Here is a 112,746-nt window from a genome sequence, read left to right as displayed (position 1 = left end):
CAACTGCTCGTGCTCCACGCACACCCGTCCGCGCCGCCGGGCCACCGACAGCGCCTGCTCGGCCTGCTTGTAGGCGGCGGCCGCGGCGATCGGCCCGGCGGGCGCGGAGAGCCCGACGACCAGTTCACCGGCGTCGCCGCCCGGCTGGTCCGGTACGGAGCGCGCCGCCTCCAGTCCGGCCGCGTACTCGGCGCACGCGGTGACGGCGGCTCCCCCGTCGGTGGCGAGGACCACGAGCCGCCCGGTCTCCGTCTCGGGCACCACCAGCACGGCCTCCCCCGCACGGGCCGCCGCCGACTCGACGACCTCGGTGAGCGCGCCGAGCGGGTCGCCGGCGTCGGCGGCGACGACGAGGGCGGCGGCGGACGCCTTGGTCAGCGCCACGCGGCTGCCGGAGTCCACGACCCGGGCCGCCGAGACGGACGCCGCCTCCGCGACGATCACCCGGAACGGCGCGTCCAGCAGGTCGCCGTACAGGCCCCCGGCGACCGCGCGGGCGTGGTCGGGCTGCCCGGCCAGCAGCATGCGCAGGACGGCGGCGCCGACCCGCTGTTCGGCGGCCTGAAGCGAGCGGGACCGCTCGGTGGTGAGGGTCAGCAGGGCGATCGCCGAGTGGACGGCGTACCGCTCGGCCGTGCCCGGCGCGGCGGCGGTTCCCACGGCGAGCGCGGCGCGCGGGCGGCGCCCGGTGCCGAGGGTGTGCAGCTCGACCCGGTCCTCGTTCTCGGGCCCGCCGACCACGGAGGACGCCGGTGCCGGGCGCTCGCGCAGCCGCTCGACGTCCGGGGTGAGCCGGGCCGCCCGGCGCCCGGCCCACTCGGGGGCGGTGGCGACGACGGCGCCGGACGCGTCGTACAGCGCGGCCCAGCCGTCGACCTGGGAGGCGAGCGCGGCCAGCAGTCCCTCGGGGCCGGCGGTCAGTGCCTGTCGGGTCAGTTCCCGCTGGGCGGCGAAGCCGGCGGTCACCGCCCGGTACTGCTCGGCCGCGATGGCCGCCGAGACGGCCTTGCTGATGGCGAGGAAGGGGGTGCGGCGGGGTACCTCCAGCAGCGGCAGGTCCGCCTCCTCGGCGGCGTCGACCAGCGCCTCGGGGATCTCCTCGTAGTTGACGCCGACCGCGAAGCCGAGCCCGACCACTCCGGCCCCGGCCAGCCGCCGGACGTAGCGCCGCATCGCCTCCGGGTCCTCGGCGTCCAGCTGGAGGGCGGTGACCAGCAGCAGCTCGCCGCCCTCCATGTAGGGGACGGGGTCGGCGAGCTCGCTGACGTGCGCCCAGCGCACGGGCACATCCAGGCGGTCCGCGCCCGCCCGCACGGTCAGCTTGAGCGCGGAGTGGTGGACGAGCGAGGCAAGCGTCGGGGGCATGGGGCCTTCACATCGGTGTGATCGGGTGCGATCACCGGATCTTCGGTGATCCGTGTGATCAATTGGCCGTCATGTATGAACGGCCTGTGCCGATTCTGCCTCACCGTACGGTCGTCGCGCGGCCCCGTGCCCGGATCGCGCGCTCAGCCCCGCAGATCCACCAGCAGCGGCGGGGCGTGCTCGCCCCGGACGCTGGTCACCGACAGCACCGCGTGGCCCGGCGGCACCCCGTGCGCCAGCTCGGAGGCCGACCAGCGCTCCCGCTCGACCTGCCGCACGGTCACCGCCTCGGTGGTGACCGCCTTGCCGGTGACGAGCTTGCGCAGCCGGTGCAGGGCGCGGGTCATGGGCTGGTCGGCGAAGACGGTGTGCTGGGCGACGTCCCGGGTCTCCACCCACTCGGTGCCCCAGGCCTCGGCGAAGCGGCCGCCGTCCCAGGTGGTCACACCGGACAGCGCCATCCGGCAGCCCACGGCCCCGTACAGCGGCCCGTGCAGGGCCTCCGGCACGTCGGAGACCGTGCGCAGCGCCAGCACGACCCCGGCGTTGCGCGGGCGCAGCCGCTGGACGCGCCGGACGGACTCGGGGGTGACGGTGCCGGTGGCGTCGTCGAGCACCAGCGCGGCGAAGTGCTCGCCGGACCCCTCCTGGACGACCTCGGTGAACTGGGCGAGGACCAGCCGGGCGATCAGCCGGGAGACCTCCCCATGGGTGCGTTCGGGCAGGTCGATCCGGACCCGCAGCGGGTGGTGGGCGACGGCCCGCAGTGAGAAGGGGCGGTGTTCCTCGCCGCCGGCGCCGAGGAAGTCGGCGAAGGCGGGCCGGTCGAGCAGCGCGAGCCGGCCGGCGAGGGCCGGGCCGGGGTCGCCGGTGGTGCCGGTCAGCCGGACGCGGGCCTCCAGTTCGCGGCGCATCGGCGTATGGGCCTCGCCGGCCAGCCGCTCGCGCAGATCGGTGAGGGCCCGCTCGTCGCCCTCCAGCAGGTCCCGCAGGACGGGCAAAGCGGGGAAGCGCCCGTGGGCGGCCCGGTAGGGGCCGAGCAGTTGGGCGAGCGTGGTGGTGGCCCGCTCGGTGCCGACGGCGTCGAGGTCACCGGCGAGCGCCTCGGCGAGGAAGCCGGCGGCCTCGTCGGGGTCGTCGCTGCCCGCGTACGGGTCGAGGTCGTGGGTCGAGGCCGGGTCGCCGATGCGCACCACGACGTCGTACGAGGTGTCCGGGCCCACCGGGGCGCCCGCGCCGCACACCACGACGACCGCGCAGCTCCCGGTGAGGGCCTGCAGCGCGAGGGACTCGGCGAGCGGGGCGATCACCTGCCGGGTCTTCCCCGACCCGGAGGGCCCGACGACCAGCAGCGAGGTGCCCAGCGTCGCCGGTTCGAGGGCCGCGCCGGCGCCGCCGTACGCGGCCGGGGTGCGCTCGGTGGTGGCCCACCGGCCGATGCGCACCTGCCCGCTGAGCAGGTCGTGCCGTGCGGTGCGGCCGGGCAGGTCGCGGGCGCCGGAGGGGTGCGTGAAGGCGGCGCCGCCCTGCCGCAGGACCGTGTCGGTGAACTCCGCGGTGCGGCCCTGGCCCCGGGCGCGCTCCCAGTGGTGCGCGACGCGGGCGCAGTCGACGTCGGTCATGCGCCCGGCGAGGACCTCGGCGGCGAGGACGTCGGCGGCCTGGTGCCGGCCGGCCTCGCGCAGTTCGGGGAAGCGGGAGCGGGGCTCGGGGGCGGACTCCGGGGTCTCCCCCTGCGCCGCCCCGCGTGCCGAGAGCCGGTCGCGGGCCAGCGACCACCAGCCGCCCACCCGGGCGAACGGCCACACCACGAGGGCGGTGACGAGCAGGTGGAGGATCGTCTCCCAGGGGGCCGAGTAGACGTCGTAGGAGTCGCTGAGCAGCACGATCAGGGAGAACAGCGGGCTGACGACGGGCAGCGGGTCCCAGCCGACGCCGGGGAACGTGGCCGGGTAGACCAGGGTGAGGGCGGCCAGGGCGCCGAACGCCGCCCACAGGGCGCGGGCCGGCTGGGGCCTGCCGTCCAGGAGGTGCCGGACGACGGCGGGCCAGCTGCCGAGCCGGGCGACGGTGTAGAGGAGGAGGGCGAAGAAGAGGCCGTTGTAGACGTCCAGGGCCTCCACGCCCGGGTACTGCAGCGCCTGGTCCTCCAGGTGCTTGGGGCGGGCCGTGGTGCCGCCCCACCACCAGTCCTGCGGCGTGAACAGCCGCAGCAGGGTGAACTCGTACGGCAGCGCCCCGCGCCGCCAGAACGACCACACCAGCAGCGCGGCGGCCAGCGGGATCAGCATGCCGACGACGGTCGTGGGGCTGACCCGTTCGGCCTTCGCCGCCTTCGGCGGCCGGTACCCGAGGCGCCAGATGCCGGGCCCGGTCGCGGGCCGGGGTTCGTCCAGCCAGCCGGCCACCGGGGCGCCGGGCGCCTGGCCGGGCGGGGCCGACGGCATCGGGGGCAGGGCGGAGCGTGATCGCGGGACAGGGGTCGCGTGGGTGCCCCGTGCTTCCTGCGTGCCGTCGCCGTCCATCGCCGTTGCCCCCTGACCAGCCGTTCCCTACCACCGTCAGCGAGTCAATCTAGTGCCCGGCACCCGCCAGTCCACCGATTGCGCGGCCGACATGGCGGACGCGAGTGTTCCGCTCGCCTCCGCGCGGGCGGGGCCCGCCATGTCCACCACGGACAACCGGCGCCCCGGACAACGCCCACATGGAGCATGCCCACCCCCCGCTCCCCGCCCTAGCCTGCGAGAAAAGAGAAGACAAAACGTCCGCAGAACCCCAGGAGCCCCTCATGAGCGCACTTCCCCAGGAGCGCCGCGTCGTCACCGCCATCCCCGGCCCGAAGTCGCAGGAGCTGCAGGCCCGCCGTACGGCCGCGGTGGCGCAGGGTGTGGGCTCCGTCCTGCCCGTGTTCACCGCGCGCGCGGGCGGCGGCATCATCGAGGACGTCGACGGCAACCGCCTCATCGACTTCGGCTCCGGCATCGCCGTGACCTCCGTCGGCGCCTCCGCCGAGGCCGTCGTACGCAAGGCGTCCGCGCAGCTCGCCGACTTCACCCACACCTGTTTCATGGTCACGCCGTACGAGGGCTACGTCGCCGTCGCCGAGGCGCTGGCGGAACTGACGCCGGGTGACCACGCCAAGAAGTCCGCGCTGTTCAACTCGGGCGCCGAGGCCGTCGAGAACGCCGTGAAGATCGCCCGCGCGTACACCAAGCGCCAGGCCGTCGTCGTCTTCGACCACGGCTACCACGGCCGGACCAACCTGACGATGGCGCTGACGGCGAAGAACATGCCGTACAAGCACGGCTTCGGCCCGTTCGCGCCCGAGGTCTACCGGGTGCCGGTGGCCTACGGCTACCGCTGGCCGACCGGTGCCGAGAACGCCGGTCCCGAGGCCGCGCAGCAGGCCATCGACATGATCACCAAGCAGGTCGGGGCCGACAACGTCGCCGCGATCATCATCGAGCCGGTCCTCGGCGAGGGCGGCTTCATCGAGCCCGCCAAGGGCTTCCTGCCGGCGATCGTGCAGTTCGCCAACGACAACGGCATCGTGTTCGTCGCCGACGAGATCCAGTCGGGCTTCTGCCGCACCGGCCAGTGGTTCGCGTGCGAGGACGAGGGCATCGTCCCGGACCTGATCACCACCGCCAAGGGCATCGCGGGCGGTCTGCCGCTCGCCGCCGTGACCGGCCGCGCCGAGATCATGGACGCCGCGCACGCGGGCGGCCTGGGCGGCACCTACGGCGGCAACCCGGTGGCCTGCGCCGGCGCGCTCGGCGCCATCGAGACGATGAAGGAGCTCGACCTCAACGCCAAGGCGAAGGACATCGAGGCCGTCATGAAGGCGCGCCTGACCGCCATGGCCGAGAAGTACGACGTCATCGGCGACGTCCGGGGCCGCGGCGCCATGATCGCCATCGAGCTGGTCAAGGACCGCGCCACCAAGGAGCCGAACCCGGAGGCCACCGCCGCGCTGGCCAAGGCCTGCCACGCCGAGGGCCTGCTGGTCCTGACCTGTGGCACCTACGGCAACGTGCTCCGCTTCCTGCCGCCGCTGGTGATCGGCGAGGACCTGCTGAACGAGGGCCTCGACATCATCGAGCAGGCGTTCGCCCGTATCTGAGGTCACGGCGAAACCACAGGTGGGGGCCGATGCGCCGGCCCCCCGCGTCCCACCCGCCCCAGCCCTGCCGCCGTCCGCGGTTCCGGCGCTGGGGCGGTCGCCGTCAGAGCGTGTGAAGAAGGTGTGCGAGGTGGATGGCAGGACGCGTTTCCGACTGTCCAACCCCATCTCCCTGTCGTAGGTTCTCAGCAGATGAGAGATACACCCCGCCCGGAGGGGACTCTGGGCGACATCAGGACGGGGCCTCCCCAGCTTCGACCTGGTCGTGCCCTCGCGCACACAACCGGCGCCTCCGGCTCCGGATCTCCTCACCGATCGGACAGTCGCCCGCCCCAAACCCCCCGGGGCGCGCGGCCATCCGATCCGGACGGCCGCCTCGGAACCACCCCCCCTGTTCCGGGGCGGCCGACCTCCCTCCTTCTCCTTCTCGGGCTTCCCGCCCTGTTCTTCGCGCTCATCACCTGGCAGGTGGTGACGGACGGCCCGCTGGTCGGTCTCGACGAGGCCGCCAGTCGGGCCCTCGTGCGTCCCGGGCGCCTCTCCGAACTGCTGGCCGATCTCGGCAACGTCCAGGTCGCCGTGCCGGTCCTGCTGGCCGCCCTCGGATACGTCACCTGGCGGCACCGCCGCGCCGGTACAGACCACTGGTGGCTGCCCGGCGTCCTGGCCGCCCTGCCGATGGCGCTGGTGCCGGTGCTGGTGATCCCGCTCAAGGTGCTCACCGGCCGTCCGGGCACCCCGGCCGTGCCGCCCGCCACCGGCTACTACCCGTCGGGGCACACGGCCACGGCCGCCGTCGCCTACGGGGCCGCGACCCTGCTCCTGCTGCCGCTGCTGCGGTCGGCCGGCGCCCGCCGGGCCCTCCTCGTCCTGTGCGCCGCGCTGAACCTCGGCGTCGGATTCGGGCTGACCCGGCGGGGCTACCACTGGCCGCTGGACGTCCTGGCCAGCTGGTGCCTGGGCACGGTCCTGCTCGGCTCGCTGTGGCTGGTCCTCAGCCGAAGTAGCCGTCGAACGTCCGCTGGAACTCCCAGTCCCCGAACCGGTCCCAGTTGACCGACCAGGTCATCAGGCCGCGCAGTCCGGGCCAGGTGCCGTGGGTCGCGTACGTCCCGCAGTTCGTCCGCTTCGTCAGACAGTCGAGGGCCTTGGTGACCTCGGCCGGGGACACATGCCCGTTGCCCGCGTTCGGCGTGGCCGGCATGCCGATCGCCACCTGGTCCGGGCGCAGCGGCGGGAAGACGTTGCCCGCGTCGCCCGCGACCGGGAAGCCGGTGAGCAGCATGTCGGTCATGGCGATGTGGAAGTCGGCGCCGCCCATGGAGTGGTACTGGTTGTCCAGGCCCATGACCGGCCCCGAGTTGTAGTCCTGGACGTGCAGCAGCGTCAGGTCGTCGCGCAGGGCGTGGATCACGGGGAGGTAGGCGCCGGCGCGGGGGTCCTGGCCGCCCCACTTGCCGGTGCCGTAGAACTGGTACCCGAGCTGGACGAAGAAGGTCTCCGGGGCCATGGTCAGCACGAAGTCGTCGCCGTACTTCGCCTTCAGGGTCTTCAGCGCCGAGATGAGGTTCACGATCACCGGGGTCTTCGGGTTCCGGAAGTCGGTGTCGTCGGCGTCCAGGGAGAGGGAGTGACCCTCGAAGTCGATGTCGAGGCCGTCCAGGCCGTACTCGTCGATGATCCTCGAGACGGAGGAGACGAAGGTGTCGCGTGCGGTCGCCGTGGTCAGCCGCACCTGGCCGTTCTGGCCGCCGATGGAGATGAGCACCTTCTTGCCGGCCGCCTGCTTGGCCTTGATGGCCGCCTTGAACTCGGCGTCGCTCTCGACGTTCGGGCACTCGGAGACGGGACAGCGCTCGAAGCGGATGTCGCCGGAGGTGACCGAGGTGGGTTCACCGAAGGCCAGGTCGATGACGTCCCAGCTGTCGGGGACGTCGGCCATGCGGGTGTAGCCGGAGCCGTTGGCGAAGCTCGCGTGGAGGTAGCCGACGAGGGCGTGCGCCGGGAGGCCGCTGTCCCCGCCGCCGGCCGGTTCGGTGGTGGTGGCCGTCACCGTGGCGGAGCGCGCGGACTCGCCGGCGTCGTTGAGCGCGGTGACCTGGAAGGCGTACGCGGTGGCGGGTGAGAGTCCGGTGACGGTGGCCGACGTGCCGTTCACCGTGCGGACCTTGACGCCGTCGCGGTAGACGGCGTAGCCCGTGGCGCCGGGGACGGCCGGCCAGGTGAGGGCGACGCTCGTGGAGGTGACGGTCCCGGCGGTGAGGCCGGACGGGGGTGCCGGCGGCTGGGTGGCGTCGCCGCCCGGGCCGATCAGCGAGATGTCGTCGGCGTGGTAGGCGCCGGTGCCGTACCAGCCGTGGGTGTAGAGGGTGACGCGGGTGGTGGAGGGGCCGGTGCGGAAGGCGGTGGTGAGCCGCTGCCAGTCCGGGGCGGACTGGGTCCAGGTGGAGACGTCGGTGGTGCCGGTGCCGTCGGCGCCGAGGTACACGTAGGCGCCGCGGACGTGGCCGGACAGCGTGTACGCGGAGTCCGGCTTCACCGTCACGGTCTGCGCGCAGCGGGCGTTGTCGTTGCCGGCCGGGGTCGCCCGGAGGGCTGAACTCCCGCTGCGCACGGGTGAGTCGACGGCCGTGCCCGCCGTGCAGGTCCAGCCGTCGAGGCCGGACTCGAAGCCGCCGTTGCGGACGAGGTCGGCGTCGGCCGCACGGGCGGCCGACGAGAGCGCGGTGAGGCCGGGCAGGGCCAGTACCGCGGCGGCGAGCAGGGCGAGGGGTCTGGAGCGGTCCACAAGTGCCTCCGGGCAGGGGGGAGTTGGAGGAGGGTGCGGAGGAGCCGCCTCCAACTTGGTCCAGACCAATCCGCCGTGTCAAGGGGTGCCGCGGTTAGCGCTCTTCCTCCCGGTCGCGCCGGGCGAGCCCTGCCGCCGCCTCGTGCATGGCCAGTTCGAGCAGCGACGGGTCGGTGAGGGTGCCGCCGCCGTCCGGCGGCACCAGCCAGCGCACCCCGCCCGACGCCCGCCCCGGATACGGCACGACGATCCACGTGCCCGCCCCGGCGGTGCGGATGCCGGTGCCGAGCCAGCGCGCGGCGGTGCCCGGCGGCACGAAGAACCCCATGCGCGCGTCGCCGAAGTCGACCAGGACCGGGCCCGGCCGGTCGAGGATGCGGGTGAGCACGTCCAGCGTGGGATAGCCCAGCTCGGCCGGGAGGATGAGCACGTCCCACGCCCGCCCGGCCGGCAGCAGCGTCACCCCGAGCGGGTTGCGCTCCCACTCCCAGCGGCAGCCCTCCGGGTCCGGCGCGACCGATGCCAGCCATTCCACCGCCGTCTTGGCCCCTGTCATGTCGATGACCTCCCTCTTCGTCGTGGACGCCCGATGGCGTCACGAGGGAGAGGGAGGTCGTCGGCGGGCATTACGCGGTTTCCGCACCCCGTTCGGGTGATGTGGCCCACACCGGGTCGTCGGGTGTCAGCTGTCGAAGCCGAGGCCCAGCCGGTCCATCGTCCGCAGCCACAGGTTGCGCCGGCCGCCGTGCGTGTCCGCGCGGGCCAGCGACCACTTGGTGAGCGCGATGCCGGTCCAGGCGAACGGCTCCGGCGGGAACGGCAGCGGCTTCCTGCGCACCATCTCCAGTTCCGTGCGCTCGGTCCGCTCCCCCGCCAGCAGGTCCAGCATCACGTCGGCGCCGAACCGGGTGGCGCCGACCCCGAGGCCCGTGTAACCCGCCGCGTACGCCACCTTGCCCTGGTGGGCGGTGCCGAAGAACGCCGAGAAGCGCGAGCAGGTGTCGATCGCGCCGCCCCAGGCGTGTGTGAAGCGCAGGCCCTCCAACTGCGGGAAGCAGGTGAAGAAGTGCCCGGCCAGCTTGGCGTACGTCTCCGGGCGGTCGTCGTACTCGGAGCGCACCCGGCCGCCGTACGGGTAGACGGCGTCGTAGCCGCCCCACAGGACGCGGTTGTCGGCGGAGAGCCGGAAGTAGTGGAACTGGTTCGCCGAGTCCCCGAGGCCCTGGCGGTTCTTCCAGCCGATCGACGCGAGCTGGTCCTCGGTGAGCGGCTCGGTCATCAGGGCGTAGTCGTAGACCGGGACGGTGTAGGAGCGGACCCGGCGGACCAGGTTCGGGAAGATGTTCGTGCCGAGCGCGACCCGGCGGGCGCGAACCCGGCCGTAGGGCGTGCGGACGGCCATGCCGGCGCCGTACGGCTTCAGGTCCAGGGCCGGGGTGTGCTCGTAGACGCGGACGCCGAGGTCCTTGCAGGCCCGCTTCAGGCCCCAGACCAGCTTGGCCGGGTGGAGCATGGCGACCCCCCGGCGGTCGTGCAGGCCGGCCCGGAAGGTCGGCGAGTCGACCTGCGCCCGCACCGCGTCGGCGTCGAGGAATTCGATGCCCTCGGCCAGGCCCCGGTCGCGCAGCTCGTCGTACCAGGCGCGCAGTTCCTCCGCCTGGTACGCCTCGGTGGCGACGTCGATCTCACCGGTGCGCTCGAAGTCGCAGTCCAGGGAGTAGCGGGCGACCGCGCGCTCGATCTCGTCGAGGTTGCGGGCGCCCAGCCGCTCCAGCCGGTGGATCTCCCCCGGCCAGCGGGCGAGCCCGTTGGCCGTCCCGTGGGTGAGGGAGGCGGCGCAGAAGCCGCCGTTGCGGCCGGAGGCGGCCCAGCCCACCTCGCGGCCCTCGACCAGGACCACGTCCCGCCCGGGGTCGCGCTCCTTGGCGAGCAGCGCGGTCCACAGCCCGCTGTACCCGCCGCCGACGACCAGCAGGTCGCAGGTCTCGGCGGTGGTGAGGGCGGGCTCGGGGCGGGGGCGGCCGGGGTCGTCCAGCCAGTACGGGACCGGCTGGGCGTCGGAGAGGGACCTCGTCCAGTGACTGCCAGAACTCATGGCGCTCGGGGCCATGATGTCAACTCCCTACAGGGGTCTATGCCTTCTGCTTCTTGCGGCGGTTCCCGACGGCCATGGAGGCCAGGACGAACAGTACGGCGATGACGAACATGGCCGTGCCGATGACGTTGATCTGAACGGGCGTTCCGCGCTGTGCCGAGCCCCAGACGAACATCGGGAAGGTGACGGTGGAGCCGGCGTTGAAGTTGGTGATGATGAAGTCGTCGAACGACAGCGCGAAGGCGAGCAGCGCGCCGGCCGCGATGCCCGGCGCCGCGATCGGCAGGGTCACCCGCAGGAACGTCTGCACCGGTCCGGCGTAGAGGTCCTGCGCGGCCTGCTCCAGCCGCGGGTCCATCGACATCACGCGCGCCTTGACCGCCGTCACGACGAAGCTGAGGCAGAACATGATGTGGGCGATGAGGATCGTCCAGAAGCCCAGCTGGGCGCCCATGTTGAGGAAGAGGGTGAGCAGCGAGGCCGCCATGACGACCTCGGGCATCGCCATCGGCAGGAAGATCAGCGAGTTGATCGCGCCGCGCGCCCGGAACCGGTAGCGGACCAGCGCGAAGGCGATCAGCGTGCCGAGGAGGGTGGCGCCGAGGGTCGCCCAGAGGGCGATCTGGAGGCTGACCGACAGCGAGCCGCACAGGCCGGAGACCCCGCACGGGTCGCGCCAGGCGTCCGTGGAGAACTCCTGCCACTCGTAGTTGAACCGGCCCTTGGGGCGGTTGAAGGAGAACACCGTCACGACGACGTTCGGCAGCAGGAGGTAGGCGAGCGTGACCAGTCCCGCGATGACGACGAAGTGCCGCTTGAGCCAGTTGACGACGGCCATCAGACCAGATCCTCCGTTCCGGACCTGCGGATGTAGACGGTGACCATGACGAGGATGGCGGCCATCAGGATGAAGGAGAGGGCCGCGGCCGTCGGGTAGTCCAGGATGCGCAGGAACTGCGACTGGATGACGTTGCCGACCATCCGGGTGTCCGTGGAGCCGAGCAGGTCGGCGTTGACGTAGTCGCCGGTGGCCGGGATGAAGGTCAGCAGGGTGCCGGAGACGACACCCGGCATCGACAGCGGGAAGGTGACCCTGCGGAAGGTGGTGACGGGCCGGGCGTACAGGTCGTTCGCCGCCTCGTGCAGCCGCGGGTCGATCCGCTCGAGCGAGGTGTACAGCGGAAGGATCATGAACGGCAGGAAGTTGTACGTCAGACCGCACACGACCGCGAGCGGGGTGGCCAGCACCCGGTCGCCCTGGGTCATGCCGAGCCAGCTCGTGACGTCGAGGACGTGCAGCGTGTTCAGGGCGTCGACGACCGGGCCGCCGTCGGCGAGGATCGTCTTCCAGGCGAGGGTGCGGATCAGGAAGCTGGTGAAGAACGGCGCGATCACCAGGATCATGATCAGGTTCCGCCAGCGGCCCGCCCGGAACGCGATGAGGTAGGCGAGCGGATAGCCGAGGAGCAGGCACAGGATCGTCGCGGAGCCGGCGTAGAGCACCGACCGCAGGAACTGCGGGTAGTACTCGGACAGGGCGTCCCAGTACGTCGCGAAGTGCCAGGTGACCTTGTAGCCCTCCTCCAGGGAGCCCGTCTGCACGGACGTGGAGGCCTGGTAGACCATCGGCAGCGCGAAGAAGACCAGCAGCCACAGGATGCCGGGGAGCAGCAGCCAGTACGGGACGAGACGCCCGCGCCGGCGCGGCGGCTTCGCCTTCTTCTCGGGGGCGGCGGGGCTGAGAGGCGGGGGCGCCTCGGTGAGGGTCGCCATCAGACCGCCGCCTCTTCCTCGGTGCCGGCGTCGATGTCCTGGGTGGCGTCGAGCCCGAAGGTGTGCGCCGGGTTCCAGTGCAGGACGACCTCGGCGCCGGGCATGAGCCGCGGGTCGCGGTCGATGTTCTGGGCGTAGACCTCGAACTCGGGGCAGACGGGGCTGTCGACGACGTACTGCGTGGAGACGCCGATGAAGGAGGAGTCGGCGATGCGGCCGGTTATGCGGTTGCGGCCCTCGGGTATCTCTCCGGCCTCGTCGGCGTGGGTGACGGAGATCTTCTCGGGGCGCACGCCGACCAGCACCTTGCCGCCGGTCGCCGTCGGCGCGGAGCAGCGGGCCTCGGGGAGGACCAGCTTGCCGCCGCCCGCCTTGAGGACCAGGCCGTCGCCGCCGCGGGAGTCGATCTCGGCCTCGATGAAGTTGGAGGAGCCGAGGAAGTTGGCGACGAACGTGGTGCGCGGGTTCTCGTACAGGTCGGCCGGGGAGCCCAGCTGCTCGACGCGTCCGGCGTTCATCACGGCGACCTGGTCGGCCATGGTCATGGCCTCCTCCTGGTCGTGCGTGACGTGCACGAAGGTGATGCCGACCTCGGTCTGGATGCGCTTGAGCTCCAGCTGCATCTGGCGGCGCAGCTTCAGGTCGAGCGCGCCGAGCGGCTCGTCGAGGAGGAGCACCTTGGGGTGGTTGATCAGGGCGCGGGCGACGGCGACGCGCTGCTGCTGGCCGCCGGAGAGCTGGTGCGGCTTCTTGCGGGCCTGCTCGCCGAGCTGCACGAGGTCGAGCATCTCGTCGACCTGCTTCTTCACGCTCTTGATGCCGCGCCGGCGCAGACCGAAGGCGACGTTCTCGAAGATGTCGAGGTGCGGGAAGAGCGCGTAGGACTGGAAGACCGTGTTCACCGGCCGTTTGTACGGCGGGAGGGCGGTCACGTCCTGGTCGCCGAGGTGGACGGTGCCCGCGGAGGGCTCCTCCAGGCCGGCGATCATGCGCAGGGTGGTGGTCTTGCCGCAGCCGGAGGCGCCGAGCAGGGCGAAGAAGGAGCCCTCCGGCACGGTCAGGTCGAGCGGGTGGACGGCCGTGAAGGAGCCGTAGGTCTTGCTGATGCCGGAGAGGCGGACGTCGCCGCCGTGCGCGGCGGCCGTGCTGGTGTCCTTGGTGGTCTTCATCTCGTCACGCCCCAGTGAGCTTCGCGAACTTGCCTTCGAACTCCGTGTCTTCCTTGCTGCTGAGCGAGCGGAAGGCACGGGACTTGGCCTGCATGGCCTTGTCGGGGAGGATCAGCGGGTTGTTCGCCGCGTCCTCGTCGAGCTTCGCGAGTTCGTCCTTCACCCCGTCGACGGGACAGACGAAGTTGATGTACGCGGCGAGCTCGGCGGCCGGCTGCGGCTCGAAGTAGTAGTCGATCAGCCGTTCGGCGTTCGTCTTGTGCCGCGCCTTGTTGGGGATCAGCATGTTGTCGCTGGAGAGCATGTAGCCGCTGTCCGGGATGACGAAGTCGATGTCCGGGTTGTCGGCCTTCAGCTGGACGACGTCACCGGCCCAGGCGACACAGGCGGCGAGGTCGCCCTTGCTGAGGTCCGAGGTGTAGTCGTTGCCGGTGAAGCGGCGGATCTGGCCCTTGTCGACGCACTTCTGCAGCCGGGCGAGCGCGGCGTCGTAGTCGTCGGCGGTGAAGGTGCGCGGGTCCTTGTCCATGTCGAGCAGCGCCATGCCCATGGTGTCGCGCATCTCGGTGAGCAGCCCGACCCGGCCCTTGAGCTTCGGGTTGTCGAGCATGTCGGACAGGCTCTTCACCTCGACGCCGTCGAGCGCCTTCTTGTTGTAGGCGATGACGGTCGCGATGCCCTGCCAGGGGTAGGAGTAGGCGCGTCCCGGGTCCCAGTCGGGGCTGCGGTACGACGACGCCACGTTGGCGAAGGCGTGCGGCATGTTGGACGCGTCCAGCTTCTGCACCCAGCCGAGGCGTATCAGGCGGGCGGCCAGCCAGTCGGTGAGGACGATGATGTCGCGGCCGGTGTCCTGGCCCGCGGCGAGCTGCGGCTTGATCTTGCCGAAGAACTCGGTGTTGTCGTTGATGTCCTCGGTGTACTTCACCTTGATGCCGGTGCGTTTCGTGAACGTCTCCAGCGTCGGGTGCTTGCGCCCGCTGTCGTCGATGTCCATGTACTCGGTCCAGTTGGAGAAGCTGACGGTCTTCTCCTTCGCCGAGTGGTCCTCCGCCGGGACGCCGCCCTTGGTGTCGCCGGCCGCGGGGATGCCGCAGCCGGTCAGTGCCCCGAGGCCGCCGACCGCGAGCGCGCCGCCCGCGGAGGCGCGCAGCAGGCTGCGGCGGGTCATGGCGGCCCTGCCGTTGGTCAGGCTGCGCCGCATGGCGGCCACCTGCGGCGGGGAGAGGCGGTCGGGCTCGTACTGCTCCATGCGCGTGGTGCCCTTTCGGGAGGTGGCCGCGGGTCGGGCGGCCTGGCTGCTATCGGTCCCCGAAGACGGTGCGGTGCCAGTCCTTCGCGGCGACCGCGGTGTTGTCGAACATGACGTGCTTGATCTGGGTGTACTCCTCGAAGGAGTACGCGGACATGTCCTTGCCGAAGCCGGACGCCTTGTAGCCGCCGTGCGGCATCTCGCTGATGATCGGGATGTGGTCGTTCACCCACACGCAGCCCGCCTTGATCTCGCGGGTGGCGCGGTTGGCCCGGTAGACGTCACGGCTCCAGGCGGAGGCGGCGAGGCCGTACGGGGTGTCGTTGGCCAGCGCGATGCCCTCGTCGTCCGTGTCGAAGGGGAGGACGACCAGCACCGGCCCGAAGATCTCGGACTGCACGACTTCGCTGTCCTGCGGTGCGTCGGCGACGAGGGTGGGGCGATAGTACGCGCCGTTCCTGAGATCTCCCTGTGGGGCCTCGCCTCCGGTGACGACGCGCGCGTAGCCGCGCGCCCGGTCGACGAAGCCGGCCACCCGGTCGCGCTGGGTGTGCGAGATCAGCGGGCCGAGGTCGGTGCCGGGGGTGAACGGGTCGCCGAGGCGGACGCTCTCCATCAGCGCGGCGGTGCGCTCGACGAACGCCTCGTACAGGGGGCGCTGCACATACGCGCGGGTGGCGGCCGTGCAGTCCTGCCCGGTGTTGATGAGCGAGCCCGCGACGGCGCCGTGCGCGGCGGCCTCGAGGTCGGCGTCGTCGAAGACGACGAAGGGGGCCTTGCCGCCGAGCTCCAGGTGGATCCGCTTGACGGTGGCGGTGGCGATCTCGGCGACACGCTTGCCGACACCCGTGGACCCGGTGAAGGACGTCATGGCGACGTCGGGGTGCCCGACCAGGTGCTCGCCGGCCTCCTTGCCGGTGCCGGTGACGATGTTGATCACACCGTCGGGGATGCCGGCGTCGGTGGCGGCCCGCGCGAAGAGCAGCGAAGTGAGCGGGGTCAGCTCGGCCGGCTTGAGGACGATCGTGTTGCCCGCCGCGATCGCCGGGAGGATCTTCCAGGCGGCCATCTGCAGCGGGTAGTTCCAGGGGGCGATCGAGCCGACGACGCCGATGGGCTCACGCCGTACGTACGACGTGTGGTCGCCGGAGTACTCCCCCGCCGACTGGCCCTGGAGGTGGCGGGCGGCGCCCGCGAAGAAGGCGATGTTGTCGATCGTGCCCGGCACGTCGAACTCACGGGTGAGCTTCAGCGGCTTGCCGCACTGGAGGGACTCCGCGCGGGCGAAGTCCTCGGCGCGCTCGGCGACGACGGCGGCGAAGCGGTGCAGGGCGTCGGACCGCTCGGCCGGGGTGGCACCCGACCAGCCGGGGAAGGCGGCGCGCGCGGCGGCGACGGCGGCGTCGACGTCGTCGGTTCCGGCCAGGTCGTACGTGTACACCTCCTCGCCCGTGGCGGGGTCGACCACGGCGTGGGTGCGCCCCGAGGTCCCCTTCGCCGGGCGGCCAGCGATGAACTGGGCGCCGTCGGCGAAGTGGTCCTGGGCCGGGAATCGTTCCGGGGTCGGGTTGCCCGGGTTGTGCATGTCGCTCCCTCCGTGCCCCGGAGTGGGGCCGGCGTGGCTCAGGCTCGATTTGAGTGCCGATCCTGACAGAGCAGGTGGACTCCAACAAGTGATTCCGTTGTTGCCATTTGGTTACGCGACGGAATCTGTCGACCAGGTGTCGAGTCGGCACGGAAAACCGAGGACGGATTGTCGGTGGTGCGTGCCAGACTCGGGCACATGGCGAAGATCGATTCTTGGGATGTCCTGAAACAGGAGGTCCGCTCGGGGGCGAGGGTCAAGTATCTCCACTTCTGGGGACACCGGCCGCTACCGGACGGACGTGTCGGAGCGAGCTGTCTCAGCCAGTGGTGGCCGTCGCCGTTCACGGTGGACGGCGTGCGCTACGCGACGGCCGAGCACTGGATGATGGCCGGCAAGGCCCGCCTCTTCGGGGACGCGGAGGCGGAGCGGCGCGCGCTGGACGCGGAGCACCCCGGCGAGGCGAAGAAGGCGGGCCGGCTGGTGCGCGGATTCGACGACGCGGTGTGGGCGCGCGAGCGCTTCCGCATCGTCGTGGAGGGCTCCGTCCACAAGTTCGCCGCGCACCCGCAGCTGCGCGGCTTCCTGGTCGGCACCGGCGACCGGGTCCTGGTGGAGGCCAGCCCGCTGGACCGGGTGTGGGGCATAGGACTGGCCGCGACCGACCAGGGCGCCTTTGACCCGGAGCGCTGGAAGGGCCTGAACCTGCTCGGGTTCGCCCTGATGGAGGCGCGGGAGCGGCTGCGGGAGTCCCCGGACACGCCTTGACGCGTGTTCAGCGGCTCCGGCCGCCTACAGGTTGACGAAGACCACGAGCACCAGCATGCCCACGCCGAGCACGATGCCCGCGACGCCGCAGATGATCCCGGCGAGCGCCTGCCCCGGGTTCGTGGCCTCGCCGCGCCGCGCCTTGCCGCGCCCGATCGCGCCGAAGATCAGCGCCAGCACACCGAGGATGATCGCGATCGGCCACAGGCAGAAGATCACCGCGGAGATGATGCCGAGCACCAGTCCGGCCGTCCCCATGCCGTTGCTGGGCAGGGGGTGGTGCATCCCCGGCCAGCCGTAGGAGTAGCCGCCGGACGCGTGGGCACCGCCCGGATACCCGTGGGTGCCGGGATGACCGGTCGTACCCGGATAGCCGTACGGCACCTGGCCGGGTCCCTCGGGGCCGATGGGCGGCGGCGGGACGGGCTCGCCGTACGAGGCGGCGTAGGGGCCCGGGTCCGCCGGGGGCGCGAAGGGGTCGGCGGCGGGGCCGGGTGCCGCGGGGTGCGCCCAGGGCGTCGTGCCCGGCTGCCCGGGGGTGCCCGGGGTGGGCAGGGCGGCCATCGTCCGCTGGTCGTGGACGGTGGGACCGGCCCAGGCCGGCGGCTCGTTCGCGGCGACGGTGTGCCCGGGCCCGTCCGGCGCGGGCGGCGCCCACGGGTCCCGCTCGTCCGGGGCGGGCGCGGCGGGGCTCGGCGTCTTCTCCAGCGAGGTCCTCGGAGCCCCGGCTCCGTCCTCGGGCGCCCCGGGGACTTCCGGCGCCCCCGGCGGCTGCGTGTCGTCGGACATGCGCGGACCCCCCTCAGTCGTACGTGCCGTCATGCTAAGGCCCTGGCCTTCCGGCCGTGGCCCCGGCCTACGATGATCCCGAGTCACCGATCAGCCGATCACCCGCGTCGCGCCGCCGGCACCCCGGCCGCGCGGACGCCGTTCCGGGGAGGAACCTTGACCGACCATCTCGTCGACGCCCACGCTCCGCGCGATCTGCACGCGTTCATCGCCGGGCTGCCGAAGGCCGAACTGCACGTCCACCACGTCGGCTCCGCCTCCCCCCGCATCGTCGCGGAACTCGCCGCCCGGCACCCCGACAGCCGGGTGCCCACCGACCCCGAGGCGCTGGTCGACTACTTCACGTTCACCGACTTCGCCCACTTCATCGACGTGTACCTGTCCGTCGTGGACCTCATCCGCACCCCCGAGGACGTGCGGCTGCTGACCTACGAGGTGGCCCGTGACCTGGCCCGGCAGCAGGTGCGCTACGCCGAGCTGACGATCACGCCGTTCTCCTCCACCCGGCGCGGCATCGACGCGCGGGCCTTCATGGAGGCCATCGAGGACGCCCGCAAGGAGGCCGAGGCCGAGTTCGGGACCGTGCTGCGCTGGTGCTTCGACATCCCCGGCGAGGCCGGACTGGAGTCGGCGGAGGAGACCGCGCGGCTCGCGACCGACGACCGGCTGCGCCCCGAGGGCCTCGTCTCCTTCGGGCTCGGCGGCCCGGAGATCGGGGTGCCGAGGCCGCAGTTCAAGCCGTACTTCGACCGGGCCATCGCGGCCGGACTGCACTCCGTGCCGCACGCCGGGGAGACGACCGGCCCGCAGACGATCTGGGACGCGCTCACCGAGCTGCGCGCCGAGCGCATCGGGCACGGCACGAGCGCCGCGCAGGACCCGAAGCTGCTCGCGCACCTCGCCGAGCACCGGATCCCGCTGGAGGTGTGCCCGACGTCCAACATCGCCACGCGCGCGGTGCGCACGATCGAGGAGCACCCGCTGGCGCGGTTCGTGGAAGCGGGGGTGCTCGTCACCGTCAACTCCGACGACCCGCCGATGTTCGGCACCGACCTCGACAACGAGTACGCCGTCGCCGCCCGCCTCCTCGGGCTCGACGAGCGGGGCCTGGCCGACCTGGCGAAGAACGCGGTGACCGCGTCGTTCCTGGACGAGGCGGGCAAGGCCCGGATCGCCGCGGAGATCGACACCTACACGGCCGGGTGGCTCGCGCCCTGAGCGGCCACAATGGCCCCATGGACCATGTGACCGCCGTCGCCCACCGCGGCGACCCCTACCGCGTCCGCGAGAACACGCTCGGCTCGCTGCGCTCCGCGCTCGCCCTGGGCGCGGACGCGGTGGAGATCGACGTACGGCTCACCCGGGACGGGGTGCCGGTGCTGCTGCACGACGCGACGCTGGACCGGCTCTGGGGGCAGGACCGGCCGCTGCACTCCCTGTCGGCGGCGGAGGTTCGGGGGCTGACCGAGGGCGGGGTGCCGACCCTGGAGGAGGCGCTCGCGGAGTGCGAGGGGAGCCGGGTGATGATCGACCTGCCCGGCGCCCCCGAGCCGCGGGCGGTCCGGCGGATCGTGGAGGTCGTGCACGCGTGCGGCGCGCGGGACCGGGTGTACTACTGCGCGGGCACCCCCGCCATGCTCGCGGTGCGGGCCGCCGACCCGGCCGCCGAGATCGCGCTGACCTGGACCACGAAGGCGCCGCCGCGCGCCGGTCTGCTGGACGCGGTCCGGCCGCGCTGGCTCAACTACCGCTTCACCCTGGTGGATCGGGCGCTCGCCGAGCGGGTCCACCGGGGCGGGTATCTGCTGTCCGTCTGGACCCCGGACACCCGGCGCTCGATGCGCCGGCTGCTGGACGCGGGCGTGGACTCGGTGACGACGAACCGCGTGGACGTCCTGCTGTCCGAGCGGGAGCGCGCCGGCCGGCACCCGTAGGGGCCATCCCCCATCAACGCCCTTGTGGAACAGGGCACTTGCCGAGGGCCCGCTCAGGGGCCAGGCCCTCCTCGGTGACGATCCGGCTCCGGCCGGTCCGGCACGACGATGATCACGCACCGTCCGCCGGACGCCCGGACCACGTCGTCACCAGGAGCAGCAGATGCCCGTACGCCCCTTCCCCGCGCTCGTCACCTCCACGCTCGTCCTCGCCCTGACCGCGCTGCCGCTGGCCGGCACCGCGTCCGCCCGGCCCGCGTCCTCGTCGTGCTCCGCGCGGGCCATCGAGGCCGCGGACCCGGACGGCCCCGATGTCGCGGCCCTGTGCGCGGCGCTGAAGGGTCTGCCCGACCGGGACGCCACGGCCGCGCTCATCCGCGTGGGCGGACAGGGCGGTTGGCACGGGTCGGCGGGCGTGCGGGACATCAGGTCGGGGGCGCCCGCCCTGGAGGACGCCCGGTTCCGGGCCGGCTCCACGACGAAGATCGTCACGGCGGCGATCGTGCTGCAACTGGCGGCGGAGGGCCGTATCTCGCTCGACGGCACCGTGCAGCACTATCTGCCCGGTCTGCTCATGGACGACTTCGCGCCCATCACGGTACGGCAGTTGCTGAACTTCACCAGCGGTCTCCAGCCGGGCGCCTCCCTCGGCGACGACGTCGACACCGCCTACGCGCGCCGCTTCGAGACGCTCACCCCGCGGGAGGTGGTGGCCGCGTCGGTGGCCAAGGGCCCCGATCCGGAGCACGCGCCGGGTGCGTTCCAGCGCTACGGCAACATCCACTACACCGTGCTGGGCCTGCTGATCGAGAAGGTCACCGGGGACACGTACGCGCATCAGGCCGCCGTGCGGATCTTCCGTCCGCTCGGCATGCGGCACACCTCCTTCCCGGCCGGACCCGACCCCCGGATCCACGGCCCGCACAACCGGGGCTACGACTGGATCGACGGACGGCTCGTCGACGTGACCGAGTGGAACATGAGCGACCGGTTCGCGGCCGGCGACCTGATCTCCACGACGGCCGACATGGAGCGGCTGCTGGTCGCCCTGTTCCGCGGCCGGGTGGTGCCCGAGCCGCAGTTGCGGGAGATGTTCACCGTGCCGGACGTCGGGGGCGCGACCATGGGCGCCGCCCTGGAGCGCTTCGAGCTGAACGGCCGGGTGGTGTGGGGCAAGACGGGTTCCCGGCCCGGCTATCACACCGTGGTCGCGGCCACCCGCGACCTGTCGCGGACCGTCGTCTACTCGGTCGCCTCCACCGACGCGAAGGGCGACGGCCTGGCCATCGCCCAGCGCTTCGCCTTCCCCGCGTTCAACCGCTGACGGCGGCGGCGGGGGCCCCGGCGACGGGCGCCCCCGTCAGCGCCTCAAGCCGCTTGATCCTGCGGCGCACGACGTACAGCGGGATCACCCCGACGACACCGAACGCCATGTCGATCACCGACCACCACAGCGGGATGCCGCGGATCGGGCCGCAGATCAGGGCGAGCGGGATGATGCCGGCGCAGGCGATCATGCCGAACTCCACGACCCAGATGTTGCGGACCGGGTCGCGGTAGGGGCCGTAGAAGGCGACCGCGATGACGAGGTGGGCGAAGGCCAGCCAGTCCGTGCCGTAGAGGAGGAAGGGGTGTTCGGCGTCGGCGGTGTCGAGTCCTTGCCGGACGCGTGCGATCCACTCCGTGAGGCCGGGCAGGGTGTCCTGGACGGACAGGGCGCGCAGCAGGTCCTCCGTCCAGCGCAGTTCGTGGACGAGGGGGAAGGCCGTGGCGCCGCTGAGCACCAGGCAGACGACGAAGACGGCCAACCACGCGCGGATGCCCTTGAGCAGGGCGGCTCTGTCGCTCATGGCCGTAGCCTACGCCCGAGTTGAACATGTTCAAAAGTGGGTTCCGGTCCGGCGGGGTTCGGCGCGTCCAGGGCGAGCATCCGTAGACAGACCGGACCTACGATGAGCACGGGGCGAACGGAGGAACGATGGCCCTCGACGTGAGCGGGCGCGCCTTGGTGAAGCAGCGGTGGGCGGCCCGCGCCGCACTGGTCGCCGCCGGGCTCGCCCTGCTCGTGCCTCTGGTGCACGGCGGCTTCGTCGGCGTCCTGCTCCTCGTCGCCGCGGCGGTCGGCCTGGCCGTCAGCGCGGTCGCGCTGTGGTGGACGCTGACCCTGCGTGGCCCGCTGCGCTGGGTCGCGGCCCTGGTGGCGCTGATCGTTCCGGCCGCGCTCGTCGCCCTGTTCGCGGTCACCCTCCTGTGGTCGCTGCTCGTGTCGGTGGCGCTGTGGGCGGTGGCCGTCTGGAGCGGGCGGTACGCGCTGGGCAGCGCCACGCCCTCGCGGGTGCGGCCGATGCGCGAGCGCAGGGCGCTGCCCGTACGGCGGCCCTTCCTGATCATGAACCCGCTGTCGGGCGACGGGAAGGTGGGCCGCTTCGGGCTGAAGGAGAAGGCCGAGCGGCTCGGCGCCGAGGTCGTCCTCCTCGATCCCGAGCGGCACCAGGACGTCACCGCGCTCGCCCGCGAGGCCGTCGCGAACGGGGCCGACCTGCTGGGGGTGGCGGGCGGCGACGGCACACAGGCGCTGGTCGCGGCGGTCGCCGCCGAGCACGGCCTGCCGTTCCTGGTGATCAGCGCCGGCACCCGCAACCACTTCGCCATGGACCTCGGCCTGGACCGGGACGACCCCTCGACCTGCCTCGACGCGCTCACCGACGGTGTGGAGCTGCGCGTCGACCTCGGCTTCGCGGGCGACCGGCCCTTCGTCAACAACGCGTCCTTCGGGGCGTACGCCGCCATCGTGCAGAACCCCGGCTACCGGGAGGCCAAGATCGGCACGAGTCTGGAGCTGCTGCCCGACCTGCTCCTCGGCGAGGAGGGTCCGCGGCTCACCGCCCGCGCCGGGGACACCACGCTCGAGGCCCCGCAGGCCGTGCTGATCAGCAACAACGTCTACCGCACCGACGACCCGTTCGGAGTCGGCTACCGCGACCGCCTCGACGGCGGGGTGCTCGGCGTCCTCGGCATCCGGGTGGACAGCGCCGCCCAGGCCGCCGCCCTGTTGCTGACGCCGGGGCCGCACGGCCTCACCTTCGTCACCGCGCGGGAGGTGGTGGTGGACGCCGACCGCCCCGAGATCGAGGCCGGTGTCGACGGTGAGGCGCTGATGCTGCCCGCCCCGGTGCGCTGCCGGATCGCGCCGGGCGCGCTGCGGGTGCGCGTGCCGCGCGGACGCCCCGGCGTCCCCCGCCGCAAGGCCCGCCTCGACTGGCGCCGGCTGGGCCGGCTGGCGGCGACGGTGGGCCGCACCGCCGTCCATCACCGGCACTCCCACCGGCCGCCCGCCGGGTGACAGCGCCGAGAGCGACCTCGCCGGGCCACCTCGCCGGGTGACTCTGCCGGAACGATTCCTTCCGGCGTAGCGGTGCCCCTCCGGGGCCGCGTCCGGCACCCAGCAACCGGTGAACATTGCCGGAAACCGGCAATGCGCGGAAGGGACCGCGTCCGGCAGCATGGTCCGCGGGGAGCACCACGGACGGTCGCGGTGCCGGACACCGGCAGGTGTCCCGGCGCCGGACCGCTGCCGTGCCGTGCCCTCCGGACGACACGCGCCGCCGTTGGCGGCGCCGAGGGGAGAGGGGGCCCGGAGATGCGCACGGTTCTGACAGCCGCCACCGGCCTGCCCACCCTCGTCCTCAGCGCGGCCCTCGTCGTGGCCGTCTGCTTCTGGCTCCTGGCCGCCGCCGGTCTGGCCGGCGTCCGCAGCTTCGACGCGGACGTGGATCTGCGCCGATGGGGCCTGGACGGCGTGCCCGTGACGGTCGCGCTGTCCCTGCTGACGGTCCTCGCCTGGTCCCTGAGCGTCGGGGCGGCCGTGCCGCTCGCCGCGTTCACACCCCCCGGGAGCGCCGCCGGCCCGCTGCTGCGGCTGGTCCTCCCGGTCGCCGCCCTCGTCGTGGCCTGGTCCGCGACCCGCCTTCTCGTCCGGCGGCTGCACCGTCTCTTCCCCGACGAACCCGGCCCGGCCGCGCGGCGCGCGGTCCGCACGGCCGCGCTCCGCACGGGGGACCGCGCCGCCTGAGCCGCGCCGCCGCCCGGGTCCGTTCCCGGCGCCCGCACCCGCGCTCGCCCCCGCCCGTCTCTCCCCGCACACCTACGCCCGAAGGACGTATGTCATGGTTCCCATGATCGTCGGCACCGGCGCGCTCGTCGTCGCCTGCCTGCTGGTGGTACTGATCGTCGCCCGGCTGTTCCGCAAGGTGGAGCAGGGCAAGGCCCTGATCGTCTCCAAGATGCGCAAGGTCGACGTGACCTTCACCGGGCAGGTCGTGCTGCCCGTGCTGCACAAGGCCGAGGTCATGGACATCTCGGTGAAGACCATCGAGATCACCCGGGCCGGCAAGGAAGGGCTGATCTGCCGCGACAACATCCGCGCGGACATCCGGATCACGTTCTTCGTCAAGGTCAACAAGACGATCGAGGACGTCATCAAGGTCGCCCAGGCCGTCGGCACGGCCCGTGCCAGCGACCGCGACACGCTCCAGGAGCTCTTCCACGCCAAGTTCTCCGAGGCGCTGAAGACCGTCGGCAAGCAGCTGGACTTCACCGACCTCTACACCAAGCGCGAGGAGCTGCGGTACCGGATCATCGAGGTCATCGGCGTCGATCTGAACGGCTACCACCTGGAGGACGCGGCGATCGACTACCTGGAGCAGACGCCGCTCACCCAGCTCGACCCCGCCAACGTCCTCGACGCCCAGGGCATCCGCAAGATCACCGAGCTGACGGCCGTCGAGCACGTGCGCACCAACGAGGCGCAGCGCACCGAGCAGAAGGAGATCACCCGGCAGGACGTCGACGCCCGCGAGGCCATCCTGGAGCTGGAGCGCCGGCAGGCCGACGCCGAGATCAAGCAGCGCCGGGAGATCGAGACCGTGCGGGCGCGCGAGGAGGCCGAGACGGCACGGGTGGTGGAGGAGGAGCGGCTGCGGGCCCAGACGGCGTTCCTCAAGACCGAGGAGCAGCTCGGCGTGCAGCGGGAGAACCAGGCCCGCGAGGTCGCCGTCGCCGCCAAGAACCGTGAGCGGGTCATCGCCGTCGAGAGCGAGCGCATCGAGAAGGACCGCCTGCTGGAGGTCATCGCCCGCGAGCGGGAGACCCAGCTGACCCGGATCGCCGCCGACAAGGAGGTCGAGGCGGAGAAGCGGCAGATCGCCGAGGTGATCCGCGAGCGGGTCGCCGTGGACCGGACGGTCGCCGAGCAGGAGGAGGCCATCAAGCGGCTGCGGGCCGTCGAGGAGGCGGAGCGCGACCGGCAGTCCGTGATCATCGCCGCCGAGGCCGAGGCGCAGGAGCGGCTGGTCAAGGACATCAAGGCCGCCGAGGCCGCCGAGCAGGCCGCCGTGCACCGCGCGGCCGAGGAACTGACGCTGGCCGAGGCCCGGCTGAAGAGCGCCGACCTGGACGCGCGGGCCAAGCTGCGGCTCGCCGAGGCGGTCCAGGCCGAGGCCGCGGCCGAGGGGCTGGCCTCGGTGCAGGTCCGCGACAAGGAGGCCGAGGTCATCGAGAAGGCGGGCCGCGCGGAGGCCGAGGCCACCGAGGCCCGGATGCGGGCGGAGGCCGAGGGTGCGCGGGCCAAGGCGCTGGCCGAGGCGCAGGGCGTCGGCGAGAAGCTGAAGGCCGAGGCCGCCGGGCTCACGGAGAAGGCGGCGGCGATGGCCGCGCTGGACGACGCGTCCCGGGGCCACGAGGAGTACCGCCTGCGCCTGGAGGCGGAGAAGGACATCCGGCTGGCCGGCCTGGAGGTGCAGCGGCAGGTCGCCGAGGCCCAGGCCACGGTGCTCGCCACCGGCCTGGAGAACGCCGACATCGACATCGTCGGCGGGGAGTCGGTCTTCTTCGACCGGCTGGTGTCCTCCATCGCGCTCGGCAAGGGCCTGGACGGGTTCGTCCAGCACTCCGAGACGGCGCAGGCGCTCGGCCGGCCCTGGCTGGACGGCACCCGGGACTTCGGGGACGACGTCACGCACGTCCTCGGCTCCGTCTCCACGGCGGACGTGCAGAACCTGACCGTGTCCGCGCTGCTGATGAAGCTCATGAAGTCGGACACCGCGAACACCGGGCAGCTCCAGCAACTGCTGGACAAGGCGGGCGAACTGGGTCTCGCGGAGACCCCCCTCGCCTCCCTGAACGGCAGCGCCAGGGGCTGACCGGCACCCGGTCCGGAGCCGCCGCACAGGGGACGGCGGCTCCGGACCGCGACCTCGCCGTCCGCCGAGACCTCCACGACGTACGAGAGGGACCCCATGACCACCGGGACGACGAGCCTGGACACCGGCACCTACGAGGTGCTGCGGGACCGGCTCACCGCGCAGGCCGCCGAGCTCGCCCGGCGCGCCGAGGCGCTCAACGCCCGCCGGGCCGAGGAGTTCGGCGCGGTCCGCCTCGAACTCGCCGGCACCGGGCGGCTGCACACCGAGCACGCGTGCGTGCCCCGCGACCTCGTGGCCGTCGGTGACGTCCTGCTCTTCGGCCACGGCCTCCCGGCGGGCGCCGGTACCGAGCCGGCCGTCGGCGACGTCTTCGCGCTGCACGACCGCGACCTGAACCAGCTGCCCGAGGACGCCGTGCCGGGGCTCCTCGACGACCCCGCGTTCGTCCGGGAGTTCGGGGCGCTGCACCGCTACTACCGGCAGGCCCGGCTGCTGCGGCTGCGGCACGTGGAGGGCCGGCTGCTGGCCGTCTTCCAGACCGGGGAGAAGGCGGACGACATCCGGGTGCTGCGCTGGGCGGTGTCCGGCACCGGCGAGGTGTCCTTCCTCGACGCGCGCGGCGACCGCGACCATGTGCTGCCCCCGGCCCACGACTTCACCTGGACGCCGGCCACCCGCGAGGACCACCGGCTCGGCCGGCACCCGCACGTGTCCGTCGAGGACGAGCTGTTCGTGGCGACCGTCGGCGGCTCCCTCACCGTCAAGACCGAGGACGACACGGAGACCGGCGACGGCGTGTACGCCGAGCCCGTCGACGAGCCGCTGCAGTCCCTCGCGGACGCCGACATCGCGTACGCCCGCGTCGGCGCCCTGATCCTTCTGCGCGTGCGCCCCTACAACGAGGACGCCCACCGGTACCTCGTGTTCAACACCCTGACCAGGTCCGTCGTCCGCCTCGACGGGATCGGGCAGGCGTGCCGCCGGCTCCCCGAGGACCAGGGCATCGTGTTCCCGGGCGGGTACTGCCTGGCGAGCGGCGCGTACAAGATCTTCGAGGGGGTCGCCGGCGCGGAGGACGGGGCGGCCCTGGAGTTCGAGCGGACGGTCCGCTCCCCCAACGGGGAGGACGTCCTGTTCACGTTCCACGCGCGGGAGACGGGCCGCGCCCTGCTGCTGCCGTACAACGTGATCCGCAAGGAGGTGTCGACGCCGCTGTCGTGCGGCGGCTGGGCCCTGTTCGGCGACGGCGGGCTGGTCCTGCTGCGCGCCGAGGGCGCCGAGCCGGGGCGCGTCCACCCCGTCCAGCTGTGGGACTCCCCGTACGTCTCCGACGTGCACGCCGCCGCCCAGCCGGTCGGCGCCGGCCCGCTGGCCCGAGTGGGCAACGCCGATCTGGTGCGCGGCATCTCCGACTGCCTGTCGATCGCCGGGGCCGTCGCCGAGACCACCCCGACCGTCGAGGTGTACGAGGCGCTGACGGCGGCCTGCGTCCGGGCTACCGACGCCTACCACTGGCTGGGCGAGGACGAACTCGGTTCCCTGGGCGAGCCGTTGGGGCAGGTGCGGGCGACCGCCGAGCAGGTGCTCATCGAGTTCCGCACGGTGCGGGCGCTGACCCGGCAGGCCGCCGAGGCGCTCACCGAGGCCGCCGAGCGCGTCGCGGCGGTCGTACGGCGGCTGCGCGGCGAGGCGCCGCGGGGCGCCGACGCCTGGGTGTCCGGGCTCGCCGAACTGCGCCGGGCGCAGGGGCACCTGCTCACCCTGAAGGACCTGCGGTACGCCGACACGGACCGGATCGACGAACTCGCCGGAGACGTGGCGTCCGACCTCGCCGCGTTCGGCCGCCGCGCGGTCGCCGACCTGGCCCGCGAGGACGCGTTCGCCGCCCACCACGAGCGCGTGGAGGCGCTCCTCGCGGACGCCTCGGGCATCGCGACCGTCGCCGAGGCCGGGCCTGTCGCCGCCCGGATCGACGAGCTCGCCGAGGGCCTGGACACGGTGACGGAGGTCGTCGCCGGTCTCGACATCGCCGACGCCACGGTCCGTACGGCCGTCCTGGGGCGGATCGCCGAGGTCGCCGGCGGCGTCAACCGCGCCCGCGCGGTCCTGGACGGGCGCCGCCGCGACCTCCTCGACCAGGAGGGCCGCGCCGAGTTCGCCGCCGAGTTCGCGCTGCTCGGGCAGACGGTGACCGGCGCGCTGGCGGCGGCCGGGACGCCCGAGGCGTGCGAGGAGCACCTGGCCCGGCTGCTGGTGCAGGTGGAGAACCTGGAGTCGCGGTTCGCCGAGTTCGACGACTTCCTCGGCGCGCTCGCCGACCGGCGCGAGGAGATCCACGAGGCGTTCACGGCCCGCAAGCAGGCCCTCGCCGACGAGCGGGCCCGCCGCGCCGAGCGGCTGGCCGCCTCGGCGGAACGGGTGCTGCGGACCGTCGCCCGGCGGGCCGCCGCGCTGCCCGACGCGGACGCCGTCGCCGCCTTCTTCGCCTCCGACCCGATGCCCGGCAAGGTCCGGCGCATCGCCGGTGAGCTGCGCGAGCTGGGCGACCGGGTCCGCGCGGAGGAGCTGGACGGGCGGCTGAAGGCCGCGCGCCAGGAGGCCGGCCGCGCGCTGCGGGACCGGACCGACCTGTACGCCGACGGCGGCCGCACCCTGCGGCTGGGCGCCCACCGCTTCGCCGTCCACACCCAGCCGCTCGACCTCACCCTGGTCCCGGACGGCGACGGTCTCGCCTTCGCCGTCACCGGCACCGACCACCGCACCCCGGTGACCGACCCCGAGCTGCTGGCGGGCCGGGCGTACTGGGACCGGCCGCTGCCGTCGGAGTCGCCGGACGTCTACCGCGCCGAGCACCTGGCCGCGCGCCTGCTGAACACGCACGGCGCCGAGGCCCTGGCCGGGGCGGACCTGCCTGGCCTCGTGGGCCGGGCGGCGCGGGAGGCGTACGACGAGGGGTACGAGCCCGGCGTCCACGACCACGACACGGTGCTGATCCTCACCGCGCTGCTCGGCCTGTACGAGAGCGCGGGCCCGCTGCGCCACGAGCCGTCCGCCCGGGCCCGGGCCCAGCTGTTCTGGGCGCACGGCACGACGGACGGGGCCCGCGCGGACTGGGCGCGGCGCGCGGTGTCGCTGGCCCGCGCCCGCGACACGTTCGGCCTGGCCCCGGCCATCGCGGACCTCCGCGGGGAGCTGGCGGAGGCGATCGGCGGCGACGGCGCGCAGGCCGCCGCGGACTACCTGTTCGACGAACTGACCGCCGGGCCCGACGGGTTCGTCCTGAGCGCCGGCGCCCGCACCCTGCTGGAGAAGTTCCGCCGCACGGTCGGCACGTCCGCCTACGACGACGACCTCGCCGCGCTGACCGGCCCGGCCGCCCGCCGCCAGCTGGTCGAGGCGTGGCTGTCCGCGTACACCGCCTCCACCGGCACGGAGGTCTCCGCCGGGGACCTGGCGGAGGCCGTGGCCGCCGAGCTGTGCCCGGACCTCCCCCGCTACGAGGGGGACGCGCCGCTGACCGCGACGGTGGAGGGCCTGCTCGGCGCCCACCCCCGGATCAGCGGGGGCCGGCTCACGCTCCGGGTGGACGAGTTCCTCGCCCGCACCCGGGAGTTCGCCGCGCACGAGGTCCCGGCCCACCGCGCCCAGCTGCGCCGCCGTACCGCCGTGACGGCGGCGGAGCGGGCCCGGCTGCGGCTGGACGAGCACCGGCCGCGCGTGATGCCGGCGTTCGTGCGCAACCGGCTCATCGACGAGGTGTACCTGCCGCTCGTCGGCGACAGCCTCGCCCGGCAGCTCGGCACCACGGGCGACGCCAAGCGGACCGACACCGGCGGTCTGCTGCTGCTCCTGTCCCCGCCCGGCTACGGCAAGACGACCCTCGTCGAGTACGTCGCGGACCGGCTGGGACTGATGCTGGTCAAGGTCGGCGGGCCCGCGCTGGGCCGGGACGTGACCTCGCTGGACCCCGCCGACGCCCCGAACGCGACCGCCCGCCAGGAGGTCGAGAAGATCAACTTCGCCCTGGCGGCGGGCAACAACACGCTGCTGTACCTGGACGACATCCAGCACACCTCGCCGGAGCTGCTGCAGAAGTTCATCCCGCTGTGCGACGCCACCCGCCGGATCGACGGCGTCCACGAGGGCGAGCCGCGTACCTACGACCTGCGCGGCAAGCGGTTCGCGGTCTGCATGGCCGGCAACCCGTACACCGAGTCCGGCGGGCGTTTCCAGGTCCCCGACATGCTCGCCAACCGCGCCGACGTGTGGAACCTCGGCGACGTCCTCACCGGCAAGGAGCAGGTCTTCGCGCTGAGCTTCCTGGAGAACGTGCTCACCGCCAACACCGTCCTGGCCCCGCTCGCCGGCCGGGACCGGGCCGACCTGGACCTGCTCGTCCGGCTGGCCGAGGGCGACCCGACGGCCCGTCCGGACCGGCTGGCCCACCCGTACGCGCCCGCCGAGCTGGAGCGGATCCTCGCCGTGCTGCGGCATCTGCTGACGGTGCGGTCGACCGTGCTCGCGGTGAACGAGGCGTACATCGCGTCCGCCGCGCGGTCCGACGCCACCCGCACGGAACCGCCGTTCCGCCTCCAGGGCTCGTACCGGAACATGAACAAGATCGCCCAGCGTGTCCAGCCGGTCATGAACGACGCGGAGCTGACCGCGCTGATCGACGACCACTACCGCGCGGAGGCGCAGACCCTGACCTCCGACGCCGAGGCGAACCTGCTGAAGCTGGCGGAGCTGCGCGGCACGCTCACCGCCGCGCAGGCCGCCCGCTGGGCGGAGGTGAAGGCGGCGTACGTCCGCACCCAGGCCCTGGGCGGCCCCGAGGACGACCAGCTCACCCGCGCGGTGGCGGCACTCGGCCTCCTCGCCGACCGCATCGCCGCCGTCGAGTCGGCCATCACCCGCACCGCCGACCCCCGCCACCTGCTGACCCGCCCTGCGGCCACGGCGCGGGAGGAACACCCCGGATCGTAGAGCCACACCGAACGCCGCGAACACCCACGCCCTCAGGGGCGCGGGGAACTGCGCGACCAGCCACGACGGCGCGGCAGCGGACCACGCACCGAACCGTGCATGCGCGAACGCACACCCGCCCCGCAGGGACACGGCGCGGCCCCGGACCGGCGTGTGCCGGGCCCGGGGCCGCGTCGTGCGCTGGGCGAAGGCAGGCCGTCAGACGTCCAGGGACGTCATGACGTGCTTGATGCGCGTGTAGTCGTCGAAGCCGTACGCCGAGAGGTCCTTGCCGTAGCCGGACTTCTTGAAGCCGCCGTGCGGCATCTCCGCGACCAGCGGGATGTGGGTGTTGATCCAGACGCAACCGAAGTCGAGGGCCTTGGACATGCGCATCGCGCGCCCGTGGTCCTTGGTCCACACGGAGGAGGCGAGCGCGTAGTCGACGCCGTTCGCCCACTCGATCGCCTGCGCCTCGTCCGTGAAGGACTGGACGGTGATGACCGGCCCGAAGACCTCGTTCTGGATGATCTCGTCGTCCTGCTTCAGCCCGGAGACGACGGTCGGCGCGTAGAAGTACCCCTTGTCGCCGACCTGGTGCCCGCCCGCCTCGACCTTGGCGTGCGCGGGCAGCCGGTCGATGAACCCGGCGACCTGCTTCAGCTGGTTCGGGTTGTTGAGCGGGCCGAACAGCACGTCCTCATCGTCCGGCTGACCGGTCTTGGTCTCGGCGGCGGCCTTGGCCAGCGCCCGCACGAACTCGTCGTGGATGGACTCCTGGACGAGCACACGGGTGGCGGCCGTGCAGTCCTGGCCGGCGTTGAAGAAGCCCGCGACGGAGATGTCCTCGACGGCCTTGGCGATGTCGGTGTCCTGGAAGACCACGACCGGGGCCTTGCCGCCCAGCTCCAGGTGGACCCGCTTGAGGTCCTTGGCGGCGGACTCGGCGACCTGCATGCCCGCGCGGACGGACCCGGTGATCGAGGCCATCGCCGGGACGGGGTGCTCGACCATCATGCGGCCGGTGTCACGGTCGCCGGTGATGACGTTGAAGACGCCCTTGGGCAGGATCCCGCCGATGATCTCGGCGATCAGGACGGTCGACGCGGGCGTCGTGTCCGACGGCTTCAGGACGACCGTGTTGCCCGCGGCGAGGGCCGGGGCGAACTTCCACACGGCCATCATCATCGGGTAGTTCCACGGCGCGACCTGCGCGCAGACGCCGATCGGCTCACGCCGCACGATCGAGGTCAGGCCCTCCATGTACTCGCCCGCCGAGCGGCCCTCCAGCATCCGCGCCGCGCCGGCGAAGAAGCGGATCTGGTCGACCATCGGCGGGATCTCCTCGGACCGCGTGAGGCCGATCGGCTTGCCGGTGTTCTCCACCTCGGCGGCGATCAGTTCCTCGGCGCGCTCCTCGAAGGCGTCCGCGATCTTCAGCAGGGCCTTCTGCCGCTCGGCGGGGGTGGCGTCGCGCCAGGCCGGGAACGCCTGGGCCGCCGCCTCCATGGCGGCGTCGACGTCCGCCTGTCCGGACAGCGGCGCGGTCGCGTACGCCTCGCCCGTCGCGGGGTTGACCACCTCGGTGGTCCGTCCGTCGGCGGCGTCCCGGAACTCCCCGGCGATGTAATTGCGTAGTGTGCGCAGCCCACGCAGCTCGGTGCTCACTGCCGGCCTCCTGTCAGGGGTCTTCACTGGTTTTCCGACTGTCCATTCTCTGAGACACCCACCCTAATCGGCAGGCCGACGTTTTCAACACCCCCATTGGGCCCGCTTCTGCGAAATCCGCAGGTATCACGCATGTGAACAACGAATTTCATCGCCCCGACCTTGCGGAACTGTCGATACGTCGTGCAGAGTGGCGCCGTGGCCAGTCGAAGCGCAGAGCACAGGGACTCCCGCGAGTCCAGGAACGGCGGCGGTCCCCAGCTGGACGCCGTCTCCCTCGCCATCATCGAGCAGCTCCAGGAGGACGGCCGCCGGCCGTACGCCGCGATCGGCAAGGCCGTCGGCCTGTCCGAGGCGGCCGTGCGCCAGCGCGTCCAGAAGCTGCTCGACCAGGGCGTCATGCAGATCGTCGCCGTCACGGACCCGCTGACCGTGGGGTTCCGCAGGCAGGCGATGGTCGGCGTGAACGTCGAGGGCGACGTGGAGTCCGTGGCCGACGCGCTGACCGCCATGGCCGAGTGCGAGTACGTGGTGATGACCGCCGGCTCCTTCGACCTGATGGTGGAGATCGTCTGCGAGGACGACGACCACCTCCTCGAGGTCATCAACCGGCGCATCCGGGCCGTCCCGGGCGTGCGTTCGACGGAGAGCTTCGTCTACCTCAAGCTCAAGAAGCAGACCTACATGTGGGGAACCCGATAACCGTGAGGACCCGATAACCGTGAGCACCAAGGACCTCAGCCGCACCGCGTACGACCACCTGTGGATGCACTTCACCCGCATGTCCTCGTACGAGAACTCGCCGGTCCCGACGATCGTCCGGGGCGAGGGCACCTACATCTACGACGACAAGGGCAAGCGGTACCTGGACGGTCTCGCGGGTCTGTTCGTCGTCCAGGCCGGCCACGGCCGCGTCGAGCTGGCGGAGACCGCCCTCAAGCAGGCCCAGGAGCTGGCGTTCTTCCCGATCTGGTCGTACGCGCACCCGAAGGCCGTCGAGCTGGCCGAGCGCCTGGCCGACCACGCCCCGGGCGACCTGAACAAGGTCTTCTTCACCACCGGCGGCGGTGAGGCGGTCGAGACCGCCTGGAAGCTCGCCAAGCAGTACTTCAAGCTGGTCGGCAAGCCCACCAAGCACAAGGTCATCTCGCGCGCGGTCGCCTACCACGGCACCCCGCAGGGCGCCCTGTCCATCACCGGCCTGCCCGCCCTGAAGGCCCCCTTCGAGCCGCTGGTCCCCGGCGCGCACAAGGTGCCGAACACCAACATCTACCGCGCCCCGATCCACGGCGACGACCCCGAGGCCTTCGGCCGCTGGGCCGCCGACCAGATCGAGCAGCAGATCCTCTTCGAGGGCCCGGACACCGTCGCCGCGGTCTTCCTGGAGCCCGTGCAGAACGCCGGCGGCTGCTTCCCGCCCCCGCCCGGCTACTTCCAGCGGGTCCGCGAGATCTGCGACCAGTACGACGTGCTGCTCGTCTCGGACGAGGTCATCTGCGCCTTCGGCCGCCTCGGCACGATGTTCGCCTGCGACAAGTTCGACTACGTGCCGGACATGATCACCTGCGCCAAGGGCATGACCTCGGGCTACTCCCCGATCGGCGCCTGCGTGATCTCCGACCGGATCGCCGAGCCGTTCTACAAGGGCGACAACACCTTCCTGCACGGCTACACCTTCGGCGGCCACCCGGTGTCCGCGGCCGTGGGCCTCGCCAACCTCGACCTGTTCGAGCGCGAGAACCTCAACCAGCACGTCCTCGACAACGAGGGCGCCTTCCGCTCCACCCTGGAGAAGCTGCACGACCTGCCGATCGTCGGCGACGTCCGCGGCAACGGCTTCTTCTACGGCATCGAACTCGTCAAGGACAAGGCGACGAAGGAGTCCTTCAACGACGAGGAGACCGAGCGCGTCCTGTACGGCTTCCTGTCCAAGAAGCTCTTCGAGAACGGCCTGTACTGCCGCGCCGACGACAGGGGCGACCCGGTCGTCCAGCTGGCCCCGCCACTGATCTCGAACCAGCAGACGTTCGACGAGATCGAGCAGATCCTGCGCGCCACCCTCACGGAGGCGTGGACCAAGCTCTGATCCACCGCGGCCCGTCGCGGCGGGGGTGCACCCGTAGGAGTGAGAAGGGTGCACCCCCGCCGCGTGCTGTCCGGCGTTCGACGCCCCGGTCCTTAGCGTGCCTGGTAACCGATCGGCCCTGCGTTCGTTCCCCCGGACGGGGGAACGGCACGGGAACTACGGATCTGAACCGAGGTGTACGCCATGGTGGCTCCGCCGGACAACGACGTGCTCTGGGCACGCGCCCTGCGCTTTTCGTACGACGACGGCTCGCCCGGGCTCAGCGGCGTCTCGCTCGGGGTCCAGGAGCGCGAGATCCTCGCCGTGGTCGGCCCGCGCGGCAGCGGCAAGACCGCGCTCCTGCGCTGCCTGTCGGGGCTGACCCCGCCGGGCGGCGGCGAGATCTGGTTCAACAGCGTGCCGCTGCACACCATGGGCGCCCAGGCCCGTGACCGGCTCCGCCGCGACCGCTTCGCCTGGATCGGCCCCACCCCCTCGCTGGTCCCCGAACTGAACGTCTGGGAGAACACCGCCCTTCCGCTCATGCTGCGCGGCAGCGGCCGGCGCCGGGCCAAGACGGCCGCGCTGGAGTGGCTGGAGCGCCTCGACGTCGGCGACGCGGCCCGCAAGCGCCCGCACCAGCTGGTCCGGGCCGAACGCCAGCGCGTCAGCATCGCCCGCGCCCTGGCCCCCGCGCCCCAGGTGCTCTTCGCCGACGAGCCGACGGCGCCCCTGCACCGCGCCGACCGCACCCAGGTGCTGCGCACCCTGACGGCGGCGGCCCGCTCGCACGGCATCACGGTCGTGCTGACCGGCCACGACACCGAGTGCTCGGCGTTCGCCGACCGCACCATCGCCCTGCTCGACGGACGGCGCGTGAACACCGTGCACCTGCCTCCCGTCCCCGAGACGGAAGGCCGGGCGGCGTGCTCGCTCTCCGCCTGACCCGCGGCGCCCGGCCCGCCGTCCAGCTGCGCCGCCTGCTGGTCACGGCGGCCTCCGCGGGCACCGCGTTCCTGCTGCTGTGCGCCCTGGGCTACGCCCTGTCCCACCCCGACTCCCCCGGCGACGCGACCGCGCGGCTCGCCTGGTGCCTGCCCCCGCTCGCCGCGACGGTCCAGCTCGCGGTGGCCGTCGCCCGTACCGACCCCGGCACCCGGCCGCGTCCCGGCCTCGCCGCGGTCGGCCTGGGCCCGGCCCGCCTGATGCTGGTCTCGGTGACCACGACGGCCCTGTCCTGCCTGCTCGGCTCGATGCTGGCCCTGCTGGTCTTCCTGCATCTGCGGGGCGACCTCACCGGCATGCCGTTCGACGGGGCGGCCACGGAGGCGCTCGCCGCAGGCACCTCGCTGCCGGTGCCCGGCTCCCTCACCCTGCTGGCCCTGGTGCCGGTGATCGCGTCCGCCGCCGTGGCGTTCGTCCTGCGGCCCCAGGGGCTCGGCCCCGCACCCGACGGCGGCACCAGGCGGTCGTACGGCCGCTTCGGGGCCGCCGGACGCCCGGCGGGCCGGGAGACCTCAGGGTCCTCAGGCCGGTTCGGCACCCGCGTGCGGGAGGCCGTGCGGGGCACACCGGGCGGCGGGCAGGAGCCGCAGCCCGCGCCAGGCGGCGTGGCCGTCGAGGCGCCCGCCGCCGAGACCGCGCCGGACGCGCTCCCCCCGCTGCCGGAGCCGAGCCCGGCGCCCAAGGGCCTGCCGTGGGGCGTGGCGGTGCTCGCCGCCGGCCTGGCGGTGGAGACGTACGCCGCCGGGGCGTCCGGCGACGGCGGTCCCGCCCTGCCCGCGGCGCTGCCCGCCGGGCCCACCGGCGTGCTCGTGGGCTGGCTGCTCACGGCGGTGGGCCTCGCGCTGGCCGCCCCCGGACTCACCCACCTGTGCGGCCTGGTGCTGCAGGCCGTGCGCCCCGGCGCGCTGCGGCTGCTGGCGGGCCGCGGCCTGATGGCGGAGGCCACGCGGATCGGGCGCCCCCTCGGCGTCCTGTGCGCGGTGGCCTCGGCCGCGTACGCCATGACACCGCTGCCGGACGCGGGTTCCTTCGGTCCGCTCACCGCGCTGGGCGCCGCCGTGGTCACCGGCTGCGCCGTGGCCACGCTGCTCACGGCCGCCGTCGAGGCCCGGCAGGACCGCGCCGGCACCACGGCGGCCCTGCTGCGGCTCGGCGCCCCGGCGGGGACGCTACGCGCCGCGGCGGCCCTGCGCGCCGGTGCGCTGCTCGCCGTCTTCGGCCCGCTGACCCTGGTCGTGGCCGGGCTGGCCGCGCTGCCCCTGTCCCGCTGAGCGCGCCGCCCGGAAAAAGGCCCCCGGGCGGCGATGAGTTCCGTGGGACCCCCGGGTCTACCTCACCGAACAGCGACGAACCGATGGGAGAGACCCCGATGACCGCCCCCGCGTACCAGCAGATGATCTTCGTGAACCTGCCCGTGAACGACCTCGACGCGTCGAAGAAGTTCTTCACGGAGCTGGGCTACTCGATCAACCCGCAGTTCAGCGACGACAACGCGGCCTCGGTCGTGATCAGCGACACCATCGTCGCGATGCTGCTGACCAAGCCGTTCTACGCGACCTTCACCAAGAAGGAGATCGCGGACGCCACCACGACCAGCGAGGTCCTGATCTGTCTGAGCGCGGAGAGCCGCGCCAAGGTCGACGAGCTGGTGGAGAAGGCCGTCACGGCCGGCGGCACCGCCTCGGACAAGGTCCAGGACATGGGCTTCATGTACGGCCGCGCCTTCGACGACCTCGACGGGCACACCTGGGAAATCGTGTGGATGGACCCGGCGGCCGTCGAGGGATGACCGATGTCCGGGCGGCCTAAGGTCGTGTCCGCAAAGTCCCGTTGTTCGCCCGTAGGGCGGGCCGAGCGGTGTTTCCGGTGCGTGCTCTGGGGGTCCCCCCTGCTCGAAGAGCTTGGGGGAGCGTGCCGGGCGCCGGGCGGCAGGCGGGACTTTGCGGACACGACCTAGCATGGGCGGGTGCAGACGATGCCCGCCCATGCGGCCCACCACGACGACCATGAGATAGAGACGCTGGAGGAGTTCGACGCGATCGTCTCGGCGCGCGGCTCCCTCGCCGGGTTCCGGGTGCAGGCCGTCGATCTGACGGACCGTACGCGCGAACTGCTCACCACCGGCGCGGCCGGCGCGGTCTTCCTCGGCTGCCCGATGCGTGAGGACGCGGCCGCCAAGGTGCGCGCCGAGGGCGCCCTGGTCTTCCCGCCCGTCCCGGACCTGCCCTTCGACCCCTACCGGGGTCATGTCTACACGCCGGACGAGCTGTTCGCGTCCCTGGCCGACGGCTACGAGGCCACACCGGACGCCCGCGCCTACGCCTGGCTCCAGCGCACGAAGGCCGACCGGGACGTGTACGCCTCGACGTTGCGGGCGCTCCACGACGACGCCGTGTCCGACGCCCTGGACGAACTCCTCACCGGCGCCCGGGTGGTGGGCGTGATGGGCGGGCACGCGATGCGCCGCGGCACGCCGGAGTACGAGGGCGCCGTCCGGCTCGGCCGGGAACTGGCGCGCGCCGGTCTGACGGTCGCCACCGGCGGCGGTCCCGGCGCGATGGAGGCGGCCAACCTCGGCGCCTTCCTCGCCCCGTACGGCGACGAGGAGTTGGGCGACGCGCTGCGGCTGCTCGGCAAGGCGCCGGGGTTCACGCCGTCCGTCACCGAGTGGGCGTCGGTCGCCTTCGAGGTGCGGGCCCGCCTCCCCCGCGGCGGCCGCTCGGTCGGCATCCCGACCTGGTTCTACGGCCATGAGCCGCCGAACCCCTTCGCCTCCCACATCGCCAAGTACTTCTCCAACGCCACCCGCGAGGACGGCCTGTTGGCGCGGTCCACGGCGGGTGTCGTCTTCCTGCCCGGGGCCGCCGGCACCGTCCAGGAGGTCTTCGACAACGCGACGCCCAACTACTACGAGTCGCGCGGCGAGCCCACGCCGATGGTCCTGGTGGACCGGGCGCACTGGACCGAGCACCTGCCCGTGTGGCCGTTGCTCCAGTCGCTCGCGCGCGACCGGTCGATGGAGACGCGGATCGCCCTGGTCGACCGGATCGACGAGGCGCCGGAGGCCCTGAAACGTCTCCTCGGTTAATAAGAGGGCAAAGCCAACGCCTGTAGTCTGCATATGCGTTGACAGTGCTTATGCGACGCTTATAAATCTGTGAGTCTCACGGGAACGGTGATGTCCCGTCACCGCTTCCTTCCAACCCCCCTCAGTGGTGTAACTCCCGTAAGGACAAACGTGTCCATAAACCGCCGTACTGTCGCACGCTCCGTGCGGGCCCTGGGCGTGGCGTCCGCCTCGGCCGCACTGGCCCTCTCCGTCGCGGGCAACGCGCTCGCGTGCGACATCAGTGAATTCTCCGCCGAAGCCAAGTGCGACGGCGACAAGGGCGTCATCACGGTCACCGACAAGGACCCCAGCGGTGTCCCTGCGACGGTCACCGTGTTCCTGCAGAACAACGGCGCCGACCTCGAGAAGGTCGGCGAGCAGGTGGTCAAGGGCTCGCGCGAGGGTGTCACCATCACCTTCGCCGAGGACTGGAAGCCGAACGCCGAGTACCGCGTGCACGTCAAGGCCGCCGGCTACGTCGACAAGGACATCAAGCCGAACCTGACGACGCCGTCCACCGCCTGCAAGAAGGACGAGACGACGCCCCCGGCTCCGTCGGACACGCCGTCGCCGACGCCGTCGGACTCCGCCTCGACCCCGGCCGAGGAGACCGAGACCCCGGCTCCCTCCGAGAGCGCGTCCACCGCTCCTGCGGAGAACGCCCCCTCCCCGGCGGCCGGTGACTCCAACCTGGCCGAGACCGGTGCGAACTCCAACACCGGTCTGATCGCGGGCGTCGCGGTCGCGCTGGTCGCCGTCGGCGGTGGCGCGGTCTTCTTCGGCCTGCGTCGCCGTGGGGCCAAGAGCGAGGGCTGATCCGGCCCTTCCGTGACACCGCTGCGGCCCGTCCCCGTCCCCGGGGGCGGGCCGCAGTCGTTGCCGGGCGCGGGCCTCAGCCGAACGTCGCCCGCTCCAGCCAGAACTCCAGCAGCTCCCGCTCGCCGAGGACCTCCAACCGGGCGTCGTCCAGCGGCAGTCGGCGGTAGAACGCCAGCAGGACGTCGGTGAGCGTGCCGCGCAGCGCGACCGTCGCCTTCTCGTGGCCGCGCCGCCACTCGATCGCCTCCCCGTCCAGGTCGACGAACCACTCGGCGTCGACGCCGGGCACGGGGTCGGTGGCGTGCAGATGGATGCTCGCGCCGGGCCTGCGCAGCTCGCGCGAGGGGTCGTCGGGGATGGTCCGCTGCGCCCATTGCACGATCTCCAGCCACTCGTCGATCGCGTCGGCCGCGATCTCCGGCGCCACCTCGTACGGCAGACCGGCGGCCAGCGTGGCGTCGGCGCGGTGGACGGTGAGTTCGTGCGTCATGCGGCGGGCCCAGAAGCCGGAGGTGGGGATCCCGGCCCACGACCACACGCCGGTGTCCGGACCGGCCTCCCGCAGCGTGCCGACGAGCATGTCGCCGGTCTCCGCCAGCCAGGCGTCGAGCGCGGCGGGGTCGCCCTGCGCGTCGGGCCCCTGGGCGCCCGGCACGGTCTCCTCCGGGATCTCCTCCGCGGCGCGTGTCCGCACCATCAGCTCCACCCAGCGCAGGGCCTCCCCCGTGTGCCGGACGAGCTGCTCCAGCGACCAGTCGGGGCAGGTCGGCACGGTGGCCGACAGATCGGCACCGGAGGTCACCACCGCCCTCAGCAGACCGACCTGGTGATCTATCTCGTCGCAGTAGCGATCATGTGCGAGCAGCGTCATGCCCGCACCCTACGGTCCGGATGATCAGCCGAGCACCACGATTTCCGCCGCGTCGAACTCCACGCCCACCACGTCCCCGACCTCCGGCGCCTCCCGCAGCGCGCAGGCCGCCTCCAGACGCGGCGCGTCCTCCGGCTGCAACCGCAGGGCGACGTGCGTGCCCCGGAACGTCCGCGCGGCGACCGTGCAGCGCAGTCCCTCGTCGGGCGCGACGAGCCGCACGCCGGCGGGCCGGACGAGCAGGGTCCGGATGCCCTGTGCGGCGTTCCCGTCGACCGGGAGCTTGCCCCAGGGGGTGTCCGCGGCCTCACCGGCCACCGTGCCCTCGACCACGTTGTCGAAGCCGAGGAAGCGGGCCACGAACGCGTCCGCCGGGCGCTGCCACACCTCGAGCGGCGTCCCGGTCTGCGCGATCCCGCCGTCCCGCATCACCACCACCCGGTCGGCCAGCGCGAACGCCTCCCCCTGGTCGTGGGTGACGGCCAGCACGGTGGTGCCCAACCTCCCGAACAGCTCGCGCAGTTCGACCACCAGGCGCTCCCGCAGCGAGCGGTCGAGCTGCCCCAGCGGCTCGTCCAGCATCAGCAGCCGCGGCCGGGGCGCGAGGGCACGGGCCAGCGCCACCCGCTGCTGCTCCCCGCCGGACAGCGAGGCGACGGCCCGCCCGGCGGCACCCGGCAGCCCGACCAGCTCCAGCAACTCGCTCACCCGCTCGGCCTGTTCACGCCGGGACGCCCCGTGCATCCGGGCGCCGAACGCCACGTTGCCGCCGACGTCCCGCTGCGGGAACAGCTGGTGGTCCTGGAACATCAGGCCGACACCCCGCCGGTGCGCGGGCACCCCGGCCTGGTCGCGCCCGTCCAGCGTCACCCGGCCGGCGTCCAGGGACTGCAGCCCCGCCACGGCCCGCAGCAGCGTCGACTTGCCGCTGCCGCTCGGCCCCAGCACGCACACGATCTCGTGCTCGGCGACGTCCAGGTCGACGGCGTCGAGCACCGCCCGCCCGCCGAAGCGGACCGTCGCGCCCGTCAGGCTCAGCAGCATCTAGAACTCCCCCGTCCGGTCGGTGCGCAGCCGCTCCAGCACCAGGAGCGCCACCGCGCACACCACCATCAGCACCGTCGAAAGGGCCATCGCCTGGCCGTAGTTGAGGTCCCCCGCGCGTCCCAGCAGCCGGGCCACCGCGACCGGCAGCGTCGGGTTGTCGGGGCGCGCGATGAACACGGTCGCGCCGAACTCGCCGAGCGACACCGCGAACGCGAACCCGGCCGCGATCAGCAGCGCCCGGCGCACCATCGGCAGGTCGATCTCCCGCCACACCCGCCAGGGCGAGGCGCCGAGCACCGCGGCGGCCTCCCGCAGCCGGTCGTCGACGGCCCGCAGCACGGGCAGCATCGTCCGCACGACGAAGGGCACCCCGACCAGCGCCTGCGCGAGCGGCACCAGGATCCAGCTGCTCCTCAGATCGAGCGGCGGCTCGTCCAGGGAGATCAGGAACCCGAACCCGACGGTCACCGCGGACACCCCGAGCGGCAGCATCAGCAGCGCGTCGAAGCCCCGGACGAACCGGCCCGCGTCCCGCCGGCTCAGCGCGGCCGCCGCCGGCCCGCCGACCAGCACGGCGATGAGGGTGGCGACGACGGCGTACTGGAGGGAGTTGCCGATCGCCTCGATCGGCGCGACGAGGAAGACCCCGCCGTCGGACTCGGTGAGCGCCCGGTAGTAGCCGAAGCGGGGTGCGTCCAGCGACCGCCGCACCAGCACGGCCAGCGGCAGCAGCAGAAGGACGGCGATGACGGCCAGGACACCGGCCAGCAGCGCCCACTGCCCGGCCCCGCGCGGCCGCCGCGCCGTCCGGGCCGCGTCGACGAGCCGCAGGGTGCTCTCCCGCCGCCGTACGGTCCACGCGTGCACGGCGAGGATCGAGCCGACAGCCGCGAACTGCACGATCGTCAGCACGGCGGCCGTGGACAGGTCGAAGATCTCGGAGGTCTGCCGGTAGATCTCGACCTCCAGGGTGGAGAAGGCCGGACCGCCGAGGATCTGGACCACGCCGAAGGACGTGAAGGTGAACAGGAAGACCATGAGCGCGGCGGCGGCCACGGCGGGCCCGAGCGCCGGCAGCGTGACGGTCCGCCAGGCGGTCCAGCGGGACGCCCCGAGCATCCGGGCGGCCTCCTCCTGCCGGGGGTCCAGCTGGGCCCACAGACCGCCCACCGTCCGTACGACGACGGCGTAGTTGAAGAAGACGTGCGCGAGCAGGATCGCCCACACGGTGGTGTCCAGCCGTACGCCCCACAGTTCGTCCAGCAGCCCGCCGCGGCCGACGAGCGCGAGGAACGCCGTGCCGACGACGACCGTGGGCAGCACGAACGGCACGGTCACCACGGCCCGCAGGACCTGTTTGCCGGGGAAGTCGAAGCGGGCGAAGACATAGGCGCCGGGCAGCGCGATCAGCAGGGTGAGCGCGGTGGAGGCGAGGGCCTGCCAGGTGGTGAACCACAGCACGTGCCGGATGTCGGACTGCCCGAGCACGTCCCACAGCCGCCCGAACCGCCACACCCCGTCGACGTGCAGGCCGCGCGCGACGATCGCGGCGACCGGGTAGGCGAAGAAGACCGCGAAGAACGCGACGGGCACGGCCACGAGACCGAGCCGCGCCGCCGCGCCCCGCGTACGGCGCCCCTTTACCTGAGGACGAGCGAGGTCCACGACTTGACCCAGTCGTCACGGTGGGCGGCGATCTTCGCCGGCTCCATGGTCTCGGGGTTCTTCGCCGCCGGCCCGTACTCGGTGAACTCCTTCGGCACCTGGGCGCCCTCGCGCACCGGGTACACGAACATGTTCATCGGCATGTCGGCCTGGAACGTCTCGGACAGCAGGAAGTCGATCAGCGCCTTGCCGCCCTCGGCGTTCTTGGCGTTGCTGAGCAGACCGGCGTACTCGACCTGCCGGAAGCAGGTGCCCTCCACGACCCCCGTCGGCGCGTCCGAGGGCCGCGGGTCGGCGTAGATCACCTCGGCGGGCGGCGAGGAGGCGTACGAGACGACGAGCGGCCGGTCACCCTTGGCCTTCTTGCCGCCGGCGGAACCGGAGAACTCCTCGTTGTACGCCTGCTCCCAGCCGTCGACGACCTTGACGCCGTTGGCCTTCAGCTTCTTCCAGTAGTCCTGCCAACCGTCGTCGCCGTACTTGGCGGCGGTGCCGAGCAGGAAGCCCAGGCCGGGCGAGGAGGTCGAGGCGTTCTCGGTGACGAGGAGGTCTTTGTACGCGGGCTTGACCAGGTCGTCGAACGAGGTCGGCGGGGTGAGCTTGTGCTCGCTGAAGTACGCCTTGTCGTAGTTGACGCAGACGTCGCCGGTGTCGACGGGGGTGACGCGGTGCTTGTCCTGGTCGACCCGGAACTCAGGCGCGACCTTGCCGGAGCCCTTGGCCTCGTACGACTGGAACAGGCCGTTGTCGAGGGCCCGGGACAGCAGGGTGTTGTCGACGCCGAAGAAGACGTCGCCCTGGGGGTTGTCCTTGGTCAGGACGGCCTTGTTGACGGCCTGCCCGGCGTCGCCGTCCTTGAGGACCCGGACCTTGTAGCCGGACTGCTTCTCGAAGGCGGCGAGGACGTCCTTGGACACGGCCCACGAGTTGTGGCTGACGAGGGTGACGGTCCGGGAACCGCCGCCGCTGCCGCTGCCGTCGCCGGAGCCGTCGGACGACCCGCAGCCGGCCAGCGTGACGAGCCCCAGCCCAACGGCCAGGACCGTGACCTTCTTGGTGATGCCCACTTGATTCCTCCTGGAGTGACCAGGAAGAGACGCGGCCCTGCCCGTGGCCCCGGGGAGGGGCTCGGGCAGGGCGCAACAGCTCGAGTGATGACCGATCTCCCTACCCAGAATGACCTGGGCCAGGTTCGGAGGGTCTGCGGCCGGTGCCGCACTCTCAGCGCTGTGGCGCTCCCCTGTCGGAATATGCAGATGTGTTGACGCCGGTCAGACTACCGCTCGGTGGCGGCGAGCTGACCACACGCCCCGTCGATCTCCTGACCACGGGTGTCCCGGATCGTCACCGGCACACCGTGCGCGGCGATGGCCTCGACGAACGCCTTCTCGTCCTCGGGCCGCGAGGCGGTCCACTTCGATCCCGGCGTCGGGTTCAGCGGAATCAGATTCACATGCACGGGCTTGCCCTTGAGCAGCCGCCCGAGCCGGTCACCACGCCAGGCCTGGTCGTTGATGTCCCGGATGAGCGCGTACTCGATGGACAGCCGGCGACCGGACCGGGCCGCGTACTCCCACCCGGCGTCCAGCACCTCCCGCACCTTCCACCGCGTGTTCACGGGGACGAGGGTGTCGCGCAGCTCGTCGTCGGGGGCGTGCAGCGAGATGGCGAGCCGGCACTTGAACCCCTCATCGGCGAACCGGTGAATGGCAGGCACGAGCCCGACGGTCGAGACGGTGATCCCCCGCTGCGAGAGCCCCAGCCCGTCCGGCTCCGGATCGGTGAGCCGCCGGATGGCCCCGACGACACGCTTGTAGTTGGCGAGCGGCTCACCCATCCCCATGAAGACGATGTTGGACAGCCGGGCCGGCCCCCCGGGAACCTCCCCGTCCCGGAGCGCCCGCATCCCGTCGACGATCTGATGGACGATCTCGGCGGTGGACAGATTCCGGTCGAGGCCGGCCTGGCCGGTCGCGCAGAAGGGGCAGTTCATCCCGCACCCGGCCTGCGAACTGATGCACATGGTGACCCGGTCCGGGTACCGCATCAGCACGGACTCCACGAGCGTCCCGTCGAACAGCCGCCACAGCGTCTTGCGCGTGGTCCCCTCGTCGGTCGACAGATGCCGCACGACGCTCATCAGCTCGGGAAACAGCTCCTCCCGCAGCTTGGCGCGGGACCCGGCGGGGATGTCGGTCCACTGCTCCGGATCGTGCGCGTACCGCGCGAAGTAGTGCTGCGAGAGCTGCTTGGCACGAAACGGCTTCTCGCCGATCGCGGCGACGGCGTCCTTGCGCTCACCGGGCGTGAGATCGGCAAGATGCCGCGGCGGCTTCTTGGCTCCGCGCGGGGCGACGAATGTGAGTTCTCCGGGTGCAGGCATAACCCTTCCAGTGTGGCAGATCAACTCTGGATGCCCAGGCCGGAGCGGGGTGGGGGCGGTCACCCACGGGTGCCGTCTGTCATCGTCGGCCAACCTCGCACGGCCCAGGGACGGCCCAGCAGCGATCACTCGTCGGCCGCCTGCCACTCGTCGAGCCGGACCTTGACCTGGTGGTTATGTGCGGTGTGCCAGTAGACCGCCCCACTGACGAAGGTGCCCAGGGCCGGGAGGTCCATCCCCTGCGGCATGGCCGTGATCTCCGCCAGCGCTACGGCGTGCGGCACGCCGACTATCCGTATGAAGACGCCGAAGGGCCGGCGACCGATGACCTCTCCGGTGACCCGGGCCTCTATAGGCAGGGCCGCGACGGTTGCCTCCCAACTGCTCCGCACCAAGTCCGCGGCGGGCACCTCAGGACCCGTAGGCCACGCGTACTCATCCATCGGTAGATCATGGCCCTGGGACTGGTGCTTAGAAGATGTGGGCATGTCTGACCAGGTCAGCGCGATCGGCGGACGCCGACGCCCTGCTGCGCTGCCGACCTTTCACCGCCCTTGCCGTCACACCACCACACGTCACAGTGCTGGTGTGTTCGCTCCAGAGCAAGCCCTGGAGCCCACGGTGTGGCACGTCTCAGCACCAGAGCAGAGCATGTGTGCACTGCCGAGGTGGGCGACGAGGCCGTAAGTAATTTCAACCTGATGCAGGTGCGAAGCGCTCAGTGCTGGCTACCATGACCCACCTGAGCTTTGGTCAGCAGGGGGGACGGGTCATGGCCGCGTCGAAGTATGAGATCGGGTTCGAAGTTATTTCAGATCTGGTCGACTCCGACGACAAGTCGAGGAGTCGAAATGAGGCAACCACTCGTCTACATCTAATCGACCGAATCATCTTCGATGCCCTGCAGTGGCCTAGAGAGCAATGCACTCCGGAGGAGAGCCACGAGGGCTTGTATGCCGACTACGTCCTCGGACTACCTAAGCGGCAGATGATTGTCGAGGCGAAAAAGGAGGGCACCTATTTCGAGTTGCCCCTAGACGCTAAGGCAAGAGAAGTCTCTTTGCCTGCCCTGGCCCGAGGTAACGGAAACCTGAACGCCGCGCTAAAGCAAGTGGGAGGATACTGCACTAGCCGAGGAATTCCCGTAGCCGTCGTTTGCAACGGACGCCAACTGGTGGCGTTCATCGGGAGTCGAGTCGACGGCATTCCGCCGACTCAGGGACGTGCGATTGTTTTCCGTAGTCTTGCTGAGATGAAGGACGACTTCCAGACTCTATGGAATTGCTTGTCCTACCCAGCGATCGAGCGTAGACACCTGGAAAGTCGAGTCACGAGCGAGACGCTCCCACCCCCTCCAGAGAAGCTATCCCGTCGGCTTCTGCGCTATCCAGGGGTTAAAAAGAGGAATGAACTAGAACACGAACTTAGGACTCTAGGCGAGATCTTCCTGCAGGATCTCGTCAAGGACGAAGACTTCAAAGATGATTTCATCGAGAAGTGCTACTGCAGCAGCGGCGCCCTGTCTCAGTACGCCCTAATCAGTAAGGAGATTCTGAAAAATCGCTACGCGGCATCTGGGCAGGGAGTGAAGAAGACTGTCACCTCCGCAAGCGACAAGAAAGGCGTATCAAAAGACCTACTGAATGCCGTACTGGCGAAAAGCGTGACGAAAAGACCCGTGATCCTTCTCGGCGATGTCGGGGTCGGAAAAACGAGCTTCATCAAGAATCTCGTGGCGGTAGAGGCAAGTGAAGAGTTGAAGCGGGGAATTGTCCTCTACGTGGATTTCGGCAGAGAGCCTGCCTTGCGTACCGACTTGCAGAACTACGTACTCGACTCCTTCGAGCGACAGCTTCGCGAGAAGCATCAAGTTAACCTTGCTAGCGATACCTTTGTGCGCGGCATTTACCACGGCGACTTGCTGGCCCTTCGGGAGGGTATCTACGGGTTCCTGCGCGAATCGGATCCGAACGCCTATCGACTGAAGGAAGTGGAGCTCCTAGCCTCAAAAATCGCAAATAAGAGCGGTCACCTGAAAAAGGCGATCGAACATCTGACAACGGGCGAGCGCAGAACCGTGGTCATTTTCTTGGATAACATTGACCAGCGTCAAGATGATTTTCAAGAAGAGGTATTTCTTATCGCGCAGAGCATGGCCGAAACCTGGCCGGTCACTTGCTTCGTCACGCTTCGCCCTTCCACCTATAACAAAAGTAGAAGGCAAGGATCGCTTAGCGCTTATCAAAACCGAGTCTTCACTATTTCACCCCCTCGTATCGACCTGGTAGTACAGAAGCGTCTCGAATTCGCTCTGGATCAGTTGCGCGATGGAGGACTCTCACTTTCGGGCGAGGGAGTTTCCGTCGAGAGCCACCTGCTGCGCGAATATATTGAAGTAATAGCTGACTCCATCGAGCGTAATCCGTCCCTTGCGGAGTGTATCGACAACGTTAGTGCTGGCAACGTTCGTGACGCTCTTGACCTGTTGACCATTTTCGTTGGAAGCGGCCATGTGGATACCGGGAAAATTCTTGAGATCAAAATCAAGAAGGGCTCCTATTTTATCCCGCTTCACGAATTCCTTCGGGCTGTCATCTACGGAGACAACGAACACTACTCGCCAGATAACTCGTTCGTTGCTAATATGTTTGATGTTATTTCACTGAATAGCTCCGAGCATTTCCTTATGCCTCACATGATGGATTATTGCCTGCGATCCTCTCAGAGCCCTCATTCCGAGATGGGCTATGCGCTGCAGAGCGAGGTGTTCTCATACCTGCAGTCGCTGGGATATCACGATCTACAGATTAGTTCTGCTTTCTCGCGTGCAGAGCGAGCAAAGCTGTGCGACTTCGTCATGGCGGATGAGGAAGCGCCAACTCGGTTGCGTATTACGCAGAGGGGCGCTTACATTTTACGGAAGCTGATCACCGAGTTTGTTTACGTAGATGCCGTTGTGGTGGATACGCCCATCCTTGATGAGGGTTTCAGGGAAATAATCGCCGACGTTCGATCAATCGAGGATAGGCTTGATAGGGCGCGTCACTTCCTTGGTTACTTGGATACTTGCTGGGAGGACGCTCCCCATCCTGACGGCGGGTTCGACTGGCCTTCAGTCTCTTCTGCACTAGGCCGTGGCATTGAGGAGGTTAGTAGGCGGCTGGATGCTAGGAAGCGGGAAAGGTAACACCAAGGTCGGTGGAACGGCTTTGGGCTGGAGCTGCTTTGGGGCGAGTGATCATGGCCCCGTAAGCTTCCGGCGAGTCGGGCAGTCTGTGGACCTGCCCGTTAAAGCACGACGTTGGGGCCATGATCTTAGAGGCTCGCCCCAAAGTGGCTGCCTAACTGGCTGTTCTCTATCCGTTCGCGTGCTCGGTCGGCCTCGAACAGGGGCCTGGATCGGGTGAGATTGCTGGTGGCGAGGCATGAGAGAAGGGCCTCTTGGTAGCTCGCGGATGTCGAGTCCAGCGAGGAGCAAGAGGCCCTGTTGTCGAAGTGTCGCGTGGTCACGGTCGCCGGGTCCAGTCCGGTCACTCCTGGGTGTGACTGTCTCGCCCACAGGTTCGGGAACGCGGCCGACAGGCCGGAGCGCCTGCCCCGGTACGGCTCGGACATGAGCGATGCCGAGTGGGCTCTGGTACGGGATCTGCTCCCGGTTCCTGGATGGCTGGCCGGTCGGGGCGGGCGGCCGGAGGGCTACTGCCACCGGCAGATGATCGACGCGGTGCGCTACCTCGTCGACAACGGCATCAAATGGCGAGCAATGCCCTCGGACTTCCCGCCCTGGCCGCGGGTGTATGCCTTCTTCGCCCGCTGGCGGGATGCGGGATTGATCGCCGAGCTGCACGACCGACTGCGCGGGTGTGTCCGCAGGGCTGAGGGCCGTGACCTGGAGCCGAGTGCGGCGGTCATCGACTCGCAGTCGGTGAAGGCGGACGCCACCGTCGCCCTCACCTCGCGGGGCTTCGACGCCGGGAAGAAGATCAATGGACGCAAGCGGCACCTGCTCACCGACACCCTTGGACTGTTGCTGTCCGTGCAGGTCACGCCGGCGTCCACGACCGACCGGGACGCCGCCCGGACCCTGCTGTCGGCGGCGACGGGCTGCTTCCGGCAGCTGTCACGGGTCTGGGCCGACGGCGGTTACACCGGCCACCTCGTCGACTGGGCTACCGCGCACCTCGCCCTCGTCCTGGACGTCGTCCGCCGCAGCGACGACGTCCAGGGCTTCCAGGTGCTGCCCCGCCGCTGGGTGGTGGAGCGATCTTTCGCCTGGTTCCTGCGCAGCCGACGCCTGGTCCGTGACTACGAACGGCGCACCGACACCAGCGAAGCCGTCATCCTGTGGTCGATGACCACCCTCATGAGCCGCCGCCTGGCCGCCCGGCAGCACAGCCCTGCTCCGCTGCGGGCAGCGTGAACCTGCCCGGTTTGACTTCGACCAGCCAGCCCCGTTCCACCAGCCTCTTCAGCCGTGCCCTCGCACCCTCGACGCGGGAGGCGGACGCACTGTCCCAGCCCAGCACCACCGCCGCCCGCCGGGCGCCGAGCCCGTCGCCTCCCGCCTCCACCGCGGCGGCCATCAACGCCTGGTAGTCCACCGACAACACCTCGCTTCCAGGGGCGTTGTCCCGGTGGGGCACCGCCCGGCGCGGCCCCACCGGCTTCTTCTGCGGTGCTCTGCCGCCCACCACGGCGGGCGCCTCCTCCTCGGCCAGCGCCTCCAGATACTGCTCCAGGCCGATCACCCGGCGCCTGAGCACCTCTTCGGCCTCCGCCAGAGCCGTCCGCACCCGCTCCAACTCGGCTTCGAGATCTTCCACCCGCACCGCCGCGGCCTTCTGCCGCGATTCCAGCACCGCCCGCATCGACGGCATCCGCCACCCCCACAACGTCTCGACCAGCAACGGACCGAGACTCCCTCGCCAGCCGCCATGCCATGCCGGACCAGCGGAAACCGCACACGAGGTTCGGAAAGAGAACGACCTCTAAAGCCGTGGAGACGACCGCCCCAGCCACAGAGGGTGTCTCTCACCTTCATGCCCGCAGTCGCCGAGCGCGCCGCCGGGCGCGGCCAGCCGGGGCGAAGACAGGAGGCAGGCCGCGCCGCAGAGGCGGCGCGCGCCCGCGCCGTGCGCGGGCCTTGATGAAGTAGGGAAAGTCTTATCCCGCTGCGATGAGGTGCCGGCCGTCATGGCTTCGTACGTGGGGACCGTTGCCATCCAAGGCATCCAACAGTCTGATCGCGAAGACCTCGGACATGCGCTCCGCCACCTCGTCGGGCGTGAGCCAAGCAACCGCCGTCGACTCGTCGGACGTCCGTTCCTCGCCGCCGGATGGCTTGCAGCGGAAGACTAGGGCGACGATGCCTCGGGTCGTGTTCTTGTAGACGCCGGTGAGTTCGTCCACCTCGACCTGGATGCCTGTCTCCTCCAGGACCTCGCGGGCGACGCCCGCTTCGGGGGTCTCTTCGAGTTCGAGTACGCCGCCGGGGAGCTCCCAAGTGCCGTTGTCGGCGCGGCGGATCGCCAGGAGGCGCCCGTCCTCGCGCACCACGGCTCCGGCCACGGATACCGAGTGCAGCGATGGTGCCTGCCTTGCCTCCTGTGATTGACTCATGTACAGGAGCATAGGAGGAAGAGAAGGACTATGGGAACCGCGGTAGGAGGAGACAAGGCTGTACCTCGGTACGTGCAGATCGCGAACGAGATCGTTCAGCAGATCCGGGCAGGGGTCCTCAAGCCTGGTGACATGGTGCCGAGTGAGTCCGAGCTGATTGACCGCTACGGCGTCTCTGGCGGCACCATCCGTAAGGCCATGGTCGAGGTGCGTGCGAGCGGCCTCGTCGAGACCCGGCACGGCAAGGGCTCCATCGTGAAGGACCGGCCGCCCGTGCGGCACCGCTCCTCCGACCGCTTCCGGCGCTCGCTGCGCCAGGGCGGCAAGGCCGCGTATCTCGCCGAGTCCGAGCAGTCCGGCGCCTCCGCCAAGGTGAGCGTCCTCTACATCGGGCCGATGGAGGCCCCCGAGGATGCCGCCCGCCGCCTGGGCGTGCCCGTCGGCACTCAGGTTCTCGCCCGCCGGCGTCTCTACTTCCGCAACGGCACGCCGGTCGAGACCGCGACGTCGTACCTGCCGTGGGATGTCGTCAAGGAGATCCCGGAGCTGTTCGCCGAGAACCCTGGCGGCGGTGGCATCTACGCCCGACTCGAAGAGCACGGGCACGAGTTCGCCGAGTTCGTCGAGACGCTGCAAGCGCGGCCGGCGTCCAAGGCAGAGGCTTCCGAGCTGGCGCTCAGCCCGGGTGCGCCCCTGGTTCATCTGATCCGAGAAGCCCGTACGGCCGAGGGCCTGGTGGTCGAGGTCTGCGACACGCTCATGGCCGCTGACCAGTTCGTCTTCGAGTATCGGATCCCGGCAGCAGACTGACGCCCGCTCAACTACCCACAGCCCGTCGCGAGTTCGTTCCCGCGGCGGGTTGACTCATGTATAGGAGTGATGCACTCTTCTTCATGTCACTCATGTACATGAGTGACGGAGTCCAGCATCTACGTAGGAGTGATCTGCTGTGCGCCAGATTCCCGTCGACACCGCCAACGCCACCGTGATGGTCGCCAAGGCCCCGCAGCCCAAGGTCAAGGACCGCCGTACCGGCGAGATCGCCACCGACGCCGAGACCGGCGCGACGATGATGACCGTCGACGTGATGTTCGCGGCCAACGACGAGGTGGAGATCCTTTCCATCACCGTCCCGGAGCCGGGCATCTCCGCCGAGCTGGCCATGGGCACCCCGGTCGCCCTCACCGGCCTGGTCGCCCGTCCGTGGGAGAACGAGTTCAACGGGCAGAAGCGGCACGGCATCGCGTTCCGCGCGGTCGCCGTCACCTCGCTCGCCGACGCTGCGGCGAAGCCCAAGGCGGCCTGATCATGACCGCGTTCACGGTCGCCCTGGTGCTGGTCGTCGCCGCTGCGGGTCTCCTGCGGTGGCGGCGTCCCGCCTGGTACTGGCTGACCTTCGGGGTCACCTTCGCCGCGCTGCGGGTCCTGTTCCGGTACGCCTCGGTCATGGACGCCTGCGGGTTGACCGTTCCGCCCTCGCGTTGGCGCCTCGCCCTCGCCCGGATCGCCGACCGGCCGGCGCCTGAGTCCCGGGTGCCGCGCATCCTTCGGTTACGCCCGACTCGTACAGGGCTCGTCCTGCGGCTCAAGCTTCGTCCGGGGCAGGACGCGTTCGACGTCGCGGCTGCCTCCGACCGGCTGCGGCACTCGTTCTCGATGTACGGCGTCACCTCCCGCGAAGTGCGGTCCGGCGTCGTAGAGCTGCGGATGACCGGCTATGACGTGCTCAAGCGGGTGCAGATGCCCGCCAAGACGGACCCTCGCCCCATGCGGGTGCCGGTCGCGCTGCGGGAAGACGGCTCGGTGCACTACCGCGACTACCGCGCCGTTCCGCACGCCCTCACCCTCGGGGCGACGGAGTCCGGCAAGTCCGTGTATCAGCGCAACCTGGTCGCCGGGCTCGCCCCGATGGACGTCGCCCTGGTCGGCATCGACTGCAAGCAGGGAGTGGAACTCTTCCCGCTGGCCCGCCGGTTCTCCGCGCTCGCCGACAACCCCGACACCGCCGCCGAGCTGCTCGACGCGCTCGTCGACCACATGCAGGGGGTCTACCAACTGATCCGGGCCGAGCAGCGCATCAGCGTCGCTGTACCGGACGCGGACATCGCCGCCGACATCTGGGATCTGCCCGAGGAACTGCGTCCGGTCCCGGTCGTGGTCCTGGTGGACGAGGTCGCCGAGCTGGCCCTGTTCGCCAACAAGGAGGAAGAGAAGCGGCGGGACCGCATCATCACCGCCCTGGTCCGCCTCGCCCAGCTCGGCCGCGCGGCCGGCATCTACCTGGAGATCTGCGGGCAGCGCTTCGGCTCCGAACTCGGCAAGGGCATCACCATGCTCCGCGCCCAGCTCACCGGCCGCACCGCCCACCGCGTCAACGACGAAACCTCCGCGAACATGGCCTTCGGCGACATCTCCCCGGACGCCGTCCTGGCCGCCATCCAGATACCCGCCGAGCTGCGCGGCGTCGCCATCGCCTGTGACTCCACCGGAGGCTGGCACCGCATCCGCGCCCCGCACACCTCTCTGCGCCAAGCCGTGAACGTCTGCAACAAGCACGCCGACCGCACGCCCGCGCTGCCCGTCCTGCAGCCGTTCCGGCCTGCCGTAGCCGCGCCGTCTGCTCCTCGCGTGCCGCTGTCCAAGGCAGCCCCCGTCACGGCCTGATCCTCCCTGTCCAACCGGTCGGCGCGACCGTCTCGCGCCAGGTCCCTACCCCCGCCATGCCTCATCTCAGAAGGGAGCCGTGATGGCCCGCCCCGCTCTTCGCATCGACGCGGTCCTGGTCCAGGCCGTCATCGCCGGTGCCCTGTCCTTCGCCCACCTCCACGACCTCGCTGCCGCTGCCGGACAGGACGGTTGGAAGGCCTGGGCCTACCCGATCAGTGTCGACCTGCTCCTGGTCGCCGCCTGGCGCCGACTGCGCACGGACGGGCCGTCCCGGCTGGCCTGGTGCTGGTTCATCACCGCGCTGTTCGCCTCGCTCGGCGCCAACGTCGCCACCGCCGGGCTGCTCGACCTGGACCAGGTCCCGGCGTGGCTGCGCATCCTCGTCGCAGCGTGGCCCGCACTCGCCTTCATGGGCGGGACGCTCCTGGCCCACTCCGCCGCAGAGCAGGTCCCGGAACCGCCGGCGCCTACAGCCGCGGCCCCCGAACCGGCACCCGAGCCCGTGCCCACGCACGCCCCGAAGCCCGAGCCCGTCCCGGCCGCCGACGACACCCCGGCGCTTCCCGCCGCCGAGCCCGCACCGGCTCCTCCGGTCACAGCACCGCCGGTCCCGGCCGCGCTCATCAACCACGCCCGCAAGGTCGCCGACGACCACCAGGCCCGTACGGGATCGCCCATCGACACCGACACCCTGCGCGCCCGCCTCGGCGTCCCGCCCCAACTCGCCGCCGCCATCGCCGCCCAACTCGCCTGACACCGACGGGAGACACGCCATGACCAGCGATCCGGCCGACCTGACCGCCGCCGACCACCTCGACGCCGCCCGCGAGATGGCCGCCACCAACCGGCCCTTCCTCGCCCACCTGCTCGCCGAGGAGGCCGCCCGCCTCACCACCGACCCGGCCACCGCCGCCGGCATCCGCGCCGCCTTCCCCGACCCGAACCTGACCCGAACGGAGACCGACTGACATGCCCGCCCGCGACTTCTTCCACTCCGTGATGCGGATCGGCCCGGTGCAGATCGGCACCCACCGCGACCGCCACGGCACCACCAAGCACGCCGCCGTGTGCAGCAACGACCACTGCGGCTGGTCCGCCGACTACTCCAGCCAGTCCGCCGCCCAGCTCGCCGCCCGCACCCACCGCTGCAAGGTCCGCTAGGAGACCACCGCCATGGATGTCCCGCTCTGGTTCGCCCTGCTCGTCGTCGGCTACCTCGGCGTCAAGCTCATCCGCCCGCCCGCCTGGCTCATCGCGGTGCTCCTGCTCGGCGGCTTCCTCCTCGCCGACAGCGTCCTGGCCCCCGGCATCGACACCTTCATCAAGTGACCCGCGCCCGAAGGGAGAACCACTGATGTTCCGCCCGAAGATCCCGACCATGCCCACCCCGACCGGCCGCGTCACGCCGCCCACCGTGGTCGAGCCGACTGCCATCGTCCCGGGCTCGCACACCCCGCCGACCTACCCGACGGAACCCGCCCGGCCTCGCCCCACCGTCCAGCTCACGCCCGGCACCGCGCTCGCCCTCGTCGGCGGCGGCACAGCCGTCGTCCTGGTCGTCGGCGCCGTCCTGGTCTCCCTGCTCCTGGCGGTCGCCATCACCGGCGCCTCGGTCGCCGTCTGCGCCGTCGTCCTGCGCTCGCTCCTCGCATCCGAGGCCAAGCGACGCTGACCGGCCCCCGGGCGGCCTCAACCGCCAAGTCTCCGCCGCCCGGGCGCCGTCCTGTCCGATCCACTGAACCGGAAGGAACCCCCATCATGACCGGCTCCACCCCGGCCGCCACCGGCAACGCCCGGATCTGCTCGAACTGCGACGGCTTCGGCTCCGTCGCCATCACCCTCGGCGGCCGCGACCGACACGGTCACCTGCGGACCATCACCGCCCACTGCCCGGCCTGCGACGGCCTCGGCACCGTCCCCGCCCGCCGTACGCGGGAGGGCGCCCGTGCCTGAGACGCTGCTCGACCCGACCACCCTCGGCGACCTGCTGAGGGTGGCTTCGGCCCCTGACTACCACCGCTGGGAAGACCAGATCCGCCGCACCGGCGGCTGCTCCGACCCCATCCACCTGACCGGATGGACCCTCCACAAGGACAAGACCACCGGCGAGACCCTGCATCACTACTCCACCGAACACGAGCCCGGCGGACGCCTCCGCCTCGCCTGCGGCAACCGCCGCGCCTCCCGCTGCCCGTCCTGCGCCTGGACCTACGCGGGCGACACCTACCACCTCATCCGCGCTGGCCTCGCCGGAGATGACCGACGCGACATCCCCGCCAACGTCCGCGACCACCCCCGTGTCTTCGCCACCCTCACCGCCCCCTCGTTCGGCCCGGTCCACAACCGGCCCGACCGAGGCGGCTGCCGCTGCGGCACACGCCATGCCGCCGACGACCCGGCCCTGGGAACCGCCCTCGACCCGGCAACGTACGACTACGCGGGCGCCGTCCTGTTCAACAACCACGCCGGGCAGCTCTGGCAGCGCTTCACCACCCGGCTCCGCCGCGAGATCGCCGCCCGCGCCGGCCTCACCCGCCGCGAACTCGCCGACCACCTGCGCGTCTCGTACGGCAAGGTCGCCGAATTCCAGAAACGCGGTGCCCTGCACTTCCATGCCGTGATCCGCCTCGACGGCCCGGACGGCCCCGACACGCCCCCGCCCGCGTGGGCAACGGTCGACCTCCTCGCCGACGCCATCCGGGCCGCTGCCGCGCACTCGTACACGTCGGTCTCGGTCCCGGCCGCCGAGGACCAACCGGCCCGCACCTTCCGCTGGGGCAAGCAGCTCGACGTCCGCCCCGTGAAGGCCTTCGGGGACGGCTCCGACATCACGGAGCAAGCGGTCGCCTCGTACGTAGCTAAGTACGCGACCAAGGCCGCCGAGAACACCGGCACGCTAGACCGCCGCATCGGCGAACTCGCCGAACTCGACCGCCACGACGTACCCGACCACACCCGCCGCCTGATCGAAGCCTGCAAGCTGCTCGACCCGCTCTACCCCGACCGGCGCCTATGGGCCTGGGCGCACATGCTCGGCTTCCGCGGCCACTTCTCCTCCAAGTCCCGCCGCTACTCCACCACCCTCGGCGCCCTCCGCCAGGCCCGCGCCGACTACCGCGCCGCCCAGGAACACGCCGCCCTCGGCCTCGACGACCAGGAGCCGGACACCGTCCTCGTCCTGGCCGACTGGCAGTACGCCGGCCACGGCCACACCCCCGGCGAATCAGCCCTGGCCGCCACCATCGCCCGCGACCTCCAGCTCAACCGCGAAACCGCCCGCGAAGCACTGCGAGACCTGGTCTTGGAAGGAGCCATTACATGACCGTTCGCACGCTTCCGGAGCGGTACCTGACCCCGGCCGACGTCGCCGAGCTGCTAGGCGTCCCGGTCGAGACGCTGTACCAGTGGCGGCGGAAGCGCACAGGTCCTCCAGCCTTCCGCGTCGGCCGGCACCTTCGTTACGACCCCGTCCGGCTTCGCGAGTGGGTCGACAGTCTCACCGAGGTGGCCGCCTGATGCCCGGCCACGTGCAGGACCGCTGGTACAAGACCGAGCCGGGCCCGGACGGCAAACCGGTGAGAGTGAAGACCGACCGCTACGGCAGCGGCCTGCGCTACCGGGCCCGGTACGTCGGTCCGGACGGCACGGAAAAGAGCCGGTCCTTCCCTGACCGTCAGAAGCGCAAGGCGGAAGAGTGGCTGGCCGAAACGGCCGCCGACATGTCCCGAGGCCAGTACGTCGATCCCAAGGCCGCCCGGATCACCTTCCAGCAGTACGCGGAACGCTGGATCGCCGGACAGACGACCGATCTCAACACCCGCATCGGAGTGGAGACCCGGCTTCGGTTGCACGCGTTCCCTCGCATCGGCGCGCGTCCGCTCGGCTCCTTCCGGCCGGTGCACATCCGCGAGTTCGTCCGCGACCTGGAGAACGACGCGATAGGCGGCGCCTACGCCCGCAACATCTACGCCAACGTCCGCGCGGTCCTGTCGGCCGCCGTGGACGATGGCCACCTCGCCCGGAATCCGTGCTCGGCGGCATCGGTCCGTCCGCCGGTCGTCTCGGCCGCTCGGGTCGTGCCCTGGCTTCCGTCCCAGGTACGTGCTGTCCGCGATGCTCTGCCCGAGCGTTACCAGGCCATGGTCTCCGTGGGCAGCGGCTGCGGTCTGCGTCAGGGCGAGATCGTTGGTCTGTCCGAGGACGCCGTCCAGCTCGACGGCCACACATTGCGCGTCACGACTCAGGTCAAGCTCATCCGGGGGGTCGCGGTCTTCGCTCCGCCCAAGGGCAACAAGGAACGGAACGTCCCGCTGCCTTCGACAGTGGCTTCCGCTCTGCGCCGGCACATGGAGCGTCACCCGCCCGTGGACATCAAGTTGCCGTGGGGCAGGCCGGACGGTCCGCTCACCGAGCGGCGTCTGATCTTCACGAACACGGTGGGTGGGGTCGTCTGGCGGAGCAACTTCAACGTGCACGAGTGGAAGCCCGCACTCGCCGCGGCTGGCATCATACCCACGCCGGAGCCCGGGAAGCCGTACGCCTCCGCCCGGCAGCACGGGATGCACGCCCTTCGCCACTTCTACGCCTCGGTCCTCCTGGACGCGGGCGAGAGCATCAAGGCCGTGAGCGAGTACCTGGGGCACGCCGATCCGGCGATGACGCTGCGGGTGTATGCCCACCTGATGCCCAGCAGCAGCGAGCGGGCCCGCCGGGCCCTGGACGACGTCTTCGGCACGGCCCAGGATCCCTGACGGCCCAGGGACGGCCCACCGGATACGAAACGGCCCCCTGCTGGCGGAAGAACCGCTGGTAGGGGGCTTCTCCATGCCTGTAGGAGATCAGTTCTCCGGGTGCAGGCATAACCCTTCCAGTGTGGCAGATCAACTGCGGGTGCCCGGGTCGGAGTGGGGTGGGGGCGGTCGCCCACGGGTGCCGGTCGGCGTTGGTCGGGCCCAGGGACGGCCCACCGACGCCCCGACGGGTCATTCCACCTGCGCCGGAGCGACCGGGAGCTGCTCATGACGCAGCCATGTAAAGGTGCGGTCGGGTTCGAGATGGGCGTCGCCCCAGTAAATGGCATGGATGCCGTTCTCGGCGTCGGCCGTGAAGAACACACAGACGAGCCGGGTGGAGGCTCCCAGCTCCTCGAACGCTTCGTGCAGCCCCAGGTACTCCTCGGTCGCCAGATCCTCGTCGACCTCGAACAGCCCCTCCGGAGACTGCGGCCCGTGCGCCCGAAACAGCCGCTGCCGCGTAGGAGAAGCATTCGCCGGCAGCCGGGCCCGATCCAGCGGCCTGGGCCGGTCCGCGTACCGGAAGGGAAAGAGTGCGTGATCGTTGATCACCGCGTACTCGTACCCACGCACGTCCCGTACGGCTTCCCCCAGCTCCCGAGCGCTCTCCGCCAGGTGCTCGCGCACGAGACCCGCCAGGGCAACGCCGTACGGACTCCGCTTCTTGAGCCCCGCGGCAAGGTGCGCGGCATGAGCCTTCGCGTGCGCCTTGGCCAGCTGCACCGGAACCGCAGCGGCAAGCGCGCCGGCATGCCGCCCAAACCGCTCGACGGCCCAACCCGACGGCCCCACCGAATAGCCACCCAACACCGACATGCAGCGCCCCCTCCCCCTGGTCCCCGCCTCTGATTTGTGTGACACGTACACGAAGGGCACACAAGGGGGCGATCCGGCCAGGACACTGCGAGCCGCGTGATGTCCAGACCCACTGCCACGTACGCGTCGGCAGGGTCGGCCATCGTCACAGTGCGGCTCTCAGTCGGTCCCTGGCGCCCAGCCGCTCACCGTGAAGCTGCTGCCGTCCCGGCGGACCTCGACCGCGCCCGGGCCCGCGAAGTGTGCGGGGACGATCAGTTCCCGTCGGTCCGCTGCCTGTTCGAGTACGGCTCGGCGGGTCGCGGCGGCCATATGTGGGTCCTCGCAGAAGCAGCTGTTGAACCGGGGGTCGAGGATCTGCACGGGGCTGTGCAGCATGTCTCCGACGAACACGGCGCGGTCCCCGCCGGAGGACAGCCGGACGACCGAGGAGCCCGGGGTGTGCCCCGGTGCGGGCTCCAGGGTGAGGTGTGCGTCGACGCGGTGGCCGTCCTCCCACAGTACGGCGCGGTCGAGCACCGGCGTGATGCTGTCCTCGTACACCAAGTGGCTGCCCTCTCGCCGCCGTTGCTCGTAATCGTCCCGGGGCGTGGGCCGGCGGTGGGCGTTGCTCGGATCGAAGTAGTCCTTGTCGGCCTTCGGGATCAGGTACGTCGCGTTCGGGAACGTCGGGACCCAGGAGTCGCCGTCCAGCCGGGTGTTCCAGCCGACGTGGTCGTAGTGGACATGCGTGTTGATCACGACGTCCACGTCCTCGGGCCGGACACCGGCCGCCGCAAGACGGTCCAGGAAGTCCGTGCGCAAGTGGTCGAAGAGCGGCACCTGCGGCCGGGTCCGGTCGTTGCCCGCCCCCGTGTCCACCAGGACGACCTTGCCCTCGCTGCGCAGCACCCAGGTCTGGACGGCGCCGTGGTACGCGTCGGACTCCGGGCGCCAGTGGTCCGGGGCCAGCCAGGACTCGTTGTCCCGCCAGATCTCCGGCGGACTGTCCGGGATCATGAACCGGGCCGGGGCGATCTCCCCCTGCCACTCGACCACCTTCGTGACCTCGACCTCGCCGAGCCGGAAACGCCGCATCGTGTGCGTGGTGTGCGTGGTGTGCATATGTCGACGCTAGGGCGGCACGGTGAGCAGATCCATGCGTGGATGGCTCATCCGCCTGCGTGATCGTCTCAGCAGGGGCGCTTCCGGTGCGTACACCGCTCCGCGTACGGTGACGGCGTGGATGTACTCAGCGACGTGATCACCACGATGCGCACCGGCCGCCCGGACTCCCGTCGGCTGCGGGTGGACGCGCCCTGGTGCTACCGGTTCGACCCGTACGAGGGCGCCGGCTTCCACGTGCTGCTGCGCGGCAGCGGATGGCTGCTCACCGAGGGTGCCGAACCCGTGCCGCTGGCCACCGGGGACGTCGTCCTGGTACCGCACGGCAGCGCCCACGTCCTCTCCCACGCCCCCCGCGCCGAGGGCGCGGTCCCCCTCGACGACGCCGAGGCCGACCCGCAGGGCCGCGTCGAGTTCCTGTGCGGCAAGTACCGCCTCGACCACACGCGCGGACACCCCCTGCTCAGCTCGCTGCCCGACGTCGTCCACCTTCCCGCCGGCCCCAGCCGCCACCCCGAACTGCGCGCGGCCGTCGACCTCCTCGCGGCCGAGGTGACCGGTGGCAGGTCCGGCCGGGACGCCGTCGTCTCCGGACTGCTCGACCTCCTGCTCGTCTACCTGGCCCGCGCCTGGTTCGAGGAGCACCCCGACCACGGCTGGCCACGCGCCCTGCGCGACCGCGAGGTCGCGGCCGCACTGGAGGCGCTGCACACCGAGCCCGCCGCACCCTGGCGGCTGGAGGACCTCGCCGCCCGCGTCGGCCTGTCCCGCGCCACCCTGGCCCGGCGGTTCACCGCCCTGACCGGACAGCCGCCCATGACCTACCTGACCTGGTGGCGGATGACCAGCGCGGCACACCTGCTGCGCACCGGCGACCAGCCGCTCACCGCCGTCGCACGACAGGTCGGCTACGGCTCGCCCTACGCCTTCTCCCACGCGTTCAAACGCCACTTCGGCCGCACCCCGGCCCACTTCCGCGCGGACCCCTCCGCACCGGAACCACGCTGACGCATCAAGCCGCCGTGGGCGAGCCTGACGGTCATGCTCACCGCCGTCGCGCGGCCCCCAGCACCTCCCTCGCCCGCTCCACCATGCCCACCGCGTCAGCGGCCGGCGGCGACAGAACGCCGTCGTCCCGCCGCAGGTCGGCCAGCGGCACCCAGGCCGCCGTCTCCGTGGAACCGTGGATCTCGGCCCTGACCGGCACTCCACCCTCGACGGCCGCCGCGTAGAACAGCGCCGTCAGGCTCCACCTCACGCCGTTCCGCCGGGCCACGTACGTCCGCGCGTCCAGCAGCGCCGCCCCGGTCAGTTCCAGGCCGGTTTCCTCCCTCAGTTCGCGTGCCAGCGCCTCGACCGGCTGTTCGCCCGGGTTGATACCCCCACCGGGCAGGTGCCACAGTCCCGGTGCGAAGACGGGCGACGCGTCCGACAGCCTGGCCGGCAGCATCCGATCGCCCTCCGCGACGATCGCGTACGCCGACATGCGGGTCCGGACCCGGGTGTCGGCGTCCATGCGTCCCCCTCCCCCACGGAACCTGTCCTCCAGGAACCTGTTCCCCAGGAACCTGTCTCCCGCCGCACCCTAGCCACCCTGCCGAACCTCAAGATCGGCATACGCCAAAGCCCCCGCTCAGCACGAGCGGGGGCTCCGGAGAAGACATCGCGGACCGGCGACCGGCGGACCGGGGCCGTCAGGGTCAGCCCGACCCCACGAACACCACCAGCAGCAGCCACACCACCGGTGCCGTCGGCAGGAGGGAGTCCAGGCGGTCCATGATGCCGCCGTGGCCCGGCAGGAGCGTGCCCATGTCCTTGATGCCCAGGTCGCGCTTGATCATCGACTCGCCGAGGTCGCCCAGCGTGGCGCTGGCCGCGACCGCGAGGCCCAGCAGGAGGCCCTGCCACCAGCGGCCGTCGTCGATCAGGAACTGCATGCACAGCGCGCCCGCCACCATCGCGAAGCTCACCGCGCCCAGCAGGCCCTCACGGGTCTTGCCGGGGCTGATGCGCGGCGCCAGCTTGGTCCGGCCGAAGCGCCAGCCGACGGCGTACGCGCCGGTGTCGCTGACGACCGTCAGGAGCAGGAACGTCAGGACGCGCCACGCCCCGTCGTCCGCGGTCAGCATCATCGTGACGAAGGTGGCGAGGAACGGTACGTAGAACGCCGCGAAGACGCCGGCGGTGACGTCCCGCAGATAGTCCTCGGGCGGTTCCGTCATCCGCCAGACCAGGACGGCCAGCGCGGTCAGCGCCATAGCCACCCAGGCGCCCTCGGCGCCCCGCACATACCCGGCGACCACCATCGCGGCGCCACCGACCGCGAGCGGCACGAGCGGCGCCTTGATGCCCTTGCGCTCCTCCAGCCGCTTGGTCAGCTCCCACAGGCCCACGACCACGGCCACGGCGACCACACCGACGAACACGGCCTTGACGACGAACAGGGACGCCACGATCACGACGCCGAGCCCGACGCCGACCCCTATGGCAGCGGTCAGGTCGCGTCCCGCGCTCTTCTTCTGCGGCGGGGGCGCCGGCTGCGACGCGTCGGGCATGGGCTCCGGATTCTGCGGCACCGCCGGGAACGGCTGCGCCTGCGGCGTGTGGTGAGGCCGCGCCTGCGGCGGTTCCTCCCGGAACAAGGGGCCGCTCAGCCGAGCGGCCCCCCGGTCGTCATCCTGGTCTCCGCCGTACGCGGGTTCGTCGGGCACGATGGGCATGGGGCGAGTCTGCTGCGCCTGAGGCGCATCGTACGCGGGACCCGCCGGGTCGGCCCCTTGGACAGGTCCTCGATCGTCGGGCCCCCAGTACCCGGCCTGCCCGGCCCCGGTCGGCGCGCCCCAGGAAGAGTCGTTCATCAGACCTCGAGCAGCTCGGCTTCCTTGTGCTTCAGCAGCTCGTCCACCTGAGCGACGTATTTGTGGGTGGTGTCGTCGAGCTCCTTCTCCGCACGCCGGCCCTCGTCCTCGCCGATCTCGCCGTCCTTGATCAGCTTGTCGATGGCGTCCTTGGCCTTGCGGCGGACCGAGCGGATGGACACCTTGGCGTCCTCGCCCTTGCCCTTGGCGACCTTGATGTAGTCGCGGCGGCGCTCCTCGGTGAGCTCGGGGAACACCACCCGGATGATGTTGCCGTCGTTGCTCGGGTTGACGCCGAGGTCGGAGTCGCGGATCGCCTGCTCGATGTTGCGCAGCGCGCTCTTGTCGAACGGGGTGACGACCGCCATGCGCGGCTCCGGCACGGAGAACGAGGCCAGCTGGTTGATCGGCGTCGGCGCACCGTAGTAGTCGGCCACGATCTTGTTGAACATCGCCGGGTGCGCACGCCCGGTGCGGATCGCGGCGAAGTCCTCCTTGGCGACCACGACGGCCTTCTCCATCTTCTCCTCGGCCTCGAGGAGGGTCTCTTCGATCACCACTTGCTCCTGCGTGTCTTGAGTGAAAGGCCCGGCTGCGGTTCCTGTGGGGGGCGGCGGCCGGCTGCGTCGCGTCTTCTTCCTGCACGGTTCCCGACCGGCAGGACATTGTCCATCCCCCGGCCAGGGTCCGTCCCGTCCGTCCCTCGGACGGGTCGGTGCCGAGGCGTCAGCCCCGGCCTCCCTGCTCACCCACCAGCGTGCCGATCTTCTCACCCTTGACGGCACGGGCGATATTGCCCTCCGCCAGAAGCTCGAAGACGAGGATCGGGAGCTTGTTGTCGCGGCACAGAGTGATCGCCGTGGCGTCGGCGACCTTGAGGTCCCGGGTGATGACCTCGCCGTATCCGAGGGAGTCGAACTTGACGGCGTCCGGGTTGGTCTTCGGGTCGGAGTCGTAGACCCCGTCGACGCCGTTCTTGCCCATGAGCAGCGCCTCGGCGTCGATCTCCAGGGCGCGCTGCGCGGCGGTGGTGTCGGTGGAGAAGTACGGCATGCCCATGCCCGCGCCGAAGATGACCACGCGGCCCTTCTCCAGGTGGCGCACGGCGCGCAGCGGGATGTACGGCTCGGCGACCTGCCCCATGGTGATGGCGGTCTGGACCCGGCTGTCGATGCCTTCCTTCTCCAGGAAGTCCTGGAGGGCGAGGCAGTTCATCACGGTGCCGAGCATGCCCATGTAGTCGGAGCGCGCGCGGTCCATGCCGCGCTGCTGGAGTTCGGCGCCGCGGAAGAAGTTGCCGCCGCCGATGACGACGGCGATCTCCGCGCCGTCGCGGACGACGGCCGCGATCTCACGGGCGATCTTGTGCACCACGTCCGGGTCGACACCGAGTCCCCCGCCGCCGGAGAAGGCCTCTCCGGACAGCTTCAGCAGAAACCGGCCGTGTACTTTGCCGTCGTCGCTCTTCTGGGCCTTGGTGGTCATCGAGATCCCGCCTTTGTTACTGGGTGCACATGCGAGAAAGGCCATTGCCGGTTGGGGTGTGTTCGCATCCCATGCGCGGCAATGGCCTCCTCGTCAGATCTGCTGTCGTCCGTCACCCGCGCGAGCGCGGTGGCGGCGTCCGCCATCGACTGCCTTCGACCCTATAGGGGCGGGGCGTCGAGCGCGGTACGGACTCAGATGCCGACCTTGATGCGCGTGAAGCGCTTCAGGGTGACACCGGCCTCGTCCAGGACCTTCTGGACGGACTTCTTGTTGTCGAGCGCGTAAGGCTGACCGAGCAGCGTGGCGTCCTTGAAGAAGCCGTTGAGGCGACCCTCGACGATCTTCGGCAGGGCGGCCTCGGGCTTGCCCTCGGCGCGGGTGGTCTCCTCGGCGACGCGGCGCTCGGACTCGACGACCTCGGCCGGCACGTCCTCCTTGGAGAGGTACTTCGGCGCGAAGGCGGCGATGTGCTGGGCGACGCCCTTGGCGATCTCGGCGTTCGGCTTGTCGAGCTCGACGAGGACACCGATCTGCGGGGGCAGGTCGGGCATCGTGCGGTGCATGTACGCCGTCACGTAGCCGTCGCCGAACTGGGCGAAGCGGTCCAGGACGATCTTCTCGCCGAGGTTGGCGTTGGCCTCGTCCACGTACGCCTGGACGGTCTTGCCGGGCTCGATCTCGGAGGCGAGCAGGGCCTCGATGTCGGCCGGGGAGGTCTTGGCGACGTGCTCGGCGATGGCGTTGGCCACGGCCTGGAACTTCTCGCCCTTGGCGACGAAGTCCGTCTCGCACTTCAGCTCGACGAGGACACCGGAGGAGTTGTCGTCGGCGATGATCGAGACCACGGCGCCGTTCTCGGCGGAGCGGCCCTCGCGCTTGGCGACGCCCTTCTGGCCCTTGATGCGGAGCGCCTCGACGGCCTTCTCGACGTTGCCCTCGGCCTCGTCCAGCGCCTTCTTGCAGTCCATCATGCCGGCGCCGGTGAGCTCGCGGAGCTTCTTGACGTCAGCGGCGGTGTAGTTCGCCATGAGTCTGTGAATCTTTCTGGAAGTCTGGAAGATCGAAGATCTGACGGGGTCCGCGGCCGCCATGGACCGGCCGGGGCCGCGGGCCTCGCGTCGACCTACAGGTGAACGGCGGGAGCGGGTTTCACCCCGGCACGGGGGCCGTGGGATCCAGTACCGCTCCCGCCGTCAACGCTGACGGTGTCAGGCCTGCTCGCCCTCGGCGGCCGGAGCGTCCGCGGCCGGAGCCTCGGTGGCCGGGGCCTCCGCGGCGGGGGCCTCGGCGGCGGGGGTCTCGGCGGCGGCCGGGGCCTCGTCGGCCTTCTTCTCGCCCTCGAGCAGGTCGCGCTCCCACTCGGCCAGCGGCTCGCCGGCGGCCTTCTCGCCCTTGCCCTCGGTGGCGACACCGCTGCGGGCGATGAGGCCCTCGGCGACGGCGTCGGCGATCACGCGGGTGAGCAGGGTGACGGAGCGGATCGCGTCGTCGTTGCCCGGGATCTTGTAGTCGACCTCGTCGGGGTCGCAGTTGGTGTCGAGGATGGCGACGACCGGGATGTTGAGCTTCCGGGCCTCGCCGACCGCGATGTGCTCCTTCTTGGTGTCCACGATCCAGACGGCGCTGGGCACCTTCTGCATCTCGCGGATACCACCGAGGGTCTTCTCGAGCTTGGCCTTCTCACGCGAGAGGACCAGGAGCTCCTTCTTGGTCAGACCCGACGCGGCGACGTCCTCGAAGTCGATCTGCTCGAGCTCCTTGAGGCGCTGCAGACGCTTGTAGACGGTCGAGAAGTTGGTGAGCATGCCGCCCAGCCAGCGCTGGTTCACGTAGGGCATGCCGACGCGGGTGGCCTGCTCGGCGATGGCCTCCTGCGCCTGCTTCTTCGTGCCGACGAACATGACCGTGCCGCCGTGGGCGACGGTCTCCTTGACGAACTCGTAGGCGCGGTCGATGTACGACAGCGACTGGAGCAGGTCGATGATGTAGATGCCGTTGCGCTCCGTGAAGATGAAGCGCTTCATCTTCGGGTTCCAACGGCGGGTCTGGTGACCGAAGTGGACGCCGCTCTCCAGCAGCTCCCGCATCGTGACGACGGCCATGGCCGTGTTCTCCTTGGTTCTCGGTTGTGCCGCGGGAACCGGACGGCTCCCGCGCCTGACGCCCGCGTGCGCCGTGCCGCAAAGGACCGAGGGGCGCTGACACCGACCGTTTCCGGCGGGGTGTCGGGGCGTGCGAAGTCGACCCGGTGACCCGGATCGCCAGAAGAAGTGTACGGGACCTTCGAGGTCCCGGGTGACGCCGCTGTCCACAGCACGGAGGTTGTCCACAGATACCGGCCATGATCGGCGGGATTGCGCCACTGTTCGGACATGCGACAGAAGCGATCACAGCGGCGATACGTGAAAGCGGCGAGGGCGTCCGGGCGGCTGGTCCTGCTGCTCCTCCTGACGGCCGCCGTCCTGCTGGCACCGGTGCCGGACCTGACCCCGACCGCCGCCCGGGTGCGCGCGGCTCCGGCCCCCGCGGACCCCGCGGACCCCGCGGAGCCCGGGGTCCCGACGCTCGGCCGCGCCTGGCCCGTGGGGTCGCGCCCACCGGTCCTGCGCGCCTGGGAGCCCCCGGCGACGCCGTACGGCCGTGGCCACCGGGGCGTGGACCTGGCGGCCCCGGCCGGCACACCGGTGCGGGCGGTGGCGGCCGGACGGGTGTCCTTCGCGGGCCGGGTGGCCGGCAAGGGGGTCGTGTCGGTGGAGCTGGCGGGGACGGGGGACCCGCCGCTGCGCACGACGTACGAACCGGTGCGGGCGTCCGTCGGGAAGGGCGAGGAGGTGGCGGCGGGTGCCGTCGTAGGGACCGTGGAGCCGGCCGGCTCACACTGTCCGGCGGTCTGCCTGCACTGGGGGCTGCGCCGGGGCGAGGGCTATCTGAACCCCTTGGCCCTGCTCCCGCCCTGGCTCCTGCACGGCCCGTCCCGCCTACTGCCGGTCCTGGGGGTGCCGGTGCCCACCGGGCGGGGTCCCGGGCCGGGTCTCAGCCCCGCACTCCCCTGAGCGCCATCGAGACGGCCGCGTCGGTGATCGCCGCCGGCTCCTCCGCGGCGCCCAGTTCGATCCTGCGGACGGCCGCGTCGACGACGCCCTGCAGCAGCATGGCGGCCAGCCGGGGCTCGGCGTGGCCCATCTCCCGCAGCGCCTCGACGATCATCGCGATCAGCCCGCCGTGCGCGGCCCGGATCTTCTCGCGGGCGCCGGCGTCCAGTTCGCTCGCGGAGATCGCCACGACGGCCCGGTGCCGCCGGTCGCCGACCAGTGCGAGCTGGCGGCGGACATACGCCTCGACCTTGCCCTCGGGGGTGGTCTCCTCCGCCATCGCGGCCTCGACCTCGGCGGCCCAGACCGGGAAGTCGACGGCGCACAGCTCCTCGACCACGGCGGCCCGCGACCGGAAGTACTCGTACACGGACGACCGCGCGAGTCCCGTGCGCTCGGCGAGGGCCGGGAAGGTCAGCGCCTCCGTCCCGCCCTCGGACAACAGGGAACGAGCCGCGTCCAGCAGGGCGGCTCGCTGCATCGACCGGTGCTCGGCCACGGAGGCCGCTCGAATCCTTGGCACCCGTCCACTGTACGGACGCCGCTCCCCGGACGGGAGTGTCTGCGCCGAACGCCACTGCCGTCGGAGCAGGTCACCGGCCGAAGCCGGCCAGTTTCGCCCGGAGCTGGAGCACGGACTTGGTGTGGATCTGGCTGACCCGGCTCTCCGTCACACCGAGGACGTTGCCGATCTCGGCGAGGGTCAGGCCCTCGTAGTAGTACAGCGTCACCACGGTCTTCTCCCGTTCGGGGAGCGTGTTGATCGCCCGCGCCAGGAACCGCCGCAGCTCCCGGTCCTCGGCGACCTCGACCGGGTTGTCCGCCGCGGTGTCCTCCAGCGTGTCCATCACGCTGAGGCCGTCGCCGCCCTCGGCGCCGACGTGCAGCAACTCCTCCAGGGCCACGACGTTGGCCAGCGACAACTGGCTGAACACCGAGTGGAGTTCGTCCACCGCGATGCCCATCTCTGCGGCCACCTCGGACTCGGTGGGCGTGCGCCGCAGCCGCGCCTCCAGCGTCGCGTACGCGCGCTCGACGTTGCGCGCCTTCTGCCGGACGGAGCGCGGGATCCAGTCCAGCGCCCGGAGTTCGTCGATCATCGCGCCGCGGATCCGGGTGATCGCGTACGTCTCGAACTTGATCTCCCGGTCGACGTCGAACTTCTCGATCGCGTCGATCAGCCCGAACACCCCGGACGACACGAAGTCCGCCTGCTCGACGTTGGGCGGCAGGCCGACGCTGACCCGGCCCGCCACGTACTTGACGAGGGGCGAGTAGTGCAGGATCAGCTGCTCGCGCAGCCGCTCGTCCCCCGTCGCCTTGTACGACCGCCACAGCTCGTCGAGTGTCGAGGGAGCGGGCGGCCGCGCGCTGCCACCGTCACGGGCGGCTGGGGGGATCGCCGCCCGGTCGGACCCGGAGGTGTGCTGGGGCATTCGTTGCCTAGTGCCGTTCTGCCGTGAAGCGGGGTGCCTGGGGAGCCGTCGGTCTGGAGGTCGTCGTGGTCGCCGTACTCGCCTTCCGTGTCGTGGGGCCCGTCCGAGCCGGAACCCCGTGAGCGTAGCGTGACTGACGTGTCGCGGTGCGCGAAGGGTGGAGGCCGAGCCGTACGCAGATACGTTCCGCTGGACGCTCCGCCGGGGCATGACGGTCGCGCTGCGTGATCACACGAACACCCCAACTGGGGGAATTCACAAGGGCGTCCGTGTTCCCCCGTACGGCCGAACACGCTCGGTCAGCATGGACGTCGCCCGGTGCGGGCGGTCATCATCGCCTGGCGTGTCAACTTCCAGCCGTCGCCGTGTCGTTCGACCCAGCCGAGTGAGCGGAGTTCGTACAGTCTCGCGACGGCGTCGTCCTCCGTGGTCTGCGCGCCGCGTGCGATCTCGTCCGCCCGGGCGGCGCGCGGGCCGGGCAGGGCGGCCAGGACCGCCCGTGCCCTCGGTTCGAGCAGGTCCCGTGGCAGGACGGGTCCGCGCCGCTCGGGGGCCAGCTCCCCCATGTCCCCGACGAGTTCGATGATCTCCGCCGCGTCGGTGACCAGCACCGCGTCCTGCCGCAGCAGGTCGTGCACGCCGGCGGAGAGTCCGCTGGTGGCGGGGCCGGGGACGCCCATGGTGTGCCGGCCGAGGCGCCGGGCTGCCCGCGCGGTGGCCAGGGAGCCGCTGCGGTGGGCGGCCTCCACGACGACCGTGCCCCGGGTGAGGGCGGCGATCACGCGGTTGCGCACGATGAATCTGCTCGGGGTGGGGTGCTCACCCGGTGGCAGCTCGCCGACGACCAGACCCTGCGCCGCGATCCGGTCGATCAGCTGGGTGTGCCCGCGGGGGTAGGGCCGGTCGGCGCCGCAGGCGAGGACGGCGACGGTGGCCCCGCCGGCGCCGAGGGCGCCGCGGTGGGCCGCGCCGTCCACCCCGTACGCCCCGCCGGAGACGACCACCCAGCCCTCTTCGGCGAGCGCTCCGGCGAGGGTGGCGGCCATGTGCGCGCCGTACTCCGTGCAGGCCCGCGCTCCGACCAGCGCGACGGAGCGCAGCGCCCACATGCGCAGGTCGGCCGGTCCGCGCACCCAGAGTCCGAGGGGCCGCGCGTCACCGAGGTCGTCGAGCTGCCCGGGCCACTCGGCGTCCCCCGGGCACACGAACCGCATCCCGGCGCTGTCGGCCGCGGCGAGGTCCCGGGCGGGGTCCGCGCGGGCCGCCCGGGCGCGCAGCCCCTCCCAGCGCCGGGGGCCGATGCCGGGCAGGGGCGGCTCGGCGTCCTCCCGCAGCCGTCGTACGACCGCTCCGGTGCCGTACTCGCGCACCCAGCGTCCGGCGGTCTCGTCGCCGGGCTCGACGACCCGGCTGAGGAAGACCCGGTCGAGCAGGGCGTCCGAAGGGGCCTCCCGAGGTGCCCCGGCGCCGCTCATGTCAGGGCCCCGATCGCCATGGGGACGCCGCGGGGGACTCCGGTGCGCAGTTGCAGGGCGAGGGCGACGTCCGTGGCGTCGGGCCGGTCGTGCCCGACGAGGTCGGCGACGGTCCACGCGACGCGCAGGACGCGGTCGAGGCCGCGGGCCGTGAGCACGCCGCGCTCCAGGTTCCGCTCGGCCTCGTCCATGGCGCCGCTCACCGCGTGCCAGCGGCTGCGCAGCTCGCGTCCGGGGATCTCGCTGTTGGTCCGCCACGGGGTGCCGGAGAGCCGCGCGGCGGCCCGCTCACGGGCGGCGCGCACCCGGTCGGCAACGGTGGCCGTCGACTCGCCGCGGGCGCCGCGCTCGGCGAGCTGGGCCCGGGTGACGCGGTCGGCCTCGACGCGGAGGTCGACGCGGTCGAGCAGCGGCCCGGACAGCCGGGCCTGGTAGCGGCGGATGGCGGAGGGCGGGCACTCGCACAGGTCGTCGGTCCGGGAGAAGCGCCCGCAGGGGCAGGGGTTGGCGGCGAGGACCATGAGGAACTTCGCCGGGAAGCGGACGACGCCGGCGCTGCGGGCGATCACGACGTGGCCCGCCTCCAGCGGCTGACGCAGGGCGTCGAGCGCCTGACCGCTGAATTCGGGGGTTTCATCCAGAAAAAGCACCCCTCGATGAGCGAGCGACACCGCGCCGGGGCGGGCGAAGCCGGGGCCGCCGCCGACCAGGGCCTGCATGGTGGCGGAGTGGTGCGGGGCGCAGTAGGGGGCCGCGTCGATGAGGGGCTTGCCCGCCGGGAGGAGGCCCGCGACCGAGTGCACGGCCGTGACCTCCAGGGACTCCTGCCGGCCGAGCGGCGGGAGGATGGCGGGCAGCCGCTCCGCGAGCATCGTCTTGCCGGCGCCGGGCGGGCCCTCCAGGAAAAGATGGTGCCCGCCGGCCGCGGCGACCTCCACGGCGGTGCGTGCCGAGGTCTGCCCGACGACGTCGGCGAGGTCGTGGCCGTGGTCGCAGGCGGTGGCGCCCAGGTTCCGCATGCCGGTGGCCGCGCCGGTCCCCGGCATCCGCAGGCCCGCGAGCAGCGGGTCGGGGCGGCCGTGGTCCTCGGGTTCCTCGTCGGGGACGGGTTCGTCGGCGAGGACGGCGATCAGCTGGCGCAGGCTGCGTACGCCGAACACGGAGACGCCCGGGACGAGGGATGCCTCGGCCGCCGCGCACTCCGGGACGACGACCTGTTCGTATCCGGCGTCGGCGGCGGCGAGCACGGCCGGGAGGATGCCCCGGACGGGGCGCACCCGGCCGTCCAGTCCGAGCTCGCCGATCATCACGATGTCGGCGAGGACGCGTGGGTCGATGCGCTCGGCGGCGCCGAGGACGGCGCAGGCGACGGCCAGGTCGAAGCCGCTGCCGGCCTTCGGTACGGACGCCGGGCTGAGTCCGACGGTGAGCTTCTTCTGCGGCCACTCGCCGCCGGAGTTGACGACGGCCGCCCGGACGCGGTCGCGGCTCTCGGTCAGGCTCTTGTCGGGCAGGCCCACGAGCGTGAAGGCCGCGACGCCCGGTTCGAGGTCCGCCTGGACCTCGACGACGACTCCCTCGACGCCCACGAGCGCCACCGCGCAGGTGCGTGCGAACCCCATGTCAGGCCACCCCTCGCGCGTGCTCGACGACGGGGGCGCCCCGGTCGGGCAGGACGATGCCGACCAGGTCGATCCGGACGCCTCCGGGCGGGGCTCCGCCGTGCGCGTGGATCCAGCGCTCGGCGAGGCCGCGCAGACGCCGCGCCTTGTCGGGGCCCACGGCGGCCATCGGATGTTCGAAGCCGCCGGCCCTGCGGGTCTTCACCTCACAGACGACGAGGACGTCGCCGTCGCGGGCGACGATGTCGATCTCTCCGGTCCTGCCACAGCGCCAGTTGCGCCCGAGAACCGTCATCCCGGCCTGGGTCAGCCGCCTCGCGGCCAGATCCTCGCCGTACCTGCCGAGTGCCCTGCGTGCGTTCATGTCGGCACCACCTCCGGCGCCAACGATGAGCCCGTCTCAGGACGTTGTTGGATCTTGGTGGACGACTACGGGGCTGTGGAAAACTCGCTCACCCGTGCGGGTGAACCTCAGCCCCGGCCTCAGCTGCTGGGCAGTTCGAGGTCGCTCTTGTTCAGCTCCTCGATGTTCACGTCCTTGAACGTCAGGACGCGCACCTGCTTCACGAACCGGGCCGGCCGGTACATGTCCCAGACCCAGGCGTCCGCCATGGACACCTCGAAGAACACCTCACCCTGGACCGAGTGCACCTGCATTTCGTAGTCGTTGGTCAGGTAGAAGCGCCGCTCGGTCTCGATCACGTACTTGAACAGACCGACGACATCGCGGTACTCCCGATAGAGCTTCAGCTCCATCTCGGTCTCGTACTTCTCGAGGTCCTCGGCGCTCATGGCATGTTCCCCTTCAGCCGTGCGATCCCCCCATTGTGCGCCAGTCCCGCAGGCCCCTAGACGATTTCGGTGTCGAGGGTCACGGGCCCGGCCGGGGGACCTTCGTCGAGCAGCCTCCGCAGCAGCTCGGCGAGTCTGGTCGGATACACCGTCTCATGCGCCCGGGCGAGTTCCGGACACGTCCACCAGCGTGCTCCGGCGACGCTGCGCCGCTCCAGCTCGGTGAGGGCCAGGGCCCTGACCGCCGTCTGGGTCGTACGGGCCAGGAAGTACCACTCGTCCTGGTCCCAGCGGCGGCCCGCGAACGGGAACGAGCACCGGCGCCGCCACAGCACGGGGCCGAGATCGACGTCCGTGATGCCGGTCTCCTCGGCGAGTTCCCGCAGAGCGGCCTCTTCGCGCGTCTCGTCGCCCTCGACTCCCCCGCCGGGCGTGAACCACCAGTCGTCGGCGGGGTCTTCCGGCTCATGGCCGTGCAGCAGCAGGATGCGGTCCTCGGGGTCGAGCAGCACGACGCGGGCGACCCTGCGCACCCCGTCCTCGGGCGGGCCGTCGACCCCGTTCTGGTGCGGGCTGTCGGTCTCAGCCGGCACGGGCGGGCTCCGGCTTGCGGTTGCGGCCCCCGAGGCGCTTGGCGATCGGGCCGTACGCCCCGCCGCCGAGGACCAGCACGGCTCCGGCGAGGATCATGAGGCCCTGCGTGCGCAGCGGCCCCTGCGGCGACAGCGGGCCGAGCTTCTCGAAGCCGGTCGCCTGCTCCAGCATGCCGTTCATGGGCCACACGACGGCCTCCACACGGGCCGAGACGGCACTGCGGGCGACGGTGCCGCTGGCGGCGTCCGTGAGGTGGGCGGTGGAGTCGAGGGAGCCGCTGCGCTCGTCGCCGAGGAGGAAGATCCGGCCCTTGGGGACCTTCACGCTCGGGAAGCCCTGGAGCTCGGCGAGGCCGTCGTCGGCCAGGTAGGGCTCGTCGATCCGCTTGCCGTTGACGGTCAGCTTGCCGTCGGTGCAGCAGGCGACGGTGTCGCCGCCGACCGCGACGACGCGCTTGACGACGGGCGCGTTGGTCACCCAGGTCTTGTCCGTGAAGACGACGACGTCACCGCGGTGGACGTCGCCGCCGTCGACGCGCTGGGCGAGCACCCGGGCGCCGGCGCCGATCGTGGGCGCCATAGAGCTGGTGGGGACGGTGTACGGCCGGTACACGACCGCTCCCCAGGCGAAGCCGCCCAGGAACAGCAGCAGACCCAGCGCCACGGCCAGCCCGGACAGCACCTGTCCGGTCCGGCTGCCCGCCGGGCCCTTGCTCGCGCCGGAACGCGGCGCCGTACGTATCGTGCTCTCGCCACCCATGGACCCGCACCCTACCCGGCGGTACCGACGCCGGGCAGCCCCTCAGGAGACCGCGGACCGGCCGCTCGGCAAAGCTTTCCCCAGGTGCGGGTGCGAAACGGAACGGCTGATGCCGTACTCCGCGGCGGGCCCGGTGCGGCTGCCCGGGCCGGTCCCGTCCACGGTGTCCCGGCCGCTCAGCGCGTCCGCTCGGCCCTGACCCGCTGCCGGCGCCACAGCACCAGCGGCACCGCGCCGGCCAGCGCGAGGCTCGGCGGGGCGACCGTCAGGGCCGCGGACCGCGTGCTGAGGTCCTGGTCGAAGGTGTCCGGAACCGGCAGGGTGCTCCAGCGGCCGACCGGCCACGCGATCACGACGGCACGGCCGACGACCTTGTCGACGGGGACCATGCCGTGGTTCTTGTCGGACTGGTTGTAGCGCGAGTCCCGGGAGTTCTGCCGGTGGTCGCCCATCACCCAGATGAAGCCCTCGGGGACCTTCACCTTGAACTGGCCGCCCTGGTCGTCCTGGCTGCACGGGGTGTTGCCCGGGTAGACGTAGGGCTCGTTCAGCGCCTTGCCGTTGACCGTCAGCGGGCCCGTGCCCTTGCACTCGACGGTGTCGCCACCGACGCCGATCACACGCTTGATCAGGTCCTTCTCCTCGGAGGACGGCATCAGGCCGATCCAGCTGAGGAAGGTCTGCAGGGCGTTCGGGTCGGGGGTGGGCTCGCCCGCGAGCCACTGGTCGGGGTCGTGGAAGACGACGACCTCGCCGCGCTCCGGCTCGGAGCCGAACCACGGGGTGAGCTTGTCGACGAGGACGCGGTCACCCTGCTGGAGGGTGTTCTGCATCGAGTCGGAGGGGATCGAGAACGCCTGCACCAGGAACGTCTTGATCAGCAGCGCCAGGACGAGCGCGATCCCGATCAGGATCGGCAGCTCCTTCCAGAAGGAGCGCTGCTTCTTCTCGGGGGCGGCCCCGCCCGACCCCTGGCCGCCGGTCGGGGGCTCGCCGCCCGACCGTCCGCCGTCATCGCCGGATCCGGGCTCATTCCCGGAGGTCACGGCGCCGTCCGCCGCCGGGTCGGCCGCGCCCACGGGGTGTCCGCGGTGCTCCTCGCCGTCGTGCCCGGACCGTGCGCCAACCGCCACATCCCCCACGCCAACTCCTTACTCTGTGCCGCTGCCTGCCCCATGCGCGGCGCAGGCCCACCACTCCCATAACGAGCGGGAGTTCCGCAGGGCTCGGGAGCTGGAGCGTTCCGTTCGAATCGTCCGGGGCAACCCTATGCGACAGCGGGACGGACGCGGTCGACCCGGGCGCCGAGTCGGCCACGGAGGCGTAGGTGTTCGGCTCGTCCAGACTGGTCCAGTGCCCGAGAGGCCAGGCGATCCACTTCGCGCGTCCGACGACCTCGTCCTCGGAGACCGTGCCGCCGTACTCCTGGTCCTGGTGGGCGCGGGAGTCGGCCGAGTTCGCCCGGTGGTCGCCCATGACCCACAGCCGGCCCTGGGGGACGGTGATGTCGAACTGGGTCTTGGACGGGGTGTTGCCCGGGTACAGATAGTCCTCGTTCAGGGGAACGCCGTTGACGGTGACCCGGCCCTGGGCGTCGCAGCACTTGACGCGGTCGCCGCCGACGCCCACGACCCGTTTGATCAGGTCCTTCTCGTCGTCGGAGGGCAGCAGGCCGATGAAGGTGAGGGCCTCCTTGACCTGCTTGACGACGACGGGGTCGTCCTTCTTCACCGTCGTCTGCTCGTCCTGGAGCCAGCCGCCGGGGTCCTTGAAGACGACGACGTCACCGCGCTCGGGCTTGTTGCCGAACCAGGGAGTCAGCTTGTCGACGAGGACGCGGTCGCCGACCTGGATCGTCTGCTCCATGGAGCCGGACGGGATCACGAAGGCCTGGACGAGGAAGGTCTTGAGGACGAGCGCTATCAGCACGGCGACGCCGACGAGGAGGGGTATCTCCTTGATCGCCGAGCGCCTGCGGCGCCGTTTGACCTTGCGCTGGAGCTTGCGCCGCTCGGCGCGGCTGCGGCCGCCCGTGGGGCCGGAGGCGCGCCGGGAGCCGGTGGGGAGCAGATTGTCGGCGGCGCTGCTGGGCACGCCGCGCGGTTTGCCGCGGTTACCCATGGGCGCCGTCCGGGGCGGGCACGCGCGCGTAGGCGTCCGGACGGTGCAGTCGGGTCCAGTGGGCGGCGGGCCAGACGACGGCCTCGGCGCGGCCGATGACGGCGTCGAGGGGGATCATGCCGCCGCCGGGTGAGCCCAGGTGGTCGCGGGAGTCGCTGGAGGCGCCGCGGTGGTCGCCGAGGACGAAGAGCCTGCCGTCGGGGACGACGACGTCGAACCGCACGGCGGACGGGCGGTCGCCGGGGTGCACGAAGGCCGATTCGTCGACCGGGCGGCCGTTCACCTGGATCCTCCCCTCCTTGTCACAGCAGACCACGTGGTCTCCCCCCACACCCACAACGCGTTTGACGTAGTCGGCGTCCCCGAAATACCCGGTTCCGTCGAACACGACGACATCGCCGCGCCGCGGCCCGGCATCGAAACGGTACGCCAACTTATTTACGAGGACGCGGTCGCCGATCCTCAATGCGGGCTCCATGGATCCGCTCGGGATCTCGAACGGCCGCGCGACGAACAGGTTGAGCAGCAGGACGCCGACGAGGACCAGCAGCAGGGTCAGGCTGTACCGGCCGCCGGGGAGGCGGGCGGTGATCCGGCCCGCCAACGCGGAACGCGACCGTCCCTCCCGGCCCTCCGGGTCCGGGGCGTACCCGGTGCCGGAAGGGCGGGAGGAGCGGTCGCGCTCCGTGTGCTGTGCTTCGGTGTCCATCGAGGCCAGATGCTATCCGGCCCCGCCGCGGACCCCTCGGGGGCGAGCCCCCGGAAGCGCTCAGTTCTCGCGCTTCTCCTTGATCTTCGCGGCCTTGCCGCGCAGCTCGCGCAGGTAGTACAGCTTGGCGCGACGCACGTCACCGCGGGTGACGAGCTCGATCTTCTCCACGATCGGGGTGTGCACCGGGAAGGTGCGCTCGACGCCGACGGAGAAGGAGACCTTGCGGACCGTGAAGGTCTCGCGCACGCCGGCACCCTGGCGGCGGATCACCACGCCCTTGAACTGCTGCACACGGGAGCGGTTGCCCTCGATGACGCGCACGTGGACGTTGACGGTGTCGCCGGGGCGGAAGGCCGGGACGTCGCTGCGCAGCGACGCGGCGTCGACGGAGTCGAGCAGGTGAGACATTTCGTCTGCTTTCTTCGCTGATGCCACAGGTCATCAACGGAACTAGGTGTTCGAGATGAGAGTGCTGTGCCCGTCGGGGCGGGCGTCGTGTCCCCCTGTGGCAGGGGCGCACGCCGGACGGCGCACAACAGCGGACTATTCTTCCACGGCCTCGGTCCTGCGCCAAAATCGGCCGAACCGCTCGCCCTCCGGGTCGGGCGTCCAGCCCAGGATGGAGAGCATCTCGCGGTCCTTCTTGTCGAAGGCGGCGGGCGCGCAGCGTTCGATCAGGTCGGGCCGGTTCGCGGTGGTGCGCCGCAGCGCCTCGTCGCGGCGCCAGCGGGCGATCTTCCCGTGGTGGCCGCTGAGCAGTACCTCCGGAATGTCCCGGCCGCGCCACTCGGGCGGCTTGGTGTAGACGGGGCCCTCCAGCAGGCTCACCATGGCGCCGGGCGCGAAGGAGTCGTCGCGGTGCGACTCGGCGTTGCCGAGGACGCCGGGCAGCAGCCGGGCCACGGCCTCGGTGACGACGAGGACGGCCGCCTCGCCGCCGGCGAGGACGTAGTCGCCGATGGACACCTCGTGCACGGGCATCCGGGTGCCGTACTCGTCGATGACGCGGCGGTCGATGCCCTCGTAGCGGGCCGGGGTGAAGATCAGCCAGGGCCGCTCGGACAGTTCGACGGCGAGTTCCTGGGTGAAGGGCCGCCCGCTGGGGGTGGGCACGATCAGGGTGGGCTCGCCGGCGCCGCCCTCGTAGCCGTCGGCCAGGACGGAGTCGAGCGCGTCGCCCCAGGGCTCGGTCTTCATGACCATGCCGGGGCCGCCGCCGTACGGGGTGTCGTCGACGGTGTTGTGGCGGTCGTACGTCCACGCCCGCAGGTCGTGCACCTGGACGTTCAGCTGTCCGCGCGCGCGGGCCTTGCCGACGAGGGAGACGTTCAGGGGGTCGAGGTATTCGGGGAAGATCGTGACGACGTCGAGCCGCATCAGCTCTCGGCCTCCGCGTCGCGGGACGAGGCGATCTCCGCCCGGTCGTCGATGAGGCCGGGCGGCGGGGTGATGACGGCCCGCTGCTCCTCCAGGTCGATCTCGGTGACGATCTCGGAGACGAAGGGGATCATCACCTCGCTCCCGTCGGGCCGTTCGACGATGAAGAGGTCCTGGGTGGGCAGGTGCGAGATCTCGGTGATGCGGCCGACCTCGACGCCGTCCGCGGTGACCACGTCCAGGTCCATGAGCTGGTGGTCGTAGTACTCGTCCTCCTCCTCGGGCAGCTCGTCGGGGTCGACGTCCGCGATCAGGAGGGTGTTGCGCAGGGCCTCGGCGCCGGTGCGGTCGCGTACGCCCTCGAAGCGCAGCAGGAGGCGTCCGCTGTGGACGCGGCCGCTCTCGATGGTGAGGGGTCCCGTGGAGGCGGGATCGGTGGCGAGCACGGCTCCGGGGGCGAGCCGCAGCTCGGGCTCGTCGGTGCGTACCTCGACGGTGACCTCGCCCTTGATGCCGTGGGCCCGGCCGATCCGTCCGACTACCAGCTGCACGTGTCCAATCTCCTGTCGTGTGCCTGCGGCATGACTGCGTAGAACGACCACGGGCCGGGGACGGCCGAGTGGCCCTCCCCGGCCCGAGCCGGTGCTGTGTTCGGCGTCAGCGGACGTGGTCCACGTCGACGAGGTCGACGCGGACACCGCGGCCGCCGATGGCGCCCACGACGGTGCGCAGAGCGCGTGCGGTGCGGCCGTTGCGGCCGATCACCTTGCCGAGGTCGTCGGGGTGGACCCGGACCTCCAGCACACGCCCGCGGCGCAGGTTGCGCGAGGCGACCTGCACATCGTCAGGGTTGTCGACGATGCCCTTCACGAGGTGCTCGAGAGCCTCCTCGAGCATGCTCAGGCCTCGGCCGACTCGGACTCGGCCGCGGCCTCGTCCTTCTTCTCCGCCTTCTTCTTCTGGGTGATGGCCTCACCCTTGCCCTCGTCGTCGCCACCGAGGGCCTCGAACGACGGGCGCGCCTTCTTCGGCTCGGCGGTCAGCAGCGGAGCCGGGGCGGGCTCGCCCTTGAACTTCTGCCAGTCGCCGGTCTTCTTCAGGATGGCGAGGACGGGCTCGGTCGGCTGCGCGCCGACACCCAGCCAGTACGCCACGCGCTCGGCGTCCACCTCGATGACCGACGGGTTGTAGGTCGGGTGGTACTTGCCGATCTCCTCGATCGCACGGCCGTCACGACGGGTGCGGGAGTCGGCGACGACGATGCGGTAGTGAGGCGAACGGATCTTGCCCAGACGCTTCAGCTTGATCTTGACTGCCACTGGAGTGGGTTCTCCTGGATTTGACGTGGTTGGGCACGGCAGGACTGCCGCGTGGGGTTGCGGTACCCGAGTGCCCGATGGACGCGTCAGCCGGAGGAGAGAGGGGTCCTGTGCGGCTGTCGAGTACAGCTAGCCATTGTGCCACACCCGGCGGGTCGCTCCCGGCCGCGGTCGGCGGCCGTGCGCGGGCATGCCGATGGGGCACCCGGCGGACCGGGTGCCGTGAGCATCGGCCACGGGCAGCCCGACGCCACGGGGCGCCGTCCGCGTCCGGCCGCGCCGCCTCGACGGCACGGCCGGACGGGTCACGACGGCACCCGCCTCGCCCCGCGTCCCTGACCGGCAGCCACGAGATGCCGGTGCCGGACGCCGTGCGAGCGCGTCACGCCGCTCCCATGACCTCCGGGATGCGGAACGGCTTGCCGCAGCCGCCGCACACGATGGGGGCCTGGGCGAGGACCGAGGGGACGACGCGGACGTTGCGGCCGCAGTCGCAGACCGCCTTGACGCGGACGCCGCCTCCGGAGGAGCCGTGCCGGGCGGCCGGGCCCCGGAAGGTCCTGCCGGTGTCCGAGGAGGTCGCCGCCATATGGGCCTTCAGCGCCCGCTGGAGGCGCTCGATGGTCGGGCGGTACCGGCGCTTGGCCTCGGGGTTGAGCGTGACCAGGGAGAAACCGCTGCTCGGGTGCGGCTCCTCGGGATGGTCCAGGCCCAGCTCCTCGGCGATGGTGAGGAATCGGCGGTTGTGGTAGCGGCCGGCCCGGGACGTGTCCCGGATGCCGCGCGCGGCGGCGATGCCATGGACTGCCTCATGAAGCAGTCGCTCGAAGGAGAGTTCGTGACCGCAGGCGGACGACGACTCCCCGATCAGGGACTCTGGCGCGGCGAGATCCGGCAGCTCGGGGTGGTACCGCTGAATGTCGGCCCACGCCTGCGCCAGCTCCGCGGCGAGAACAGGTGGTGTCTGTGTCGTGCTCACGTAATGACAACGAGCGCGGGTGCCGCTGTGTTCCGATTCCAGGGCATCCCAAATAATTTGCACGTACCCGTCAGTCGGGAATGATGCGCACCGACGAGGGCGGGTGCGCTGATCTGCGGAGAAAGGCTCACAGCTCGTACCAAGCCGGTGCGTAGGCTGACGTACGACCCGGCGCGTAGCCCGGGTCCAGACGCGGTCACCCCTGTGATGGGCGTGCGCGCAAGAGGCGTTTCGGTCGCTGTCGCTCCCCCGGCGTCATCTCAGTAAGCGCGCGCGACGACCGCGACGTTACCGGGTGCGTCCTCGGCGTCCGGCACCGACCCGTCCGCGGCGACCAGACACCGTACGGTCACCGCGTGCTCGGCGAGCGCGGCCTCGCCCTCCGGGCCGAGCGCGGCCCACGGCAGACGCGCCCAGCCGCCGCCCGCCACCGCCTCGACGGCCTCCTCGGCGTTCGCCACGTCCGCCGTGCGGGAGGCGCGGCGCTCACGCGACTGCGCGAGCAGCAGCGCCTGGTCCTCCTCCAGGAGCGCGGGCAGCCGGGCCGGCAGCGCGTCGAGCGCGATCGGCTCCTTGCCGCCGGGGATGCGCCGGGCCAGCATCGCCGTGCCGTTCTCCAGGTCACGGGGGCCGACCTCGACGCGGGCCGGTACGCCCTTGAGCTCCCAGTCCACGATCCGGCGGCCGAAGGGGGTGTCCGTGCGGTCGTCGACCTGGACCCGCAGACCGGCGGCGGCGAGACGGGCGCCGGTCTCCCGGACCGTGGCCAGAACCCGTTCGTCGCCCTTCACCGCGACCACGACGACCTGGGTCTGCGCGAGCCGCGGCGGGACGCGCAGGCCGTCGTCGTCGCCGTGCATCATGACGAGCGCGCCGATCATGCGGGTGGTCGAGCCCCAGGAGGTCTGCCAGACCAGTTCCTGCCGGCCGTCGGCGGAGAGATAGCGCGTGTCGAACGCCTTGGCGAAGTTCTGGCCCAACTCGTGGCTGGTGGCCATCTGGAGGGCCTTGCCGTCGCCCATCATGCCTTCGAGCGTCAGGGTGTTGACGGCTCCGGCGAAGCGCTCCTTCGTGGTCTTGCGGCCGGGGAGCACGTCCATCGCGAGGACGTTCACCATGAAGTCCTCGTAGACCTCGCGGTGGATGCGCGCGGCGAAGTCGCGGGCCTCCTCGTAGGTGGCGTGCGCGGTGTGGCCCTCCTGCCACAGGAACTCGGTGGTGCGCAGGAACAGGCGCGGCCGCAGCTCCCAACGCACCACGTTCGCCCACTGGTTGATCAGCAGCGGCAGATCGCGGTAGCTCTGCACCCACTTGGCGAAGTACTCGTTGACGATCATCTCGGAGGTGGGGCGGACCACGGCGGGCTCCTCCAGCTCCTTGCCGCCACCGTGCGTGACCACCGCGAGCTCGGGCGCGAACCCCTCGACGTGGTCGGCCTCCCGGGCCAGCGAGGACTGCGGGATCAGCACCGGGAAGTACGCGTTCTGCGTGCCGGTCGCCTTGATGCGGGCGTCCATCTCGGCCTGCATGCGCTCCCACAGGCCGTAGCCGTACGGCCGGATGACCATGGTGCCGCGCACCGGTCCGTTGTCGGCCAGCTCCGCCTTGGCGACCAGATCCTGGTACCAGCGCGGGAAGTCGTCGGCGCGGGGCGTGAGTACGGGTGCCTTCACCATGACGGGATCGTACGGCCTCCGATTACCGGAATGTGAATTTTGGCCACGGACACGGGGAAGCCACAAGCAGGGCCCCGCGACCCCTGGACGCGGGGACGGGCGCGGAGTTACCTGGCATACGGGGGGAGCGCGAGCGCATGCCACGGGGGCGACGGAAGCGGGCATCGCGACAACTCTCGGCGGATTGGGGCGCTTTACATGACACCTACGCTCGTGCGGCAGCGTCTGCCTCGCGCGGGCCGGGCACCTCGCGTGGACCCGTGTGCACGCGCGCGTGACTGGTCCGAGATCCAGGAGCGGATGCTGGTCCCGCTCTACGAGGCGGTCTACGAGCGCTTGGAGGTGGGTCCCGGCAGCAGGCTGCTGGGCCTGGGCTGCGGCAGCGGACTCGCCCTGCTGATGGCGGCGTCCAGAGGCGCGGCCGTCACCGGCGTCGAGGCCTCCGCCCCCGAGCGGCTGGCCCTGGCGCGGCAGCGGCTGCTCCCCGCGGGACCCGCGGGCGGGGAGGCACGCGCGCGTGGCGGCACGCGGCTCGTCGACACCCTGGCGGACGCGAGGCAGGAGCGGTCGCCGGCCTTCACGGTCGTGACCGCCTTCGAGCCCATCGGGTGCCTGGCGGGCGACGCGGAGGGGCCGGCCGGTCTGCTGGCGTCCGCGACGCCGCTCGCGGGGCGGGGCGCGCCTGTGGTGCTGGCGGGCTGGGGGCCGCCCGAGCGCTGTGCGACCTCGTCGGTGCTGCGGGTCGCCACGAAGCTGGCCGATCCGCTGCGGAACGCGGGCAGTTGGCGTCCGGCGCTGCGGGACGACCTGGAGGAGGTCGCCCAGCGGGCGGGGCTGCGGATCGACGGGTCGGGCCGGGTGGCCTGCCCGTTCGGGTACGCGGACGTGGACAGCGCCGTGCGCGGGCTGCTGTCGACGGGGCTGTTCGACGCGGCGATCACGGCGACGGACCAGGTGCAGGTCGACAAGGAGCTGACGGAGGCGCTGCATCCGCATCAGCGGCGGGACGGGACGGTGTGGATGCCGAACGTGTTCCGGTATCTCATCGCGCGCGTGCCGTGAACTCGCCCACCTCCCTCCCCTACGCCGTCTCCTCCTTCGCCAGCCGCGGGATGCCGGCGACCCGGTAGGCGTCGGCCTCCTCCAGGGTCTCCTGCTCCAGCAGGGCCTGCGCCAGGGCGTCCAGCCGGCCGCGGTGCTCGCGCAGTTTGCGGCGGGCCTCCTCGTAGCAGTCGTCGACGATGCGGCGCATCTCGGTGTCGATGACGTCGAGGGTGCGGGGGGCCGCGGAGAGCCCGTACGCCTGCTGGGCGTCGCTGGGCAGGGCGGACAGCCGGCCGACGCGTTCGCTCATGCCCCAGCGGGCGACCATGCCGCGGGCGATGGCGGTGACCTGTTCGAGGTCGTTCTCCGCGCCGGTGGTGACGACGCCGTAGACCTCCTCCTCGGCGGCCATGCCGCCCAGGGCGCCGATGATGCGGCCGCGCAGATACGCCTCGGAGTGCGCGTATCGCTCCACCTCCGGGGTGGACATGGTGACGCCGAGGGCCCGGCCGCGGGGCACGATGGTGACCTTGCGGACCGGGTCGGCGCCGGGCTGGAGCATGCCGAGCAGGGCGTGGCCGCTCTCGTGGTAGGCGGTGCGCCGGCGGTCCTCCTCGGGCATCACGAGGGTGCGTTCGGCGCCGAGCTGCACCTTCTCCAGCGCCTCGGACAGGTCCGTGGCCGTCACCTGGGACTGGCCCCTGCGGACGGCGAGCAGCGCGCCCTCGTTGGCGAGGTTGGCCAGGTCGGCGCCGGTCATGCCGGGGGTGGTGCGGGCCAGCTGGGTCAGGTCCACGTCGTCGGCGAGCGGGATGTCGCGGGTGTGGATGCGCAGGATGGCCTCGCGGCCGCGGCGGTCCGGCGGGGAGACGTTGACGACGCGGTCGAAGCGGCCGGGCCGGGTCAGCGCGGGGTCGAGGATGTCGGCGCGGTTGGTGGCCGCGATGACGATGACGCCCTCGGAGCCGGTGAAGCCGTCCATCTCGGTGAGGATCTGGTTCAGGGTCTGCTCGCGCTCGTCGTGACCGCTGACCGAGGCCCCGCCGCTGCGGACGCGGCCGATGGTGTCGATCTCGTCGATGAAGATGATCGACGGTGCCACCTTGCGGGCCTCGGCGAACAGCTCCCGGACGCGGGAGGCGCCGACGCCGACGATCATCTCGATGAACTCGGAGGCGGAGGCGGAGAAGAACGGCACGCCGGCCTCGCCCGCCACGGCCCGCGCGAGCAGGGTCTTACCGGTGCCGGGCGAGCCCGCGAGGAGGACGCCGCGCGGCATCTTCGCGCCCATCGCGCGGTAGGCGTCGGGGTGTTCCAGGAAGTCGACGACGTCGTCCAGTTCGCCCTTGACCTCGTCGATGCCCGCGACGTCCGCGAAGGTGGTGCGGTGCCGGCCCGGCAGCAGCTCGACCGGTTTGGGCGGCGGCTTGCGCCCGAACATGCCGCCGGCGCCGCCGCGTCCCGGGCCGAACCGCCGGGCGATGAAGATCCACACCGCGACGATGATCACGATCGGCGCGAGGGAGATCAGCAGGTTGGTGAGGGCGCTGCGCTCCTTGACGACCGGCTCCGCGGTCACGGTGACCCCGCGGCTGTTCAGCTCCTGCCAGAGGTCGTCCTCGGCGAACGCGGGGCGCTGGGTGCGGAACTTGGTGAACTTCCCGCCGTCGCCGGGGGCGTCCCTGGCCTTCTTGAGCTCGCCCTGGATGGCGTCGCCCTTGGAGTAGATCTTGGCGATGTTGTCGGCCTCGACCTGGCGGCTGAACTCGGTGTACGAGACCGTCGGCTCGTCGCCCCGGTCGAGGTAGTTCAGGCCCACGTAGGCCAGCAGGAACACGACCACCACGGTGACGGCCAGCCCCCACCAGCGGCCGCGCATCCGGCGCCCGCCGGACCGCACGGGCGGCTCCTCCGGTGTGCCCTCGGTGCGCCACGGCTGGTCCGGATCCTTCCGTCGTGGCGCCGTATCGCTCATATCTGGACGTTACGGCAGTCGCCGGGCCTCGGCATGCGCAGAGGGCGCCCCTCCCGGAGTTCCGGAGGAGGGACGCCCTGTGCGACGTACGGGAGCGGTCAGCCCATGAACTTCTTGAACTCGTCCGGGAGCTCGAAGTCCTTGGCGGGCTGCTGGCCGGGCACCCCGAAGGCCCCGCCGCCCTGAGCGGCGGCGGCGCGCCGGGCGGCCTCCTCCTGCTCCTGCTGCTTGCGCTTCATCGGGTTGCCGGAGCGCTGCTTGCCCTTGGCCTTCTTCGGCTGCTTCTTGGTGCGGCCGGGGCCGCCGCCCATGCCCGGCATCCCCGGCATGCCGGGCATCCCGCCGCCCTGGGCCATGCGGGACATCATCTTGCGGGCCTCGAAGAACCGCTCGACCAGGTTCTTGACGGCGCTGACCTCGACGCCGGAGCCCTTGGCGATACGGGCGCGGCGGGAGCCGTTGATGATCGTCGGTTCCTGGCGCTCGGCCGGGGTCATCGACTTGATGATCGCGGCGGTGCGGTCGACGTCCCGCTCGTCCAGGTTGTTGATCTGGTCCTTGATCTGGCCCATGCCGGGCAGCATGCCGAGCAGCTTGGAGATGGAGCCCATCTTCCGGACCTGCTCCATCTGGGCCAGGAAGTCGTCCAGGGTGAAGTCCTGGCCCTTCTTGGACGCCAGCTTGGAGGCCATCTTCTCGGCCTCTTCCTGGCTGAACGTCTTCTCCGCCTGCTCGATCAGGGTGAGCAGGTCACCCATGTCGAGGATGCGGGAGGCCATCCGGTCAGGGTGGAAGGCGTCGAAGTCGTCGAGCTTCTCGCCGTTGGAGGCGAACATGATCGGCTTGCCGGTGATCTGCCGGATCGACAGGGCGGCACCACCGCGGGCGTCACCGTCGAGCTTGGAGAGCACCACGCCGTCGAAGCCGACGCCGTCGCGGAAGGCCTCGGCGGTGTTGACCGCGTCCTGGCCGATCATCGCGTCGACGACGAAGAGGATCTCGTCCGGGGAGACGGCGTCGCGGATGTCCGCGGCCTGCTGCATCATCTCCTGGTCGATGCCGAGGCGGCCGGCGGTGTCCACGATCACGATGTCGTGGACCTTCGTCTTCGCGAACTCGATGGAGTCCTTGGCGACCTTCACCGGGTCGCCCACGCCGTTGCCCGGCTCGGGCGCGTAGACCGCGACACCGGCGCGCTCGGCGACGACGCTCAGCTGGTTGACGGCGTTGGGGCGCTGGAGGTCGGCGGCGACCAGCACCGGCGAGTGGCCCTGCTCCTTCAGCCAGCGGCCGAGCTTGCCCGCGAGGGTGGTCTTACCGGCACCCTGCAGACCGGCCAGCATGATCACGGTGGGCGGCTGCTTGGCGAAGCGCAGCCGGCGGGTCTCGCCGCCCAGGATCGTGACGAGCTCGTCGTTGACGATCTTCAGGACCTGCTGGGCAGGGTTCAGCGCCTTGGAGACCTCGGCGCCGAGCGCGCGCTCCTTGACGTTCTTGATGAACGTCCGCACGACGGGCAGCGCCACGTCGGCTTCGAGGAGCGCGATACGGATCTCGCGCGCGGTGGCGTCGATGTCCGCTTCGGAGAGCCGTCCCTTGCCACGCAGGTTCTTGAACGTCGCTGAGAGGCGATCGGAAAGAGTATCGAACACGGCGCTCGCGGTCCTCGGGGTCGGTGGCAGCTGGGAATCGCCCTCCAGGGTATCCCGGCGACACAGGTGGCCGGGATCCCCCGGTCAGCCCCGCAGGGTCTCCTCCAGCTTGCGGGCCACGGAGACGGCCTCCTCACCGGGCAGGGGCGCGCCCTCGGGGCCTGTGACATAGAACGCGTCGACGGCGTTGGCGCCCAGGGTGCTGACGTGCGCGCTGCGCACCCGCACGCTCGCGTCCTCCAGCGCGCGGCCGATCCGGAACAGCAGGCCGGGCGCGTCCTGGGCGCGCACCTCGATGACGGTGGCCAGCCGGGACGCCGCCGGATGCACGGTGACCCGGGGTGGCGGCGCCACGACGCCCCGACGGCGGGGATAGGCGGCGTCCCGCTCGGCGAGCCGCCCGGCGATGTCCAGGGAGCCGTCCAGGGCGCGCACCAGGTCGGCGCGCAGCCGGGTGGCCTGCGGCAGGGAGCCGTACTCGGCGGCGACCCGCCAGTTCAGCAGGAGGACGGAGCCGTCGACGCCGTCGGGCAGGTCCAGGGCCCGCAGCTCGGCGGTGCGCACGGTCAGCCGGTGCATGGCGAGGACGCCGGCGACCGCGGGCAGCACGCCCGGCTGGTCGGGGACGGCGATCAGGAGTTCGACGCCGAGCGGTTCCGGGTCGCCCGCGGGTCCGTCCTCGGACGGGGGCTCGGTCTGGGCGCGCAGGGCCAGGACGGGGCTGCCGACGGCGATCGCCTCGAGGGCGAGTCGTTCCTGCTCGGCGGTGGGCGCGGCGGCCTCGGGTTCGTCCGGGACGTCCCCGGCGAGCACCGCGCCGACCCGTTTGACCAGGTCGGCGACGAGGGAGCCGCGCCAGGCCGACCAGGCGGCGGGGCCGGTGGCCAGGGCGTCCGCCTCGGTCAGGGCGTGCAGGAGTTCGAGCGTGCCGGGCGTGCCGACGGCGTCGGCGACCGCGCGGACGGTCGCCGGGTCCTCCAGGTCGCGCCGGGTGGCCGTCTCGACGAGCAGCAGGTGGTGGCGGACGAGGGTGGAGAGGACCGCCACGTCGTCGCGGTCGAAGCCGATCCGGGCGGCCATGTCCTTGACGATGATCTCGCCGGCCACCGAGTGGTCGCCGGGCCAGCCCTTGCCGATGTCGTGCAGCAGCGCGGCGACGAGCAGCAGGTCGGGGCGGTGGACGCGGCGGGTGAACTCGGAGGCGCGGACGGCGGTCTCGATGAGGTGCCGGTCGACGGTCCAGATGTGGACGGCGTTGCGCTGCGGGCGGCAGCGCACCCGCTCCCAGTCGGGCAGGAAGTGGGTGATCAGCCCTTCTGCCTCCAGGGCCTCCCACACCTCGACGGTGGGCCGGCCCGAGCCCAGCAGGGTGACGAGCTGCTCGCGGGCCTCGGCGGGCCAGGGCGTGGGCAGCGGGCGCACGCCGGTCGCCATGCGCCGGACGGCGTGCAGGGAGAGCGGGAGCCCGGCCTGGGCGGCGGCGGCCGCGGCGCGCAGCGGGAGCACGGGGTCGCGGTCGGGGCGCGCGGCGCGGGCGAGCACCACCTCGCCGTCCTGCTCGACGACGCCCTCGGCCAGCGGGGAGCGTTCCGCGGTGGGCTTGCCGCCGCCCAGCATGGCCCGCAGCCGGGGCCGTACCGCGCGGGCCCGCAGCACACGGTTCACCTCGCGCCAGGTGACGTCGCTGGCGTACGAGACGACGCGGGCCGCCTCGTAGACCTGGCGCAGCAGGGTGTCGGCGTCGAGCAGGCCGAGTTCGGCGGCGACCTGGTCCTGCTCCTGGAGGGCGAGCCGGTCGGTGGCGCGTCCGGTGGCCAGGTGCAGCGCGTCCCGGACGTCGAGGAGGCGGCGCCGGGCGTCGGCGAGGCCCTCGCGGGGGGCGTCCGCCAGCCAGGAGGCGGCGACGGCGCGCAGGATGGTGGCGTCCCGCAGCCCGCCGCGGGCCTCCTTGAGATCGGGTTCCAGCAGGTACTGGAGTTCGCCCTGGCGCTGGGCGCGCTCGGCGGACAGCTCCTGGAGCTCGGGGAGCCGCTTGGCGGCCTGGTTGCGCCAGTCGGCGAGGACGGCGGTGCGCAGTCCGGTGGTGAGGCCGAGGTCGCCGGCGATGTGCCGGGCGTCCAGCAGGCCCAGCTGCACCTTGAGGTCGTCGGCGGCGGTCTTGCGGGCCTCGGCGGGGGTGCGCACGGAGTGGTCGAGGGCGAGCCCGAGGTCCCAGACCGGGTACCAGATCCGGTCGGCGAGGGCGGCGACCGCCGTGCCGTCCCCGCCGTCGTGCAGCAGCAGGAGGTCCAGGTCGCTGCGCGGGGACAGCTCGCCGCGGCCGTAGCCGCCGACGGCGACCAGGGCGACGCCCCGCGTCCCCTCGGCGCCCGCGGCGAACAGGCCGGTCAGCCACTCGTCGGTGAGCTGGGCGAGGGCGGAGCGGCGCGGCGGCCCGGACCGCGCCCCCTCGGTGAGGAGGCGCAGCCGGGCCGCCGCGTAGCCGCTGGGTCCCGAGTCCTCTGCTTTGTCCCGCACATCCGTACTCGACACCCGGCAGCTCCTGTTCTTCCGCTGATCAGAGCGCGTCGGGGCCGCGCTCGCCGGTCCTGACCCGTACGGCCGTCTCGACCGGCAGGGACCAGACCTTGCCGTCACCGATCTTGCCCGTGCGGGCCGCCTTGACGATGACGTCGATCAGCTGCTCGGCGTCGTCGTCCTCGGCCAGGACCTCGATACGGATCTTCGGCACCAGGTCGACGGTGTACTCGGCACCGCGGTAGACCTCGGTGTGGCCCCGCTGACGACCGTAACCGCTGGCCTCGGTGACCGTCAGGCCGTGTACTCCGAAGGCCTGGAGGGCTTCCTTGATCTCGTCGAGCCGGTGGGGCTTGACGACGGCGGTGATGAGCTTCATGCGTCCACCTTCTTGCTCTCGGCCGCGGCGACCGGGGCCGGGGTCGCGGCGGTACGGGCGGCGCCGCCACCGGCACCGCTGAAGTCGTATGCGGTCTCGGCGTGCTCGGCCTGGTCGATGCCGGCGATCTCCTCGTCCTCGGAGACGCGCATCCCGATCGTCTTGTCGAGCAGGAAGGCGAGGACCGCGGAGGCGATCAGCGAGTAGGCGAGGACACCGAAGACACCGGCGCACTGCTTCCAGAACTGGTCGAGGCCGCCGCCGTAGAAGAGGCCGGCCACGTCGGACTGGCCGCCGCCGGTGGCGAAGAAGCCGATCAGCAGGGAGCCGATGACACCGCCGACGAGGTGGACGCCGACCACGTCGAGGGAGTCGTCGTAGCCGAACTTGTACTTGAGGCCGACCGCCATGGCGCACAGGACACCGGCGATGAGACCGACGGCGATGGCGCCGAGCGGGGAGACCGCGCCACCCGCCGGGGTGATCGCGACGAGGCCGGCGACCGCGCCGGAGGCGGCACCGAGGGTGGTGAACGCGCCGTGGCGGATCTTCTCGTAGGCGAGCCAGCCGAGGACGGCGGCACCGGTGGCGACCTGCGTGTTGACGAACATCAGCGCGCCGACGCCGTCGTCGTTGCCGAGCCACGAGCCGGCGTTGAAGCCGAACCAGCCGAACCACAGCAGGGCGGCGCCGAGCATGACCAGCGGCAGGCTGTGCGGGCGCATCGGGTCCTTCTTGAAGCCGACGCGCTTGCCGATGACCAGGATCACGCCGAGCGCCGCGGCACCCGCGTTGATGTGGACGGCCGTACCGCCGGCGAAGTCGATCACGCCGAGGTCGAAGGCCCAGCCGCCGGAGCCCCAGACCCAGTGGGCGACCGGGAAGTACACGACCGTGACCCACAGCGTGATGAACAGGGCCCAGGCGGTGAACTTCACGCGGTCCGCGAGGGCACCGCTGATCAGGGCGGGCGTGAGGACGGCGAACATCAGCTGGAAGACGGCGAAGACGTACACCGGGATGGTCGTGCCGTCCCAGAGCTCGGTCAGCCCGATCCCGCTGAGCCCGACGAAGTCGGAGGACCAGCCGATGAGGCTGCCGGAGTCGGTGCCGAACGCCAGGGAGAAGCCGTACAGCACCCACAGGATGGTGACGATCCCCAGGCTGATGAAGCTCATCATCAGCATGTTCAGCGTGCTCTTGACGCGGACCATGCCCCCGTAGAAGAAGGCCAGGCCCGGGGTCATGAGCATCACCAGGGCGGAACAGATGAGCATGAAACCTGTGTTGGCGGCGGACAACTCGGGAGCGTCTGCCGCAAGCGTGATGGCTGATGCCATCGGCGTCTCCTCGTCATAGGTACGGCGGCCCCGTGCGGGCGAAGCCTGAGCGGAGTGAGGGGTGGGCCGGTTATGGGCCAAGAGATTGGCGCAGCGCGGTTTCGGTGGAAGCCCCTCGTTGTTTCGCCGCCGTGACGAAGGCACTCCGCGTGTTACGCGTCGATGAACTGCCGGATCCGGGTCCGCCGGATCGTTATCGTGGCGCAACCTTCGTGGAGGGATGCAAACCGGCCGCGGTCGGCCTTCCGATGACCTGGCATGGGGGAGCCGAGTCGGGCAGTTCGGGAGGGCCGGCCGCGGCCGGGGTCAGGGGTGCCCTGGGCACACGCGCGTGGTCAGACCGCCTCCGCGGTCTCGGGCAGCTCCACGGCGAGCTTCTCGGTCAGGTCCACGACCTCGGCCAGTTCCCCGAAGTCGCGTACGGCCGTGTCGACCGTCTTTCGGATACGAGTGTTCACACGCTCGGAGCGGACCTTCTTGGCGATCCGCATGGCGTGCTCGGCGTAGCCGACGCTCTGCTCGGGCTCGCGCCGCAGCAGGTGCACGGTGGCCATGCCGATCAGGTTCAGCGCGTAGGACCGCTGGTGCTCGCTGTCCTGGGCGAACAGGTCCACGGCCCGGCGCATCACGGGCTCGGCGAGGGAGGCGTAGGCGGGGCTGCGGCCGGCGACATAGGCCAGGTCGCGGAAGGAGTGGGAGTTCTCCCCGTACAGCTCGGCCTCGGAGAAGAAGCGGATCCAGTCGGGGTCCGGCTCGTCCCATTCGTCGGCCTCGGCGAAGGTGTCCTCGGCCATACGGACGGCCCGCTTGCACTTGCCGGGCTGGCCCATGTTGGCGTAGGCGCGGGCCTCCATCGCATACAGCATCGACTGGGTGCGGGGGCTCGCGCAGTCCCGGCTGCCGTACTGCGCGAGGTGGATCAGCTCCAGGGCGTCGTCGGGCCGGCCGAGGTGGATCATCTGACGGCTCATGCTGGACAGGACGTACGAGCCGAGCGGCCGGTCACCGGCCTCCTTGGCGGCGTGCAGCGCGAGGACGAAGTACTTCTGCGCGGTGGGCTGGAGCCCGACGTCGTACGACATCCAGCCGGCCAGCTCGGCCAGCTCGGCGGCGACTTTGAACAGCTTGCGGGTGGTGGCTTCGGGCTGGGGCTCCTGGAGGAGGTCGGTCACCTCGTGCAGCTGCCCGACGACGGCCTTGCGGCGCAGGCCGCCCCCGCACTGGGCGTCCCACTGCCGGAACATCACCGTGGTGGACTGCAGCAGGTCCAGCTCGGGCTTGGACAGGCGGCCGCGGGCCCGGGAGGACGGCACGGCCCGGGACTCGCGCTCGGCGGCCGGGGCCGGGACCAGCCAGCGCTGCATCGGCTCGATCAGCGCCGGGCCGGCGGACAGGGCGAGCGAGCTCCCGAGGAAGCCGCGCCGGGCGAGCATGAGGTCGCTGCGCGAGAACTCGCTGAGCAGGGCGACCGTCTGGGGGCCGGTCCAGGGCAGGTCGACGCCGGACACGGACGGTGACTGGCGGGCCGTGCGCAGGCCGAGGTCCTCGACGGAGACGACACAGCCGAACCGCTCGGAGAAGAGCTCGGACAGGATCCTCGGGATCGGCTCGCGAGGATTCTCCCCGTCCAGCCAGCGGCGGACGCGGGAGGTGTCGGTCGAGATGTGGTTGGCGCCCAACTGGCGGGCCCGGCGGTTCACTTGGCGGGCCAGCTCACCCTTGGACCAGCCGCTGCGCACGAACCAGGACGAGAGGAGGTCGTTCGGGCGCTTGTCCGTGTGCGACGCGCCGGTGGCACTCGTACCGCTTCCGCCGTTGCCGCTCACTGGAACGCCCCCATCCCTTGGACCACTTGCCACCGAGTGCGCCAAGCCCTATCAGAATGCCGGTAAACACCGTCGCTCGTCCGGCAGTTGTCACCCTTCGAACGGAAAGCCGACTTGCCCGCGGCATACCCACAAGTGCATGTGCCCCGAGGCTCCGTGCACACACGGTAATCCTACGATCACGGGCGCAGCCATGGCGTTCGCAGAATCGCCACCATTCGCCACCCCTTCGAATGAACTCACGGACGCCGCAACGCGATTCACTTGACATAGGACGGCCGGAAGTAGGCGGAGCGGAGCACTCAGGGGCGCGTGTCACGCGCTCCACCACCCTGCACACTCCAGTGCGCCGCAATGGACGACGCGGCGCCCGGGGTATCCGGACACCTTGAGAACACAGAGGGTCACGATCCGCTTTCACGCCGTAACCAGCGGCGTGCTGGACCCGTTGGAGGGGGCATGGGCTTCACGATCGGCGGTATCCGGGAGATCCGATCCGGCGCGCGTCGGCGCGGCCGCTCCCCGGAGTGCACCACCGTGGCCGAGTTCACCGGACTGTGGGGCTGGGACGTGGTGCCCGGCACGCGGGCCACGGGCGGCGTCTGCTCCTGCGGCCGCTCCGGCTGCGAGGCCCCCGGCGCGCACCCTCTGGATTTCGCCCCCGTCATCCCGGCCGGCGCCACGCTCGACGAGGTCAGCAAGGCGTGGTCGGAGTACCCCGGCGCCTCGGTGCTGCTCCCGGTCGGGCGGACGTTCGACGTGATCGAGGTGGCCGAGCCGGCCGGCCGCCGGGCGCTGACCCGGCTGGAGCGCATGGGCCTCCCCCTCGGCCCGGTCGTCGCCACCCCCGGCGGCCGCGCCCAGTTCCTGGTCGCCCCGGGCGCCGCCGCCGAGCTGCACGACCTGCTGTACCGCATGGGCTGGGACGACCGCACGCACCTCGACCTGCACGGCCTCGGCCCCGGCGCCCATGTGACCGCGCCCCCCTCCGACCGGGGCGGCCTGGGCCCCGCCCGCTGGCTGCGGCCGCCCTCCCTGGACACGGCGACGAAGCCGCCGGCGGCGCGCCTGCTCCTCGGCACGCTGGCCTACGTGGCCCACCGCTCACGCGCGTAGAGCGCGTACAGCGAAGCGCCCGCCCCCAACTGCACCTTGGGTGGCGGGCGCTTCTTCGCGCGGCGCGACGGGGCGCGGCCGGTGAGGTCACTCCCCGATCAGGGCGTCGACGAACGCCTCGGGCTCGAACGGCGCCAGGTCGTCGGCGCCCTCGCCGAGCCCGATCAGCTTGACCGGGACGCCCAGCTCGCGCTGGACGGCGATGACGATGCCGCCCTTGGCGGTGCCGTCGAGCTTGGTGAGCACGATGCCGGTGATGTCGACGACCTCGGCGAAGACACGGGCCTGCACGAGGCCGTTCTGCCCGGTGGTGGCGTCGAGCACGAGCAGCACCTCGTCGAGCGGCGCGTGCTTCTCCACGACGCGCTTGACCTTGCCGAGCTCGTCCATGAGGCCGGTCTTGGTGTGCAGGCGCCCTGCGGTGTCGATGAGGACGACGTCGGAGCCCATCTCCTTGCCCTCCTTCACCGCGTCGAAGGCCACGGAGGCGGGGTCGCCGCCCTCGGGTCCGCGCACGGTGTAGGCGCCGACGCGCTCGCCCCAGGTCTGGAGCTGGTCGGCGGCGGCGGCCCGGAAGGTGTCGGCGGCGCCGAGGACCACGCTGCGGCCGTCGGCCACGAGGACGCGGGCGAGCTTGCCGGTGGTGGTGGTCTTGCCGGTACCGTTGACGCCGACGACCATCACGATGCCGGGCTTGCTCGCCTCGGGCTCGGTGTGGACCGTGCGGTCCATGTCGGTGCCGACGAGCTTGAGCAGTTCCTCGCGCAGCAGGCCGCGCAGCTCCTCGGGGGTGCGGGTGCCGAGCACCTTGACGCGCTCGCGCAGGCCGTCGACCAGCTCCTGGGTGGGGGCCACGCCGACGTCGGCGGTGAGCAGGGTGTCCTCGATCTCCTCCCAGGTGTCCTCGTCCAGGTGCTCGCGGGACAGGAGCGTGAGCAGCCCCTTGCCGAGGGCGTTCTGGGAGCGGGAGAGCCGGGTGCGCAGCCGGACCAGGCGGCCGGCGGTCGGTTCCGGCACCTCGATCGCGGTCGGCGGGAGCTCCTCGACGACGGGCGGTTCCTCGACGGCCGTCGCTCCGCCGCCCGGGAGATCCACCTCCTCTATGGTCCGGCGCTCTTCGTCGCGCGGTGTCTCGGCCTCGTCGCCGACGTGCGGCTCGGCCGGTGGGGCGGTGATGTCGGGGGCGGCGGGCGGCGGCGGGGGCAGCTGCTTCTTACGGCGGGTGCCGATGACGAGCCCGCTGATCGCGCCGAGCACGACCACGGCGATGACTACAGCAAGGATGACGATGTCCATAACCCGACCAGTATCGGCCATGGAGTGCCGCGACACCCCTATGGATACCTGACACATCGTCAGCTGAGGTCCGCCGTGCCACCCGCCCGGCGAAGGGGGGGACCCCAGCCCGTCACGGTCGTGCGTTTCGACGTGGAGTGGAAGCGGCGCGGCCGGCTCCAGGAGGAGCTGCTGGAGAACGCTGCTGCGGGCATGGACCGGCGAGCCCTTCGCGTACCGGGGCCGTACGGTCCGGATCACCCCGCGCCCGCTCACCGAGCCCCACCCGCTGCTGCTGGTCGGCGGCTCCTCGAAGGCCGCCGCGCGCCGGGCCGCCGAAGGAGGGGTGGCGCAGCCTCACCCTGCCCTGCGGGTGCTGCCCGCCCTCGGCGACTGAGCGGGGCGGACACGACGGCGCCGCCCCGGCTCGGGCAGTGGCCGAGCCGGGGCGGCGGCGGGTCACGGGGAGAGGGGCAGCGGGGACTTGGCCCTTCCCCCCGGGTCGGGGGCGGTCAGCCCATGTCCTCGAGCTTCTTGCCCTTGGTCTCGGGCACGAACTTGAGGATGAAGGGGATGGAGAGGAAGGCGAACACCGCGTACATGACGTAGGTGAGCGACAGGTTCCAGTCCGCCAGGTCCGGGAAGGTGATCGTGATCAGCCAGTTGGCGATCCACTGGGCCGAGGCGGCCACACCCAGGGCGGCGGCGCGGATCTTGTTCGGGAAGACCTCGCCGAGCATGACCCAGACGACCACACCCCAGGACAGGGCGAAGAACAGGACGAACGCGTTGGCGGCGATCAGCGCCACATAGCCCTGCGCGGTGGGCAGCGGGTCGTTGCCGTGCTGGAAGGAGAACGCCCAGGCTGCCGCCGCGAGGGAGACGCCCATGCCGACGGAGCCGATGAGGGCGAGCGGCTTCCGGCCGAGACGGTCGACGAAGATCATCGCGATCACGGTGCCGAGGATGTTGATGATCGAGGTCTCGAACGAGTAGAAGAACGAGCTCGACGGGTCGACGCCGACGGACTGCCACAGCAGGTTCGAGTAGTAGAAGATGACGTTGATGCCGACCAGCTGCTGGAAGACGGACAGGCCGATACCGATCCACACGATCGGCAGCAGGCCGAAGCGGCCGCCCAGCAGGTCCCGGAACGTCGACTTGTGGTCGCTGCGCATGGCCTGGTCGATCTCGGTGACGCGGCCGTCCAGGTCGATGTCGCCCTCGACGTCCGCGAGGACCTTCTTGGCGTCGGCGATACGGCCGACGCTGATCAGGTAGCGCGGGGACTCGGGGATGGCGAAGGAGAGCAGCCCGTAGACGAGGGCGGGCACCAGCATCACGCCGAGCATCCACTGCCAGGCCTCGAGGCCGGCGACCTGACCGCGCTCGGCGCCGTCGGCCATGTTGAGGATGGCCCAGTTGACGAGCTGGGAGACGGCGATGCCGATGACGATGGCGGCCTGCTGGAACGAGGCGAGCCGGCCGCGGTAAGCGGGCGGGGCGACCTCGGCGATGTAGGCCGGGCCGATGACGGACGCCATACCGATGGCGATACCGCCGAGCACACGCCAGGCGGCGAGGTCCCAGGCGGCGAAGGGCAGCGCGGACCCGACGGCGCTCACGGCGAACAGCACCGCCGCGATCTGCATGACGCGGATACGGCCGATGCGGTCGGCTATGCGGCCGGCGATCGCGGCGCCCAGGGCGCTGCCGAGCAGGGCGCTGGCGGCGACGGTCCCGGTGACGCCGGAGCTGAGGTCGAACCGGGCCTGGATGCCGCCGTTGGCCCCGTTGATGACGGAGCTGTCGTAGCCGAAGAGGAAGCCGCCCATGGCGGCCGCGGCGGTGATGAAGACGACGTGCCCGAGATGTTCGGGGTGAGCCGTTCTGGCTCGTGCGGGCTGCGCCTGCGTAGTGCTGGTCACGTGTAACTCCTCGGGCCCTCGGCAACGCTGCCGGATGGGGGGTCAGCCCCTTCAGGCCGTGATACCTGAAGGAAAAAGCAACGCTGGTGACCCTATGCCTTCAAGTTCCGAAGTCAATAGGGCGAGGAGTGTGACTTCGAAGACCACTCGCGAACGCGATGTGTTCATTTCTTGAAGAGTTGAAGGTGAACGACGGCAGCACCGGGCCGCCCGTCGGGTGGGGGGCGCTCAGCGCAGGCGCTGGCTGATGACCTTCGACACACCGTCGCCCTGCATGGAGACGCCGTACAGCGCGTCGGCGACCTCCATCGTGCGCTTCTGGTGCGTGATCACGATGAGCTGGGAGGCCTCCTGCAGCTCCTGCATGATCCGGATCAGCCGCTGGAGGTTGGTGTCGTCGAGGGCGGCCTCGACCTCGTCCATGACGTAGAACGGGCTCGGCCGGGCCTTGAAGATCGACACCAGCAGGGCGACCGCCGTCAGGGAGCGCTCGCCGCCGGACAGCAGGGACAGCCGCTTGACCTTCTTGCCGGGCGGCCGGGCCTCGACGTCGACGCCGGTGGTGAGCATGTTGTCGGGGTCGGTGAGGACCAGTCGTCCCTCGCCGCCCGGGAAGAGCCGGCTGAAGACGCCCTCGAACTCGCGCGCGGTGTCCCGGTACGCCTCGGTGAAGACCTGCTCGACGCGCTCGTCGACCTCCTTGACCACCTGGAGCAGGTCCGCGCGGGTCTTGCGCAGGTCCTCCAGCTGCTCGCTGAGGAACTGGTGCCGCTCCTCCAGCGCCGCGAACTCCTCCAGCGCGAGCGGGTTGACCTTGCCGAGCTGCTGGTAGGCGCGCTCGGCGGCCTTGAGCCGCTTCTCCTGCTCGGCGCGCACGAACGGCTTGGGCCGGTTGCGCGGATGGTCGGGGTCCTCCGGCAGCTGCTCCCCCTCGGCGGGCAGCGACGGCGGTACGAGCTGGTCGGGGCCGTACTCCGAGACCAGCCCGGCCGGCTCCACGCCCAGCTCCTCCAGGGCCTTGGTCTCCAGCTGCTCGATCCGCATCCGCTTCTCGGCGCCCAGGACCTCGCCCCGGTGTACGGAGTCGGTGAGCTTGTCCAGCTCCGCCTTGAGGTCCCGGCCCTCGGTGCGGGCGGCCGCCAGCTCCTGCTCGCGCCGCGCCTTGGCGGCCTCGGCGGCGGCGCGCTCCCGCTCGGCGCGGCCCAGCGAGACCTCGACGTGGGCGAGGAGCTGCCGGGCGCCGGACGCGACGGCCTCGGCGACGGCGGCCTCGTGCCGCAGCCGGGCCCGCCGCTGCTCGGCACGCGCGCGTGCCTCGCGTTCGGCGCGGGCGGCCCGGTCCAGCGAGTCGGCCCGTCCGGCGAGCCCCTTGACGCGTTCCTCGTGCGTACGGACCTGGAGGCGGGCCTCCATCTCGGTCTGGCGGGCGTTGGCGCCGTCGGCGGCGAGCCGGTCGCGCACCGAGGTGTCCGGTTCCTCCTCGACCGGCATCTCCTCGGCGACGGCGAGCCGTTCCGCCAGCTCCTCGACGTCCTGGAGCGCCTTGTCGAGCGCCTCCTGGGCGCGGGCGGCGGCGGCCACGGACCGCTCGGCCTCCCCGGCGGCACCGCGAGCCTGCCCGGCGAGCCGGCCGAGCTGCTGGGCGACGGCCGACTTCTCCCGGTCGGCGGCCCGGCGCCGCTCCCCCAGCTCCTCGACGAGCGCGGCGCACTCCCGGCGCCGTTCGGCGGCCGCGTGCTGCGCCTCGGTCAGCTCCTCGCAGCGCACGGCCAGCTCGTCCAGTTCGGCGGCGGCCTCGTCGACGGACGCCTGCACCTCCAGCAGGCTGGGCGCACCGGCGGAGCCGCCGTGCGCGAAGTGGGCGCCGAGGAGATCGCCCTCGGCGGTGACCGCCGTCAGCTCGGGGTGGGCGTAGACGAGGTCCTCGGCGTCCTCCAGGGTGCCGACGACGACGATCCCCCGCAGCAGGCGGCGTACGGCGGGCATGAGCTCGGCGGGTCCGGTGACGAGATCGGCGGCGAGGCGTCCGGCGGGCGCGGGGGCCGGCTCCGGTGCGGGGGCGGGGTCGCCGGCCGGCAGGAGCGAGGCGCGGCCTCCGTCCTGTTTGCGCAGCAGGCGGATCGCCTCGGCGGCGGCGGCCGGGGACGTCACCGCGACCGCGTCCGCCGCGGACCCGAAGGCGGCGGCGAGCGCCACCTCGTGTCCCGGGGCCACGGTCAGCAGCTCCGCCGCCGGTCCGAGCAGACCGGTCAGGCGGTCCCGCGCGCCCAGCAGGGCACCGGTGCCGTCCTTGCGGCGCAGGCCCATGGCCAGGGCCTCGTGGCGGGCCTGGGTCGCGGCGCGGCGGCGTTCGGCGGCGGTGACGGCCTCGCGGGCGGCCGTGAGCCCGGCCTCCGCCTCGGCGAGCTCTCGCTTCGCAGCCTCGTGCCGCTCGCCGAGCTCGGCGTCACCGGCGTCCAGGCCGTCTACCTCGGCCTTCAGGGCCTCGTACTCCTCCTGGGCGGCGACGGCCCGCTCCTGTGCCTCGTCGCGGGCTGCGGCCAGCCGGTCGATCTCGGCCTGCGCGGAGGCGGCTCGTGAGCGGGCGGCGTTGACCTGGCCGTTCAGCCGGGCGAGGCCCTCGCGGCGGTCGGCGATGGCGCGGGCGACGTCCTTCAGGCGGCGCTCCTCGACGGCCAGCTCACGCTCCAGTTCGGCGCGGTGCTCGACCGTGTCCTCCAGGGCGCGCTCGGCCGCCTCCAGGGCCGCCTCCAGCTCGGCCTCCTGCTCGCGGATGCGGGCGGCCTCCCGCTCCATGTCCTCGGGGTCGCGGCCCCGGCGCTCCTCGGGCGGCGCGGACGTGGCGCTCTTCACCCGGGCGTCGGCCAGCGAGATCGTGCCGCGCACCCGTTCGGCGAGCTGGGACAGCTCGTACCAGGTCTGCTGGGCCCGCTGGAGGCGCGGCGCGAGCCTGCGCACCTCGTCCTCCAGGGCCGCCTCCCGCTGGAGCGCCTTCCTCAGCTCCTGCTCGGCGGACTCCTTGCGGGCCTTGAGCGCGGCCTCGTCCGCGACCTCGGCGCTCAGCGCCTGCCGCAGCCGTACGAGGTCGTCGGCGAGGAGGCGCAGCCGGGCGTCGCGCAGGTCGGCCTGGATGACGGCGGCCCGGCGGGCGACGGCGGCCTGGCGGCCCAGCGGCTTGAGCTGGCGCCGCAGCTCCTCGGTGAGGTCCTGCACGCGCGCGAGGTTGGCCTGCATCGCGTCCAGCTTGCGCAGCGCCTTCTCCTTGCGCTTGCGGTGCTTGAGGACGCCGGCGGCCTCCTCGATGAAGGCGCGGCGGCCCATCGGGTCGGCGTGCAGCACGGAGTCGAGCTGGCCCTGGCCGACGATGACGTGCATCTCGCGGCCGATGCCGGAGTCGGAGAGCAGTTCCTGGATGTCGAGCAGCCGGCAGGTGTCGCCGTTGATCTGGTACTCGCTGCCGCCGTTGCGGAACATGATCCGCGTGATGGTGACCTCGGCGTACTCGATGGGCAGGGCACCGTCGGAGTTGTCGATGGTCAGCGACACCTCGGCGCGGCCCAGCGGCGGGCGGCCGGTGGTGCCGGCGAAGATGACGTCCTCCATCTTGCCGCCGCGCAGCGACTTGGCGCCCTGCTCGCCCATGACCCAGCTGAGCGCGTCCACGACGTTGGACTTGCCCGAGCCGTTCGGTCCGACGACGCACGTGATCCCCGGCTCGAACCGGAGCGTGGTCGCCGAGGCGAACGACTTGAAGCCGCGGAGGGTCAGGGCCTTGAGGTGCACGCCGCCGGACTCTACCGTCCGGGGATGTCTCGCTCCATGAACGTGCGGTTTCGCCGGTGAACGCCGAGGGCACACCAGACGTTGAAGAAGGTGAAAGGATGCGCGGGGCAATAAGGCGGGGGGAAAGAAAGAAGGGACGCCGAAGCGTCCCTTGCAATTTCTGACAACTGGAAGCCCAGTCGTCCGACAACTGCCGAGCGGTTGGATACGGGCCGCCCGACCACTGCCGTGCTTTCGTGGAGCGATGCAGTGATCAGGTGAGCGCAGGCTCCGCCTGGTGTGCGTCGATGCTCTCCATGATCCTGTCGTGAGAAGCGGCAGCCGTCAGCGCCTCGTTCTCGGCCTGGATCCGTACGAGCTCGGATTCCAGGTCCTGGACACGCTGCTGGAGCCGTCGCATCTCGGCGAGGAGTCGCGGGTCGGAGCCGCCGACGTAACCGAGAAGCGCCTTTGCCATGATGGATGGTCCTCCACACTGAGTGACCGACCGATGCGGTGTGGGTCGTGAGGGATTCGCACCCGTGGATGCTTGACGGGCTTGAGTTGTACTGCCGTTCAGCCACGCCAAACAGCTGAGGTGCGCGGGGACTTTCAGCGTCTCACCAAAAAGTTTGACGGTCAACACGATCACGCCCCGTATTGGCGGGCGAACCCGGGGGCACACGGCCGGACGGCGGCGCGTGGCGACTCCTGCGGGGCCCTGGGGGCGTGACGATCACCGTGAGAGCGGAGCTTGCCACTACGCGCGCTTCTTGGCAACCACCTGCCCCTTTCTGCTTCGGGCAGGTGCCGGTGGCATGTCCCTCCGCTTCCGCGGGGGCGGCGCGCGGCCCGTCGATCACCGGATGGCGAAGCCGTCGTAGCCGCCGCGGGGTGTGTCCCAGATCTCGGTGACGCCGTCCACCCGCCCGGGCGTGTCGGCTCCCTGGAGCCAGTCGAGCAGTCCTTCGCAACCCTTGCGGGGGCCTTCGGCGACCACCTGGACGCGACCGTCCTCCAAATTGAGAGCAAAACCACTCAGGCCGCCGATCTCGAGCGCCTTGGCCCGCGTGAACCAGCGAAAACCCACACCCTGGACCCGTCCACGCACCCAGGCGACCAACCGCACATCCTCACTCATGACTGCAACCTAACGGGCCAATGTCCCTCGGGGCACGTCCTCCCCTGGCGCCATGCGGTACCGTCCCGACCCAATGAATCTCATGTGAAACTCACCTGATCGTGTGAGTTTCGTGAGGGCATGAAGACCGCAGGGACCAGGAAGGCCAGGACATGGGACGCCACCGACGCTCCGCCGCCGGCCGCGCCGCCACGGGCCGCGCCGCGGGGGGCACACACACGGACGGCTCGTACACGCACGGCGACGACCCGCTCAACCCCCAGGGCGACCGGCCCACCATGGGCATCGCGCCCTACCTGAACCCGGAGGCGTACGCCGAGGCCTACGCGGCGAGCGACGCCTACCTCTTCGCGACGGACGAGGGCTACGACCGGCTCACCGCGACGACCACCTTCCCGGGCGACGAGACCACCGCCTTCCACGGCGAGGGCTTCACGCCCGACGCCGGCAGCCGGCTGCCGGGCGGCTCGCACCGCCGCCGCAAGAAGAAGGGCCCGGCCCCGGTGAAGACCGGACTGCTGGGCGTGTCGGCCGCGGTGGCGCTGGGCACGGTCGCCGTCGCCACCGGTGTGGTGCCCGGCATCGACAACTACCAGCTCGGCGGCGGCAACGGCACCGACCGGGTGCAGTCCGCCGACAGCCCGACCAACGCGCCCAACGAGCTGGGCGGTACGTCGGGCAGCGCGGAGAGCCACGAGAGCGGCGGCACGACGAGCCGTGACGCCGAGCGGCCCACCTCGCCCGCTCCGTCCACCACGTCGTCCGCGCCGACGAAGACGCCGTCGAAGAAGCCGTCGGCCACGCCGAGCGAGAAGCCGAAGGAGACGCCGTCGCGTACGGCGACCAAGGCGCCCGAGAAGCCGGCGACGCCCCCGAAGGCCGAGGAGCGCACCAGCGCCCCGGTGACGGTGTCCGCGGAGGCGGCCGCCGCGGCGGAGGTCCTGCGGCTGGTCAACGACGAGCGCGCCCAGGTGGGCTGCACCCCGCTGGCCGCCAACAGCGCCCTGGCCGACCTGGCGCAGGACTTCAGCGAGGACATGGCCCAGCGCGGCTTCTTCGACCACACCGACCCGAGCGGCGCCTCCCCGTGGGACCGCGCGGCGAAGGCCGGCGTCACGGACCTCGGCGGCGAGAACATAGCCCGCGGCCAGGCGGACGCGGCGGCGGTCATGGAAGCCTGGATGAACAGCCCCGGCCACAAGGCCAACATCCTGAACTGCGACTTCAAGACCCTGGGAGTCGGCGTCCACATGGGCGCGGGCGGGCCCTGGTGGACGCAGGACTTCGGGTACTGAGGCGACCTCGGGTCCGCTTCCTCACGGCCGGCCCGACCCGCGAGCAGGCCCTCGGTGATGTCGACGCCAGTGACGATCATGGTCACCGGCATGCCGTGATCGCCCCAGGTGTTCCACAGGGCCCAGCCCTCCGGCGGGGTTCGACGCCGAGGCGCCCGCACGCGCCCTCGTACGTCTCCGTCCATCCGGCCGGCATCACGTCGGGACGGAGGAGGACCACTCCGGCGATGATGGTCCAGTTCCGTCATCTCCGGTCGCGTCACACCGCGCAGTGTGGCACCCGGGCCTGCCGGGCGACATCGGGTTTTGGCTGTGCTGCCTCAGGCGTGGCCGAGGAGTTGGTCGCGGTGGGCCAGTGCCCAGGTACGTTCCTCCTCGATGTCCGGGATGAAGTCCTGCCGCAGGAAGGCCGCCCAGGGGTCCGCGCCGAGGGGGCCCAGGCGGGCTATCCGGTCGGTCTCGTCTCGTTGCAGTCGGGCCAGCGCGTCCAGTACGCCGGCCGGGTCCGCGCCGTAGGCGTCGCACAGGAGCCGCAGCCGTCGGGCCAACGGCGCGCCGTCCGCGCCGAAGCCGACCTTGCGCTGACGCTCGGGGAGCCGCAACGGCACGCTGTACCAGGCGAGTTGTGCGAGATCGTCCAGCGGGTGGCCGGGGATGGCCAGGTCCCAGTCGATGACGCCGACCAGGCGGTCGTCGGCCCAGACCGAGTTCCAGGTGGTCAGGTCGCCGTGACGGATGATCAGGCCGGGGCGCCAGCGGGCCTCCGGGTCGCACCAGACGGCGTCCGGCGAGGGACGGAAGTCGCGTACGGCGTCGTGGTACTCGCGCAGCCATCGGCCGAGTTGGGTGACGCCCTGGTCCGTGAGGAGTGCCGGCGGCCACGGGTACAGGCCGACCTCGCCGCGCAGCAGGGACACCACCTCGTGGCCGTCCACGGGACCGTCGCCGAGAGCGCGGGGCGCGCCAACGAAGCCCACCTGCTCCAGGTGGCGCAGCAGTTCGCGCACCGCCGGGGTCCACACACGCCACGGCCGGAGAATGGTCTCCCCCACCCGGCGCACCGTCGAAAGGCCACCGCGCGCCGACTCACCGTCCTCGATCATGACGGGAATCGTAGTCGGCGCGCACGGCTCACCGGTCGGACATGGCCTTCTCGCCGGCGGCGGTGCTGGGCGTGTGGTCGTACCCGCTGTGGCGGTGGAAGGAGTACGCCTTCCCGGCCGTCTGGAGGAAGTTGGCGAGGGCCAGGGCCGCCCAGAGGGCGGTGAGGCCCCCCGCGGTGGCGATCGGGGCGGCGACCGCCGCGAGAACTCCGTAGCAGACGGCGGTCGTCACGAGGCTCGGCACCGTGCGCTTGAGGCCGATGAGACCGAAGCCGACGACCGCCTGCGCGGCGTCGGTGACGACCACGGCCAGCACCCACGGCAGGAGGTCGGTGATCTGCGGCCGGAGGGCGGCGTCGCCGGTGAACAGCGGGACGGCCCACGTGCTGAACACGATCAGCGCGGTCCCGACGCACCCCACGACGGCCAGGGCCAGCCACGTCCCCGCCCGGACGCTGCGCCGGATGTTCGCGCTGTCGCGCTCCTCCGCGAACGCGGAGACCAGGGGGATGGTGGCCTGGCCGACCGCCACCGCGGCCGTGAAGATCAGGTTGACCAGGGAGATCCCGACGCTGTGCACCGCCGCGCTGTCCGTCCCGATCCGGGCCGCGGCGAACGTCAGTACCCCCAGGACGGCGAACTTGACGAGGACAGTGCCGGCGAGCGGGATGCCCACGGCACCCACCTTCCAGACCTGCCGCAGGTCCGGCCGGCCCGGACGCGGCGAGCGGCCGGCCAGCGCGGCGCACCGGCGAAGGGCCAGGTGGTTGGCGACGGCGGTGATCAGGCTGGAGGCGAGCATCGCGATGCCCGCTCCGGTCAGGCCGAGGCTCGGCAACGGGCCCGGACCGCCCACGAGGAGGACCGACAGCGTGGCCGAGGCGGCCGTGCCGAGCAGTCCGGCCCGCATCACCGACGTCGAGCGTCCGAGGGCGACCAGGACGGAGGTCGCCGCCGAGGTGACCGCGATGGCGAGCACGCTCGCCGCCAGCAGATAGGGGAAGCTCCCCAACGCGTCGAGGGTGGTCCGGGGAACCCCGGTCGCCCGGCCGATCAACGGCACCGCCGCGACGGCCGCCGCCCCGAGGCCACCGACCGCGACCGCCAGCCACATCCCGGTGCGCACGACGGGCAGAAGCCGGTCGGGATCGTCCCTACGGGGCGCGACGAACGGCATCACCCCACGCAGCGCGCCCGCCACGGTGGCGGTGGCCGGGCTGAACACGGCCAGCGTGACGGCGAAGGCGGCGAGCGCGGCGGTGGCGTGATGGCCCAACAGGGCGGTGTCGACGAGCGCTCCGGCCGACGCGGCGATCATCGTCAGATACAGCGGCAACGCGCTCGCCGCGATCCCGACCCACGCACTCCGCCCGCCCCGCCCGCTCCCCTTGCCGATCACGGTTTCGATCATCACACCATGAGGGCCGGCGGGTGGGGGCGACGGTGAAATCGCCGCGCCTTCCGCCGATGCCAGAGGGTTGGATGGAGGGCATGGCCGACCGTTTCCCCGAGATCACCTCCGTCGAGGAGTTCATCCGGCTGCGAGAGAGTACGAACCCGGCGGAGTACGAGCGCTCCGCCTGGGCGGCCATGCCGTTGCCCGTCTGGTGGAGCCTGCTGCGCGACCGTCCCGACATGAATTTCTGGGCCGCCCACAACAGGACGGCACCACTGGAGATCCTCGCGGTGCTGGTCGAGGATCCGGACTGGCGGGTACGTCACCGGGTGGCCGGTCGACGTGACTGCCCGCCCGCCCTGCTGAACCGGTTGGCCGGCGATCCGCATGACGCGGTGCGGCAGACCGTCGCGGGGCATCCGCGCACACCCCGGCCGGCGCTCGTGCGCCTGCTCGACGACACATGGTCCGTGATCGCCGAGAAGGCCCGCACCCGCCTGACCGAACTGCCGTGACGGGACCCCGTGTTCGTCCTCCAGGACCCGCTCGTGGTCAGCGTTCAGGTGCCCGCTGGAGCCAGTGACCAGAGGAAAGCACTAACTATTTGAAAGCGCAAGCCTGGGGAGAGCGCGCACGCCTCACCAGCGCTGTATGCGAGTACGCTGTCCGCATGGAGAGCACCCAGGAACGCACGGCGGAGCAGGACCTTCCGTACAACGTGTTCGCCAGGACCTGTCCCTCGCGCGGCACGCTGGAGCACGTCACGGGGCGGTGGGGCGGGCTCACGCTGGGCGCCCTGTACGAGGGGTCGCTGCGGTTCAACGAGCTGCGGCGCAGGGTCGACGGGGTCAGCGAGAAGATGCTGTCCCAGACGCTGCACGCGCTGGAGCGCGACGGCCTGGTGCACAGGGAGGCGCAGCCGACGAATCCGCCGCGCGTGGACTACGAGCTGACGGCGCTGGGCCGCGGCGTGGCCGAGCGGCTGATGAGCCTCATCCAGTTCGTGGAGGGGCGGATGGACGACGTGCTCGACGCACGGCGGACCTACGACGAGACGCGCGGCACCCTCTGACACCTGGGGCAGAAGTAGCTGGACCGGTTCATCCAGGGCCGGCGCCGCATGGGCGTGCCGCACCGCTTGCAGGGCAGGCCCTCACGCCCGTACGCGTCGAGCGAGCGGTCGAAGTAGCCGGACTCGCCGTTGACGTTGACGTAGAGGCTGTCGAAGCTGGTGCCGCCGACCGCGAGGGCCGCGTTCATCACGTCCCGCGCGTGGCCCAGCAGTTCCAGTGTGCGCGGACGGGTGAGGGTCGCCGTCGGGCGGTCGTAGTGCAGCCGGGCCCGCCACAGGGCCTCGTCCGCGTAGATGTTGCCGACGCCGCTGATCAGCGACTGGTCGAGCAGGGCCCGCTTCACGGTCGTGCGCCGGCGCCGCAGCGACTGGTGGAACGCCTCGTCGTCGAAGAGCGGGTCGAGCGGGTCGCGGGCGATGTGCGCGATGACGTCGGGCAGGCCGTCGGGGGTGGTGTCGTGCAGCGACAGGCCGCCGAAGGTCCGCTGGTCGACGAACCGGAGTTCGGTGCCGAGGTCGTCGGCGAAGCGCACGCGGATGCGCAGGTGCTTCTCCGCGGGAGCGGTGTGCGGCTGCACCAGGAGCTGGCCGCTCATGCCGAGGTGCGCCAGGATCGCCTGGCCGGTGTCCGCGAGCGGCAGCCACAGATACTTGCCGCGCCGGCTGGGGACGCCGACGCGGTGGCCTTCGAGGCGGTGCGTGAAGTCGTCGGCGCCCGCGACATGCCGGCGCACGGCACGCGGGTGCAGCACCTCGGCGTCGGCGACCGTGCGGTGGGCGACCCACCGCTCCAGGCCACGCCGGACGACCTCGACCTCGGGCAACTCGGGCATGCTCTCCCTCTCCACCCCGTGCGGACACGGGCCGAGCGCCCGTCCCGGGGCCGGGACGGGCGCTCGGATCGCGCTGTTCGGTCAGGCGGAGGCCGACGCGTCGGCGTCGGGTTCGGCGGCGGCGTTCGCCGCCTCCTTGGCGCGCTCGTCCGCCGCGGCCTTGATGGACCGCCACGCGGACTCGGCGGCCTGCTGCTCCGCCTCCTTCTTGCTGCGGCCGGTGCCGGTGCCGTACGAGACGCCTCCGACGCGGGCGGCAGCAGTGAAGGTCTTCTCGTGGTCGGGGCCGGTCTCCGTGACCAGGTACTCGGGGACGCCGAGCCCTTCGGTCGCGGTGAGCTCCTGGAGACTGGTCTTCCAGTCCAGGCCGGCACCGAGGTTCGAGGACTTCTCGATCAGGGGGTCGAACAGGCGGTGCACCAGCTCCGCCGCCGAGTCGAGGCCCTGGTCGAGATAGACCGCGCCGATCACCGCTTCCAGGGTGTCGGCGAGGATGGATGCCTTGTCCCGGCCACCCGTGCCCTCTTCACCGCGGCCGAGCCGGATGAAGGCGCCCAGGTCGAGCCCGCGGCCCACCTCCGCCAGCGCGCGCGAGTTGACCACCGCGGCCCGGAGCTTGGCCAGCTGGCCCTCCGGCAGATCGGGGTGGGTGCGGTACAGCGTGTCCGTGACCACCAGGCCGAGCACGGAGTCCCCGAGGAACTCCAGCCGCTCGTTGGTGGGCAGACCGCCGTTCTCGTACGCGTAGGAACGGTGGGTCAGCGCACGCACCAGAAGGGCGGACTCGAGTTTGTACCCGAGCCGCCCTTCCAACAGCGTGTGGGACGAGGCCTGGTTGTCCGCTGCGTTCTTCTTGGGCGTGGACACAGTGCCTCTCACCAGCCGCTCAGACCTCGAGGACCTGGCGCTTGTTGTAGGTGCCGCAAGACGGGCACGCGATGTGCTGCTGCTTGGGCTCGTGGCAGCGCTCGCACGCAACCAGGGTGGGGACCGCAGCCTTCCACTGCGACCGGCGGTGGCGCGTGTTGCTGCGCGACATCTTCCGCTTCGGAACAGCCACGGCTACTTCTCCTGCTTCTCGTCGACGCCCGGTTCGGCGCCGCTCTTGTCGTCCTTATCGCCGGGTTCGAGTGAATCGGCGAGTCCCTGCAGTGCCGCCCAACGGATGTCGACGGCGTCATGGTGGTGGTCCGGGTCGTCAGCGAGACGCACGCCGCACTCGGCGCACAGTCCCGGGCAGTCTTCCTGGCACACCGGCTGCATCGGCAGTGCGAGCACCACCGCATCACGCAGCACAGGCTCGAGGTCGAACAGGCCGTCCTCGATGAAGAGCCTGTCCTCGTCGTCCTCGGCGTCGTCGCCGGGCTCCGCGCGGTGTGCACGGCCCCGGTCGTCGGCGTCAGGGTACGAGAACATCTCCTGGAAGTCCGCTTCCACGTCGAGCTGAAGCGGCTCCAGACACCTTACGCACTCCCCCTCGGCCCGTGCACGGGCGGTGCCTGTGACAAGCACACCTTCCATGACCGACTCGAGTCGGAGGTCGAGCTCCAGCGGGGCGCCTTCCGGCACTCCGACGACCTTGGGGATGCCGAGATCCTTGGGGGCGTCGACCGTGCGGGTCAGGCGCTGCAGCGCACCGGGCCGCCGGCCCAGCTCGTGTGTGTCGAACACGAGGGGGTTGCGGTGGTCGAGGCGGGCTGTCACGCCGTTCCTGCTTTCGATCTGCTGAGCTCAGGGGGGTCCGCCGCCCAGTGGTGCCTGCGGGCAGCGTTGATCGCGGACGTACGCGCGACCGAAGAGCCAGGATACTGGACCTTTCGCTCACGGCCCAATCCGGTGGCCGTGCTACTGGCCACGCCCCTGCTCGTACGCTCTCAGCTGCTCCGGAGTGATCATGCTGGTGTCGAAGAGGCTGGTCTCGTCGAGCGCGTAGGACTGGTGGGTCTGCTGGGGCTGCTGGGCCGCCTGCTGCGGGTCGTACGCCTGCTGCCCGGTGTCGTAGCCCTGGTACGCGTAGGGGTCGGTCTGCTGGTAGCCATAGGGGTCCTGCTGGCCGTAGCCCTGCTGCTGGTAGCCGTACGGGTCGGCGGTCTGCTGCTGGTAGCCGTACGCCGGCTGTGCGGCCCCGGGGTCGTACTGCGGCTGCGGCGGTACGGCAGCCGGGGGCTCGGCGGGGGCGGCCGGGGCGTCCTGCTGCGCGAGCGCGGCGAGGTCGGCGAGGTAGTCGGCGTCGCTGGAGTGCTGGACGGTGCTCATGTCGTCGGCGAGGGCGCCGAGGTCGTCGGTGGCGATCCGGCCGTGCAGCTTCTGCCGGCCGCGGCCGACCGCCTCCAGGGTCTTGGCGAGCACCGCCTCGAAGGCGCCGAGCTTGACGTCGACGTATTCGTCGGCGCTGCGGCGCAGGGTCTCCGGGTCGTGGCTGCGCTCGGGGGCGTCCTCGTCCTCGTAGCCGTTCTCGTCGGTGCCCGGGCCGGTGCCCAGCAGCTTCTCGCGGCCGCGGCCGACGGAGCCGAGGGTCTTGGTGAGGACGACCTCGAAGTTGGCGAGCTTGGAGTCGACGTAGTCGTCGGCCTCCGCGCGGATCTCCTCGGCCTCCTGGCGGGCCTCGGCGAGGATGCGGTCGGCCTCGGCCTGGGAGCGGCGGGCCACCTCGGTGTCGGAGATCAGGGAGCCGCGCTCGGCGTGCGCGCCCTGGATGATCCGCTCGGCCTCCTGGCGGGCCTGCTGGACCATCTGCTCGCGGTCGCCGATCAGCTCCTGGGCCTGGGCGAGCGAGCCGGGCAGGGCCTCGCGGACCTCTTCGAGCATCGAGAGCAGTTCGGCGCGGTTGACCACGCACGAGGCCGACATCGGCATCGACCGGGCACTGGAGACCGCCGAGACGATCTCGTCGAGCTTCTTCTGCACGTCCACCGTGTGCTCGCCACTCTCTACAGCTGTGATGGAGACGGACGGGACGACTGTAGCCCCATCAGCTGTGCCGCAGGCGCTTGTTCAGCGCCTCGAGGACCACCGGCGGGACCAGGTGGGAGACGTCTCCGCCCCAGGTCGCCACTTCCTTGACCAGGGAGGAGGACAGGAAGCTGTAGGTCGGGTTGGTCGGGACGAAGAGGGTCTCGACGCCCGAGAGGCCGTTGTTCATCTGGGCCATCTGCAGCTCGTAGTCGAAGTCGCTGACCGCGCGCAGGCCCTTCACGATGGCCGGGATGTCGCGCTGCTTGCAGAAGTCGACGAGGAGGCCGTGGAACGCCTCGATCCGGACGTTGCCGTACTCGGCGGTGACCTCGCGGATCAGGTCCAGCCGCTCGTCGACCTCGAACAGGCCCTTCTTGGACTTGTTGATCATGACGGCGACATAGACCTCGTCGTAGAGCCTGGAGGCCCGGGAGATGATGTCCAGGTGTCCGTTGGTGATCGGGTCGAACGACCCGGGGCATACGGCGCGGCGCACTTGTGATCCCTCGCTCTCCGGTCCGGTCATCGTGCGTCTTCGCACGTAGAGGCGGCGCGACCGTACCAAAACGTTCCCTCGCCGTACCGGCGGGCCCGGAGGCCCTCGAAACCGTCCGGCCACCGGAATTCCCCGCCTCTGGTGCTGCGCTCCACGGTGACGAGCGCGTCGGGGGCGAGCCAGCCCCCGGTGCGGAGTGTGAGCAGAATCTCCCGAAGATCGTCGTCGGAGACGGCGTACGGGGGGTCGAGGAAGACGATGTCGTACGGCTCACCGGGCGCCGGTGTACGGATGATCTGTTCCGCTTTGCCCGACCTCACCTCGGCGCCGGGGAGGCCGAGGCTCTTCACGTTCTCCCGGACGACGCGGGCGGCCCGGGCGTCCGCCTCGACGAGCAGGGTGTGGCTCGCGCCGCGCGAGAGGGCTTCGAGGCCGACGGCGCCGGAGCCGGCGTAGAGGTCGAGGACCCGCTCCCCGTCCAGCGGGCCGCCGAGCAGCGACTGCCAGGTGGAGAGGAGGCCTTCGCGCGCGCGGTCGGAGGTGGGTCTGGTCCCCGTGCCGGGCGGCACGGCCAGTCGACGTCCGCCGGCGGCTCCGGCGATCACGCGGGTCATCTTCTGTCCTCGGGTGTGGGCGGCTGTGGGTATCAGTGTGGCCGGTCGCTCACGGGCCCGGGTACCCGCCTGGTCCATCCGGTCGCGTCGCCCGGACGGCCCGTCTCACCCCTTCTCCAGGTACTGCTCCCGCTCCTCGTCCAGGAGGGCGTCCAGGGCGGTCCGCAGGCCGGGCAGTCCCGTGAGCTCCGGGTCCCGCTCCACCAAAGCCGCGGCCTCCTGCCGGGCCTCGGCGATGATCTCCTCGTCCTCGATGACGGCCAGCATCCGCAGGCTGGTGCGGGCTC

At 71.6% G+C, this 112,746-nt stretch carries 106 protein-coding genes, 1 pseudogene and 1 riboswitch (2 of these 108 running past the window's edge); of the genes and pseudogenes, 39 read left to right on the top strand and 68 right to left on the bottom strand.

Features of this window, described 5'->3' with window-relative positions:
- On the bottom strand, positions 1-1,365 hold the 5' portion of the coding sequence (locus F8R89_RS25660; protein WP_151786148.1) for a PucR family transcriptional regulator. It extends 300 nt beyond the left edge of the window; 1,365 of the gene's 1,665 nt are visible here — the first part of the coding sequence; its start codon is at positions 1,363-1,365; the stop codon falls past the left edge of the window.
- A gap of 143 nt (positions 1,366-1,508) precedes the next feature.
- Positions 1,509-3,890 (bottom strand): ATP/GTP-binding protein, encoded by a 2,382-nt coding sequence (locus F8R89_RS25655; protein WP_151786147.1) that lies wholly within the window; start codon positions 3,888-3,890, stop codon positions 1,509-1,511.
- A gap of 263 nt (positions 3,891-4,153) precedes the next feature.
- On the opposite strand from F8R89_RS25655, the gene gabT reads away from it, so the two are divergent.
- Both gabT and F8R89_RS25645 read left to right on the top strand, forming a co-directional pair.
- Positions 4,154-5,488, top strand: a complete 1,335-nt coding sequence (gabT, locus tag F8R89_RS25650; protein WP_151786146.1) for a 4-aminobutyrate--2-oxoglutarate transaminase — start codon at positions 4,154-4,156, stop codon at positions 5,486-5,488.
- A gap of 192 nt (positions 5,489-5,680) precedes the next feature.
- Positions 5,681-6,544 (top strand): phosphatase PAP2 family protein, encoded by an 864-nt coding sequence (locus F8R89_RS25645; RefSeq protein ID WP_151786145.1) that lies wholly within the window; start codon positions 5,681-5,683, stop codon positions 6,542-6,544.
- On the opposite strand, the gene F8R89_RS25640 is transcribed toward F8R89_RS25645, so the two are convergent.
- The 8 genes from F8R89_RS25640 to F8R89_RS25605 all read right to left on the bottom strand — a co-directional run bounded on the left by F8R89_RS25640 (position 6,483) and on the right by F8R89_RS25605 (position 16,150).
- Positions 6,483-8,276 (bottom strand): chitinase, encoded by a 1,794-nt coding sequence (locus tag F8R89_RS25640; protein WP_151786144.1) that lies wholly within the window; start codon positions 8,274-8,276, stop codon positions 6,483-6,485. The two genes, F8R89_RS25645 and F8R89_RS25640, sit on opposite strands and share 62 nt — an antisense overlap.
- 94 nt (positions 8,277-8,370) lie before the next feature.
- Positions 8,371-8,832: a hypothetical protein gene (locus tag F8R89_RS25635; protein ID WP_151786143.1), complete on the bottom strand. Its 462-nt coding sequence runs from the start codon at positions 8,830-8,832 to the stop codon at positions 8,371-8,373.
- Between the two features lie 126 nt (positions 8,833-8,958).
- Positions 8,959-10,386, bottom strand: a complete 1,428-nt coding sequence (locus F8R89_RS25630) for an NAD(P)/FAD-dependent oxidoreductase (protein WP_151786142.1) — start codon at positions 10,384-10,386, stop codon at positions 8,959-8,961.
- Positions 10,387-10,408: 22 nt separating this feature from the next.
- The gene (locus F8R89_RS25625; RefSeq protein ID WP_062666788.1) at positions 10,409-11,209 is read right to left on the bottom strand and encodes an ABC transporter permease; all 801 of its coding nucleotides are present in this window, start codon (positions 11,207-11,209) and stop codon (positions 10,409-10,411) included.
- Positions 11,209-12,144, bottom strand: a complete 936-nt coding sequence (locus F8R89_RS25620) for an ABC transporter permease (protein WP_151786141.1) — start codon at positions 12,142-12,144, stop codon at positions 11,209-11,211. The genes F8R89_RS25625 and F8R89_RS25620 overlap by 1 nt, the downstream gene beginning before the upstream one ends.
- A complete protein-coding gene (locus F8R89_RS25615; RefSeq protein ID WP_151786140.1) occupies positions 12,144-13,313 on the bottom strand; it encodes an ABC transporter ATP-binding protein in 1,170 nt (389 codons plus the stop codon). Before F8R89_RS25615 ends, F8R89_RS25620 begins: the two co-directional genes overlap by 1 nt.
- A gap of 4 nt (positions 13,314-13,317) precedes the next feature.
- Positions 13,318-14,565: a spermidine/putrescine ABC transporter substrate-binding protein gene (locus F8R89_RS25610; protein WP_151786139.1), complete on the bottom strand. Its 1,248-nt coding sequence runs from the start codon at positions 14,563-14,565 to the stop codon at positions 13,318-13,320.
- A gap of 49 nt (positions 14,566-14,614) precedes the next feature.
- On the bottom strand, positions 14,615-16,150 hold the full coding sequence (locus F8R89_RS25605) for a gamma-aminobutyraldehyde dehydrogenase (protein WP_151786138.1): 1,536 nt from the start codon (positions 16,148-16,150) through the stop codon (positions 14,615-14,617).
- 198 nt (positions 16,151-16,348) lie between these two features.
- On the opposite strand from F8R89_RS25605, the gene F8R89_RS25600 reads away from it, so the two are divergent.
- Positions 16,349-16,918 (top strand): NADAR family protein, encoded by a 570-nt coding sequence (locus F8R89_RS25600; RefSeq protein WP_192806226.1) that lies wholly within the window; start codon positions 16,349-16,351, stop codon positions 16,916-16,918.
- A 24-nt stretch (positions 16,919-16,942) separates the two neighbouring features.
- Here F8R89_RS25600 and F8R89_RS36865 read toward each other — a convergent pair whose 3' ends face one another.
- The gene (locus F8R89_RS36865; RefSeq protein ID WP_225994482.1) at positions 16,943-17,707 is read right to left on the bottom strand and encodes a DUF4190 domain-containing protein; all 765 of its coding nucleotides are present in this window, start codon (positions 17,705-17,707) and stop codon (positions 16,943-16,945) included.
- A gap of 156 nt (positions 17,708-17,863) precedes the next feature.
- On the opposite strand from F8R89_RS36865, the gene F8R89_RS25590 reads away from it, so the two are divergent.
- From F8R89_RS25590 to F8R89_RS25580, 3 genes are all read left to right on the top strand, one after another.
- On the top strand, positions 17,864-18,925 hold the full coding sequence (locus F8R89_RS25590; protein ID WP_151786136.1) for an adenosine deaminase: 1,062 nt from the start codon (positions 17,864-17,866) through the stop codon (positions 18,923-18,925).
- Between the two features lie 17 nt (positions 18,926-18,942).
- A complete protein-coding gene (locus F8R89_RS25585; protein ID WP_151786135.1) occupies positions 18,943-19,641 on the top strand; it encodes a glycerophosphodiester phosphodiesterase in 699 nt (232 codons plus the stop codon).
- A gap of 163 nt (positions 19,642-19,804) precedes the next feature.
- Complete coding sequence (locus F8R89_RS25580; RefSeq protein WP_151786134.1) at positions 19,805-20,965, top strand: serine hydrolase domain-containing protein; 1,161 nt, start codon at positions 19,805-19,807, stop codon at positions 20,963-20,965.
- Here F8R89_RS25580 and F8R89_RS25575 read toward each other — a convergent pair.
- Positions 20,955-21,491, bottom strand: a complete 537-nt coding sequence (locus F8R89_RS25575) for a hypothetical protein (RefSeq protein ID WP_151786133.1) — start codon at positions 21,489-21,491, stop codon at positions 20,955-20,957. The two genes, F8R89_RS25580 and F8R89_RS25575, sit on opposite strands and share 11 nt — an antisense overlap.
- Before the next feature lie 128 nt (positions 21,492-21,619).
- Here F8R89_RS25575 and F8R89_RS25570 point away from each other — a divergent pair, with 128 nt between their 5' ends.
- From F8R89_RS25570 to F8R89_RS25555, 4 genes are all read left to right on the top strand, one after another.
- A complete protein-coding gene (locus tag F8R89_RS25570) occupies positions 21,620-22,984 on the top strand; it encodes a diacylglycerol/lipid kinase family protein (protein ID WP_151786132.1) in 1,365 nt (454 codons plus the stop codon).
- 297 nt (positions 22,985-23,281) lie between these two features.
- On the top strand, positions 23,282-23,713 hold the full coding sequence (locus F8R89_RS25565; protein WP_151786131.1) for a hypothetical protein: 432 nt from the start codon (positions 23,282-23,284) through the stop codon (positions 23,711-23,713).
- Positions 23,714-23,807: 94 nt separating this feature from the next.
- On the top strand, positions 23,808-25,841 hold the full coding sequence (locus F8R89_RS25560) for a flotillin family protein (RefSeq protein WP_192806225.1): 2,034 nt from the start codon (positions 23,808-23,810) through the stop codon (positions 25,839-25,841).
- A 96-nt stretch (positions 25,842-25,937) separates the two neighbouring features.
- The gene (locus F8R89_RS25555; protein ID WP_151786130.1) at positions 25,938-30,830 is read left to right on the top strand and encodes a DNA repair ATPase; all 4,893 of its coding nucleotides are present in this window, start codon (positions 25,938-25,940) and stop codon (positions 30,828-30,830) included.
- 198 nt (positions 30,831-31,028) lie between these two features.
- Here F8R89_RS25555 and F8R89_RS25550 read toward each other — a convergent pair whose 3' ends face one another.
- Positions 31,029-32,477: a gamma-aminobutyraldehyde dehydrogenase gene (locus F8R89_RS25550; RefSeq protein WP_151786129.1), complete on the bottom strand. Its 1,449-nt coding sequence runs from the start codon at positions 32,475-32,477 to the stop codon at positions 31,029-31,031.
- A gap of 183 nt (positions 32,478-32,660) precedes the next feature.
- Between F8R89_RS25550 and F8R89_RS25545 the strand changes: the two genes are divergently transcribed.
- From F8R89_RS25545 to F8R89_RS25515, 7 genes are all read left to right on the top strand, one after another.
- Positions 32,661-33,179 (top strand): Lrp/AsnC family transcriptional regulator, encoded by a 519-nt coding sequence (locus F8R89_RS25545; RefSeq protein ID WP_151786128.1) that lies wholly within the window; start codon positions 32,661-32,663, stop codon positions 33,177-33,179.
- Between the two features lie 19 nt (positions 33,180-33,198).
- The gene (locus F8R89_RS25540) at positions 33,199-34,563 is read left to right on the top strand and encodes an aspartate aminotransferase family protein (protein ID WP_151786127.1); all 1,365 of its coding nucleotides are present in this window, start codon (positions 33,199-33,201) and stop codon (positions 34,561-34,563) included.
- 183 nt (positions 34,564-34,746) lie between these two features.
- Positions 34,747-35,487 (top strand): ABC transporter ATP-binding protein, encoded by a 741-nt coding sequence (locus tag F8R89_RS25535; RefSeq protein WP_151786126.1) that lies wholly within the window; start codon positions 34,747-34,749, stop codon positions 35,485-35,487.
- Positions 35,469-36,818 carry a hypothetical protein gene (locus F8R89_RS25530; RefSeq protein ID WP_151786125.1) on the top strand — a complete coding sequence of 450 codons (1,350 nt, stop codon included), beginning with the start codon at positions 35,469-35,471 and terminating at the stop codon, positions 36,816-36,818. Before F8R89_RS25535 ends, F8R89_RS25530 begins: the two co-directional genes overlap by 19 nt.
- A 98-nt stretch (positions 36,819-36,916) precedes the next feature.
- Positions 36,917-37,336: a VOC family protein gene (locus F8R89_RS25525; protein WP_151786124.1), complete on the top strand. Its 420-nt coding sequence runs from the start codon at positions 36,917-36,919 to the stop codon at positions 37,334-37,336.
- Between the two features lie 177 nt (positions 37,337-37,513).
- Complete coding sequence (locus F8R89_RS25520; RefSeq protein WP_151786123.1) at positions 37,514-38,635, top strand: LOG family protein; 1,122 nt, start codon at positions 37,514-37,516, stop codon at positions 38,633-38,635.
- A gap of 183 nt (positions 38,636-38,818) precedes the next feature.
- Positions 38,819-39,472, top strand: coding sequence for an LAETG motif-containing sortase-dependent surface protein (locus tag F8R89_RS25515; RefSeq protein WP_225994481.1), 654 nt, complete (start codon positions 38,819-38,821; stop codon positions 39,470-39,472).
- 76 nt (positions 39,473-39,548) lie between these two features.
- On the opposite strand, the gene F8R89_RS25510 is transcribed toward F8R89_RS25515, so the two are convergent.
- The 6 genes from F8R89_RS25510 to F8R89_RS36860 form a co-directional block, all read right to left on the bottom strand.
- Positions 39,549-40,346, bottom strand: a complete 798-nt coding sequence (locus tag F8R89_RS25510) for a maleylpyruvate isomerase family mycothiol-dependent enzyme (protein ID WP_151786121.1) — start codon at positions 40,344-40,346, stop codon at positions 39,549-39,551.
- A gap of 24 nt (positions 40,347-40,370) precedes the next feature.
- Complete coding sequence (locus tag F8R89_RS25505; protein ID WP_151786120.1) at positions 40,371-41,390, bottom strand: ABC transporter ATP-binding protein; 1,020 nt, start codon at positions 41,388-41,390, stop codon at positions 40,371-40,373.
- Positions 41,391-43,058, bottom strand: coding sequence for an ABC transporter permease (locus F8R89_RS25500; RefSeq protein WP_151786119.1), 1,668 nt, complete (start codon positions 43,056-43,058; stop codon positions 41,391-41,393). It abuts the gene before it with no gap.
- Positions 43,034-44,125: a thiamine ABC transporter substrate binding subunit gene (locus F8R89_RS25495; protein WP_151786118.1), complete on the bottom strand. Its 1,092-nt coding sequence runs from the start codon at positions 44,123-44,125 to the stop codon at positions 43,034-43,036. Before F8R89_RS25495 ends, F8R89_RS25500 begins: the two co-directional genes overlap by 25 nt.
- Positions 44,126-44,204: 79 nt before the next feature.
- Positions 44,205-44,310: riboswitch (TPP riboswitch) on the bottom strand.
- A 24-nt stretch (positions 44,311-44,334) separates the two neighbouring features.
- On the bottom strand, positions 44,335-45,441 hold the full coding sequence (gene rlmN / locus F8R89_RS25490; RefSeq protein WP_151786117.1) for a 23S rRNA (adenine(2503)-C(2))-methyltransferase RlmN: 1,107 nt from the start codon (positions 45,439-45,441) through the stop codon (positions 44,335-44,337).
- Between the two features lie 125 nt (positions 45,442-45,566).
- A complete protein-coding gene (locus tag F8R89_RS36860) occupies positions 45,567-45,725 on the bottom strand; it encodes a hypothetical protein (protein ID WP_225994480.1) in 159 nt (52 codons plus the stop codon).
- A 488-nt stretch (positions 45,726-46,213) separates the two neighbouring features.
- On the opposite strand from F8R89_RS36860, the gene F8R89_RS25480 reads away from it, so the two are divergent.
- Entirely contained in the window at positions 46,214-48,628 is a 2,415-nt protein-coding gene (locus tag F8R89_RS25480; RefSeq protein ID WP_151786116.1) for a hypothetical protein, read from the top strand.
- A 426-nt stretch (positions 48,629-49,054) separates the two neighbouring features.
- The gene (locus tag F8R89_RS25470; RefSeq protein ID WP_151786115.1) at positions 49,055-49,861 is read left to right on the top strand and encodes an IS5 family transposase; all 807 of its coding nucleotides are present in this window, start codon (positions 49,055-49,057) and stop codon (positions 49,859-49,861) included.
- On the opposite strand, the gene F8R89_RS25465 is transcribed toward F8R89_RS25470, so the two are convergent.
- Together F8R89_RS25465 and F8R89_RS25460 are read right to left on the bottom strand one after the other, a co-directional pair.
- The gene (locus tag F8R89_RS25465) at positions 49,803-50,309 is read right to left on the bottom strand and encodes a hypothetical protein (RefSeq protein WP_151788280.1); all 507 of its coding nucleotides are present in this window, start codon (positions 50,307-50,309) and stop codon (positions 49,803-49,805) included. The genes F8R89_RS25470 and F8R89_RS25465 overlap by 59 nt on opposite strands.
- 295 nt (positions 50,310-50,604) lie before the next feature.
- Positions 50,605-51,072: an NUDIX hydrolase gene (locus F8R89_RS25460; protein ID WP_192806224.1), complete on the bottom strand. Its 468-nt coding sequence runs from the start codon at positions 51,070-51,072 to the stop codon at positions 50,605-50,607.
- Positions 51,073-51,090: 18 nt separating this feature from the next.
- Between F8R89_RS25460 and F8R89_RS25455 the strand changes: the two genes are divergently transcribed.
- The 12 genes from F8R89_RS25455 (at position 51,091) to F8R89_RS25400 (ending at position 58,478) form a co-directional block, all read left to right on the top strand.
- Complete coding sequence (locus F8R89_RS25455; RefSeq protein WP_151786114.1) at positions 51,091-51,870, top strand: GntR family transcriptional regulator; 780 nt, start codon at positions 51,091-51,093, stop codon at positions 51,868-51,870.
- 139 nt (positions 51,871-52,009) lie between these two features.
- The gene (locus F8R89_RS25450; protein ID WP_115507966.1) at positions 52,010-52,366 is read left to right on the top strand and encodes a hypothetical protein; all 357 of its coding nucleotides are present in this window, start codon (positions 52,010-52,012) and stop codon (positions 52,364-52,366) included.
- Between the two features lie 2 nt (positions 52,367-52,368).
- Positions 52,369-53,724: an FtsK/SpoIIIE domain-containing protein gene (locus tag F8R89_RS25445; protein ID WP_151786113.1), complete on the top strand. Its 1,356-nt coding sequence runs from the start codon at positions 52,369-52,371 to the stop codon at positions 53,722-53,724.
- A gap of 82 nt (positions 53,725-53,806) precedes the next feature.
- Complete coding sequence (locus F8R89_RS25440) at positions 53,807-54,481, top strand: DUF2637 domain-containing protein (protein WP_151786112.1); 675 nt, start codon at positions 53,807-53,809, stop codon at positions 54,479-54,481.
- A gap of 19 nt (positions 54,482-54,500) precedes the next feature.
- The gene (locus F8R89_RS25435; RefSeq protein WP_151786111.1) at positions 54,501-54,695 is read left to right on the top strand and encodes a hypothetical protein; all 195 of its coding nucleotides are present in this window, start codon (positions 54,501-54,503) and stop codon (positions 54,693-54,695) included.
- Position 54,696: 1 nt separating this feature from the next.
- Positions 54,697-54,888: a mobile element transfer protein gene (locus F8R89_RS25430; protein WP_151786110.1), complete on the top strand. Its 192-nt coding sequence runs from the start codon at positions 54,697-54,699 to the stop codon at positions 54,886-54,888.
- A gap of 12 nt (positions 54,889-54,900) precedes the next feature.
- On the top strand, positions 54,901-55,056 hold the full coding sequence (locus tag F8R89_RS25425; RefSeq protein ID WP_151786109.1) for a hypothetical protein: 156 nt from the start codon (positions 54,901-54,903) through the stop codon (positions 55,054-55,056).
- A gap of 25 nt (positions 55,057-55,081) precedes the next feature.
- A complete protein-coding gene (locus F8R89_RS25420; protein WP_151786108.1) occupies positions 55,082-55,399 on the top strand; it encodes a SpdD-like protein in 318 nt (105 codons plus the stop codon).
- Between the two features lie 86 nt (positions 55,400-55,485).
- Positions 55,486-55,680 carry a hypothetical protein gene (locus F8R89_RS25415; RefSeq protein ID WP_151786107.1) on the top strand — a complete coding sequence of 65 codons (195 nt, stop codon included), beginning with the start codon at positions 55,486-55,488 and terminating at the stop codon, positions 55,678-55,680.
- The gene (gene repSA / locus F8R89_RS25410; RefSeq protein ID WP_151786106.1) at positions 55,673-57,049 is read left to right on the top strand and encodes a replication initiator protein RepSA; all 1,377 of its coding nucleotides are present in this window, start codon (positions 55,673-55,675) and stop codon (positions 57,047-57,049) included. The genes F8R89_RS25415 and repSA overlap by 8 nt, the downstream gene beginning before the upstream one ends.
- A complete protein-coding gene (locus tag F8R89_RS25405) occupies positions 57,046-57,243 on the top strand; it encodes a helix-turn-helix domain-containing protein (RefSeq protein ID WP_151786105.1) in 198 nt (65 codons plus the stop codon). Before repSA ends, F8R89_RS25405 begins: the two co-directional genes overlap by 4 nt.
- The gene (locus F8R89_RS25400) at positions 57,243-58,478 is read left to right on the top strand and encodes a tyrosine-type recombinase/integrase (RefSeq protein WP_151786104.1); all 1,236 of its coding nucleotides are present in this window, start codon (positions 57,243-57,245) and stop codon (positions 58,476-58,478) included. The genes F8R89_RS25405 and F8R89_RS25400 overlap by 1 nt, the downstream gene beginning before the upstream one ends.
- Before the next feature lie 231 nt (positions 58,479-58,709).
- Here the strand turns inward: F8R89_RS25400 and F8R89_RS25395 are convergent, their stop codons facing one another.
- The gene (locus F8R89_RS25395) at positions 58,710-59,336 is read right to left on the bottom strand and encodes a hypothetical protein (protein WP_151786103.1); all 627 of its coding nucleotides are present in this window, start codon (positions 59,334-59,336) and stop codon (positions 58,710-58,712) included.
- A gap of 159 nt (positions 59,337-59,495) precedes the next feature.
- On the bottom strand, positions 59,496-60,413 hold the full coding sequence (locus F8R89_RS25390) for an MBL fold metallo-hydrolase (protein ID WP_151788278.1): 918 nt from the start codon (positions 60,411-60,413) through the stop codon (positions 59,496-59,498).
- A gap of 144 nt (positions 60,414-60,557) precedes the next feature.
- Here F8R89_RS25390 and F8R89_RS25385 point away from each other — a divergent pair, with 144 nt between their 5' ends.
- A complete protein-coding gene (locus F8R89_RS25385) occupies positions 60,558-61,448 on the top strand; it encodes an AraC family transcriptional regulator (RefSeq protein WP_151786102.1) in 891 nt (296 codons plus the stop codon).
- Between the two features lie 37 nt (positions 61,449-61,485).
- Here F8R89_RS25385 and F8R89_RS25380 read toward each other — a convergent pair whose 3' ends face one another.
- The 6 genes from F8R89_RS25380 to rpsB form a co-directional block, all read right to left on the bottom strand.
- Positions 61,486-61,956: an NUDIX hydrolase gene (locus tag F8R89_RS25380; protein WP_151786101.1), complete on the bottom strand. Its 471-nt coding sequence runs from the start codon at positions 61,954-61,956 to the stop codon at positions 61,486-61,488.
- A gap of 184 nt (positions 61,957-62,140) precedes the next feature.
- On the bottom strand, positions 62,141-63,298 hold the full coding sequence (locus F8R89_RS25375) for a phosphatidate cytidylyltransferase (protein WP_151786100.1): 1,158 nt from the start codon (positions 63,296-63,298) through the stop codon (positions 62,141-62,143).
- Positions 63,298-63,855 carry a ribosome recycling factor gene (frr, locus tag F8R89_RS25370; protein ID WP_062666818.1) on the bottom strand — a complete coding sequence of 186 codons (558 nt, stop codon included), beginning with the start codon at positions 63,853-63,855 and terminating at the stop codon, positions 63,298-63,300. Before frr ends, F8R89_RS25375 begins: the two co-directional genes overlap by 1 nt.
- 169 nt (positions 63,856-64,024) lie before the next feature.
- Positions 64,025-64,783 (bottom strand): UMP kinase, encoded by a 759-nt coding sequence (gene pyrH / locus F8R89_RS25365; RefSeq protein ID WP_055623272.1) that lies wholly within the window; start codon positions 64,781-64,783, stop codon positions 64,025-64,027.
- A 194-nt stretch (positions 64,784-64,977) separates the two neighbouring features.
- On the bottom strand, positions 64,978-65,814 hold the full coding sequence (tsf, locus tag F8R89_RS25360) for a translation elongation factor Ts (protein WP_151786099.1): 837 nt from the start codon (positions 65,812-65,814) through the stop codon (positions 64,978-64,980).
- A gap of 180 nt (positions 65,815-65,994) precedes the next feature.
- Positions 65,995-66,888: a 30S ribosomal protein S2 gene (gene rpsB / locus F8R89_RS25355; protein WP_151786098.1), complete on the bottom strand. Its 894-nt coding sequence runs from the start codon at positions 66,886-66,888 to the stop codon at positions 65,995-65,997.
- 270 nt (positions 66,889-67,158) lie between these two features.
- On the opposite strand from rpsB, the gene F8R89_RS25350 reads away from it, so the two are divergent.
- Positions 67,159-67,839: a murein hydrolase activator EnvC family protein gene (locus F8R89_RS25350; protein ID WP_151786097.1), complete on the top strand. Its 681-nt coding sequence runs from the start codon at positions 67,159-67,161 to the stop codon at positions 67,837-67,839.
- Here the strand turns inward: F8R89_RS25350 and F8R89_RS25345 are convergent.
- The 18 genes from F8R89_RS25345 to proS form a co-directional block, all read right to left on the bottom strand.
- Positions 67,820-68,377, bottom strand: a complete 558-nt coding sequence (locus tag F8R89_RS25345) for a TetR/AcrR family transcriptional regulator (RefSeq protein WP_151788277.1) — start codon at positions 68,375-68,377, stop codon at positions 67,820-67,822. The genes F8R89_RS25350 and F8R89_RS25345 overlap by 20 nt on opposite strands.
- Before the next feature lie 94 nt (positions 68,378-68,471).
- Positions 68,472-69,314 (bottom strand): RNA polymerase sigma factor WhiG, encoded by an 843-nt coding sequence (gene whiG / locus F8R89_RS25340; protein WP_062666734.1) that lies wholly within the window; start codon positions 69,312-69,314, stop codon positions 68,472-68,474.
- A gap of 299 nt (positions 69,315-69,613) precedes the next feature.
- On the bottom strand, positions 69,614-70,789 hold the full coding sequence (dprA, locus tag F8R89_RS25335; RefSeq protein WP_151786096.1) for a DNA-processing protein DprA: 1,176 nt from the start codon (positions 70,787-70,789) through the stop codon (positions 69,614-69,616).
- On the bottom strand, positions 70,786-72,411 hold the full coding sequence (locus tag F8R89_RS25330) for a YifB family Mg chelatase-like AAA ATPase (protein WP_151786095.1): 1,626 nt from the start codon (positions 72,409-72,411) through the stop codon (positions 70,786-70,788). Before F8R89_RS25330 ends, dprA begins: the two co-directional genes overlap by 4 nt.
- 1 nt (position 72,412) lies before the next feature.
- Positions 72,413-72,775, bottom strand: coding sequence for a YraN family protein (locus F8R89_RS25325; RefSeq protein WP_151786094.1), 363 nt, complete (start codon positions 72,773-72,775; stop codon positions 72,413-72,415).
- A gap of 119 nt (positions 72,776-72,894) precedes the next feature.
- Positions 72,895-73,203 (bottom strand): DUF2469 domain-containing protein, encoded by a 309-nt coding sequence (locus tag F8R89_RS25320; protein ID WP_055510545.1) that lies wholly within the window; start codon positions 73,201-73,203, stop codon positions 72,895-72,897.
- 56 nt (positions 73,204-73,259) lie between these two features.
- Positions 73,260-73,796 (bottom strand): NUDIX hydrolase, encoded by a 537-nt coding sequence (locus F8R89_RS25315; RefSeq protein ID WP_151786093.1) that lies wholly within the window; start codon positions 73,794-73,796, stop codon positions 73,260-73,262.
- The gene (lepB, locus tag F8R89_RS25310) at positions 73,786-74,556 is read right to left on the bottom strand and encodes a signal peptidase I (protein WP_151786092.1); all 771 of its coding nucleotides are present in this window, start codon (positions 74,554-74,556) and stop codon (positions 73,786-73,788) included. Before lepB (F8R89_RS25310) ends, F8R89_RS25315 begins: the two co-directional genes overlap by 11 nt.
- A 176-nt stretch (positions 74,557-74,732) precedes the next feature.
- Positions 74,733-75,698: a signal peptidase I gene (gene lepB, locus F8R89_RS25305; RefSeq protein WP_151786091.1), complete on the bottom strand. Its 966-nt coding sequence runs from the start codon at positions 75,696-75,698 to the stop codon at positions 74,733-74,735.
- Positions 75,586-76,677 carry a signal peptidase I gene (gene lepB, locus F8R89_RS25300; RefSeq protein WP_151786090.1) on the bottom strand — a complete coding sequence of 364 codons (1,092 nt, stop codon included), beginning with the start codon at positions 76,675-76,677 and terminating at the stop codon, positions 75,586-75,588. Before lepB (F8R89_RS25300) ends, lepB (F8R89_RS25305) begins: the two co-directional genes overlap by 113 nt.
- On the bottom strand, positions 76,670-77,386 hold the full coding sequence (gene lepB / locus F8R89_RS25295; protein WP_151786089.1) for a signal peptidase I: 717 nt from the start codon (positions 77,384-77,386) through the stop codon (positions 76,670-76,672). The genes lepB (F8R89_RS25300) and lepB (F8R89_RS25295) overlap by 8 nt, the downstream gene beginning before the upstream one ends.
- A gap of 60 nt (positions 77,387-77,446) precedes the next feature.
- Positions 77,447-77,797, bottom strand: a complete 351-nt coding sequence (gene rplS / locus F8R89_RS25290) for a 50S ribosomal protein L19 (RefSeq protein ID WP_151786088.1) — start codon at positions 77,795-77,797, stop codon at positions 77,447-77,449.
- 135 nt (positions 77,798-77,932) lie between these two features.
- Positions 77,933-78,766, bottom strand: a complete 834-nt coding sequence (gene trmD / locus F8R89_RS25285) for a tRNA (guanosine(37)-N1)-methyltransferase TrmD (RefSeq protein WP_151786087.1) — start codon at positions 78,764-78,766, stop codon at positions 77,933-77,935.
- Positions 78,766-79,317 carry a ribosome maturation factor RimM gene (rimM, locus tag F8R89_RS25280; RefSeq protein WP_151786086.1) on the bottom strand — a complete coding sequence of 184 codons (552 nt, stop codon included), beginning with the start codon at positions 79,315-79,317 and terminating at the stop codon, positions 78,766-78,768. Before rimM ends, trmD begins: the two co-directional genes overlap by 1 nt.
- Positions 79,318-79,423: 106 nt before the next feature.
- Positions 79,424-79,663 (bottom strand): RNA-binding protein, encoded by a 240-nt coding sequence (locus tag F8R89_RS25275; protein WP_003973401.1) that lies wholly within the window; start codon positions 79,661-79,663, stop codon positions 79,424-79,426.
- 2 nt (positions 79,664-79,665) lie between these two features.
- Complete coding sequence (rpsP, locus tag F8R89_RS25270; RefSeq protein WP_151786085.1) at positions 79,666-80,085, bottom strand: 30S ribosomal protein S16; 420 nt, start codon at positions 80,083-80,085, stop codon at positions 79,666-79,668.
- 382 nt (positions 80,086-80,467) lie between these two features.
- Entirely contained in the window at positions 80,468-81,064 is a 597-nt protein-coding gene (locus tag F8R89_RS25265; RefSeq protein WP_086870333.1) for a hypothetical protein, read from the bottom strand.
- 260 nt (positions 81,065-81,324) lie between these two features.
- Positions 81,325-82,740: a proline--tRNA ligase gene (proS, locus tag F8R89_RS25260; protein ID WP_151786084.1), complete on the bottom strand. Its 1,416-nt coding sequence runs from the start codon at positions 82,738-82,740 to the stop codon at positions 81,325-81,327.
- A gap of 198 nt (positions 82,741-82,938) precedes the next feature.
- On the opposite strand from proS, the gene F8R89_RS25255 reads away from it, so the two are divergent.
- Entirely contained in the window at positions 82,939-83,802 is an 864-nt protein-coding gene (locus F8R89_RS25255) for a class I SAM-dependent methyltransferase (protein ID WP_151786083.1), read from the top strand.
- 19 nt (positions 83,803-83,821) lie between these two features.
- On the opposite strand, the gene ftsH is transcribed toward F8R89_RS25255, so the two are convergent.
- The 6 genes from ftsH to F8R89_RS25225 all read right to left on the bottom strand — a co-directional run bounded on the left by ftsH (position 83,822) and on the right by F8R89_RS25225 (position 93,473).
- Positions 83,822-85,759: an ATP-dependent zinc metalloprotease FtsH gene (ftsH, locus tag F8R89_RS25250; RefSeq protein WP_151786082.1), complete on the bottom strand. Its 1,938-nt coding sequence runs from the start codon at positions 85,757-85,759 to the stop codon at positions 83,822-83,824.
- A gap of 98 nt (positions 85,760-85,857) precedes the next feature.
- Positions 85,858-87,411: a signal recognition particle protein gene (gene ffh, locus F8R89_RS25245; protein ID WP_151786081.1), complete on the bottom strand. Its 1,554-nt coding sequence runs from the start codon at positions 87,409-87,411 to the stop codon at positions 85,858-85,860.
- A gap of 84 nt (positions 87,412-87,495) precedes the next feature.
- Positions 87,496-89,943: a [protein-PII] uridylyltransferase gene (locus tag F8R89_RS25240; RefSeq protein WP_151786080.1), complete on the bottom strand. Its 2,448-nt coding sequence runs from the start codon at positions 89,941-89,943 to the stop codon at positions 87,496-87,498.
- Positions 89,944-89,968: 25 nt separating this feature from the next.
- A complete protein-coding gene (locus F8R89_RS25235) occupies positions 89,969-90,307 on the bottom strand; it encodes a P-II family nitrogen regulator (protein ID WP_003997576.1) in 339 nt (112 codons plus the stop codon).
- Positions 90,304-91,647, bottom strand: a complete 1,344-nt coding sequence (locus tag F8R89_RS25230; RefSeq protein ID WP_151786079.1) for an ammonium transporter — start codon at positions 91,645-91,647, stop codon at positions 90,304-90,306. Before F8R89_RS25230 ends, F8R89_RS25235 begins: the two co-directional genes overlap by 4 nt.
- 335 nt (positions 91,648-91,982) lie before the next feature.
- Entirely contained in the window at positions 91,983-93,473 is a 1,491-nt protein-coding gene (locus F8R89_RS25225; protein ID WP_151786078.1) for a hypothetical protein, read from the bottom strand.
- A 459-nt stretch (positions 93,474-93,932) separates the two neighbouring features.
- On the opposite strand from F8R89_RS25225, the gene F8R89_RS25220 reads away from it, so the two are divergent.
- Positions 93,933-94,589 carry a bifunctional DNA primase/polymerase gene (locus F8R89_RS25220; protein ID WP_151786077.1) on the top strand — a complete coding sequence of 219 codons (657 nt, stop codon included), beginning with the start codon at positions 93,933-93,935 and terminating at the stop codon, positions 94,587-94,589.
- 87 nt (positions 94,590-94,676) lie between these two features.
- Here F8R89_RS25220 and ftsY read toward each other — a convergent pair whose 3' ends face one another.
- Complete coding sequence (gene ftsY / locus F8R89_RS25215) at positions 94,677-95,885, bottom strand: signal recognition particle-docking protein FtsY (RefSeq protein WP_151786076.1); 1,209 nt, start codon at positions 95,883-95,885, stop codon at positions 94,677-94,679.
- Between the two features lie 123 nt (positions 95,886-96,008).
- Between ftsY and F8R89_RS25210 the strand changes: the two are divergent.
- Positions 96,009-96,213 (top strand): annotated as a pseudogene (locus F8R89_RS25210) (LLM class flavin-dependent oxidoreductase); the annotation flags it as partial.
- A gap of 163 nt (positions 96,214-96,376) precedes the next feature.
- Here F8R89_RS25210 and F8R89_RS25205 read toward each other — a convergent pair.
- The 4 genes from F8R89_RS25205 to F8R89_RS25185 form a co-directional block, all read right to left on the bottom strand.
- The gene (locus tag F8R89_RS25205; RefSeq protein ID WP_151786075.1) at positions 96,377-97,792 is read right to left on the bottom strand and encodes a sugar porter family MFS transporter; all 1,416 of its coding nucleotides are present in this window, start codon (positions 97,790-97,792) and stop codon (positions 96,377-96,379) included.
- 228 nt (positions 97,793-98,020) lie between these two features.
- Complete coding sequence (gene smc, locus F8R89_RS25200; protein WP_151786074.1) at positions 98,021-101,575, bottom strand: chromosome segregation protein SMC; 3,555 nt, start codon at positions 101,573-101,575, stop codon at positions 98,021-98,023.
- A gap of 253 nt (positions 101,576-101,828) precedes the next feature.
- Entirely contained in the window at positions 101,829-102,032 is a 204-nt protein-coding gene (locus F8R89_RS25190; protein WP_055623302.1) for a hypothetical protein, read from the bottom strand.
- A gap of 381 nt (positions 102,033-102,413) precedes the next feature.
- A complete protein-coding gene (locus F8R89_RS25185; protein ID WP_062666689.1) occupies positions 102,414-102,695 on the bottom strand; it encodes an acylphosphatase in 282 nt (93 codons plus the stop codon).
- A gap of 152 nt (positions 102,696-102,847) precedes the next feature.
- On the opposite strand from F8R89_RS25185, the gene F8R89_RS25180 reads away from it, so the two are divergent.
- Complete coding sequence (locus tag F8R89_RS25180) at positions 102,848-103,990, top strand: CAP domain-containing protein (RefSeq protein WP_151786073.1); 1,143 nt, start codon at positions 102,848-102,850, stop codon at positions 103,988-103,990.
- Between the two features lie 320 nt (positions 103,991-104,310).
- On the opposite strand, the gene F8R89_RS25175 is transcribed toward F8R89_RS25180, so the two are convergent.
- Together F8R89_RS25175 and F8R89_RS25170 are read right to left on the bottom strand one after the other, a co-directional pair.
- Positions 104,311-105,093, bottom strand: coding sequence for a phosphotransferase (locus F8R89_RS25175; RefSeq protein WP_151786072.1), 783 nt, complete (start codon positions 105,091-105,093; stop codon positions 104,311-104,313).
- Positions 105,094-105,121: 28 nt separating this feature from the next.
- Positions 105,122-106,504, bottom strand: coding sequence for an MATE family efflux transporter (locus tag F8R89_RS25170; protein WP_192806223.1), 1,383 nt, complete (start codon positions 106,502-106,504; stop codon positions 105,122-105,124).
- 80 nt (positions 106,505-106,584) lie between these two features.
- Between F8R89_RS25170 and F8R89_RS25165 the strand changes: the two genes are divergently transcribed.
- Positions 106,585-107,004 (top strand): hypothetical protein, encoded by a 420-nt coding sequence (locus tag F8R89_RS25165; RefSeq protein WP_192806222.1) that lies wholly within the window; start codon positions 106,585-106,587, stop codon positions 107,002-107,004.
- Positions 107,005-107,159: 155 nt separating this feature from the next.
- Positions 107,160-107,561 carry a winged helix-turn-helix transcriptional regulator gene (locus tag F8R89_RS25160; protein ID WP_151786069.1) on the top strand — a complete coding sequence of 134 codons (402 nt, stop codon included), beginning with the start codon at positions 107,160-107,162 and terminating at the stop codon, positions 107,559-107,561.
- Here F8R89_RS25160 and mutM read toward each other — a convergent pair.
- The 8 genes from mutM to recG form a co-directional block, all read right to left on the bottom strand.
- Positions 107,534-108,394, bottom strand: a complete 861-nt coding sequence (mutM, locus tag F8R89_RS25155) for a bifunctional DNA-formamidopyrimidine glycosylase/DNA-(apurinic or apyrimidinic site) lyase (RefSeq protein WP_151786068.1) — start codon at positions 108,392-108,394, stop codon at positions 107,534-107,536. The genes F8R89_RS25160 and mutM overlap by 28 nt on opposite strands.
- Positions 108,395-108,475: 81 nt before the next feature.
- Complete coding sequence (gene rnc, locus F8R89_RS25150) at positions 108,476-109,261, bottom strand: ribonuclease III (RefSeq protein ID WP_151788276.1); 786 nt, start codon at positions 109,259-109,261, stop codon at positions 108,476-108,478.
- A 19-nt stretch (positions 109,262-109,280) separates the two neighbouring features.
- The gene (gene rpmF / locus F8R89_RS25145) at positions 109,281-109,454 is read right to left on the bottom strand and encodes a 50S ribosomal protein L32 (RefSeq protein WP_003951102.1); all 174 of its coding nucleotides are present in this window, start codon (positions 109,452-109,454) and stop codon (positions 109,281-109,283) included.
- A 2-nt stretch (positions 109,455-109,456) separates the two neighbouring features.
- Positions 109,457-110,098: a YceD family protein gene (locus F8R89_RS25140; RefSeq protein WP_151786067.1), complete on the bottom strand. Its 642-nt coding sequence runs from the start codon at positions 110,096-110,098 to the stop codon at positions 109,457-109,459.
- A gap of 141 nt (positions 110,099-110,239) precedes the next feature.
- Positions 110,240-111,307, bottom strand: a complete 1,068-nt coding sequence (locus F8R89_RS25135; RefSeq protein WP_151786066.1) for an ATP synthase F0 subunit B — start codon at positions 111,305-111,307, stop codon at positions 110,240-110,242.
- A gap of 58 nt (positions 111,308-111,365) precedes the next feature.
- A complete protein-coding gene (gene coaD / locus F8R89_RS25130; protein ID WP_225994478.1) occupies positions 111,366-111,845 on the bottom strand; it encodes a pantetheine-phosphate adenylyltransferase in 480 nt (159 codons plus the stop codon).
- A 26-nt stretch (positions 111,846-111,871) separates the two neighbouring features.
- Entirely contained in the window at positions 111,872-112,459 is a 588-nt protein-coding gene (gene rsmD, locus F8R89_RS25125) for a 16S rRNA (guanine(966)-N(2))-methyltransferase RsmD (RefSeq protein ID WP_151786064.1), read from the bottom strand.
- A gap of 105 nt (positions 112,460-112,564) precedes the next feature.
- On the bottom strand, positions 112,565-112,746 hold the end of the coding sequence (recG, locus tag F8R89_RS25120) for an ATP-dependent DNA helicase RecG (RefSeq protein ID WP_151786063.1). Its footprint extends 2,023 nt past the window's final position; 182 of the gene's 2,205 nt are visible here — the last part of the coding sequence; the start codon falls outside the window, past its right edge — the gene reads right to left on this strand; the stop codon is at positions 112,565-112,567.

This window comes from Streptomyces sp. SS1-1, from assembly GCF_008973465.1.
Classification (GTDB): domain Bacteria; phylum Actinomycetota; class Actinomycetes; order Streptomycetales; family Streptomycetaceae; genus Streptomyces.
This window is presented reverse-complemented; position numbering and strand designations above follow the sequence as displayed.

Excerpts from the sequence above, each read along its gene's own strand:
- F8R89_RS25655 (WP_151786147.1), bottom strand. The coding sequence starts at position 3,890 with ATGGACGGCGACGGCACGCAGGAAGCACGGGGCACCCACGCGACCCCT.
- gabT (WP_151786146.1), top strand. The coding sequence starts at position 4,154 with ATGAGCGCACTTCCCCAGGAGCGCCGCGTCGTCACCGCCATCCCCGGC.
- F8R89_RS25645 (WP_151786145.1), top strand. The coding sequence starts at position 5,681 with ATGAGAGATACACCCCGCCCGGAGGGGACTCTGGGCGACATCAGGACG.
- F8R89_RS25635 (WP_151786143.1), bottom strand. The coding sequence starts at position 8,832 with ATGACAGGGGCCAAGACGGCGGTGGAATGGCTGGCATCGGTCGCGCCG.
- F8R89_RS25630 (WP_151786142.1), bottom strand. The coding sequence starts at position 10,386 with ATGGCCCCGAGCGCCATGAGTTCTGGCAGTCACTGGACGAGGTCCCTC.
- F8R89_RS25625 (WP_062666788.1), bottom strand. The coding sequence starts at position 11,209 with ATGGCCGTCGTCAACTGGCTCAAGCGGCACTTCGTCGTCATCGCGGGA.
- F8R89_RS25620 (WP_151786141.1), bottom strand. The coding sequence starts at position 12,144 with ATGGCGACCCTCACCGAGGCGCCCCCGCCTCTCAGCCCCGCCGCCCCC.
- F8R89_RS25615 (WP_151786140.1), bottom strand. The coding sequence starts at position 13,313 with ATGAAGACCACCAAGGACACCAGCACGGCCGCCGCGCACGGCGGCGAC.
- F8R89_RS25610 (WP_151786139.1), bottom strand. The coding sequence starts at position 14,565 with ATGGAGCAGTACGAGCCCGACCGCCTCTCCCCGCCGCAGGTGGCCGCC.
- F8R89_RS25605 (WP_151786138.1), bottom strand. The coding sequence starts at position 16,150 with ATGCACAACCCGGGCAACCCGACCCCGGAACGATTCCCGGCCCAGGAC.
- F8R89_RS25600 (WP_192806226.1), top strand. The coding sequence starts at position 16,349 with ATGGCGAAGATCGATTCTTGGGATGTCCTGAAACAGGAGGTCCGCTCG.
- F8R89_RS36865 (WP_225994482.1), bottom strand. The coding sequence starts at position 17,707 with ATGTCCGACGACACGCAGCCGCCGGGGGCGCCGGAAGTCCCCGGGGCG.
- F8R89_RS25585 (WP_151786135.1), top strand. The coding sequence starts at position 18,943 with ATGGACCATGTGACCGCCGTCGCCCACCGCGGCGACCCCTACCGCGTC.
- F8R89_RS25580 (WP_151786134.1), top strand. The coding sequence starts at position 19,805 with ATGCCCGTACGCCCCTTCCCCGCGCTCGTCACCTCCACGCTCGTCCTC.
- F8R89_RS25575 (WP_151786133.1), bottom strand. The coding sequence starts at position 21,491 with ATGAGCGACAGAGCCGCCCTGCTCAAGGGCATCCGCGCGTGGTTGGCC.
- F8R89_RS25570 (WP_151786132.1), top strand. The coding sequence starts at position 21,620 with ATGGCCCTCGACGTGAGCGGGCGCGCCTTGGTGAAGCAGCGGTGGGCG.
- F8R89_RS25565 (WP_151786131.1), top strand. The coding sequence starts at position 23,282 with ATGCGCACGGTTCTGACAGCCGCCACCGGCCTGCCCACCCTCGTCCTC.
- F8R89_RS25560 (WP_192806225.1), top strand. The coding sequence starts at position 23,808 with ATGGTTCCCATGATCGTCGGCACCGGCGCGCTCGTCGTCGCCTGCCTG.
- F8R89_RS25555 (WP_151786130.1), top strand. The coding sequence starts at position 25,938 with ATGACCACCGGGACGACGAGCCTGGACACCGGCACCTACGAGGTGCTG.
- F8R89_RS25535 (WP_151786126.1), top strand. The coding sequence starts at position 34,747 with ATGGTGGCTCCGCCGGACAACGACGTGCTCTGGGCACGCGCCCTGCGC.
- F8R89_RS25525 (WP_151786124.1), top strand. The coding sequence starts at position 36,917 with ATGACCGCCCCCGCGTACCAGCAGATGATCTTCGTGAACCTGCCCGTG.
- F8R89_RS25510 (WP_151786121.1), bottom strand. The coding sequence starts at position 40,346 with ATGACGCTGCTCGCACATGATCGCTACTGCGACGAGATAGATCACCAG.
- F8R89_RS25505 (WP_151786120.1), bottom strand. The coding sequence starts at position 41,390 with ATGCTGCTGAGCCTGACGGGCGCGACGGTCCGCTTCGGCGGGCGGGCG.
- rlmN (WP_151786117.1), bottom strand. The coding sequence starts at position 45,441 with ATGCCTGCACCCGGAGAACTCACATTCGTCGCCCCGCGCGGAGCCAAG.
- F8R89_RS25480 (WP_151786116.1), top strand. The coding sequence starts at position 46,214 with ATGGCCGCGTCGAAGTATGAGATCGGGTTCGAAGTTATTTCAGATCTG.
- F8R89_RS25470 (WP_151786115.1), top strand. The coding sequence starts at position 49,055 with ATGAGCGATGCCGAGTGGGCTCTGGTACGGGATCTGCTCCCGGTTCCT.
- F8R89_RS25465 (WP_151788280.1), bottom strand. The coding sequence starts at position 50,309 with ATGCGGGCGGTGCTGGAATCGCGGCAGAAGGCCGCGGCGGTGCGGGTG.
- F8R89_RS25460 (WP_192806224.1), bottom strand. The coding sequence starts at position 51,072 with ATGCTCCTGTACATGAGTCAATCACAGGAGGCAAGGCAGGCACCATCG.
- F8R89_RS25455 (WP_151786114.1), top strand. The coding sequence starts at position 51,091 with ATGGGAACCGCGGTAGGAGGAGACAAGGCTGTACCTCGGTACGTGCAG.
- F8R89_RS25445 (WP_151786113.1), top strand. The coding sequence starts at position 52,369 with ATGACCGCGTTCACGGTCGCCCTGGTGCTGGTCGTCGCCGCTGCGGGT.
- F8R89_RS25440 (WP_151786112.1), top strand. The coding sequence starts at position 53,807 with ATGGCCCGCCCCGCTCTTCGCATCGACGCGGTCCTGGTCCAGGCCGTC.
- F8R89_RS25435 (WP_151786111.1), top strand. The coding sequence starts at position 54,501 with ATGACCAGCGATCCGGCCGACCTGACCGCCGCCGACCACCTCGACGCC.
- F8R89_RS25430 (WP_151786110.1), top strand. The coding sequence starts at position 54,697 with ATGCCCGCCCGCGACTTCTTCCACTCCGTGATGCGGATCGGCCCGGTG.
- F8R89_RS25425 (WP_151786109.1), top strand. The coding sequence starts at position 54,901 with ATGGATGTCCCGCTCTGGTTCGCCCTGCTCGTCGTCGGCTACCTCGGC.
- F8R89_RS25420 (WP_151786108.1), top strand. The coding sequence starts at position 55,082 with ATGTTCCGCCCGAAGATCCCGACCATGCCCACCCCGACCGGCCGCGTC.
- F8R89_RS25415 (WP_151786107.1), top strand. The coding sequence starts at position 55,486 with ATGACCGGCTCCACCCCGGCCGCCACCGGCAACGCCCGGATCTGCTCG.
- F8R89_RS25405 (WP_151786105.1), top strand. The coding sequence starts at position 57,046 with ATGACCGTTCGCACGCTTCCGGAGCGGTACCTGACCCCGGCCGACGTC.
- F8R89_RS25400 (WP_151786104.1), top strand. The coding sequence starts at position 57,243 with ATGCCCGGCCACGTGCAGGACCGCTGGTACAAGACCGAGCCGGGCCCG.
- F8R89_RS25395 (WP_151786103.1), bottom strand. The coding sequence starts at position 59,336 with ATGTCGGTGTTGGGTGGCTATTCGGTGGGGCCGTCGGGTTGGGCCGTC.
- F8R89_RS25390 (WP_151788278.1), bottom strand. The coding sequence starts at position 60,413 with ATGCGGCGTTTCCGGCTCGGCGAGGTCGAGGTCACGAAGGTGGTCGAG.
- F8R89_RS25380 (WP_151786101.1), bottom strand. The coding sequence starts at position 61,956 with ATGGACGCCGACACCCGGGTCCGGACCCGCATGTCGGCGTACGCGATC.
- F8R89_RS25375 (WP_151786100.1), bottom strand. The coding sequence starts at position 63,298 with ATGAACGACTCTTCCTGGGGCGCGCCGACCGGGGCCGGGCAGGCCGGG.
- pyrH (WP_055623272.1), bottom strand. The coding sequence starts at position 64,783 with ATGACCACCAAGGCCCAGAAGAGCGACGACGGCAAAGTACACGGCCGG.
- tsf (WP_151786099.1), bottom strand. The coding sequence starts at position 65,814 with ATGGCGAACTACACCGCCGCTGACGTCAAGAAGCTCCGCGAGCTCACC.
- rpsB (WP_151786098.1), bottom strand. The coding sequence starts at position 66,888 with ATGGCCGTCGTCACGATGCGGGAGCTGCTGGAGAGCGGCGTCCACTTC.
- F8R89_RS25350 (WP_151786097.1), top strand. The coding sequence starts at position 67,159 with ATGCGACAGAAGCGATCACAGCGGCGATACGTGAAAGCGGCGAGGGCG.
- whiG (WP_062666734.1), bottom strand. The coding sequence starts at position 69,314 with ATGCCCCAGCACACCTCCGGGTCCGACCGGGCGGCGATCCCCCCAGCC.
- dprA (WP_151786096.1), bottom strand. The coding sequence starts at position 70,789 with ATGAGCGGCGCCGGGGCACCTCGGGAGGCCCCTTCGGACGCCCTGCTC.
- F8R89_RS25330 (WP_151786095.1), bottom strand. The coding sequence starts at position 72,411 with ATGGGGTTCGCACGCACCTGCGCGGTGGCGCTCGTGGGCGTCGAGGGA.
- F8R89_RS25325 (WP_151786094.1), bottom strand. The coding sequence starts at position 72,775 with ATGAACGCACGCAGGGCACTCGGCAGGTACGGCGAGGATCTGGCCGCG.
- F8R89_RS25320 (WP_055510545.1), bottom strand. The coding sequence starts at position 73,203 with ATGAGCGCCGAGGACCTCGAGAAGTACGAGACCGAGATGGAGCTGAAG.
- lepB (WP_151786092.1), bottom strand. The coding sequence starts at position 74,556 with ATGGGTGGCGAGAGCACGATACGTACGGCGCCGCGTTCCGGCGCGAGC.
- lepB (WP_151786090.1), bottom strand. The coding sequence starts at position 76,677 with ATGGGTAACCGCGGCAAACCGCGCGGCGTGCCCAGCAGCGCCGCCGAC.
- lepB (WP_151786089.1), bottom strand. The coding sequence starts at position 77,386 with ATGGACACCGAAGCACAGCACACGGAGCGCGACCGCTCCTCCCGCCCT.
- rplS (WP_151786088.1), bottom strand. The coding sequence starts at position 77,797 with ATGTCTCACCTGCTCGACTCCGTCGACGCCGCGTCGCTGCGCAGCGAC.
- trmD (WP_151786087.1), bottom strand. The coding sequence starts at position 78,766 with ATGCGGCTCGACGTCGTCACGATCTTCCCCGAATACCTCGACCCCCTG.
- F8R89_RS25275 (WP_003973401.1), bottom strand. The coding sequence starts at position 79,663 with ATGCTCGAGGAGGCTCTCGAGCACCTCGTGAAGGGCATCGTCGACAAC.
- proS (WP_151786084.1), bottom strand. The coding sequence starts at position 82,740 with ATGGTGAAGGCACCCGTACTCACGCCCCGCGCCGACGACTTCCCGCGC.
- F8R89_RS25255 (WP_151786083.1), top strand. The coding sequence starts at position 82,939 with ATGACACCTACGCTCGTGCGGCAGCGTCTGCCTCGCGCGGGCCGGGCA.
- ftsH (WP_151786082.1), bottom strand. The coding sequence starts at position 85,759 with ATGAGCGATACGGCGCCACGACGGAAGGATCCGGACCAGCCGTGGCGC.
- F8R89_RS25235 (WP_003997576.1), bottom strand. The coding sequence starts at position 90,307 with ATGAAGCTCATCACCGCCGTCGTCAAGCCCCACCGGCTCGACGAGATC.
- F8R89_RS25230 (WP_151786079.1), bottom strand. The coding sequence starts at position 91,647 with ATGGCATCAGCCATCACGCTTGCGGCAGACGCTCCCGAGTTGTCCGCC.
- F8R89_RS25220 (WP_151786077.1), top strand. The coding sequence starts at position 93,933 with ATGGGCTTCACGATCGGCGGTATCCGGGAGATCCGATCCGGCGCGCGT.
- ftsY (WP_151786076.1), bottom strand. The coding sequence starts at position 95,885 with ATGGACATCGTCATCCTTGCTGTAGTCATCGCCGTGGTCGTGCTCGGC.
- F8R89_RS25190 (WP_055623302.1), bottom strand. The coding sequence starts at position 102,032 with ATGGCAAAGGCGCTTCTCGGTTACGTCGGCGGCTCCGACCCGCGACTC.
- F8R89_RS25185 (WP_062666689.1), bottom strand. The coding sequence starts at position 102,695 with ATGAGTGAGGATGTGCGGTTGGTCGCCTGGGTGCGTGGACGGGTCCAG.
- F8R89_RS25180 (WP_151786073.1), top strand. The coding sequence starts at position 102,848 with ATGGGACGCCACCGACGCTCCGCCGCCGGCCGCGCCGCCACGGGCCGC.
- F8R89_RS25175 (WP_151786072.1), bottom strand. The coding sequence starts at position 105,093 with ATGATCGAGGACGGTGAGTCGGCGCGCGGTGGCCTTTCGACGGTGCGC.
- F8R89_RS25170 (WP_192806223.1), bottom strand. The coding sequence starts at position 106,504 with ATGATCGAAACCGTGATCGGCAAGGGGAGCGGGCGGGGCGGGCGGAGT.
- F8R89_RS25165 (WP_192806222.1), top strand. The coding sequence starts at position 106,585 with ATGGCCGACCGTTTCCCCGAGATCACCTCCGTCGAGGAGTTCATCCGG.
- F8R89_RS25160 (WP_151786069.1), top strand. The coding sequence starts at position 107,160 with ATGGAGAGCACCCAGGAACGCACGGCGGAGCAGGACCTTCCGTACAAC.
- mutM (WP_151786068.1), bottom strand. The coding sequence starts at position 108,394 with ATGCCCGAGTTGCCCGAGGTCGAGGTCGTCCGGCGTGGCCTGGAGCGG.
- rsmD (WP_151786064.1), bottom strand. The coding sequence starts at position 112,459 with ATGACCCGCGTGATCGCCGGAGCCGCCGGCGGACGTCGACTGGCCGTG.